96 protein-coding genes, 10 tRNA genes and 3 rRNA genes (2 of these 109 only partly in view) are annotated in these 115,343 nt (G+C 57.2%); 38 read left to right on the top strand and 71 right to left on the bottom strand.

Annotation, left to right across the window (positions count from 1 at the left end):
* Both CEPID_RS12545 and CEPID_RS09530 read right to left on the bottom strand, forming a co-directional pair.
* On the bottom strand, positions 1-232 hold the 5' portion of the coding sequence (locus CEPID_RS12545) for a single-stranded DNA-binding protein (RefSeq protein ID WP_052843499.1). Its footprint begins 347 nt before the window's first position; only the first 232 of its 579 coding nucleotides appear in the window; it begins with the start codon at positions 230-232; its stop codon lies beyond the left edge, outside the window.
* 186 nt (positions 233-418) lie between these two features.
* A complete protein-coding gene (locus CEPID_RS09530) occupies positions 419-2,407 on the bottom strand; it encodes a cytochrome c oxidase assembly protein (RefSeq protein WP_047241480.1) in 1,989 nt (662 codons plus the stop codon).
* A 199-nt stretch (positions 2,408-2,606) separates the two neighbouring features.
* Between CEPID_RS09530 and CEPID_RS09535 the strand changes: the two genes are divergently transcribed.
* Together CEPID_RS09535 and CEPID_RS09540 are read left to right on the top strand one after the other, a co-directional pair.
* A tRNA-Arg gene (locus CEPID_RS09535) sits at positions 2,607-2,680 on the top strand.
* A 659-nt stretch (positions 2,681-3,339) separates the two neighbouring features.
* Positions 3,340-4,332, top strand: a complete 993-nt coding sequence (locus tag CEPID_RS09540; protein WP_169747268.1) for an IS30 family transposase — start codon at positions 3,340-3,342, stop codon at positions 4,330-4,332.
* 494 nt (positions 4,333-4,826) lie between these two features.
* Here CEPID_RS09540 and CEPID_RS09545 read toward each other — a convergent pair whose 3' ends face one another.
* Positions 4,827-5,216: a hypothetical protein gene (locus CEPID_RS09545; RefSeq protein WP_047240779.1), complete on the bottom strand. Its 390-nt coding sequence runs from the start codon at positions 5,214-5,216 to the stop codon at positions 4,827-4,829.
* 79 nt (positions 5,217-5,295) lie between these two features.
* Between CEPID_RS09545 and CEPID_RS09550 the strand changes: the two genes are divergently transcribed.
* On the top strand, positions 5,296-6,462 hold the full coding sequence (locus CEPID_RS09550) for an ATP-binding protein (protein ID WP_047240780.1): 1,167 nt from the start codon (positions 5,296-5,298) through the stop codon (positions 6,460-6,462).
* Positions 6,463-6,667: 205 nt separating this feature from the next.
* On the opposite strand, the gene CEPID_RS12955 is transcribed toward CEPID_RS09550, so the two are convergent.
* Genes CEPID_RS12955 through CEPID_RS09565 form a run of 3 tightly spaced genes read right to left on the bottom strand, consistent with a single transcriptional unit; the run spans position 6,668 to position 8,211 of the window.
* Positions 6,668-6,991 (bottom strand): CPBP family intramembrane glutamic endopeptidase, encoded by a 324-nt coding sequence (locus CEPID_RS12955; RefSeq protein ID WP_158408040.1) that lies wholly within the window; start codon positions 6,989-6,991, stop codon positions 6,668-6,670.
* Entirely contained in the window at positions 6,988-7,485 is a 498-nt protein-coding gene (locus tag CEPID_RS13335) for a hypothetical protein (protein ID WP_047240782.1), read from the bottom strand. Before CEPID_RS13335 ends, CEPID_RS12955 begins: the two co-directional genes overlap by 4 nt.
* Before the next feature lie 21 nt (positions 7,486-7,506).
* Entirely contained in the window at positions 7,507-8,211 is a 705-nt protein-coding gene (locus CEPID_RS09565; protein ID WP_144413507.1) for a DUF6882 domain-containing protein, read from the bottom strand.
* A gap of 151 nt (positions 8,212-8,362) precedes the next feature.
* On the opposite strand from CEPID_RS09565, the gene cmrA reads away from it, so the two are divergent.
* The 4 genes from cmrA (at position 8,363) to CEPID_RS09585 (ending at position 12,238) form a co-directional block, all read left to right on the top strand.
* Positions 8,363-9,166 carry a mycolate reductase gene (gene cmrA / locus CEPID_RS09570; RefSeq protein ID WP_047240784.1) on the top strand — a complete coding sequence of 268 codons (804 nt, stop codon included), beginning with the start codon at positions 8,363-8,365 and terminating at the stop codon, positions 9,164-9,166.
* Positions 9,167-9,220: 54 nt separating this feature from the next.
* Positions 9,221-9,802: an oligoribonuclease gene (orn, locus tag CEPID_RS09575; RefSeq protein WP_236684329.1), complete on the top strand. Its 582-nt coding sequence runs from the start codon at positions 9,221-9,223 to the stop codon at positions 9,800-9,802.
* A 49-nt stretch (positions 9,803-9,851) separates the two neighbouring features.
* A tRNA-His gene (locus tag CEPID_RS09580) sits at positions 9,852-9,927 on the top strand.
* Between the two features lie 793 nt (positions 9,928-10,720).
* The gene (locus tag CEPID_RS09585; RefSeq protein WP_047240786.1) at positions 10,721-12,238 is read left to right on the top strand and encodes a peptide MFS transporter; all 1,518 of its coding nucleotides are present in this window, start codon (positions 10,721-10,723) and stop codon (positions 12,236-12,238) included.
* Positions 12,239-12,287: 49 nt separating this feature from the next.
* Here CEPID_RS09585 and CEPID_RS09590 read toward each other — a convergent pair whose 3' ends face one another.
* Entirely contained in the window at positions 12,288-13,457 is a 1,170-nt protein-coding gene (locus CEPID_RS09590; RefSeq protein ID WP_047240787.1) for a L,D-transpeptidase, read from the bottom strand.
* 235 nt (positions 13,458-13,692) lie between these two features.
* Between CEPID_RS09590 and CEPID_RS09595 the strand changes: the two genes are divergently transcribed.
* Both CEPID_RS09595 and CEPID_RS09600 read left to right on the top strand, forming a co-directional pair.
* Positions 13,693-13,765: transfer RNA gene (locus CEPID_RS09595), tRNA-Lys, on the top strand.
* A 151-nt stretch (positions 13,766-13,916) separates the two neighbouring features.
* A complete protein-coding gene (locus CEPID_RS09600; protein ID WP_047240788.1) occupies positions 13,917-14,507 on the top strand; it encodes an isochorismatase family protein in 591 nt (196 codons plus the stop codon).
* Positions 14,508-14,649: 142 nt separating this feature from the next.
* Here CEPID_RS09600 and CEPID_RS09605 read toward each other — a convergent pair whose 3' ends face one another.
* On the bottom strand, positions 14,650-14,928 hold the full coding sequence (locus tag CEPID_RS09605) for a DUF3618 domain-containing protein (RefSeq protein ID WP_047240789.1): 279 nt from the start codon (positions 14,926-14,928) through the stop codon (positions 14,650-14,652).
* Between the two features lie 129 nt (positions 14,929-15,057).
* On the opposite strand from CEPID_RS09605, the gene bcp reads away from it, so the two are divergent.
* Positions 15,058-15,537, top strand: a complete 480-nt coding sequence (gene bcp, locus CEPID_RS09610; RefSeq protein ID WP_047241481.1) for a thioredoxin-dependent thiol peroxidase — start codon at positions 15,058-15,060, stop codon at positions 15,535-15,537.
* A 3-nt stretch (positions 15,538-15,540) separates the two neighbouring features.
* Entirely contained in the window at positions 15,541-16,167 is a 627-nt protein-coding gene (locus CEPID_RS09615) for a TetR/AcrR family transcriptional regulator (RefSeq protein ID WP_047240790.1), read from the top strand.
* Here CEPID_RS09615 and acpS read toward each other — a convergent pair.
* From acpS to CEPID_RS09660, 9 genes are all read right to left on the bottom strand, one after another.
* On the bottom strand, positions 16,157-16,537 hold the full coding sequence (gene acpS / locus CEPID_RS09620; RefSeq protein WP_047240791.1) for a holo-ACP synthase AcpS: 381 nt from the start codon (positions 16,535-16,537) through the stop codon (positions 16,157-16,159). The genes CEPID_RS09615 and acpS overlap by 11 nt on opposite strands.
* Positions 16,538-16,612: 75 nt before the next feature.
* On the bottom strand, positions 16,613-17,920 hold the full coding sequence (locus tag CEPID_RS09625) for a YkvI family membrane protein (RefSeq protein WP_407921597.1): 1,308 nt from the start codon (positions 17,918-17,920) through the stop codon (positions 16,613-16,615).
* Positions 17,921-18,279: 359 nt separating this feature from the next.
* Positions 18,280-19,368 carry an ABC transporter ATP-binding protein gene (locus tag CEPID_RS09630; protein WP_047240792.1) on the bottom strand — a complete coding sequence of 363 codons (1,089 nt, stop codon included), beginning with the start codon at positions 19,366-19,368 and terminating at the stop codon, positions 18,280-18,282.
* A 30-nt stretch (positions 19,369-19,398) separates the two neighbouring features.
* Positions 19,399-20,730, bottom strand: coding sequence for an ABC transporter substrate-binding protein (locus CEPID_RS09635; protein WP_047240793.1), 1,332 nt, complete (start codon positions 20,728-20,730; stop codon positions 19,399-19,401).
* Between the two features lie 34 nt (positions 20,731-20,764).
* Positions 20,765-21,616, bottom strand: coding sequence for a carbohydrate ABC transporter permease (locus CEPID_RS09640; protein ID WP_083984436.1), 852 nt, complete (start codon positions 21,614-21,616; stop codon positions 20,765-20,767).
* Positions 21,613-22,527: a carbohydrate ABC transporter permease gene (locus tag CEPID_RS09645; RefSeq protein ID WP_047240794.1), complete on the bottom strand. Its 915-nt coding sequence runs from the start codon at positions 22,525-22,527 to the stop codon at positions 21,613-21,615. The genes CEPID_RS09640 and CEPID_RS09645 overlap by 4 nt, the downstream gene beginning before the upstream one ends.
* A 596-nt stretch (positions 22,528-23,123) precedes the next feature.
* Complete coding sequence (locus CEPID_RS09650; protein WP_047241484.1) at positions 23,124-32,042, bottom strand: type I polyketide synthase; 8,919 nt, start codon at positions 32,040-32,042, stop codon at positions 23,124-23,126.
* Between the two features lie 236 nt (positions 32,043-32,278).
* Positions 32,279-32,443, bottom strand: a complete 165-nt coding sequence (locus CEPID_RS13340; RefSeq protein ID WP_158408041.1) for a hypothetical protein — start codon at positions 32,441-32,443, stop codon at positions 32,279-32,281.
* A 161-nt stretch (positions 32,444-32,604) separates the two neighbouring features.
* Positions 32,605-32,686 (bottom strand) — tRNA-Leu (locus CEPID_RS09660).
* 100 nt (positions 32,687-32,786) lie between these two features.
* Here CEPID_RS09660 and CEPID_RS09665 point away from each other — a divergent pair.
* Both CEPID_RS09665 and CEPID_RS09670 read left to right on the top strand, forming a co-directional pair.
* Entirely contained in the window at positions 32,787-33,179 is a 393-nt protein-coding gene (locus CEPID_RS09665; RefSeq protein ID WP_047241486.1) for a hypothetical protein, read from the top strand.
* Positions 33,179-33,526: a DUF3817 domain-containing protein gene (locus CEPID_RS09670; RefSeq protein ID WP_047240795.1), complete on the top strand. Its 348-nt coding sequence runs from the start codon at positions 33,179-33,181 to the stop codon at positions 33,524-33,526. Before CEPID_RS09665 ends, CEPID_RS09670 begins: the two co-directional genes overlap by 1 nt.
* On the opposite strand, the gene nagB is transcribed toward CEPID_RS09670, so the two are convergent.
* From nagB to CEPID_RS09695, 5 genes are read right to left on the bottom strand one after another with little or no spacing between them, the layout of a single operon-like run.
* Positions 33,523-34,293 carry a glucosamine-6-phosphate deaminase gene (nagB, locus tag CEPID_RS09675; protein WP_047240796.1) on the bottom strand — a complete coding sequence of 257 codons (771 nt, stop codon included), beginning with the start codon at positions 34,291-34,293 and terminating at the stop codon, positions 33,523-33,525. The genes CEPID_RS09670 and nagB overlap by 4 nt on opposite strands.
* 2 nt (positions 34,294-34,295) lie before the next feature.
* A complete protein-coding gene (locus CEPID_RS09680; protein ID WP_052843505.1) occupies positions 34,296-35,432 on the bottom strand; it encodes an N-acetylglucosamine-6-phosphate deacetylase in 1,137 nt (378 codons plus the stop codon).
* Entirely contained in the window at positions 35,425-36,117 is a 693-nt protein-coding gene (locus tag CEPID_RS09685; RefSeq protein ID WP_047240797.1) for an N-acetylmannosamine-6-phosphate 2-epimerase, read from the bottom strand. Before CEPID_RS09685 ends, CEPID_RS09680 begins: the two co-directional genes overlap by 8 nt.
* A 3-nt stretch (positions 36,118-36,120) precedes the next feature.
* Positions 36,121-37,026 (bottom strand): ROK family protein, encoded by a 906-nt coding sequence (locus CEPID_RS09690; RefSeq protein ID WP_047240798.1) that lies wholly within the window; start codon positions 37,024-37,026, stop codon positions 36,121-36,123.
* Positions 37,023-37,727, bottom strand: coding sequence for a FadR/GntR family transcriptional regulator (locus CEPID_RS09695; protein ID WP_047240799.1), 705 nt, complete (start codon positions 37,725-37,727; stop codon positions 37,023-37,025). The genes CEPID_RS09690 and CEPID_RS09695 overlap by 4 nt, the downstream gene beginning before the upstream one ends.
* Before the next feature lie 287 nt (positions 37,728-38,014).
* Between CEPID_RS09695 and CEPID_RS09700 the strand changes: the two genes are divergently transcribed.
* The 5 genes from CEPID_RS09700 (at position 38,015) to CEPID_RS09720 (ending at position 44,458) form a co-directional block, all read left to right on the top strand.
* On the top strand, positions 38,015-39,625 hold the full coding sequence (locus CEPID_RS09700) for an ABC transporter substrate-binding protein (protein ID WP_047240800.1): 1,611 nt from the start codon (positions 38,015-38,017) through the stop codon (positions 39,623-39,625).
* A gap of 119 nt (positions 39,626-39,744) precedes the next feature.
* Entirely contained in the window at positions 39,745-40,710 is a 966-nt protein-coding gene (locus CEPID_RS09705) for an ABC transporter permease (protein ID WP_047240801.1), read from the top strand.
* On the top strand, positions 40,710-42,704 hold the full coding sequence (locus CEPID_RS09710; protein WP_047240802.1) for a dipeptide/oligopeptide/nickel ABC transporter permease/ATP-binding protein: 1,995 nt from the start codon (positions 40,710-40,712) through the stop codon (positions 42,702-42,704). The genes CEPID_RS09705 and CEPID_RS09710 overlap by 1 nt, the downstream gene beginning before the upstream one ends.
* A 3-nt stretch (positions 42,705-42,707) precedes the next feature.
* Entirely contained in the window at positions 42,708-43,505 is a 798-nt protein-coding gene (locus CEPID_RS09715) for an ABC transporter ATP-binding protein (RefSeq protein ID WP_047240803.1), read from the top strand.
* Between the two features lie 29 nt (positions 43,506-43,534).
* On the top strand, positions 43,535-44,458 hold the full coding sequence (locus CEPID_RS09720) for a dihydrodipicolinate synthase family protein (protein WP_047240804.1): 924 nt from the start codon (positions 43,535-43,537) through the stop codon (positions 44,456-44,458).
* An 87-nt stretch (positions 44,459-44,545) separates the two neighbouring features.
* Here CEPID_RS09720 and rdgB read toward each other — a convergent pair whose 3' ends face one another.
* The 8 genes from rdgB to clpS all read right to left on the bottom strand — a co-directional run bounded on the left by rdgB (position 44,546) and on the right by clpS (position 50,143).
* Positions 44,546-45,148, bottom strand: coding sequence for an RdgB/HAM1 family non-canonical purine NTP pyrophosphatase (gene rdgB / locus CEPID_RS09725; protein ID WP_047240805.1), 603 nt, complete (start codon positions 45,146-45,148; stop codon positions 44,546-44,548).
* Positions 45,148-45,885, bottom strand: a complete 738-nt coding sequence (gene rph, locus CEPID_RS09730; RefSeq protein ID WP_047240806.1) for a ribonuclease PH — start codon at positions 45,883-45,885, stop codon at positions 45,148-45,150. Before rph ends, rdgB begins: the two co-directional genes overlap by 1 nt.
* A 53-nt stretch (positions 45,886-45,938) precedes the next feature.
* Positions 45,939-46,706, bottom strand: coding sequence for an MBL fold metallo-hydrolase (locus CEPID_RS09735; protein WP_047240807.1), 768 nt, complete (start codon positions 46,704-46,706; stop codon positions 45,939-45,941).
* Between the two features lie 51 nt (positions 46,707-46,757).
* Positions 46,758-47,576 (bottom strand): glutamate racemase, encoded by an 819-nt coding sequence (gene murI / locus CEPID_RS09740; protein ID WP_047240808.1) that lies wholly within the window; start codon positions 47,574-47,576, stop codon positions 46,758-46,760.
* Between the two features lie 26 nt (positions 47,577-47,602).
* Positions 47,603-48,250 (bottom strand): rhomboid family intramembrane serine protease, encoded by a 648-nt coding sequence (locus tag CEPID_RS09745; protein WP_407921624.1) that lies wholly within the window; start codon positions 48,248-48,250, stop codon positions 47,603-47,605.
* 62 nt (positions 48,251-48,312) lie between these two features.
* Positions 48,313-49,266 carry a P1 family peptidase gene (locus CEPID_RS09750; protein ID WP_047240809.1) on the bottom strand — a complete coding sequence of 318 codons (954 nt, stop codon included), beginning with the start codon at positions 49,264-49,266 and terminating at the stop codon, positions 48,313-48,315.
* A complete protein-coding gene (locus CEPID_RS09755; RefSeq protein WP_047240810.1) occupies positions 49,259-49,807 on the bottom strand; it encodes a DUF2017 domain-containing protein in 549 nt (182 codons plus the stop codon). Before CEPID_RS09755 ends, CEPID_RS09750 begins: the two co-directional genes overlap by 8 nt.
* Positions 49,808-49,813: 6 nt before the next feature.
* Positions 49,814-50,143, bottom strand: a complete 330-nt coding sequence (gene clpS, locus CEPID_RS09760) for an ATP-dependent Clp protease adapter ClpS (RefSeq protein WP_047241489.1) — start codon at positions 50,141-50,143, stop codon at positions 49,814-49,816.
* Between the two features lie 185 nt (positions 50,144-50,328).
* Here clpS and CEPID_RS09765 point away from each other — a divergent pair, with 185 nt between their 5' ends.
* From CEPID_RS09765 to CEPID_RS09775, 3 genes are all read left to right on the top strand, one after another.
* Positions 50,329-51,585, top strand: coding sequence for a nicotinate phosphoribosyltransferase (locus CEPID_RS09765; RefSeq protein WP_236684331.1), 1,257 nt, complete (start codon positions 50,329-50,331; stop codon positions 51,583-51,585).
* A gap of 111 nt (positions 51,586-51,696) precedes the next feature.
* Positions 51,697-52,050 (top strand): hypothetical protein, encoded by a 354-nt coding sequence (locus CEPID_RS12555; protein ID WP_052843507.1) that lies wholly within the window; start codon positions 51,697-51,699, stop codon positions 52,048-52,050.
* A complete protein-coding gene (locus tag CEPID_RS09775) occupies positions 52,043-52,606 on the top strand; it encodes an RNA polymerase sigma factor (RefSeq protein ID WP_047240811.1) in 564 nt (187 codons plus the stop codon). The genes CEPID_RS12555 and CEPID_RS09775 overlap by 8 nt, the downstream gene beginning before the upstream one ends.
* Positions 52,607-52,665: 59 nt before the next feature.
* Here CEPID_RS09775 and CEPID_RS09780 read toward each other — a convergent pair whose 3' ends face one another.
* The 4 genes from CEPID_RS09780 to CEPID_RS09795 form a co-directional block, all read right to left on the bottom strand.
* Complete coding sequence (locus tag CEPID_RS09780) at positions 52,666-54,552, bottom strand: Hsp70 family protein (protein ID WP_052843509.1); 1,887 nt, start codon at positions 54,550-54,552, stop codon at positions 52,666-52,668.
* Between the two features lie 49 nt (positions 54,553-54,601).
* Positions 54,602-54,952 carry a hypothetical protein gene (locus CEPID_RS13170; protein WP_144413508.1) on the bottom strand — a complete coding sequence of 117 codons (351 nt, stop codon included), beginning with the start codon at positions 54,950-54,952 and terminating at the stop codon, positions 54,602-54,604.
* Between the two features lie 194 nt (positions 54,953-55,146).
* Entirely contained in the window at positions 55,147-56,622 is a 1,476-nt protein-coding gene (locus tag CEPID_RS09790) for a dynamin family protein (protein WP_047240813.1), read from the bottom strand.
* On the bottom strand, positions 56,622-58,448 hold the full coding sequence (locus CEPID_RS09795) for a dynamin family protein (protein WP_047240814.1): 1,827 nt from the start codon (positions 58,446-58,448) through the stop codon (positions 56,622-56,624). Before CEPID_RS09795 ends, CEPID_RS09790 begins: the two co-directional genes overlap by 1 nt.
* A gap of 263 nt (positions 58,449-58,711) precedes the next feature.
* Between CEPID_RS09795 and CEPID_RS13345 the strand changes: the two genes are divergently transcribed.
* The 3 genes from CEPID_RS13345 (at position 58,712) to CEPID_RS13180 (ending at position 63,848) form a co-directional block, all read left to right on the top strand.
* Positions 58,712-60,277: a hypothetical protein gene (locus tag CEPID_RS13345; protein WP_052843511.1), complete on the top strand. Its 1,566-nt coding sequence runs from the start codon at positions 58,712-58,714 to the stop codon at positions 60,275-60,277.
* A gap of 212 nt (positions 60,278-60,489) precedes the next feature.
* Complete coding sequence (locus CEPID_RS09810; RefSeq protein WP_047240815.1) at positions 60,490-62,448, top strand: ATP-dependent DNA helicase; 1,959 nt, start codon at positions 60,490-60,492, stop codon at positions 62,446-62,448.
* Positions 62,445-63,848, top strand: a complete 1,404-nt coding sequence (locus tag CEPID_RS13180) for a class I adenylate-forming enzyme family protein (protein WP_052843513.1) — start codon at positions 62,445-62,447, stop codon at positions 63,846-63,848. Before CEPID_RS09810 ends, CEPID_RS13180 begins: the two co-directional genes overlap by 4 nt.
* Here CEPID_RS13180 and CEPID_RS09820 read toward each other — a convergent pair.
* The 6 genes from CEPID_RS09820 to nrdF form a co-directional block, all read right to left on the bottom strand.
* Positions 63,834-64,616, bottom strand: a complete 783-nt coding sequence (locus CEPID_RS09820) for a hypothetical protein (protein WP_047240816.1) — start codon at positions 64,614-64,616, stop codon at positions 63,834-63,836. The two genes, CEPID_RS13180 and CEPID_RS09820, sit on opposite strands and share 15 nt — an antisense overlap.
* 177 nt (positions 64,617-64,793) lie before the next feature.
* On the bottom strand, positions 64,794-65,735 hold the full coding sequence (locus CEPID_RS09825; protein WP_047240817.1) for a hypothetical protein: 942 nt from the start codon (positions 65,733-65,735) through the stop codon (positions 64,794-64,796).
* A gap of 164 nt (positions 65,736-65,899) precedes the next feature.
* On the bottom strand, positions 65,900-66,673 hold the full coding sequence (locus CEPID_RS09830; RefSeq protein WP_083984441.1) for a peptidyl-tRNA hydrolase: 774 nt from the start codon (positions 66,671-66,673) through the stop codon (positions 65,900-65,902).
* Positions 66,660-67,850, bottom strand: a complete 1,191-nt coding sequence (gene serB, locus CEPID_RS09835) for a phosphoserine phosphatase SerB (RefSeq protein WP_047240818.1) — start codon at positions 67,848-67,850, stop codon at positions 66,660-66,662. Before serB ends, CEPID_RS09830 begins: the two co-directional genes overlap by 14 nt.
* Positions 67,851-67,997: 147 nt before the next feature.
* Positions 67,998-69,692 (bottom strand): aa3-type cytochrome oxidase subunit I, encoded by a 1,695-nt coding sequence (ctaD, locus tag CEPID_RS09840; RefSeq protein WP_047240819.1) that lies wholly within the window; start codon positions 69,690-69,692, stop codon positions 67,998-68,000.
* A 366-nt stretch (positions 69,693-70,058) separates the two neighbouring features.
* Complete coding sequence (gene nrdF, locus CEPID_RS09845) at positions 70,059-71,003, bottom strand: class 1b ribonucleoside-diphosphate reductase subunit beta (RefSeq protein ID WP_047241497.1); 945 nt, start codon at positions 71,001-71,003, stop codon at positions 70,059-70,061.
* Positions 71,004-71,299: 296 nt separating this feature from the next.
* Between nrdF and CEPID_RS09850 the strand changes: the two genes are divergently transcribed.
* From CEPID_RS09850 to CEPID_RS09860, 3 genes are all read left to right on the top strand, one after another.
* Entirely contained in the window at positions 71,300-71,800 is a 501-nt protein-coding gene (locus tag CEPID_RS09850) for a ferritin (RefSeq protein ID WP_047240820.1), read from the top strand.
* 780 nt (positions 71,801-72,580) lie between these two features.
* On the top strand, positions 72,581-73,270 hold the full coding sequence (locus CEPID_RS09855) for a FadR/GntR family transcriptional regulator (RefSeq protein ID WP_047240821.1): 690 nt from the start codon (positions 72,581-72,583) through the stop codon (positions 73,268-73,270).
* 20 nt (positions 73,271-73,290) lie between these two features.
* The gene (locus CEPID_RS09860) at positions 73,291-73,689 is read left to right on the top strand and encodes a DUF1801 domain-containing protein (RefSeq protein WP_047240822.1); all 399 of its coding nucleotides are present in this window, start codon (positions 73,291-73,293) and stop codon (positions 73,687-73,689) included.
* A 58-nt stretch (positions 73,690-73,747) separates the two neighbouring features.
* On the opposite strand, the gene nrdE is transcribed toward CEPID_RS09860, so the two are convergent.
* The 6 genes from nrdE to CEPID_RS09890 form a co-directional block, all read right to left on the bottom strand.
* Positions 73,748-75,871, bottom strand: a complete 2,124-nt coding sequence (gene nrdE / locus CEPID_RS09865; protein ID WP_047241498.1) for a class 1b ribonucleoside-diphosphate reductase subunit alpha — start codon at positions 75,869-75,871, stop codon at positions 73,748-73,750.
* A 101-nt stretch (positions 75,872-75,972) separates the two neighbouring features.
* Entirely contained in the window at positions 75,973-76,410 is a 438-nt protein-coding gene (gene nrdI, locus CEPID_RS09870) for a class Ib ribonucleoside-diphosphate reductase assembly flavoprotein NrdI (protein WP_047240823.1), read from the bottom strand.
* A 195-nt stretch (positions 76,411-76,605) separates the two neighbouring features.
* Complete coding sequence (gene nrdH / locus CEPID_RS09875; RefSeq protein WP_047240824.1) at positions 76,606-76,839, bottom strand: glutaredoxin-like protein NrdH; 234 nt, start codon at positions 76,837-76,839, stop codon at positions 76,606-76,608.
* 463 nt (positions 76,840-77,302) lie between these two features.
* Complete coding sequence (locus tag CEPID_RS09880; RefSeq protein ID WP_158408042.1) at positions 77,303-79,462, bottom strand: LamG-like jellyroll fold domain-containing protein; 2,160 nt, start codon at positions 79,460-79,462, stop codon at positions 77,303-77,305.
* Positions 79,463-80,120: 658 nt separating this feature from the next.
* Entirely contained in the window at positions 80,121-80,243 is a 123-nt protein-coding gene (ykgO, locus tag CEPID_RS09885) for a type B 50S ribosomal protein L36 (protein WP_005511141.1), read from the bottom strand.
* A gap of 183 nt (positions 80,244-80,426) precedes the next feature.
* Complete coding sequence (locus tag CEPID_RS09890; RefSeq protein ID WP_047240825.1) at positions 80,427-81,779, bottom strand: sugar porter family MFS transporter; 1,353 nt, start codon at positions 81,777-81,779, stop codon at positions 80,427-80,429.
* Between the two features lie 35 nt (positions 81,780-81,814).
* Here CEPID_RS09890 and nadE point away from each other — a divergent pair, with 35 nt between their 5' ends.
* Positions 81,815-82,657, top strand: coding sequence for an ammonia-dependent NAD(+) synthetase (nadE, locus tag CEPID_RS09895; RefSeq protein ID WP_083984527.1), 843 nt, complete (start codon positions 81,815-81,817; stop codon positions 82,655-82,657).
* A gap of 372 nt (positions 82,658-83,029) precedes the next feature.
* Here nadE and CEPID_RS09900 read toward each other — a convergent pair.
* From CEPID_RS09900 to pgm, 4 genes are all read right to left on the bottom strand, one after another.
* Positions 83,030-83,102: transfer RNA gene (locus CEPID_RS09900), tRNA-Ala, on the bottom strand.
* 163 nt (positions 83,103-83,265) lie between these two features.
* Positions 83,266-83,988, bottom strand: coding sequence for a DsbA family protein (locus CEPID_RS09905; RefSeq protein WP_047240827.1), 723 nt, complete (start codon positions 83,986-83,988; stop codon positions 83,266-83,268).
* A gap of 36 nt (positions 83,989-84,024) precedes the next feature.
* Entirely contained in the window at positions 84,025-84,504 is a 480-nt protein-coding gene (locus tag CEPID_RS09910; protein ID WP_047240828.1) for a MauE/DoxX family redox-associated membrane protein, read from the bottom strand.
* A gap of 152 nt (positions 84,505-84,656) precedes the next feature.
* Complete coding sequence (pgm, locus tag CEPID_RS09915; protein ID WP_047240829.1) at positions 84,657-86,318, bottom strand: phosphoglucomutase (alpha-D-glucose-1,6-bisphosphate-dependent); 1,662 nt, start codon at positions 86,316-86,318, stop codon at positions 84,657-84,659.
* 370 nt (positions 86,319-86,688) lie between these two features.
* On the opposite strand from pgm, the gene CEPID_RS09920 reads away from it, so the two are divergent.
* The 3 genes from CEPID_RS09920 to CEPID_RS09930 all read left to right on the top strand — a co-directional run bounded on the left by CEPID_RS09920 (position 86,689) and on the right by CEPID_RS09930 (position 88,797).
* Complete coding sequence (locus CEPID_RS09920) at positions 86,689-88,107, top strand: alanine/glycine:cation symporter family protein (RefSeq protein ID WP_047240830.1); 1,419 nt, start codon at positions 86,689-86,691, stop codon at positions 88,105-88,107.
* 61 nt (positions 88,108-88,168) lie between these two features.
* Positions 88,169-88,474: a CrcB family protein gene (locus tag CEPID_RS09925; protein ID WP_047240831.1), complete on the top strand. Its 306-nt coding sequence runs from the start codon at positions 88,169-88,171 to the stop codon at positions 88,472-88,474.
* Between the two features lie 65 nt (positions 88,475-88,539).
* Entirely contained in the window at positions 88,540-88,797 is a 258-nt protein-coding gene (locus CEPID_RS09930) for a CrcB family protein (RefSeq protein WP_236684235.1), read from the top strand.
* A gap of 127 nt (positions 88,798-88,924) precedes the next feature.
* Here the strand turns inward: CEPID_RS09930 and rrf are convergent.
* The 4 genes from rrf to murA all read right to left on the bottom strand — a co-directional run bounded on the left by rrf (position 88,925) and on the right by murA (position 95,722).
* Positions 88,925-89,041 (bottom strand): 5S ribosomal RNA (gene rrf / locus CEPID_RS09935).
* A 90-nt stretch (positions 89,042-89,131) separates the two neighbouring features.
* Positions 89,132-92,208: ribosomal RNA gene (locus tag CEPID_RS09940) — 23S ribosomal RNA — on the bottom strand.
* 320 nt (positions 92,209-92,528) lie between these two features.
* Positions 92,529-94,049, bottom strand: a 16S ribosomal RNA gene (locus tag CEPID_RS09945).
* The 16S, 23S and 5S rRNA genes sit together here, the layout of an rRNA operon.
* Positions 94,050-94,468: 419 nt before the next feature.
* Positions 94,469-95,722, bottom strand: coding sequence for a UDP-N-acetylglucosamine 1-carboxyvinyltransferase (murA, locus tag CEPID_RS09950; protein ID WP_047240832.1), 1,254 nt, complete (start codon positions 95,720-95,722; stop codon positions 94,469-94,471).
* Between the two features lie 62 nt (positions 95,723-95,784).
* Here murA and CEPID_RS09955 point away from each other — a divergent pair, with 62 nt between their 5' ends.
* Complete coding sequence (locus CEPID_RS09955; RefSeq protein ID WP_047240833.1) at positions 95,785-96,357, top strand: cob(I)yrinic acid a,c-diamide adenosyltransferase; 573 nt, start codon at positions 95,785-95,787, stop codon at positions 96,355-96,357.
* 6 nt (positions 96,358-96,363) lie between these two features.
* On the opposite strand, the gene ramA is transcribed toward CEPID_RS09955, so the two are convergent.
* The gene (gene ramA / locus CEPID_RS09960) at positions 96,364-97,206 is read right to left on the bottom strand and encodes an acetate metabolism transcriptional regulator RamA (RefSeq protein ID WP_047241501.1); all 843 of its coding nucleotides are present in this window, start codon (positions 97,204-97,206) and stop codon (positions 96,364-96,366) included.
* A gap of 601 nt (positions 97,207-97,807) precedes the next feature.
* Between ramA and cysK the strand changes: the two genes are divergently transcribed.
* Both cysK and epsC read left to right on the top strand, forming a co-directional pair.
* Positions 97,808-98,743: a cysteine synthase A gene (gene cysK, locus CEPID_RS09965; RefSeq protein ID WP_047240834.1), complete on the top strand. Its 936-nt coding sequence runs from the start codon at positions 97,808-97,810 to the stop codon at positions 98,741-98,743.
* A gap of 97 nt (positions 98,744-98,840) precedes the next feature.
* Positions 98,841-99,437 carry a serine O-acetyltransferase EpsC gene (epsC, locus tag CEPID_RS09970; protein WP_047240835.1) on the top strand — a complete coding sequence of 199 codons (597 nt, stop codon included), beginning with the start codon at positions 98,841-98,843 and terminating at the stop codon, positions 99,435-99,437.
* On the opposite strand, the gene CEPID_RS09975 is transcribed toward epsC, so the two are convergent.
* The 9 genes from CEPID_RS09975 to CEPID_RS10015 form a co-directional block, all read right to left on the bottom strand.
* On the bottom strand, positions 99,434-99,718 hold the full coding sequence (locus CEPID_RS09975; protein ID WP_047240836.1) for a GNAT family N-acetyltransferase: 285 nt from the start codon (positions 99,716-99,718) through the stop codon (positions 99,434-99,436). The two genes, epsC and CEPID_RS09975, sit on opposite strands and share 4 nt — an antisense overlap.
* A gap of 232 nt (positions 99,719-99,950) precedes the next feature.
* Positions 99,951-100,023, bottom strand: a tRNA-Phe gene (locus CEPID_RS09980).
* Between the two features lie 27 nt (positions 100,024-100,050).
* A tRNA-Asp gene (locus tag CEPID_RS09985) sits at positions 100,051-100,124 on the bottom strand.
* Between the two features lie 491 nt (positions 100,125-100,615).
* Positions 100,616-100,689: transfer RNA gene (locus tag CEPID_RS09990), tRNA-Asp, on the bottom strand.
* Positions 100,690-100,727: 38 nt separating this feature from the next.
* A tRNA-Glu gene (locus CEPID_RS09995) sits at positions 100,728-100,800 on the bottom strand.
* Between the two features lie 98 nt (positions 100,801-100,898).
* Complete coding sequence (locus tag CEPID_RS10000) at positions 100,899-101,366, bottom strand: SRPBCC family protein (protein ID WP_052843519.1); 468 nt, start codon at positions 101,364-101,366, stop codon at positions 100,899-100,901.
* Positions 101,356-101,772 carry a VOC family protein gene (locus CEPID_RS10005; RefSeq protein ID WP_047240837.1) on the bottom strand — a complete coding sequence of 139 codons (417 nt, stop codon included), beginning with the start codon at positions 101,770-101,772 and terminating at the stop codon, positions 101,356-101,358. The genes CEPID_RS10000 and CEPID_RS10005 overlap by 11 nt, the downstream gene beginning before the upstream one ends.
* A gap of 131 nt (positions 101,773-101,903) precedes the next feature.
* Positions 101,904-101,976: transfer RNA gene (locus tag CEPID_RS10010), tRNA-Lys, on the bottom strand.
* A 409-nt stretch (positions 101,977-102,385) separates the two neighbouring features.
* A complete protein-coding gene (locus CEPID_RS10015; RefSeq protein ID WP_047240838.1) occupies positions 102,386-103,897 on the bottom strand; it encodes an acetyl-CoA hydrolase/transferase family protein in 1,512 nt (503 codons plus the stop codon).
* Between the two features lie 261 nt (positions 103,898-104,158).
* Between CEPID_RS10015 and dusB the strand changes: the two genes are divergently transcribed.
* Positions 104,159-105,304 (top strand): tRNA dihydrouridine synthase DusB, encoded by a 1,146-nt coding sequence (gene dusB / locus CEPID_RS10020; RefSeq protein ID WP_047240839.1) that lies wholly within the window; start codon positions 104,159-104,161, stop codon positions 105,302-105,304.
* A gap of 101 nt (positions 105,305-105,405) precedes the next feature.
* Complete coding sequence (gene phoU / locus CEPID_RS10025; RefSeq protein WP_047240840.1) at positions 105,406-106,131, top strand: phosphate signaling complex protein PhoU; 726 nt, start codon at positions 105,406-105,408, stop codon at positions 106,129-106,131.
* Between the two features lie 442 nt (positions 106,132-106,573).
* Here phoU and pstB read toward each other — a convergent pair whose 3' ends face one another.
* The 5 genes from pstB to mshD form a co-directional block, all read right to left on the bottom strand.
* Positions 106,574-107,350: a phosphate ABC transporter ATP-binding protein PstB gene (gene pstB / locus CEPID_RS10030; protein ID WP_047240841.1), complete on the bottom strand. Its 777-nt coding sequence runs from the start codon at positions 107,348-107,350 to the stop codon at positions 106,574-106,576.
* A gap of 50 nt (positions 107,351-107,400) precedes the next feature.
* Positions 107,401-108,321 (bottom strand): phosphate ABC transporter permease PstA, encoded by a 921-nt coding sequence (gene pstA, locus CEPID_RS10035; RefSeq protein ID WP_047240842.1) that lies wholly within the window; start codon positions 108,319-108,321, stop codon positions 107,401-107,403.
* Positions 108,322-108,329: 8 nt separating this feature from the next.
* Entirely contained in the window at positions 108,330-109,394 is a 1,065-nt protein-coding gene (gene pstC, locus CEPID_RS10040) for a phosphate ABC transporter permease subunit PstC (RefSeq protein WP_047240843.1), read from the bottom strand.
* Positions 109,395-109,617: 223 nt separating this feature from the next.
* A complete protein-coding gene (gene pstS / locus CEPID_RS10045; protein ID WP_047240844.1) occupies positions 109,618-110,721 on the bottom strand; it encodes a phosphate ABC transporter substrate-binding protein PstS in 1,104 nt (367 codons plus the stop codon).
* Positions 110,722-110,937: 216 nt separating this feature from the next.
* Positions 110,938-111,885 (bottom strand): mycothiol synthase, encoded by a 948-nt coding sequence (mshD, locus tag CEPID_RS10050; protein WP_047240845.1) that lies wholly within the window; start codon positions 111,883-111,885, stop codon positions 110,938-110,940.
* A gap of 51 nt (positions 111,886-111,936) precedes the next feature.
* Between mshD and CEPID_RS10055 the strand changes: the two genes are divergently transcribed.
* Together CEPID_RS10055 and CEPID_RS10060 are read left to right on the top strand one after the other, a co-directional pair.
* Positions 111,937-112,698 (top strand): LmeA family phospholipid-binding protein, encoded by a 762-nt coding sequence (locus tag CEPID_RS10055; RefSeq protein ID WP_144413510.1) that lies wholly within the window; start codon positions 111,937-111,939, stop codon positions 112,696-112,698.
* Between the two features lie 105 nt (positions 112,699-112,803).
* On the top strand, positions 112,804-113,457 hold the full coding sequence (locus CEPID_RS10060) for an FABP family protein (RefSeq protein ID WP_047240847.1): 654 nt from the start codon (positions 112,804-112,806) through the stop codon (positions 113,455-113,457).
* A 464-nt stretch (positions 113,458-113,921) separates the two neighbouring features.
* On the opposite strand, the gene CEPID_RS10065 is transcribed toward CEPID_RS10060, so the two are convergent.
* The gene (locus tag CEPID_RS10065; RefSeq protein ID WP_144413511.1) at positions 113,922-114,296 is read right to left on the bottom strand and encodes a hypothetical protein; all 375 of its coding nucleotides are present in this window, start codon (positions 114,294-114,296) and stop codon (positions 113,922-113,924) included.
* 341 nt (positions 114,297-114,637) lie between these two features.
* A protein-coding gene (locus tag CEPID_RS10070; RefSeq protein WP_047240849.1) for an aminodeoxychorismate lyase crosses the window boundary here: on the bottom strand, positions 114,638-115,343 show its 3' portion. It continues 182 nt past the right edge of the window; only the last 706 of its 888 coding nucleotides appear in the window; its start codon lies off the right edge, out of view; the stop codon is at positions 114,638-114,640.

The following is a 115,343-nucleotide window of genomic DNA, read 5'->3' on the forward strand; positions in this document are numbered from 1 at the left end:
AAACGATAACGCTGCTGCCTTTCGCAGCAGACATGAAGGTGTTCATTCCGAGGTTGTTCCAGGCCTCAACTTCGATAAAGAGCTGGTTGTAGTTCTGCCAGTTTCCATTGCCATCCTGGCGCGCGCTGGAACAGGCCAAGCGGAACCGAACTACCTCGGCATCTTCGCTCACGCGTCGCTTAATGGGCTCGCTGACAATGTTGCCGGTCAAAGTGATTGGATATTGTGGCATGGTTGTTCTCCTTTTGTGTGGTTGATGAGGCCGCAGCGAAAGCACGCGCTGCAGCCGTTGTCACCATGCCAGAAAGCAAGAAACCCGCCGCTGCTATCGACTCCGAGAATGTGGATAACCGTGGTTATCCACAGAGGTTCTTCCCAGGGACGCGGAGGGCAGGGGCGGGCGTCGACAAGCTTTGCTTTAATCGAAGGTTTTGCCGTAGTAGTCGGCTTGAGGGTTCTTTCCGGATTGGTAGGCTGCGAGCTGCGCATTGTAGTCGTCGAGGTCTACTTCACCGGTTTCGGCTGCCTTCCGGTCATAGACACGAGCTTGGCGGGCATCGTCGGTGTACCAGTTCCAAATCAACACCGCCCACACGATGAGCAGCGGGAACTGGCCAGAACCCCAACCGATGCCGCCGCCGACCTGCTGGTCACGCAACAAGTCATCGGTCCACGGCAGTCCAAGGTTGAGGTAGAAGTCGTAGCCGAGGACTTCCCGGAGCATCATCAGGTAGACGCCGAAGAACAGGTGGAACGGCATGGAGCCGGTCAACCAGGCAGCCCGGGCTACCGGCGAGGTGGGCTCTGGGACGGGGTCTACCCCGATCAACTCCCAGAAATAGAGCGTGCCGGACCAGAGGAACACCACGTTCATGATGAGGTGGCCTGCGTGTTCGGAGATCATCAACTCATACAGTGGCGTGACGTAAAGGATGTAGAAGAACACCACGAATTGGATTGTGTTGACCGCCGGCTTAGTGAGGAACCTGACCGCAGGATTGTCCACTGCTACCTCGAGCCATTCGCGGGGGCCTGGGTTTTCCGGGGATGGCTTCAGCGCCTGCAAGAACAAGGTGACAGGCCCGCCGAGCACCCAGCCGAGTGGCACGCCCATCGACAAGATCATGTGCCCGATCATGTGCATGGAGAACATTGCCGGGATCGTCATCCCGATGCCTGAGCACATCGTAATCAGGAGTGTCAGGCAGCCCAACAGGAACCACACTGTACGTATGATCGGCCACTGTCCACCTTGACGATGCACGCGCCATACCGCCCAAAGGTAGCCAGCTGCGAAAATCAGGGCGGCGGCGCCGAAGACGATGTCGAAACGCCACATGGTCCACACGTTGGTGATGGTGGGGCGCTCGTAGAGCTCATACCCCAGATCAATCACCATTTGGTTGAGCCGGATATTGCGTGGCGGCGGCGGGGGCGTGCGGCCCAGCGAGATCGCGACACCCGTAATCGCCCCCATCACCAGTACTTCCACTACGGCTATCTGCCGAAACAGCCCCGGTTGCGTCGCGAGTTTCGGAATCGTGAGCTTTCGATGCACAAACCCAAACAAAGCCAAAACCACCACGCCGATTGTTTTCGCGGTGATGAGCCAGCCGTAGCTTGTGGTCAGCAGATCCGAAAGGTTCATGCGGATGCTGGCGTTAATCACGCCGGATGCCGCCATGACCAGGACCGAAACCAGGGCGAGCGCCGAGTAACGACGCACCGCCACAGCCATGCCAGGGCCTTTTCGACGCCCGTGCGCAATCAAGGCCATCAGCCCGCCTACCCACAGCGCCATGAACATCAAGTGCCACAGATAAGAATTGGTTCCGAAGTCGTGGTCGCCACCCGTCGCAGAGTGCCCCTCCAACCCAAGAGGCACCAGGGAAAGCAAGGCTCCCACCAGGAAGACGGGCTGCCACATCCACCGGTAGGTAGTCAGCGCGGCCACCCCCGTCACCAGCGCAAACACCGCAGTAACCTGCCAGGCCAAGCTTGTAGATACCAGCTCAATCGCCGCCGGCCACCGAGCCGGATTCAGCGTATTCGCCAAGGGCTCGCCAGACACATCCGACAGGTACATCGGCACCATCAACTGGCTGATCAGCGCAAAGCACAACATGGACACCGCGGCCGTGCGGGCAGCCAGAGTTCCATCCGCGCTTAGCGACGTCCGAGCCAAATCAGAATCTTTAGGCTTCAGTAAGAAGGCCGACGCTACAAAAGACCCCACCCCCAACGACGCCACCATCAGCCCCGCCGAACGGAAGAACGGCAAGCCTGCCGTCGTCAAAGGCCCAGGATCGGGGATGCCTAGTGCAGCGAGGGACTCGCCGAGATACACCAGCGAAATCCACGCGCCCACCACACCAGCGGTGACTGCGAAAAACACATACAACCACATCGAGCCACGCGCTTGGCCAGACAGCACAACCGGGTAGCTTGTAGGGGTACGTTCGCCACTTACCTGAGGATTAACCATGGCTTCTACCCTAACCGCTCATCAAGTTAATGCCGAAGTGGCACCACGAATACGATCTCCGCAAGGCTATGCGCTAGAATTTTCTTGCTTGGTTACCGCTTCAACGGGCCAACCAAGAAGACCCTCCTTAGCTCAGCGGATCAGAGCAGACGGCTTCTACCCGTAAGGTCGCAGGTTCGAATCCTGCAGGGGGGGCTTTTTCATGAGAGGGTTTCAGGGCGGATTCTAGTGGTCGTGGAAACACCTGATTGTTGTGAGGTGTTTTCATGGGGTCGGTATGGGATCCTGATCCGGTTGTTGTTGACAGGTTTTCCAGCTTGGTACGAGCTGGTAGCTCGGTTCGCGCGGCAGCGCGTAGTACTGGGTTGCCTGATAGCGTGGCGTATGCGTTGGCGCACCGGTTGGCGCTACCTGTTCGTTCACGGGTTACTACGTCGTCTAAACAATACGAGCAGATTGCTTCGTTGTGGCTTCGAGGCTGGGCGCCGATGGATATAGTCCGTCACTGCCAGCTGGGCAGCTCGGTTGTCTACCGAGTGGGCATCGATCTGGGGTTATGGACGCGTAATCCTCATGGGCGGCGTGCTGCGGCAACCTCGCGCCGGTGTGCTTATTTGCAGCTTCGAATTGGTGCGTTAGGGCGAAAAGATGCCGCTGATGCGTGTGGAATTCATCTACGTGATGCGCGTGATATCGACAAAGGCGTCATCAAGGTGGGGCGGCAGCGTGTAGCGTTCATCCCGGATGGGCCGGATGCGGCCTTGTATAACAGGCTTATGCAGTTGCTTGACTATGTTGACGGCCGGCAGTCGTTGCCGATTGCTATCGTCCCCCAATCGCGTATTGATCAGCGGATTTCACCGCGTTATCTCTGTATTGAAGAACGTGAGCTTATTTTCGACTTGCATCGGCAAGGCTTCGGTGTGCGTGCCATCGCCCGGCGGTTAGGGCGCGCACCGTCAACGATCAGCAAAGAGCTACGCCGTAACCAGGATGATTTCGGCCTGTATTTACCCACCCATGCACAGCGCACATCAACGCTTCGCAGATTCCGGCCGAAAAAACGCAAGATCGACCTCGTCCCAGGTTTATGGGAGACCATCTTTGCCATGCTGCGTGACAAGCTCTCTCCGGAACAGATCGCAGGGAGGTTGCGCAAAGACTATCCAGACGATGACACTATGCACGTGTGTGCTGAAACTATCTACCAAGCATTGTTCTTCCAGGCTAAAGGCGAGTTAAAGAAAGAAATCGCAGCATGCCTGCGACAAGGGCGCACAGTGCGTAAACCTCGCGGGCAGCGTATCCCTCGGCGGCGATTTGTTGACCCTATGGTCATGATTTCCGATCGGCCAGCCGACGTAGAAGATCGAGCTGTCCCAGGGCATTGGGAAGGTGACCTCATCTTAGGTAAAGGAAACACATCAGCTATCGGCACCCTCGTGGAAAGATCCACCAGGTATGTCATGCTATTGCACCTACCCGATGGACATGACGCCGTAGCAGTAAGAAACGCACTGGTTACAGCGATCAATGGGCTACCTGAGCATCTCAAAGGCTCGTTAACCTGGGATCAAGGAAGTGAAATGGCAGGACATAAATCGTTTACCATCGCCACAGATTGCCCGGTGTATTTCTGTGACCCAGCCTCACCCTGGCAACGCGGCAGCAACGAAAACACCAACGGGCTCCTACGCCAGTACTTCCCTAAAGGCACAGACTTAAGCGTCCACACCGCCGAAGACCTGGAATTCGTTGCCATGCAGCTCAACAGACGACCACGAAAAACACTCAACTTCGATACCCCCGCAGAACGCATGGCACAATTGCTAGACAAAGAAACCTAGACCGTGTTTCCACGACCACTAGAATCCGCCCAGGAAACGGTTTGAGATTGTTCAGGAAACCTTGGTGTGCTCTGTTACAACATCAGTTCAACTAATGGGGAGCAGTTCACGTGAGCAGGGCTTTTGTTCTACCTCGGGGACATTCCCGGGTTAAGTAAAGAAAAGTGTGTTTCGTCGGGGTGTCGACGGCCGTGCGGGTTTGCTGCACAAGTGCTATGTCGTCGCTTCGGCGTAGTCCGACTACGTAGAGAAGCGTTTTTTAATGAATATAATCCCGCAGCGGTAGTCCGACTACACCGAAGCGACGACATCGAGCGAGCTACGGCTCCCAGACAACAGTAAATACTGGCTTCGGGCCTACAACGCTGCGGAAAACACGCATCAGAGACACACTTTTCTTTACTTAACCCACATTCCCAGACATGCCGACTACACGGACCGGGTGTCTGCTGTCCGTGTAGTCGGGTTCTTTCTCTGTAGTTTTTGACTGTTTTCTATGCCACGAGCGGTGGGGCTCCTGGTCTACGCTTCGGGCTCCAGTCCGGCTGCTCTTCAGGAACCACATCGGGTTCTAGGCGGGTCCGCCGACCACCGTCAGGCGGGGTCGGGTCCGGGCCCTTGATAGGTGTGTTCGCCTCCACGCGGTCGAGGTAGGAACTGATCTTGGCCAGATTGGACGCGATCACGCCCAGGGCCGTCATCGCCCAGTGAGCGGCGAAGCCACGCACCAGGCTCCGGGTCCGGTTTCCGATACCGGCGGACAGATTCTTGATGTTGCTGTTCGAGCCCTCGCATACGTTTCGGAGGGTGCCGTAGATGTGGTCCCACTCCGGGGTTCCGAAGTCGGGCCTGCCCTGTCGGAACTTCTCCCCCTTAATGCTCATTCGACACGAACATCGCAGATCAGCGAGTTTTAAAAAAAATAAAAAAGATAAAAAACAATACAAAAGGTAGAATGGAGACATGCCAAACAAAAACCCATTCAAAGCAAGCTCCGGAACCACCCCACCACTTCTTGTCGGCAGGGACGACTATATTGAGGACTTCACATATGCGCTGGACAACGGTCCGGGGACACATGAGCGAACTACCCTCATTACGGGTACACGAGGAATTGGAAAGACCGTATTGCTCAATCATTTTGGAGACAAAGCGCGGGAGCGCGGGTGGTTCCTGTTCGAGGAAACAGCCACACCCGGCTTTGTAAATCGCCTACGCGACCAGGTTTACCAACAGATACGAACACTAGGAGAAGGTTCTCGCAAGACCTTAAAAGCGCTTAACCTCAACATAGCGACACTTGGGGGCGTGGGTGCAACCTTTGACACACTTCCAGATCACCTGCCAAATTACACACTGCGAATGGCGCTACAAGACCTACTCAACTTTCAGAAACAGCAGGCCACGCACATTCGACAAGAACCCAGCGGCATTCTCATTACCGTCGATGAGCTCCACTACAACGTACTGGCAGAGACTCGTGACTTCGGAGCCGTCCTACAACATCTAACCCGCGACAATGAAAATATCGCTGTCGCGGTTGCAGGCATCCCTTCCTCAGTAAAACCCATTCTGGCGAGTAAAGAGGGTGAGAACCCGGTTACTTTTCTTCGGCGCACCAATAGAGTCGAACTCGATAAGGTATCTACAGACGAGGTGCGGCGCGGCTTAGTTATACCTTTAGACGCCACTGATAAAAGCTGGGACACTGTCGCATTAAAAATGGCGATAGACGCGTGTGGCGGGTATCCTTTCATGATCCAGCTAGTGGGCGACTGGTGTTTCCGATACTCAGAAACCAACACCATCACACCTGACGTGGCTCAAAAAGGCATCGCAAAGGCACAACGAAAGCTAGGGCAGCTTGTACACGAGCCTGCACTCAACGACCTCTCGGACATTGACCGTACATACCTGCTTCACATGGCACAGAATGAGGGAGAATCCTCAACTTCGGAAATCGCCGCGAAGCTAAAGAAAACAGTCCAATATGCAAATACCTACCGCACCCGCCTGCTTGAAGCTCAGCTAATTCATCAGACTCGCCAGGGCTATGTAGACTTTGAGCTCCCATATCTCCGTGAATACCTCAGGGAACATGAAGCAAGTATGATACTCGATTACATATAAAACTATATTCCCATCTAAGAAATGACCTGCACATTAGAAGTAGGTAGAGCTCACCAACCGTATCCCTGCCCCACTCACATGGGATAAATCCGCCGGCCCCGTGGGATAGGCAGGTGCGCCGGGCGCGGTGGCTGGTGGTTGGTGCGCTGGGTCAAGCCCTCCATGACGAACCTTCACTTCGACTGTGTTCCCCCGGTGAGCTCAACTACGACATTCCAACTGTCTGAGGCGCGTGGCGCTCTCCCCGGCTCACCAAAACCAACACCACCACGGCCACGGTGGCCATCGCCAAAAGCTTGCCCCACAGCACGCCGGCAGTGTCACCAGAGGAATAGCTGGTCAGTGAGTCCAGGATGATTAGTGACACATTAGACGCCCCGTGCAGCACCGCGCTGCCAATGATCGATTGCATCCGATTTGCCAGCAGAGCCAGCACTGCGCCAGAGGCGAGGTGGTTCACCCACATCAATCCATCAGCGGGCGCATGTATCGCGCCAAACAAGGGCACCGTCAGAGCAAATGCAATCACGCCGGACTTGACCCACCGACCAAAAGAACTGCGGCAGCCAAGCACGGAACAAAAGCTCCTTCCGCGAATGACATCACCGGCGTGACCAGTAGGAAGCCGACCAGCATCCACATAGGAGTGTCCATGACCTCGGTGCCTAAGGGCTGCCAAGTCACCAACACGAATACTGACATTGTGGCCAGGGAAACCTGCAAGGAAATAATCAGCTGCCTGTTACGGGTACTCGGGATGGTGGGCGCCCACAATGGTTGGGGTATTGGGCGTCGGCCAGCGACGCGAACCGCGAGAAGTACGGCCGGAACGATCGAAATGAAAGCGATGGCACCGCCTACCTGGTCAGAGTACTCGCCCGTCAGGGCATCGATACCGATCATAAGCACGATCAGTGACAGCACGAACACCGCTAACAGCATTGCCAGTTCGGCGAAGGGACGCCACCACTGCCCAGGGTGAGAATCGCGAGCAAGCAAATGAAATTCTTCTTGAGCGTTCACATTTGTCGAGGCTCACAATAGTTAAGCCATCGCGCAGTGGCGCAGGCCCTCCACGATGTGTTCATTGCCCATCGGATCGCGGAGAATGTGCTGGGTGGCGTTCAGTTCGGCGAGTCGCCACCCTGGTTCGGTGTCAACAAGCCCCTCGAGTGATGCGAGTGGGTCGAAAGAATCGCCGAGCACCTGGTCAAGGCGCGCGGAAATCTCTTCACTCGTCGGCATTGGCGGTTCTTCATCGTCGAATTCCAAGATGAAGAGCCCGATGGAGCCGTCCGGGCCAATCGGCACCTCATAGGCCAGGTATTCCCGACCCAGCAAACTGATTGCAGCGAAGCACACCTCGGTGCCGATGCGCGAAAGATCTGCACCGGAAACATCCAAGATCGGCGCATCGAAAGCCTGCAACCCGCGTTGCACGCCGGCAGCGCGGAGGGCGTGTGCGAAAGATGGTTCCACATTCCCCAGCGGTTTTTCAAGGGCCCAGGCCCACGTGAGGGTGTGACGATTGGCGTCGATAAGCGCCAGAGCATGGGCCGCAACCTTGAGCTTGCCTCGTGACCCTCGGAACACAATGTGGCTGCGCCGAGGCTTGAACTTGGCGGAGATGTCAGTACCAATGCGATCTTCAAACCAGCTCTTGAGCAGCTCGCGACGGACGCGATTGAACAGGCAGGTTTCGTGCGCGGTGTCCGAAATTTGGGATAACAGGGGGTCAGGGTCAGGCATGGCCTTAGTATGCTCCATTTCTTTTCCCACAGCATAGCAAGCTGGCCGGAAAACAGTAACTACTTTTCTGGCGATGCGGATGCGGCACGGGCGTCGAGAAGCCAACTAAGGTAGGACACGTCGATGAAATCAACCTTTTTAAGGAGCCGTCATGGCACTGCCTCTCCCCTCCATGCACGCCCGCGCGCTGGTCACCGGCGCCAGCCAGGGCATTGGGCGCGCGATGGCCCGCGACCTCGCCGAGATGGGTCACAATCTGATTCTGGTGGCGCGTCGCGAAGACGTCCTCAACTCGCTCGCTACCGAACTCGAAGAGCGTTTTGGCGTGACGGTGGAGGTCCGCGCCGTGGACCTGGCCGAGCACAACGCTCGCCGCGCGCTTATCGACGAGATCAGCTCCCGAGAAATCAACATTCTCATCTCCTCGGCTGGCATCGCCTCCTTCGGCCCCTTCAAAGATGCGGACTGGAACTACGAGCTCAACCAGTTCCATCTCAATGCCACCGCGTGCTTCGAACTCACCCACGCCGTGCTGCCAGGGATGCTTTCCCGAGGCCAAGGGGCGATTTGCAATGTCGGCTCGCTGGCCGGCGACATGGTGATTCCTAACAACGCCACCTATATCTTCACCAAGTCGGGCCTGAACAAGTTCACCGAGGCGCTGCACTACGAACTGCGTGGCACAGGTGTGACCTGCACTCTGCTTGCCCCTGGCCCAGTTCGAGAGGCAGTTATTCCCGAGTCCGAGAAAACCATTGTGGATCGGGTGGTCCCGGACGCCGTATGGACCACCTACGAATCCTGCTCCCGCGAGACCCTCGAAGCCATGGCCGCTGGACGACGTCGCGTCGTGCCCGGCCCGCTGGCCAAAGTGATGGAAGTGGTCACCAACGTCGCCCCGACACGAGTGATCGCACCGATCATCGGTAACTTCTACCGAAAGATGGGTGCCTAGTTGACCGACGCCATCCCCCTCAAAAACGACCGGCTGGTCTGGATCGACCTGGAAATGACCGGCCTCGATCCGAAGCGACACGTCATTGTTGAAGTAGCAGCCCTCGTCACCGACGCTGAGCTGAACATCCTCGGCGACGGCATCGACCTCGTCATCCATGCCACGGAGGCAGAACTCGCGGAAATGGACGACTTCGTCCGCACCATGCACACCGACAACGGACTCCTCCCCGAAATCGAAGCCTCCACACTGTCGCTACAGGATGCCGAAGACGCCGTGCTCCAGCTCATCGAGGAACACTGCCACCCCGATCACCCAGCACCACTGGCAGGGAACTCGATCGCCACAGACCGAACCTTCATCCGAGCCCACATGCCCCGCCTCGACGAAGCGCTGCACTACCGCATGGTCGACGTCTCCTCAATCAAGGAACTAGCCCGACGCTGGTACCCGCGGGTGTACTTCGCACAACCGGAAAAGGGCATGTCACACCGAGCCCTCGCCGACATCGTCGAGTCAATCCGCGAGCTCGACTACTACCGACGCGCCATTTTCGTCCCGCAACCAGGCCCCACAACGAGCAGCGCGAACTCAGCTGCGACAGCCGCAAGCAAGGCCTACCAGCGGTTTTTGTAAAACGCGCACAGTGAGTTAATATGAGTTCCGCTGCGTTACCGCAGCAATGGTGGCTGTAGTTCAGCTGGTAGAGCACCAGGTTGTGATCCTGGGTGTCGCGGGTTCGAGCCCCGTCAGCCACCCCAAAGAAACACCTCTTGAACTGCACTTTGTGTGAGTTGAGGGGTGTTTTGTTTTGCGCTGGTTTGTAGGTGCGGGTTAAGTAAAGAAAAGTGTGTCTCTGATGCGCGTTTTCCGCAGCGGAGTGGGCCTGAAGCCGTTATTTATTGTGGTCTGGGAGCCGTAGCCCGCTCGATGTCGTCCCTTCGGTGTAGTCGGACTACCGCTGTGGGATTTATTTCATTAAAAAACGCTGCTCTACGTAGTCAGACTACGCCGAAGCGACGACATAGCACTTGTGCAGCACACCCGCACAGCCGGCAACACACCGACAAGACACACTTTTCGTTGCTTAACCCGCAGGTGCACTCTTGGGTGAGATTACGCACCGTGTTGTGTGCTATCGGGCGCTGGGCGCTGGGCGCCGGGCATTGTTCAGGGCTGCACACCTGCTAGGTCATGCTTTTGAAGCTCCAGTAGAGGATGACTTCCAGAGGTGTCAGGGGCGTTTCGAGCCGAAACCCGAACCTTCTTTCCATCTCAAATCCAGGAGAAACCTGCAACGTTTGTGGCTGCTGATAGTTTTCCTGCAATGCTCCGTGCGTGCGATTCCGCAATAGCCAAACGTGTCCAAGCAAGTGCCCTCAACATCCCAAGCTTATGAAGTCATATTCCCTACCAGCGCAAATGCGGCACAAGACATCAACAGTTGAGTGCCACACGCACCGCTACTCTCTCCCCGTTATTCGCACCAGCCAGCCGGTCCCAGTCGAAAGCTGAATTTGTTCAAAATGCGATTAATAAAACATAATTAGCCCCATGTCCCTATCTTCCTCGGCCGAAGCGCCGAACGACCAGTCGCCGAACAACCAAGCGGGCGAGCATAACGATCAAGAACGACAGTTCTTCGGCCACCCTTGGGGTCTCGCCAACCTCTTTGGTGTGGAGATGTGGGAGCGATTTAGCTTCTACGGTCTGCAAGGATTGTTGCTGTACTACCTCTACTACCAAACCACCGAAGGCGGTTTGGGGATGGATAAGCCGTTAGCTTCAGCAATTGTCGGAGCTTACGGTGGCACTGTCTACCTTTCTGCCATTGTTGGTGGTTGGGTCGCTGATCGCATCCTTGGCGCAGAGAAGACGTTGTTCTATTCCGGGATCTTGATCATGTTTGGTCATGCTGCGTTGGCCGTGGTCCCTGGTTACACCGGGATGATCGCCGGACTTATCGCGATCGCGCTGGGCGCCGGCTGTCTGAAAACCACGGCCGGCACTGTGTTGGGCAACTTGTACAGCAAGGAAGATCCGCGTCGCGATTCAGGCTTTTCGATTTTCTACATGGGTATTAACATCGGTGGGTTAATCGGCCCGTTGGTGACGGGTGCGTTGTGGAAGTTCGGCAATTTCCATCTCGGTTTCGGAGCTGCGGCCGTCGGCATGGCGCTGGGCTTGATCCAGTACATGATTGGCCGCAAGCACACGATCACTCCGGAGACGCACGCTCCCACGAACCCGCTGCCCAAGAAGTACTACTTGCCGATTCTCGCCGGTGTTGCGGCCGTGATTGCTGTGGTGTGGTTGTTGTTCCAGAGACAAATTTTGGTGCCGAAGAATCTCTCCGATTACATTGCGATCATCGCGACGTGTGCCGCCATCATCCTGTTCACCGAAATGATGCGTTCGCCGTTGACTGAGCCGCATGAGAAGCGACGTCTCATCGGCTTTATCCCCATGTTCTTGGGTTCGGTGACGTTCTTCACCATTTTCAAGCAGCAGTTCACGGTGTTGGCGGTCTACACCGACCAGCGACTGAATCGTTTCGTTGGCGGTTTCGAGATCACTCCGACGTGGATCCAATCGATCAACCCGGTGTTCATCATCGTTTTCGCGGGGGTCTTCGCCACGCTATGGTCCAAGATGGGGTCGAAGCAGCCGTCGTCGCCAATGAAGTATGCGCTGGGCACCCTGATCATCGGTGTAGCTCCGCTGCTATTCCTCCCGTTCGCTGGTGGTGCCGACAATTCCACGCCATTTTGGGTGATCGTACTGGTGCTGTTCGTCTTCACGATGGCCGAACTACACATCTCCCCCGTCGGCTTATCCATGGCCACCAAGGTTGCCCCTGATTCTTTCAAGGCGCGCGCGATGTCGCTGCACCTGCTGTCGCTGTCGATCGGCACCGCACTCTCGGGCACGTTCGCAGGATTCTACGACCCGACGTCGGCAACCGCAGAGCGCACCTACTTCATCGCACTAGGCGGCTCTGCGCTGATCATCGGCGTGATTCTTCTCTTGCTGGTCAAGCCAGTGCTGAAGGCGTTCGGCGGGGTCCGCTAGCTTTTCGACGCCTAACTCTCCGTACCGTGTATTCCACCGGAATGTCGAGTTAGGCGTTACCCTTGCCCCATTCCGACCATGGGATCTGCCAGTCGCCGAGGCCATCGTATCCGGAAAGCTGGCCACCAATCGTGCCCTGAACTTCGACGATGTCACCGCGTTTGAAGTTTTCGAGGAACCACTGCGCATTCTCGGGAGATACGTTGATGCAGCCGTGGGAGGTGTTTTGGCTGCCTTGTGCCCACACTGACCATGGGGCCGAGTGGACGAAAATGCCCGAGTAGCTCATCTGGGTGGCGTATTGGACCTTCGTCTTGTATCCGCCGTTTGCGAGCGAGAGACCAAACGACTCCGAGTCCATGACCATTTCGGTGTGCTTGTCGCCGATAATGTAGGTTCCGTTTGGCGTTGGCCACCTATTTGAACCCATCGAGATCGGCATGGTTTTCACAACCGTGTCTCCGTCGTAGATCGTCATCGTTTTGGTCGCGTCGTCGGCAAGTGCACGGTAGCCACCGGCCACGGTGAAGTTAGTGGCGTTGTCCTCGCCACCAAATACCCCGCCACCGAGGTTTGCTCCGTAAATATCAGCCTTGACGCTAACCGTCGTACCTGGTTTCCAGTACTCTTTGGGGCGCCAGCGCAGCTCGTAATCGTTGAGCCAGTAGAAACCGCCCTCCTGCGGCGGGGAAACCGTGACTTTGATCGCATCCTGCGCCGCTTTGCGATCCGTGATCGGTACGCCGAAACGCATGCTAATGGTTTGAGCGACACCAACGGTCGAGTCGGCCAGTGGCCCCAGAGCAACTGCCGTCGTACCAGCAGGCGAAGCTGTTTGGAAGGTGTGCGTGGTGCTCATCCCGTTGGTCCCCTCGGCCACGACCGTGTAGGTGCGGTAGAAGCCCAGCACTTCGGCCGTCTGCCAGGACTTGCCGTCAGCAGCGAGCTTCCCCTCAACGACCTTGCCGTTTTCGTTGGTCATAGTGACCTTCGCCAGGCCATCCTCCAACGCCTTCACAGTGACAGCCTGGCCAGGGTTAATGTCTTTGGCTCCATCCGCAACTGAGATGGCTGGGGCTAGCTTTTCTGCAGGCTGTGTTTCAGCCTGCTGCTCGACCTGAACGACTTCTTTGTTCGGTTGCGGACGATCAATGGTGCAGCTCACCAACAACGCCGACGCACTGATTACGCCAACGAGCGCCACAACCGACCTTTTCATTTATCCTCCGGAGACAGCCAAGCCAAAGTCTTACATCCATTGAACATATACTTCACGGCTCCAAAACTGTTACTAAATCACCCGCATAAACGATAACAAATCGATAAACGGTTTCTGCCCAGCTTCTCGACGCACTTTCCCCAACCTGACCAGGCGATTTTACAATACTTCGGCAACCCTGTTATATTTTTGTTCGTTGCCAACGAGGCCCGCGAGGTTCCAAGGCATACAGTAAGCGCCATTAGCTCAATTGGCAGAGCAACTGACTCTTAATCAGTGGGTTCGGGGTTCAAGTCCCTGATGGCGCACAGAACCACCCCCGACCGGTCCCCCGGTTCGGGGGTTTTTCGTCTTTGCAATTATATCGCAACTGGATCACACTTCGACATCAATGCTCTTAAAGCCCCCATTTTCACCCCGGCCCCAGCAAAGAGTGAATTACACTCGGCGGGTATGACTATGAACCGAGCACTCATTATTGTCGATGTCCAAAATGATTTCTGTCCCGCCGGAGCGCTGGCCACTCGCGAGGGCAGCACGGTAGCAAAGAAAATCGTTGCCTATCTAGAAGACACCAAGCCTAACTACGCGAAAGTAGTCACCACCCAGGATTGGCACATAAATCCAGGTGACCATTTTTCCTCGGAGCCCGACTTCAAAGACTCCTGGCCCCCGCACTGCGTTGCTGGAACTGACGGAGCGAAGCTGCACCCCGCATTCCAAAACTTCACCCCCGATGCCCAATTCCGCAAAGGACAGAATTCAGCGGCCTATTCGGGCTTTGAAGGGGTTGAGGCTACCACTGGCCAGCCATTGCTGGAATATCTCACGGACAACGCCATCACCGCAGTGGATATCGTCGGCATAGCCACAGACCATTGCGTTAAGGCCACTGCCACCGACGCCCTCAAGAATGGCTTCACTGTGCGGGTTCTCTCCGAGTTTTGTGCGGCGGTTGATGAGTCGGCGGGTGAGAAGACTCTCGCCGAACTGGATAAGGCCGGTGCGTCGATCATCCGCCATGCCGACGACTGCGATCCGTGGAATTAGCCGCACCACCCTGCAACGCCGATTGTCTTTCAGATTGCGCCGCGAAAAGTGAGCAATCTCGAAGACAATTAACGCACCACAAACACTAAGGAAGGGGCTCCTCTCATGAGAGGAGCCCCTTCCTTGATTAACGTGTTGCGTTTTAGCGACGCTCAGCGAGCATCCGCTGGATCTCTTTCAGGTCATTAGCCTTCTTGCGAGACCGCACCACGGAAAGCGCAACCAATCCGACGACTGCTGCTGCCACGCCACCGAGAATGGCTTGCACCTTTGGCTCTTGTAGCTTCACGGTCGCTTCGCGCTTTGCATCGCCGACGAGTGCCTGTGGACGGCTACGCTCGGCCAGCTGATCGAGGGTGCTAGCTAGCTGACGGCGAGTGCGCTCGATTTCGCGCTGAATGTCATCAATGTTGCGTGCCATTGTCGTTCTCCACTTCGTTGCCTAAATCGTTTAACCACATCAACGGTAGTCGAGTCTTGCGTTCTCTGCACGTAGGCTTGGCGGCCGACCGTGCGTCGCAAAGCTGGCCCAGCCGGTATTGTGAGTGCTATGTCTGAACAAATTCGCCTTGAAGTTGGCGACTCCGCCCCTGCTTTCGCGCTGACCGATGATGCGGGCAACACAGTTCGGCTCGCGGACTTTGCAGGTGAGCGCGTCGTCGTGTTCTTCTACCCACGCGCTAACACCCCTGGGTGCACGAAAGAGGCCTGTGACTTCCGTGATTCGTTAGCGCCGCTTAACGACATCGGAATCAAAGTGGTGGGCATCTCCCCGGATCAGCCGGAGAAACTCGCCAAGTTCCGTGCCGACCACGACCTCAATTTCCCGCTGATTTCGGACCCCTCAAAAGAAACACTCAAGGCCTACGGCGCATTTGGCGAGAAGAAGAATTACGGCAAAATCGTCGAAGGTGTCATCCGATCCACCTTCCTCGTGGAGGCCGACGGCACCATCGGGCTGGCGCTTTACAACGTCCGGGCCACCGGCCACGTCGCCCGCGTCCTGCGTGAGTTGGGCGTAGCCAGCTAGCTCATGTCCGAAATCCTCGTCCCCCGGCGCCGGCCCGCGCAGCAGCGCAGTCGCGAGCGATACAACCGCATCCTCGCCACTGCGCGCACTGTGCTTGTCGACGTCGGTTTCGAATCATTCACCTTTGACGAGGTCGCGAAGCGCGCTGAGGTGCCGATCGGCACGTTGTATCAATTCTTCGCCAACAAGTATGTGCTCATCTGCGAGCTGGACCGGGAAGACACGGTCGCCATTGTGGCGGAGCTGCACAACTTCTCCAAACGGGTCCCCGCCCTGCAATGGCCGGACTTCCTCGAGGAATTTATCGATCACCTCGCCTCACTGTGGCGAGAAGACCCGTCGCGACGCGCTGTGTGGCACGCAGTGCAGTCCACCCCAGCTACCCGCGCCACGGCGGCCGCCACGGAAAAGGAAATGTTGGAAATCATCGCGGAGGTCATGACTCCGCTTGCTCCGGGCGCCCCGCTAGAGATGCGCCTCGGGTTGGCCGGGATCCTCGTTCACACGGTCACTTCCCTGCTCAACTACGGAGTGCGGGACGGCGAGATCGACGAGTTTGCGTTCACCGCGACCGTCGCGGAAATTAAACGCATGCTCGTGGCTTACCTCTTTGCCGTGGCTACGGTGTAGGCGACACCAGACAAATCGCGGTGGCGTAGTCACCGTCGTGGGAGATTGAGATTTCCGGATGCAAATTATCGGGGAGATCACCGTGCAGTTGTAGTTTTACCCGCCCCCACGCATCGGGTACTACCTCGATATCCGCCCACACAACGGCGTCGGCTGCTATGAGCGGCGCTTGGCCATAACGAGATTGAGACCACGCCTTAATGAAGGCTTCTTTCGCCGCCCAAAGCCCAGCGAGGTGTTCTGCACGGCGCGGCTTTGCCGAGGCACGGCGTAGTTCTGCAGGGTGAAACACTTCAAGGAATCGACTGCCTGGGATCTCAAGCTGGTCCGAGAACGCGGACACGTGGACTACGTCGATACCTACAAACATGTCTTACCTGTCGCTCAAGGGGATTCTCTCGCTGCAATTCTAGCCCCGCATTAGAGCGAACAGAGGCAACGGGCTTTAGTGCTTGGGAAGGGCGTGGAATTCATGCTCGGAGCGGTCAAAGTCCTCGGCGTCGAAGTCGATTGAATCATCTTGATGGAGGTCCTGAGCGACTTCGTCAAGGACATCGTTATACAGCTGCTCGTCGTCAAGGTTCGAGGCAGAGACAGCCTTGCCGATCTCCCTATTCTTGGCCGCATCAAATTTCCGGTCCGGACGCAGTTTCAGGCGCAGTAAGGACTTGATCCGCTCGCGACGCTCGGCTTCGTCGTGGATGTCTTTGAGCGAGGTAAACCACGAATACACCAGAATTACGACCATGAACATGCCGATGTAGCCAATAACCGGGTAAACATACGCCATCAGCGCGCGAAAGCCCACGAAAGACACCGCGAATCCGGCGAGGCAACCCGCCACGAAAATGGGAAAGTAGCGATCTTCATGGCCTGCGGAGAGTCGCTTGCCCAAGGCGTAAAACATGCCGATGGCGGTGTTGAAGATCATCAAGAAGATGATCAACGCCATGATGGTGCCGAGTACCGGGTGAATTGACGTCAAAATCACCAGCATCGGAATATCGGTGCCTTGGATAACGTCGGCATGCATCAGCAGCGCGAAGAAAGCCAGTCCCATCATGATGGTGTAAATCAACCCGCCCCACAGTCCCCCGCGGCCGGCTTCCCGGGGATCTAAGTGGTCTCCGCCGATCACCAGACTCATCGACACTGCCAGGATCAGGGCCAATCCATCGTAGTTCAGTGCGGACACCAACCAATGCGACACCGGCGTCTCGGTTTGCCCAGCGAGCTCCATCATCGCCACTGGGTCGTCCGGCATGTGAAACATCGTGTAAATCCCAATGAACAACACCGCGATGATCGTGGTCGGAGTTACCGCGCCGATCACTTTAGACACCTTATTGACATCAAGCATCCCGCAGGCCAACACCAAAACCAGCATCAACAGCGAACCAGCCCACGTTGGCCAGCCGAATTGTTGCTCCATGTTTGAGCCAGCGCCCGCCAGCATCACAAACCCGATGGCGAAAAGAGTGATAATCACGGCGACGTCGAGAAGCTTGGACACCACCGGGTGAGTTACCTGTCGAAACACCGTGTTGTGTTCGCTGGCGTGAAAGTAGCTGCCCAGCTGAAGAAATACCGTCCCAGCGAGCGTCATGATGGCCCCCGCAACCATCACACCCCAAATGCCGGACACACCGAAAGACGTAAAGTACTGCACCACCTCCTGGCCTGTCGCAAAGCCTGCCCCGACGAGCAAACCGACGAACGACATCGCGATGCCGAAAGATCGAGAGGTGGTCACAATATTGCCTTTCCGACGACCGTCCCTGGACCAGGCACGGCTCCCTTTGCTAACTATGAATTTCAAGGGTAATCATGTGAAAAGACTTTCTCACGGTGCGAAGACACCAGTGAGCAGCAAAAACGTTATCAAACAGTGACCTGATTTGTGGGTTTCCCGCGGTACCCTGCCTGGGGCGGCCAGTAGAACATGACGTGCGTCACGGTATCTGGGCAGGTTTTTGTGGCGAATTTGTTACCTGGAAAGCGTTGATTCGCTCCCCGGTCCCAGCAACGTCGAATGCCTTCGAGATTGCTCACAATTCGCAAAAGTGGGCAACCTCGAAGGCATGTGCGCGTTCGCTGTGGTTACCGACGAAGCTAGATGCGCTCGCCGGTTGCCGTAGAGAACATGTGGATCTTCTCGCGCAGCGGGCAGATCACGAAGGTATCCCCCACCGATAGGCCCCGGGAGTGCGGGGCATGGACCGCGATTCGGGACATATCGCCGCTACGCGCAACGACGTCTTCCGAGACCGGGGCGCAATAGCCGTAGGATTCGTGGCCGAGTTCTTCGACGTGTTCCACCCGCACTTTGAGGCCCTCGGGCGCGTTGATTTCCCAGTCCTCAGGGCGGACACCAACGATGATCTCAGAATCCGAACGGACATCCTGGGTTGGGGTGAGCGCAATCATGGTGTCGCCAAGAGATACACCTGACCCGCTGAGTGGCAGGGTGAACAGGTTCATCGCCGGGGAGCCGATAAACCCGGCTACAAAGGCGTTAGCGGGGTGATCGTAGATGTCCCGGGGCGTGGCGCATTGCTGCAGGACGCCGGCGTTTAGCACGGCTACGCGGTCCCCCATCGTCATGGCCTCCACCTGGTCGTGGGTGACATAGACCGTGGTGGTGCCCAGGCGGCGCTGGAGTGAAGAAATTTGGGATCGGGTGGAGACACGAAGTTTTGCGTCCAAGTTAGATAGCGGTTCGTCCATGAGGAAGACTTTGGGGTCGCGGACGATGGCGCGCCCCATGGCTACGCGCTGGCGCTGGCCACCCGAAAGGTTGGCAGGCTTGCGGTCGAGGAACTCCTCTAGCTGCAGGATACGGGCAGCTTCCTGGACCTTTTCCCCGATGGTCGCTTTGGCGACACCCGCGTTGCGCAGCGCGAATCCCATGTTCTCTGCGACAGTCATGTTGGGGTAGAGCGCGTAGTTCTGGAACACCATGGCAACGTCACGGTCGCGGGGCGCGATACCGGTAGCGTCATCGCCACCGATGAGGATGCGTCCGGCATCGGTCGGTTCCAAGCCGGCCAGCATGCGGAGGCTGGTCGACTTTCCGCAGCCGGACGGGCCAACCAAGCAGATGAACTCGCCGTCTTGAATATCCAAGTTCAACGAATCAACTGCAGGGCGAGCGCCTTTGGAATAGATCCGACTGACGTTATCGAAGGTAACGGTTGCCATGGTGTGTGTTCCTTGTGTGAGAGGGGAATGCTACTTCTTCAGCCGTGGCCTGACCTGAGCATCGAAGATGGACTGGACTTCCTTTTGCAGCTTGTCCATCTCTGGCTGTACCTCAGCGTTGCCGTTGAGGATGGTCTCGAAGGCGCCGCCGATCTTGGTGTCGGCACCTGGGATGAACACGCGGGCGTAGTCCTGCGGGCGTGTCTGTGGCAGCTGCTTGACGGCGGTAGCGAAATTCGGGTTTTCCTCCATGAACTTCTTTTGCTCCGCATCTTCCTGCGCAGTGGTACGCACTGGCATGTAGCCCACGTTGCGGGACCAGTAGGCAGTGTTGGTGGCATTGGTGATGAAGTCAATGAACTTGGCTGCTGCGATCTGGCGATCTTCCGAGATGCCGGATGGAATCGCAAGTCCTGCGCCACCGGTTGGGCAGCCGCCATCGCCCTTTGGGTTTGGTAGCGGTGCGGTCCCGAATTCGAACTTCGCGTCCTTCTTAACACCGGTAAGGTCGCCGGTAGACATGATCGCGGAAGCTACGAGCCCAGCGGTAAAGTCTGCGGAGATCTTCTGGGACACACCAGCGTATGCCTTGTCGCCCTTCACGGTTGCTTTCAGCCACTCAACGGCCTTGACGGTCTCCGGCGTGTTGAACTTCAGGTCCCACTTGTCGGAGTATGCGCCACCCATCGTCCACATCGGTCCTTCAAAAGTCCAGGCCAGGTAATCCACTGCGTTACCCCAACCGTGCGCCTTCTGCTTGCCGTCGAGGACCGCCTGGATCTTGGTGCCCCACTCGTCCATTTCGGCCCAGGTCTCTGGGCCACGGTCTGGCAGGCCAGCCTTAGCCCATACGTCTTTGTTGTAGTAGAACAGCGGGGTGGAACGAGCGAATGGGAAGGCGTAGTTGGCGCCGTCCAGCTCGTAGTCCTTGTACAGGGCTGGGACGTAGGTGCTTGGGTCGATGCCGGCCTTCTTGGCTACCTCGTTGACCTTGGCAATTTGCCCGTTGATGGCAAAGTTGAACCACCAGACGTCGGAAAGCACGACGATGTCTGGGAGATCCTTACCCGTGAGTGCAGCATTGAATTTCTGGGCGGTCTCTTCATAGTTCTTGCCAGCATCGATCAGGTTGATCTTGATGTCCGGGTTCTTCTCGTTGAAACGCTTGATCAGTTCCGTTTCTACGTCCTTGGACTTGCCAGGGTGGTTGGACCACCAGGTCAACTCGGTGACTTTGCCGCCTTCGGACTTGGACTTTGCTTCAGAGCCGGAACCAGCGGTGGAACCTGTGCCAGCGCAGGCCGCCAGGGAGGCACCAGCGACTCCGAGGCCGGCTAGCGCGAGGAAATTGCGACGCTTCATTGTTGCTCCTTGAATGGTTTTCAGTTGTCCCCGGCTAGCCCTTGACGGCACCGGTGGTCAGACCCTTGATCATGTATTTCTGCAGACCAAGGAAGATTATGAGGATCGGGATCATCGTGAGAATGGTCGCCGCCATGACGGGACCCCAGTTGGTCATGCCGTCGTTGTTTTGCAGCATCGTCAGGCCCACTGGCAGCGGTGCTACTGCCTCCGTATCGGAGATAATGAACGGCCACAGGTAGGTGTTCCATTCGTTGACCAGCGTGATGACGGAGAAGGCAACCAATGTGGGCATGGAGATCGGCAGCAGTACCTTGTACAACAGCTTCAGTGGTCCGGCGCCATCCATCTGCGCTGCCTCGATCAGTTCATAAGGCAGCGACATAAAGTGGTTGCGCATGAGGAACGTGCCGAACGCGACTCCTGCCAGCGGGATGATTATTCCCTGGAAGGTATTGCGCCACCCCAGGGCATTGACCAGCGCGAAGTTGGAGATGACGGTGATCTCGCTCGGAACCATCAGCGCGGAAATAACCACGATAAACACCAGCTGCCGACCGGGGAATCGCAGGATCGCCAGGGCGTAGGCCGACAATGTCCCCAACACAATCTTGATGACACACAACGCCAGCGTGATGATCACCGAGTTGCGCAGGTAGGTCCAATACGGCACCTCCGTGGTGGCAATTCGATAGTTGTCCTTGTTCCACGTCGGCGGAATCCAGCTAACCGGACTGGTGTAGATGTCAGGTCGCTCCTTGAACGACGTCATCACAATCCAAAACAAGGGCAGGCCTACGAACAACAGGGCCACGACCATCGCCGCATAGCCCACTACCCGCTTAGCGACGCGTGTCGCCTGCGAACCACCGTGAATGTCCATCATCGTGCGTTCCCCTTATCCATGTAGCGGACTTGAATCAGCGTGATCAGCAGCAGAATCAAGAAGAGGATGGTGGCCACTGTCGCACCATAGCCCGCCCGGAAGTTTCGGAAAGTCTCTTCGTAGACCTGGAATACCAAGGTCATCGTGCCGTCCCCCTGGGGGCCGCCACGGGTCATGACGTTGATGATGTCGAAGACCTGCACCGAGTTCAGTGTGACTGTAATCGAGAGGAAGAAAGTGGTCGGTCGCAGTTGCGGGAGCGTGACTTTGGTCAGGCGGGTCCACCAGCTGGCGCCATCGATAGCGCTGGCTTCTTCCAGGTCTTTCGATAGCCCCTGCATCGCAGCAAGGTAGATGACGAAGGTGTAGCCTAGGTTCTTCCACACGAAAGTGAACGTGACCATGAACATCGCCCACTTAGGCTGGCCGTAGAAATCAGGGCTGTCGAATCCGACGCGCTGCAGGAGGTCCTGGATCAGCCCGTAGTTCGGATCAAAGATGAACTGAAAGGCGACGCCGATGGCAGCACCAGAGATCGCGAACGGCGCAAACACTGCGGACCGGGTGAAGTTTCGTCCTTTGAGCTGCTGGTCGAGCAACATGGCAAGCGCGAGCCCCAGCAGCATCGAACCGGCAACCGCGAACAGCGTGAAGATCAGGGTGTTGGAAACAATCGTCTTGGTATCTTCGCGACTGAACCATTCTTGATAGTTTGCAAAACCAACAAAAGTTGAGGTCGTGCTGGAAATATTCCAGTCAAAAAACGACAAGCGAATATTGTCGATCAGCGGCCGGTACGTAAACACCGACAGCAAAATCAAGTTCGGCGCAAGCAGAGCCGCTGCCAACCACCACTCACGACGTTTGGCTCGCTGCGCCTTTCGACGCAGATTTACAACTGATTCAGTCACAAAGGGTCATGTTTCCCCGCGATTGTGTCCGAATTCCAACATTTGGGTTAACAGAACTCTGGGTTTAGGTGAACATTGCAAAACTTGATTCCCCGTTTATGTAGCCCCACCCTTGACGCTTGCACGAGAAGCCAACATCGGTCTAAAAAGTGGACCCAGTTCGGACAATGCACCAAGCGCAGCCCAGACTTAATGCAAGCACTATGACTGTCCTCATCCTGTTGCATTGTGGCAGGCTTTTCGACGCCACCTCGCCTATCCCAGTGAAGCTCTATATTCAGGGCGAGTCATATCTGTGAGCTACGGCCAGGTAGATCCACAGAAACAACGCCAATACCAACACGATGGAAAACAAATGGAAATTACCGTCCTTTCGCCCCTGCTTGTCGGCAATCCATAGAGCACCAATGCTCAGCAAAACACGTCGAAAAGTATCCACAGCCAGGCGGGACGTTGCCCACTCCTGAAAGCATCAGCACGGAACACAACTAGCCACAACCGCCGAATGCCTTCGAAATTGCTCAAAATTTGCAAAACTGAGCAACTTCGAAGGCGTCTAGCCGACGCTTCGGCTATTTTGATTAAGCCTGCGAATCCTAAGCCCGCAACACTCCGTCAATCAGTCGCGCATTCTCCGACAGCAGCACTGCTGCCTCACGTTCCTTAGCCTCGGAACCCGTACCACCAAGGTTGCGGTCAACCGGCTTTTCGTACAGGGCACCCCCGCCGTGCATCGCGGTGAGAATACGACGCAGACCAGCCACTTCACGCGCTTCGGCAGCGGCACGCCACTCGTCGGCACGCGCGCCCAGAGCTGCCTCGAACGCAGCTGGGTGCACGATCGCGATCAGCGCTGAGACGTGGCCGAAGCCCAGCGAGGTCACCAAGCCGGCCTTAGGAGCACGAGATCCGAGATCCAGTGGCGAGCGTAACCAGACGAGGTGCTCATTGTCAGCAAGTACTGGGTCAACGCAGTCCAGCGAGCGGTTCGGCGGCACCACGCCGGAGCGCAGGACCTGGGTCAGGCCGATCATCTGGAACGCGGCAGCGCCGCCCTTAGCGTGTCCGGTGAGAGTTTTCTGGGAGATGACATACATCGGGTTGCCCGGGGCGCGTCCGATCGCGCGAGCGATGCGAGTGTGCAGGTCAGACTCGTTCGGATCGTTCGCGGTGGTCGAGGTGTCGTGCTTGGAGACAATCGCGATGTCATCCGGAGTAACACCGAGCGAAGCCAAAGCAGAGACGAACCGGGAGGATGATCCACCACGAGCGGCGCCCAAAGCACCGAGCCCAGGAGCCGGGATGGAGGTGTGTGCGCCGTCCGCAAAGGACTCCGCAAATCCGAGCACACCCAGGACCGGCAGGCCGAGTTCCGCAGCCAGGGAACCACGCGCCAGCAGGATCGTGCCGCCACCAGCAGATTCTACGAAGCCACCACGGCGACGATCGTTGGCGCGAGAGAAGAACTTATCCTCAATCCCCTTGGCCCGCATCTCGCCCGAATCAGCGGTCGCTGCCATATCACCGAAGCCGGTGATGCCCTCCATAGACAGATCGTCCAGGCCACCGGCGACCACGAAGTCCGCCTTGCCGAGGCGGATCTTGTCCATGCCTTCTTCCACGGACACCGCGGCCGTGGCACAGGCCGCCACCGGGTGAATCATCTGGCCATAGCCACCGACATAGGACTGCATGACATGACCGGCCATCACGTTCGGCAGGGCTTCCTGCAGGATGTCGTTCTGGCGTGGCTCAGCAAGCAAGCCGTCGATGAACAGCGAGCGCAGGGACGCCATGCCACCCATGCCGGTGCCCTGGGTGGAAGACACGCGCGCCGGGTGCAGGGAACGCATGATCTCCGCCGGAGTGAAACCGCTGGACAGGAACGCATCGATCGTGCAAACCAAGTTCCAGACAGCCACGCGGTCAAGGTTGTCAATCATATCGGCAGGAATACCGTACACACTCGGGTCAAATCCCTCCGGAATCTGACCTCCGACGAAGCGCGACATCGCCATGCGACGCGGCACGCGCACCGCCGACCCGGCGCGGCGGGTAACCACCCATTCTCCGGTTTCTTCATCGAGGTGAGCGGTTGTGTTGTCCGGTTCAGACTCGACGAAGGTGCGAGCGGCAGCCTCATCTGAAACCCCGAAGGATAGATCGCGGTCGAGGTAGACGGTGGTCAGTTCCGGCATCAAGTTGTTGACCATGCCGAAATCATCGTGGAACTGTCGCACGCCCACCCGGGCGAGGACTTCGTCGTGGAAACGATCGAAGATCTCTTCTTCCGCGATGTCCTCACCTTCGGCGGTCACCCAGCCGTTATCCCAGGTAATCAACCCCATCGTCCAGGCCAGTTCGGTGACGCCAGCCGCCGAGAGGGTGCCGGTCAGTTCGGCGTCGAAACGCGTGCGTGCCGAGCCATATGGGCCCAGTTCGCCAGCGCCTACGATGACGACCATGTCCTCCAGAGGCTGCGTGACCTCGAACTTCGGGGTCGTATGGGTGAGGCGTCGATAAGGCGTGGGCAGCGCCTGCAGCGTGCGGGGCTGCTCGTCATTGCTTGTCGACGTCTCCTGCTGGGCCGTGGCGTTGCGAGCCAGCTCAGCGAGGTTGATTTCGGCTTCGCCTAGTCCGCCGGTGAAGTCCACAGTGATTGGCGTTTGTGCGGCGACGGAGCGAACGTCAGGAGTGATTTGGGAAAGCAGCTCGTCGGCGATTTCTTCGGTGGCGTAGGTGCGCACCCCGGCGGCTTCGACCGCCGCGACGAGTGGGTCGTTGCCACCCATCAGTCCGGTGCCGCGCACCCAGCCGATCAAAGTGTGGACGAGGGAGGTGCGCTCACCCCACACCGGCTCGGCATGCCAGCGGGTAACCAGGGCGTCGAGGGCGGCTTTGGACTCGCCATATGCGCCGTCGCCACCAAAGCGGCCCCGGTTAGGCGAACCCGGAAGCACAACATGCAAACGCTTGCCGATCTCGGTATTCGTTCCGATCTCCGACAGCCCTGCGATGAGGCGCTCCACCGACCACAACAGCAAACGCATTTGGTTTTCTGCCTGTGGGCCGGCGTCGGCGAGTGAACCCGAAACACGAGGAGCGGCGAATGGGAACAGCAACGTCGGCACCAGGGCTGGCTTGAGGACCTTCTTGGCGCCATTGACAGTGGCGGTTTGCTCGGTGCCTACCCACTCGATGAGAGCATCAAGATCGGCGTAGGAACTGAGGTTTGCTGGCGCGATCCAGAGGGCAGCGTAGCCGCGGGCGGCCCTGCGGTACAGATCCTTGTAGAACTCCAGTCGGCTGTGGTTCAAGCTTGAGGTAGTCACGATGACCGTGGCACCCTCCGCGAGGAGCCCTTCCGTAACTGCCGCTGCGATCGAGTTAGGAGATGCACCCGTGACGACAGCGATGTCGTTCGCATAACGCAGTTCCTCAGTGCTGCGTGCCTGCGTTGCCAGTTCGGTCAAACCAAAGTATTCAGCGTGTTGAGCAGCGTTTTCTCCCGCGCCAGTGATGTCCAACTCGGTGAGTTCACCCAGGGAGTAGCGGGTGATGTCCTCACGGGCGGAGGCCCAGCGGTCGTCGAGAAGCACGGCCTTGTTCGCGTCGAATGCGGGAGCAACTTGACGCGGCCAGTCGGAACCGAGCTCGCGGGATACCAACTCGAAGAGCGCGGCGTCGTCATCGGCATCAGACAGCCCCCGCCCCTGCTGTTCTGTGAGACCAAGGGTGGACAAGATGGTGCGCGCCGTAGTTGCCAGCACGCCTTCGCGTCCAGTGACGGCTTCGGCGAACTCGCCCAGCGCGGCCGAATCGACGACCCCGCCGCCGGCTCCGCCAGCAGAAGGCAGCGCAACGGTCACTCCGCGACGTGCGGCGACAGATTGAACAGCAGCATCGATAAGCGCATCGAGTTCTGCGACGTTGCTCGGCGCAGCTGGTGTCAAGCTGGCGAGTTCCCCACCGCGCAGCGAAGCCCCTTCGCGGGCACCGATGACAACTTCGGCGGTGACGTGATCGGCCCAACCTTGACCAAGCTGCCAGGTTCCGGTGACGCGTTCGGAAATGTAGTTTGGTCGTTTGCCTGTCGGCCCGGTGATGCGGCGCAGGGCATCGGCGGCAGCGTCGGAAAGCACGGGGCCGAAAGCGGAATAGTTCTTGGCCAGTCGGGTGACGGTGTTCTTCAGGTCGGCCAACTCGGCATCGGCGGCACCATCGATGGCACCCAAGCCGAACTCCACGCCCAGATCAAGCAACAGTTGGTTTCGACGCGAAGAGACACCTTCCACCAGCGTCTCAATGGAATCGGTGGTGGCCATTTGATCTGGCCGGACCTTCGTCCAGATGGCAATGAGCATGTCGGTTGCGTCAGCAGGAGTAAAAGCGATGTCCTCCGGGCGCGGCCCCGAAGCAGCTGCCGCTGGCGCGGGCGCTGCGACGGTTTCGGTTGGGGCAGTTGCCACATTGTGCGTGGTAACTTCCGCTGCTTCCGACGGCTCCTCCGCTGGCACATCGCGAGTCAAAGCGTCGGTGGCGAACACAATAGCGGCATCGCGTTCGACGTTGAGCACTTCGATGTCTACCCCGGCATACTGTGGCAGGCGCAGCGTCTGGCCCAGCATGTTGGCAATGGTTGGCGCAGATCCCACGCCGACCTCAACGAATCGGTCTACGTCCAGGGAAGTCAGCGCCAAGTCTTGAGTTTCGATCCAACGCACTGGGGAGGCGAACTGCCAGGCCAGCAGTTCAATCAGCAGGGTTCGTGCTAGCTGTTGCGGTTCAGCTAAGGCGGCCTCGAAGTCTGCCAAGATGTCGTCGAGAATTGGGCTTGACACTACCTCCGTCATGGATTCCACGAATGCGCGGTCCAGGGCGAAAGGACGAGCGACCAGGTTCGGAATGTAGCGGCCGACAAGTACGTCCAGGTCGATTTCATACGGCAACAAAGAGTCCAGGTGCTTACGGAACGCTCCAACTCCATCGCGCAAATGCGAGGAGTGGAACGGCACGTCAATGCCTGGGATCTGGATGAAAGCACGCTGGCCAGGAGCACGACGCTCCGCATCGGCAGCCAAGGCAGCAAGCCCAGCCCGGGTGCCGGCCACCGCGTACTGCACGCCAGCGATATTGTAATTCACGATCTCCAGGAATTCACCGGTACGTTCGGCGATGGTGGCAACGTAGTCAAAGACCTCGGCAGCCGAAAGACCCATCTTGTTTGGCCTAAGTGCTGCTAGCCCGTAGTTGGACACGCCTCTTTCATCACGTTCAACCAGGCGGTGCATCGTCAATCCACGCTGGTAGACAATCTCTACGACGGCTTCCAGTGACAGCGTGTCTGCGTAGGCGGCCAGTGCGTTGTATTCACCAACGGAGTGGCCTGCGAAGAAAGCGCGTTGATTGAGAGCGGAGGCTTCGCGCATTTCTGCCACCTGCGCGCAGCCGAGGGTCGCCATTGCTACCTGCGTGAACTGGGTGAGGTACAGCACGCCGTCTGGATGCTGGAATTTTTCGCCATGCACGGTGACTTCAAGCGGGTTACTACGGACGATCTCCAGGATGGAGTACCCCAACTTGGCCCGGGTGTGGGCGTCCGCACGATCCCAGATTGCGCGGGCTGCCGCGGAGGATTGGTAGGAAGCCATTCCCATACCTGGCGATTGGATGCCCTGGCCAGGGAAGGCATAGAACGTACGTGGCGCAGCCATAACAGCGGTGGCAGTAAGTACCAGTTCGCCATCGACCTTCGCGGTGATTTCTCGGACTTCGCCACAGCCTGGGCGGTTGTCCACCCCGGCGCGTTCCACGGTGAATTCCACTTCTTTGCCAGGCAGCACTGGTGCCAGCATCGTGGCGGTGTATTCAACAACCTTCACCGCGCGGCTGCCCTCATAGGAAGAGGACGCGAGTAGTTCAGCGATGGCTGAAGTCCACATGCCGTGGACGATCACGCCATCTGACAGGCCAGCGAGTGCCGCTGCCGTGTTGGAGACGTGGATCGGGTTACGGTCGCCGGAGACTAGGGCGAACGGCAGCATTGAGTGTGGCGCGGTGACCTTGGCGTAGGCACGGAACGAACGAGGCGTGTCCACCACAGATGGGAAGACCGAGGTGTTGGTGCGTGCGGTGGCCTTGCCGTTTCGGCCGCGGATCGCAAAACGCTCAGAAAGCTGAGCTACCTGACGCTCGCCATCGGGGTAGGTCGCGAACACGCGAGCGCGGACAATCACGACACGTCCCATGTCGGTGTCGCTGACTTCATCGGCGGTGGCTTCAACGCGAATGTCGACGCTGTCCGTCGGCAGCTCATCGGGCTGCGCTTCCACCAACTTGATGTGGTGTTCCAAGTGAACGAGGCTCAGCATTCCTTCAACCACGGAGGCGGCATCCGAGCCTGGGATGGTCGCGGACTTCACGGCAGCGAAAATCGCCGGCCAGGCCAATCCAACGAGGACATCCGGCGCGGTGCCAGCCGGGGTGAGGGTGGCTGGCAGGTAGGTTGCGGTGACATTGTTGTAGTCCGCAATGTGATCGTAAGACAAGGTGGTGCGCCAGTGCGCCACGCCGTCGCTCAGCTCGGCCAGCTCTCCCCCGGCGGCGATGCGGGTGAGTTCCGACATCGCCACCTCGGCATCTTCTTGGGTGACCTCTGGAACGCCCGGTCCTGCTGGCAACGTGAAGCGGATGTTCAGCTGGGCTGCGGTGCCAGCGACCGTCGAACCCACCAGCGGGACGCTCAGTTGGGCGTGCGTAGCATCAAGGTCTGCCAACTGCGCACCGGTTGGGGCGTGCGTAGCTTGGCGACGGTCCTCGCTTAGTTCCCACGCATCCATATCACCCAAGCGGGCGATCATGGACGTGGTGTTGCGCCCAGCCCAGAAGGTGCCCTGGGCTGCAAGCACTCGCTCGGTCGCCGTGGCTTCCGAGGCCGGGCTTGCCGGTAGTTCATCGATGACGGCCTGGTTGAAGCGCGCCAGCAGGTCTGCCACTGGCTCATCCTTGATAGTGATTCCGCCGACGGCAGCAGGACCTGGGATGATGCACACTTGATCGGCGTCGTAGCGGGCGTCGTGGGCCTGCCACAACGTGTCCGAACGCCACCAGCGGCGCACATCCTGGTCGATGACGGGGACGAAGTTGACGGGCTTTCCTGGGGTGCGGCACAGCTTCAAGAACCAGGCCACGTCCGCTGGGTGCAGCAGGTCGTTGGTTGGGTACAGCTCGCTTAGCTGAGCGACGGCCGCTGCCGGATCCTCACCAAGCGCCACCTTCGGGGTGAAGGTGCCACGGTCCTGCGAGATCAAGCGCGCCTCGGCCCGCTCGAGCATGGAGGCGAAGCGGTTCTTCCAGGACACGTCGGTCCAGGAGCCTTGGTGCGGGCCCGATAGTTCAAGGTAGCGGTTGAGCCATTGTTCGTAGGTCATGTCTGCGAGGTCACCGAAGTAAACTTTGCAGGTCTGCGCCATGGCCGCGATGATTTCCTCACGGCGAGCCTCCACCTTGGCGGCGTCGCCGGCAACCTCGTCGAGCACACGCCCGCACCGCGCGAAAGAGTTGTCAATCTCATGGATGTCCGCGCCGAGCTGCGAACGTCCGGATGCCATGCCGAAGGCGCCTTGGCCGGCGCCCACCCACTCGTCTTGGCCAGCGGTCTCCACGAGAAGTTGCTTTACGGCGTCGGAAGTCTTAGCTTCCTTGGTCGCCATGGCGGCGGTGCCCACCAGGATGCCGTCGACCGGCATCTTTGGCAGCCCATAGCGTTGCGACCACGTGCCCAACACGTACTCGGCGGCCCGCTGCGGAGTGCCGATGCCACCGCCGACGCACAGCACGGTGTTGGGGGTTTCTCGGATCGCGTCATAGGTTGCGATCAGGAGGTCATCGAGGTCCTCCCAGGAGTGGTGACCACCAGCCTTACCGCCTTCGACATGCAAAATGATCGGCACGTCTGGGACATCCTTGGCCACCGCCAACACATTACGCACTTGCTTGACGGCACCAGGCTTGAAAGCGATCCACGGGAACCCGTTGCCACGCAGTTCGCGGACCAATTCCACTGCCGCGTCGTGCTCTGGCATACCCGCCGTGATCACGATGCCATCGATTGGGGCGCCAGCTAGACGCGCCTTCGGGACGAGTCGCTTGCCACCAATCTGCATCTGCCACAGGTATGGGTCCAGGAACATCGAGTTGAACTGGGCATTCACCCCTGGATTGAGCAGCTTAGCGAGCTTGGCGATGTTGCCGTCCAGAATCTCCGGAGTGACCTGCCCGCCACCTGCGAGTTCCGCCCAGTGACCGGCGTTTGCCGCTGCAGCGACAATCTCCGGGTCCACGGTCGTAGGAGTCATCCCGGCCAGCATCATTGGGGAACGCCCGGTCAGCTCGGTGAACTTCGTAACAAGCTTGCCACCCTCAACTCGCGGTGCGAATTCTTCGTAGTTCAGCGCGGGCTTCGGTGCCGAACCAGCGTCGAAAAGCGCTGCCTGACCGTCGTGATCGGCGACTGCCAACACGCCTACGCCCCGGCCAATGCTCGCCCCTCGCGTGAGCTTTACGACGCCCGTCCCTGGCCCCACGTCCAACAACCACCGCGCGCCTGCCTCCAACGCGCCGTGAACCTCAGCCGGCCAATCGACTGCATCGACCATGACGGCCCGCGCCAAATCTCCCACGAGCTGCGCATCGAGCCCGCAGCGAGCAGCAAGATCCTCCACGCGTTCCACCCCAGGATGAAGCGCAGAGTGATGGAACCCAACCGTGGCATTGATCGGCTGGAAAACCGGGCTAAAAGGCTTACCGCCGGTACGCTTCTCCTCGCGAAGGCGCGCCTGCTTTTCGGCGACCTTTGCCAGCGCTTCCTGCAGCTGCAGCAGCTCAGCGGGCTTGCCCACGACGACGAAACTGTCCCGGCTGTTACGCAAACCAATTTCCATGCCGGTGCCCTTGATCGCCTGGGCTAGTTGCTCACGATCGATGCCAGACACCGACAGCATGGGTGCGTTCTCCCCTTGCTTAATCAACCCGGCCATGCGAGCTTGCTTCGCGACTGCAGCCCCGATCAGCTGCGCAATCGCCAAAATCTCGGCTGCCGCGGAGAGATCTTTAGTAGCAGCCACCGCCAGAGCCCCCTGGGAGTGCCCCACAGCTGAAACAGCATCTTCAATCTGCAGCCCCTGCGCTTCCAGGTTCATCAGCGTAGCCAGCTGGGCAGTGAGGATCCCCGGAACGGAAATCGCCGCTTGCGAGGCATCAAGCAGTGGAGGCTGTTCCGCGTTTGCCCAAGCGACCGGATCGAAGCCATACGGTTGCGCCGCTGCGATGTCGTCGCTGACCGGACCCAGCATTTCAGTGGCGGCACTAAGCAGCTCGACGATGTGGCGTTGCGCTCCACTTGCCAGCGCGGTACGCAAAGTAGCCAACCAGTCATAACCTTGACCTGCAAAAACTAGTGCAAAAGGCTGCTGCCCCTCCTTATTGCCCAGGGTGTCGACGAGTCGTGGCTCAATCTGAAAACGCTGCTCAGTCACGCGATCTAGCTCTTTTCTCTAGTGGGCACCTGCTGCCGTTTTCACGACAACGGACGCACGTGTGCAATATCAACGTGCCAAATATGCCACAATCATGAGGAAACAGTCATGTTTTGGTTTCGCGAGTCTAAGTAATTAGTTTCGTAGGCAAACAAAAGTGCAGGACGGTAGGTTTTAGCAGGCGGCACCCCACCCCCAATATGGGGCTAAACCCCTTAGCCCAGCAAATCCTTCAGGAGCTGTTCCGCAGCTCGCAAACCCTCGTCTCCAGCTACGACATCTTTCTCGAAGACCTGACAGGCACTCTCCGGCACCACTTCCGCCTTCTCGACGATCCCCTGCTCGTCGAGGTATTCCTCAATGTGTCGCGAAATGCTCATAGGCGCGAGTGTAGTTGGGCAGCCCAAGACTCGCGGAATGCCTTCGATCTTGCTTACTTTTGGCGGCAAGTTCAAAGGCAGACGGCGAGCGCAACTCGGCCAACCAAAGCACAAACCCGCAGCTAGAGCTTTCAACTCTAACTGCGGGTGAAGTTAATGTGTGGGCCCGGGGAGACTTGAACTCCCACGTCCTAAGACACTGGAACCTAAATCCAGCGCGTCTGCCAATTCCGCCACGAGCCCGGGTGAAACTTTTTTAGAGTTTACAATCCATTACCCCGATTTGGCGAATCGCCACCCTAGCAGGCCAAACGCTCAACACTACCGAGTACAATGGCCTAGCGTGACCGATCCAATCCACACTCCGCCCCGCGCTAGGAAGAAGGTGCGCTTTTCGCACGTCGTCTTTATCCTGCTTGCCGTGGCAGCCACCCTTGGGCTGGCTTATTGGCAGTGGACTCGGTTCAGATCAGGCAGTGGCACCTTTCAGAACCTCGGATACGCGATCCAGTGGCCGGCGTTTGGCGCGTTCATCGTCTATGCGTATCGGCGCTATATCCAGCTGGAAAACGAGTATTACGATACCGGCGTCGCCCCCGTCGAGCTCGAGAAGCAGCGCGCCCAAGAACGAGGCGTGATGACAGAGATCTCCGAGGAGTTCCTTCCCACCCGGATGAACACTGATGTGGAAGAATTCAACCGTCGCAACCAACCCAAACGCAGGAGAAGTGAGTAATGACATCCCCTCAGATCCATCCAGAACGTCAAGCTCGGGTTCGCAACGCACTCAAGCTCTTTTCCTTTGCAGCTTGGGTCACCGGCGTTTGGCTCCTCGTGCTGACCACCCGAATGGTTTTGGATTACGGCTTTGGGGTCGAAATTCCATCGTGGGCAATGATCATCGGTCAAATCCACGGGTTCTTCTACATGCTTTACCTGGTGACCACCGTTAACCTGGGCATCAATGCTCGTTGGCAGCCAGCGAAGTGGATCACCACCGCGCTGGCTGGCACGATCCCATTTTTGTCTTTCGTCGTGGAGGCTAAACGACGCAAAGAAGTTACTGCCCAGTTCCAGCTCTAGAAAGACTGTCCGGGTAGCCGGTGGTCGTAGGCGTATTGGTAGTATTCCCGGAACTTGAGTTTGCTGGCAGCGGCTTCGTCGATAAGCACGGTGGCGTGGCTATGCAGCTGCAGCACCGAGGCTGGGCAGAACGCCGATACTGGACCTTCAACCAGCGCGGCAACGGCGTCGGCCTTACCGGCACCGGTTGCTAGCAACAGCAGGTGGCCGGCCTCGAGAATCGTGCCCAGCCCTTGCGTCAGCACATGGTGGGGAACCTGGGATTCATCGCCGTCGAAGAATCGCGCGTTGTCTTTGACGGTTTGCGGGTGCAATGTCTTCAAGCGGGTGCGCGAGCTGAGCGAAGATCCGGGCTCGTTGAATCCAATGTGGCCGTTGGTGCCCACGCCGAGCAACTGCAGGTCGACGCCCCCTGCTTCCTCGATCGAACGGTCATAGGTCTTGGCGGCCTCGTACGGATCCTGCGCCATCCCGTCGGGGCTGTGCACTGCCGCATCTGAGATGTCGATTGCGCGGGTGAATTCTCGGCGGATCGTCTCGTAGTAGCTCTGCTCGTGGTCGGTGGGCAGCCCTACATACTCGTCGAGCAGGAAGGCTTCGCAGTTTGCGAAGGACAGCCCTTGTTCCTGATGGCGGCGCACGAGCTCTTGGTACGTCTTCAGTGGGGTGGAACCGGTGGCTAACCCTAGGGTTTTGCCGGCTTCAGCATAGGTTTGGATGATGTCGGCTGCGATGAGTTCCGGCCGCTCAGTGATGACGACTTCCATGACTACCCTACTTTCTTTCCATCCCGATACACTCGGGCGATTTCCAAAAACTGATTACACACCACGAAACTTGCCGGGGCACCCACCGCAATCTCGCCCCGCTCCGCCTTGCCGATGAGCCGGTGTCCACTCACCGCCGCCGGCAGCACGCTCGGCAGCGACAACCCCCGTTGTTGGCAGCGACGAACCTGATCAATGACTCGTGAAGTTCCCCCGGCGATCGCACCCTGCGAACCATCAGTAGTGGTCAAGCGCGCCACTCCACCGGCAACAGTGACGTCGAGCGCACCTAAGGTATAGGTGCCATCCGCTTGCCCGGCAGCTCCCATAGCGTCGGAGACAAGAGTGACCTGCTCCGCGCCGACGCTGTGCAGCACCATATCCACAGTTTCATCGGCTAGATGCACGCCATCGGCGATCAGTTCCACGGTGGCATTTCCGCCAGCCGCAGCAGTTAAGAAGGCAGCGACCGCCCCCGGCGCGCGGTGATGCAGCGGGGGCATCGCATTGAACAAGTGAGTTGCCGTCACCGTGGCGTCAGCTTGCACTGCGTAGGCGATAGCCTCGGTAGTTTCGCTTGCCGAGGCATCCGTATGCCCGAAAGACACAATGATGTTGTGCTGCGCGCAAAGATCAACGAGTTCTCGCACATGTTTCGTTTCTGGTGCCAGCGTCATCGCACGCAAGTGCCCCCGAGCAGCTGAGATCATGCGCGAAAACAGCTCGGGGTCGCCGTCGATAATGGCCGCGGGATCTTGTGCCCCGCATCGGCACGCGTTGATGAACGGTCCCTCAGCGTGGATCCCATCAATCTCGTCTTCGTCAGCGAGCTGGGCCAACAACTCGAGTTGAGGCAGCAACCTGTCTTCGGTGAGCGACACCGTGGAAGCCAACAATGTCGTCGAGCCATGCACCCGGTGATGTCTGGCGGCCGCCCGGCACCCGGCTAGGTCGGAGCTCGGGAAGGATCCACCGACAGCCCCGTGGGTGTGCAAGTCCGCGAAGCCGGGGAGCACTATGTCTGAGGCAGGCTTATCGACGCTATCCAGACGAGTAATTACCCCATCCGTTACTTCGATGAGCTGGGTTCCCAGATCGGCACCAGGCACCAAGACGCGGGCGAAAAGTTGCTCACTCATCAGCAGCCGCCACGAACTGTTCGGTAATCCACTTGGTATCGGTGATTGCGGTACCAACGATGATCGCATCGGCGCCCGAGGCTCGTCCTTGGCGGACGTGCTGTGGATTGTGGAAGCGGCCCTCTCCGATGAGGAAAACCTCGTTACCCAGGCGTTCTCGAATTTCGCGGATGAGTGCGAGGTCCGGACCGACAGTCTTTTCGCGATGCTCGGTGTACCCCGCGAGAGTGGTCGAGATCAAATCTGCTCCGGCTGTGATTGCTGCCTCAGCTTCCTCAGCTGTGGCAATATCTGCCATAGCCAAAGCCCCTTCGGCATGGACAGCAGCGACTTGCTCCGCAAAAGTGGAGCCATCTTGTCGTGGGCGCAAGGTAGCGTCGATGGCCACGACTGTGGCTCCGGCCCGCGCTACCGCAACTGCCGAGTGCACCGACGGAGTGATGTAGACCCCGGTGTCGCCTTCTTTGGTCAACCCGATGACGGGGACATTCACGGCGTCGACAATCGCGCGGACATCATCGAGCCCACCGTAGCCGCCACAGCGAATGGCAGTGCTTCCTCCGGCTTCGGCAGCCCTGGCGAGAAAAGTTAACGTATGACGATCGCGCAGCGGGTGTCCATCCGGGGCCTGTGCAGAGACGATGAGGCTGCCGCGCACCTGGTCAAAGAAAGTTTGGTTATCCATATGTCATTGTCCTTTCCACGCCTGGGCGGCGAGGTATGCTGCGCCAACGAGGGGCGCGTCGGTGCCCAGCTCTGCGGGCTTGATTGGGATGGTGTCGATTGGGGCCAAGGCGTGTTGGCGGAATCCCTCGGTGAGTGGCCGCATGATTGGCTCACCAATTTTGCTGACACCACCACCGACGATGAGTGCGTCGATGTCGATTGCGGAGGCAAATCCAGCGAGGGCTTCGCCAAGGTTGCGCAGATTGCCATCGAGGACCGCGATTGCGGTGGAATCTCCGGCATGATAGCGCTCCATGATCTCAGGCAATTCGATTTTTTCCCCGCTCAATTCGAAGAAGCTACGTGCCAATCCGGGGCCGGAGGCAAACTCTTCGATGGGCGCCACCGCACCATCGATCCGTCGACCAAGAATATTGCGCAATTCACCGGCCGTATGGTGCGGAGATTCAATGAGCTTCCCAGAGTAAATCAGAGCACCACCAACCCCGGTGCCCAGACTAAGGAACAGGGGTCGGGTGTATTCCCCGCCAGCGCCGTAGACGGCCTCACCGAGCCCCATGATCCGAACGTCATTGTGCACGGCGGTGGGAAGACCGAATTCAGCAATTACGCTTGCTTTGATTGCGGTTCCGGCCCAACCAGGCATCGTCGGTCCGGCAGAAACAACGTAACCCTCGTGAGGATCCACTACGCCGGGCGCGCCGATACCGACGGCAACAAGTTCTCCGCCGAGCTGCTGCGCTTGTTCCTTCAGGGTGCGGATCTCGCGGAGCACTTCGACCATCACATCGGTACGGGGGGTTGCTGTGCGATGGCGGAAGACGATTTTGGTGGGCTGGGTGGCGTCGATAAGCGCGGTGGCGATCTTGGTGCCGCCGATGTCTACGCCGGCTAAAAAATGCGTCATGACAGCTTCTCATCAATCATTCGTTTGAGTGGACCATAATGTGTTTCAAAAGTGCGCAGCAGCTGGGCTTCATCGCCTGCTTCCAGAGCTTCCACCATGCTCAAATGGGCATCGACGGTGTCTTGGAAGTCCTTTTCCCAGTTCAACTCGAGCAGGGGCACGGCCCGGGTATGCACTTCCCACAGCGCCATGTAGAGCTCTTGGATGAGCTGGTTCGAAAGTTTGCTGTTGAGCTCTTCGTGGAACTTGCCATCAGCCTCGGTGATAGGTTTGCCAGCGTCAAAGCAGCGCTGCATCTCGACGACCAATTCACGCAAGCGGGTCGTGGGCTTTCCGCGATAAGCCTCAATGAGCAACGGGGCATTGAACTGATCGAATGCGATGCGGGTATCAACTACCTGCTTGAGGTTCTCCAAGGCGCTGTGGCGGTCGAGGGTCAACCGCAGTGTAAGCCCATTGACCAGTGGCGCGAGCGACATATTCCCCACATAGGTGCCGTGGCCGTGGCGAATCTCGACGACATCGAGGGAAGACAACATTCGCATAGCTTCCCGGACCGAGCTCCGCGAAACGTCAAGTAGATCACACAGCGCTGCTTCTGACGGCATTAGTTCGCCCGGGCGCAACTCATTGTCCCGGATATAGTTTTCGATCGCGCTTGCCGTCGGGTTGATTCTGTTGGGCGCAAAACCAATAGACATTTTTCCTCTTTTCCCACCTAGTGCCCTAAATCACGGCACCTAGTTTTCTGGGTTTTCATCACTGTTGGATACCGTGGAAACGTGTTCTGACTTGAGATTAGCAGAAAACCTGTACAAACATCAGACGTCTGACGTATGATGTTGAGGAACGCAGAGTTAACGGCACATTAACTCACCGGGATTTCCCAGCTGAAAATTTCATATCGGAATTTCTACCTTCGCCGACTCCCGTCGGTGACGTTTCACACTCCACCGGCTCGCCGGTGGGATCTACCGAAAGGAACATCATGACCTCCGCTTACTCCCGGCGTGACTTCATGAAGATCACCGGAGTCCTCGGCGCTGCCGCTGGACTATCGACCGTCGTCACCGCATGCGCCAAGCCAGCTCAAAATGGTGGCGCAGGCGCCCCAGCTGCCGATCCGAGCGCCAAGAAGGCAGACGGCACGATCACCGCCGCCATTTCTTACGAGCTCGGAACCAATGGCTACGACCCAATGTCCACCACCGCAGCGCTCACCGTGGCAGCCAACTGGCACACCCTCGAGGGCCTGACCGAAATGGACCCAGCCACCGGCAAGACCTACGCAGCACTGGCAAGCGAACTGCCAAAGGCTACCGGCACCACCGCCGTCGTTAAGCTGCGCGACGGCGCCAAGTTCCACGACGGAACCCCAGTCACCGCCGACGACGTCGTGTTCTCCTTCGAACGAGTCCTGGACAAGGCCAACAAGTCCCTCTACGCTTCGTTCATCCCATTCGTCACCAAGGTCACGGCCAAGGATGAAAAGACCATCGAGTTCACCCTGGCTCACGAGACCGGCGTGTTCGCTGATCGTCTCGCAGTAGTCAAGATTGTGCCAAAGAAGGCAGTTCAAGCGGATGCCGCGAAGTTTGCTGCTCTGCCAGTAGGCTCCGGCCCATACAAGATGACCGACAACGGTGGTACCTCCAAGACCATCCAATTCGAGCGTTTCGATGACTACAACGGCCCACGCCCAGCGCTGGCCAAGAAGATGACCTGGCAGATCATCCCAGACGCATCTACCCGCACCAACGCCATCCAGTCCAAGACGGTCCAGGCAATTGACTCGGTTCCTTACCTTTCCGTTGATCAGCTCAAGGCTGTTTCCACCGTGGAAGCTGTTCAGGGCTTCGGCTTGCTGTTCGCAATGTTCAACTGCGCACCAAACAGCAAGTTCAACGACGTGAAGAACCGCCAGGGCTTCATGTACGCACTGGATATGGACAAGATCATCCAGACCGGCATGCTTGGCCAGGCCACCGCTGCCACCAGCTTCCTGCACAAGGAGCACCCGAAGTACAAGCAGGCTAAAAACGTCTACACCTTCAAGCCAGAGCGCGCTCGCGAACTATTCGCCGAGACGGGGCTGAAGGAACTACGTCTGCTGTGCACGGACCACGACTGGGTAAAGAAGTGCACCCCGCTGATCGAGCAGTCTCTGACCGCTGCGGGCCTGAAGGTGGAGTTCATCGAGAAGAAGTCTTCCGACGTCTACAACACCATCGACGGCAAGCCAGAAGCCTACGACGTAGTCATCGCCCCAGGTGACCCATCCGTATTCGGCTCCGACCCTGACCTGCTCATGCGCTGGTGGTACGCCGGTGACACCTGGACCGACAGCCGCATGCACTGGAAGGGCAGCGATTCCTACGCAGAAGTACAACAGCTGCTCGACGAAGCGCTCAAGGCTACGGATTCTGCCACCCAGGACGCGAAGTGGGCAGAAACCTTCGACAAGCTGTCTGAGTACATTCCGCTCTACCCACTGTTCCACCGCAAGTCGACTACCGCTTGGGATAAGTCCACGCTGATTGACTTCAAGCCAATCTCACTGACTGGTCTGTCCTTCCAAAACGTAGCCACCACCAAGTAAGAACTCCGTCGGTGTCGGCCGACACCTCGGTCGGCACCGACGAAACACTTTTGACGTTGAGCGCTGCCCTTGCCTTAGGAGGGTAAGCCCTCTACCGAACGCGAAAAAAGGACAGCTTCATGTCAAATCTTCTCCGCCTCATCGGAAGACGACTCGTAGCGTTGCCAATCATGATCCTCGGGGTTACGTTCCTAGTCTTCTTCATCATGTCTTTTAGTCCCGCCGACCCGGCCCGGCTCGCGCTCGGCGAATCAGCTTCCCTCGAAGCGCTAGCTCAATATCGAGAGGAACACGGCCTCAACGACCCGCTGTTAGTCCGGTACTGGGACTTCCTCACCGGAATGCTTCAGGGCGACCTCGGCACCACCACCGGTAATGCTTCGGTGACCGACGTCGTTGCCAAAGCATTCCCCATCACCTTGCAATTGACCTTCCTCGGCCTCATTATCGCCGCCGTGCTCTCCTTGGTCTTCGGGGTCTTGGCCGCACTGTACCGGGATAAGTGGCCGGATCAGGTCATCCGCGTCTTCTCCATCGCCGCCCTGGCTACCCCATCCTTCTGGCTTGCGATTCTGCTGATCCAGTGGCTGGGCACCATCCCCGGCGGCTGGGGGTACTTCCCCGCTCTTATCACCGCATGGGTGCCGTTTAGCCAAGACCCTGCGGTCTACTTGAACAACATGTTCCTGCCAGCATTCGCACTGGCAGTACCCGTGGCCGGCTCGCTTACCCGCGTGGTGCGCACGGCAATGGTGGAAGAACTCGACAAAGACTACGTCCGCACTGCCATCGGCTCTGGTATCCCCAAGGCGGAAGTCATTTCGCGTAACGTCTTGCGCAATGCCTTGATCATCCCGATTACCGTTCTTGGCCTCCGCGTCGGCTACCTCATGGGTGGCGCCGTCATCATCGAGATCATCTTCAATATTCAAGCCATGGGTCAGCTCATCCTGGACGGCGTGACGCGTAACGACGTCTTCCTCGTCCAAGGTGTCACGCTCACTGTGGCCATCGCCTTCATCATCATCAACATCATCGTCGACATGCTCTATGTCCTCGTCAACCCACGCATCAGGAGCATCTAATGCGTAGAAAACTGACTGAACAACTCGAGTCCAAAGCAGGACAACGTTTTCAAGGGCTGCGCGCGCTGCCAGTGGCATCAAAAATAGCGTTGGGCTTCCTGATGCTGGTGGCTTTCATGGCGCTGTTCGCACCATTGCTGACCTCCTACGATCCCCTAGAATCGAACATGCCAGTGCAACCACCAAGCGCTGAGCACTTCTTCGGCACCGACGCCATCGGCCGCGACATCTTCTCCCGCGTAGTCTACGGCTCCCGTGCTTCCCTGATCATCGGCCTCTGCGCCACCATTTCTGCTCTCGCGGTAGCTGCCGTATTGGGATCCATCGCAGCTACTGCAGGCAAGGCTGTCTCGGAAGTCCTGATGCGCGTCCTCGACATCATCATGTCTTTCCCGGGAATTGCCCTGGCCGCGGTTTTCGTCGCCGTATTCGGTAACTCGGTGCCAGTCCTGGTATTCGCGATCGGCTTCCTCTACGTGCCTCAGCTATCGCGCGTGGTGCGTGCAAACGTACTCTCCGAGTTCGGCGAAGACTATGTCTCCGCAACCAAGGTGATGGGTGCTTCCATTCCACACATCCTGTTCAAGCACGTCGCCCGCAACACCATCGCCCCAATCGCCGTGTTCGCCACGGTCTTGGTGGCCGACGCGATCGTGTTCGAAGCATCCCTGTCGTTCATTAACGCTGGTGTGAAGCCACCGCTGCCTTCCTGGGGCAACATCCTTGCCGACGGCAAGCAGCTACTCCTGACCGGTGCTTGGTGGCCAACGTTCTTCCCTGGTCTCATGATTCTGATCACGGTGCTGGCACTCAACATTCTCTCCGAGGGCCTGACGGACGCCATGGCCTCTCCACGCATCAAGCGGACCGTACGAGTCACCGACGATGACCCGTCCATCAACCCAAAGAAGTCCCTCGGTGCACTCTCCGACGCTGAGGCCCAAGAATCGCTGACTACCTCGCTCGCGAAGCTTCACGACGCAGAGACCGCCGAGAACCGCCGCCTGGTCTACACCCGCAACGAGAAGCCGCTCATCGAGGTGAAGAACCTGTGCATCGCGTTCCCAGAGGCGCACGGCGATGTCAACATCGTCGACCACGTCAACTTCACTGTTTCCCCTGGTGAAACCATGGGTTTGGTCGGTGAATCCGGCTGTGGCAAATCCTTGATCGCCATGTGCATCATGGGACTGCTTCCGCCGACCGCGCGAATCACCGGCGAGATCCTCTTCGACGGCAAAAACTTGCTGGAAATGTCCCCCGAGCAGCGAAATGCCCTGCGCGGTCACGACATGGCGATGATCTACCAGGATGCTTTGAGCTCCCTCAACCCATCCATGCTGATCCGCACGCAGCTCAACCAGCTCATCCGTCGAGGTGGCAAGCGCAGCGCCGAAGAGCTCATGGAGCTGGTCGGGCTCGATCCGGTCCGCACGCTGAAGTCCTACCCGCACGAGCTTTCCGGTGGTCAACGCCAGCGCGTGCTTATCGCCATGGCGCTCACCCGCAACCCACGCCTGCTGATTGCAGATGAGCCCACCACCGCACTCGACGTCACCGTGCAACACCAGGTGGTCGACCTGCTCAATGAGCTGCGCGAAAAACTCGGTTTCTCCATGATCTTCGTGAGCCACGACCTCGCGCTCGTCGCAAAGCTGGCCCACAAGATCACCGTGATGTACGCAGGTCAGGTCGTCGAACGCGGACAGACCCGAGAGATGCTCGCCGACCCGCACCACGAATACACCCGTGGCCTGCTCGGTGCGGTGCTGTCCATCGAATCCGGCGCAGCTCGCCTGTACCAGGTCCCTGGTACAGTCCCAAGCCCGCGCGATTTCATCGATGGCGACCGCTTTGCCCCACGCTCCCGCCACCCAGAGCGCGGACACGGCCAAAAGCCTGTGCCTCGTGCAGTTGCGGGTTCCACCACGCACTTCTTTGCCGCCACCGACGACACTTACGCCGCGCTGACCGGCGCTTCGAAGGAGGTTTAGGTCATGAATTCCCACAAACCACAACGGATCATTGAGCTCAAAGACATCAACGTGATCCACAAGACGCGTACAGGAAAGCTATTCCGGCCCGACACCGTCCACGCCAACAAGGACATCAACTTCTGGGTCGACCGCCGGGAAGTTGTCGGTATCGTCGGCGAATCCGGCTCTGGCAAGTCCACCCTGGCTCGAGTAATGGTCGGCCTGCAGAAGCCAACCAGCGGCGAAGTCATCTTCAACGAAAAGCCACTGAAGCACAACAGCAGGATGCGTAAGGAACTGGGACGCTCTATTTCCATGGTGTTCCAGGACCCAGCTACCGCGCTGAATCCCCGCATGACGGTCAAAGAGCAGCTCATGGACCCGCTGCGCGTGCACCACATCGGTGATGAAAAGTCCCGCCTCAAGCGTGTCCAAGTGCTCCTCGACCTCGTCGGACTGCCACAATCCGCACTCGACGTGCTTCCCCGACAGATCTCCGGTGGCCAGCGCCAGCGCGTAGCTATCGCCCGCGCACTTGCACTGGAACCAGACTTGATCATCGCGGATGAGCCAACGTCCGCGCTCGACGTGTCCGTGCGCGCGCAGGTTTTGAATCTGCTCACGGATTTGCGATCTGAGCTGGGCCTCGGCTTGGTGTTCATCTCCCACGACATCAACACCGTGCGCTACATCGCAGACCGCATGTGCGTGATGCTCAAGGGCGAAATCATTGAACAGCAACCCACCGATGACCTCTTTGCGCATCCGCACAACGACTACACCCGCACGTTGCTCGCCGCTACCCCATCGTTGCTCTAAGCAGCTCTAAGCAGAAAGCTCACATCACCATGAATCCCATCGTTTCCGGCATCATCCCACCACTGCTTACCCCGCTGACATCCGCCGGCGACATCGATGTCGACTCCCTCACCCGCCTCATCGAACAGCAAATCAATGCGGGCGTCGATGGCCTCTTCGTCCTCGGATCCTCCGGAGAAGTGGCCTTCCTGACCGACGAGGAACGCGAGCAGGTCATTGAACTCGTGCTCAAGCTTGTCGACGGCCGTGTCCCGGTCTACGCCGGCGTGATCGACACCCAGACCAAGCGCGTCATCGCCCACATTCGACGGGCAGAAGCCTTGGGAGTTCAGGCAGTAGTGGCGACCGCACCGTTCTACGCAATCACAGGACCAGACGAAATCGCCGCCCACTTCCGGGCGCTGCGCGCTGCCACGGACCTGCCAATCATCGCGTACGACATCCCCGTGTGCGTCCACACCAAGCTCGCACCAGAGCTTTTGGTGCAACTCGGCGCCGAAGGAGTCCTTCAGGGAGTCAAGGACTCCTCCGGTGACGACGTCTCGTTCCGTCGCCTCTGCGCACTGAACAAGGCCGCTGGTTCCCCACTCAAGGTTCTCACCGGCCACGAAGCAGTCGTCGACGGGGCCTACCTCGCAGGTGCCGATGGCTGTGTTCCAGGCCTTGGTAACGTCGACCCAGCCGGCTACGTGCGGATGTGGCGGGCCTATCAAGCTGGTGACTTCGCCACGATGCGTGCCGAGCAGGACCGCCTAGCTCAGCTCTTTGAGATCGTCTTCCAACCCATCGGCAAGGTCGGCCCCGCAGCCGGAGTTGGCTCCTTCAAGACCGCCCTGGAGCTCATGGGAGTATTCACCACCAACCTCATGTCCCCTCCGCTGGCACCGATTGATGATGCGCCGTCGCGAGATGCCATCGCTGATATCCTCCGCAAGGTTGGCGTTCTAGCTTAATTAGAGTCCGTTTTTGCCTTTGAGGTTGCCCGCTTTTGCAAATCTGAGCAACTTCAAAGGCAATCGGCGTCTTCGGGCTTAAGCCTGCTACACCAGCCCAGCGATCACGGGAACCAACTGTGCGAGCGCCTTCCCCCGATGCGAACGGGCATCCTTTTCTTCTGGTGTGAGCTCAGCGGATGCCCGACCATCGGCATCCTCCGGCAAGAACAACGGGTCGTAGCCGAACCCGCCGTCGCCGCGTCGTTCGCGCAGCAGCGTGCCTCGCCATTCACCCCGTGCAACGTGCTCTTCGCCCGAGGGCAACACCAGCGCGCAGACCGAAACGAAGCCACAGCCACGACGCTCATCGGGGACGTGGGCCATTTGTCCCAGCAGCAGGTCATTGTTTGCTTCGTCGTCGCCATGGCGCCCGGACCACCGTGCAGACAACACCCCCGGCATGCCATTGAGTTCATCAACGGCGAGTCCGGAATCGTCAGCAAGCGTTGGTACCCCGGTGGCAGCCGCGCCGGCGCGCGCCTTGATCAGCGCGTTGTCCTCGAAACTCCGGCCGTCCTCGATGGGTTCCGCATAGGGGGCAACATCTGCCATCAGCAGGATCTCTACACCTGAAATCCCCGCAGCCTGTAGGACCCGTTGCAGCTCCTTGGCTTTCTTTTGGTTGTTGCTCGCGAGATGAATCTGCATCACAGTGGCAGCTCCAGCGCTGCTTTTTGGGCTGCGATCAGGGAATACAAGCCCTTCTCGGCGGTATCAAGAAATGCGTTCATCTGCTCACGCGTGAATGTGCCGTGCTCAGCAGTTCCTTGAACTTCGACAAACTGCCCCGACTCGGTCATCACTACGTTCATGTCCACCTCAGCACGGGAGTCTTCCTCATACGGAAGGTCGAGGCACACATGGCCGTCGATAAGCCCAACGGAAACCGCCGCGACGGGCGGCAACAATGGGTTACCCGGTACTACCCCGCGAGCCTTAAGTACTGCGATGGCATCCGCGAGCGCCACGTAAGCACCAGTGATGGACGCGGTGCGTGTGCCGCCGTCGGCCTGGAGCACGTCGCAGTCGATGTTGATGGTGTTCTCGCCAAGCTCCCGCAGGTCAATTGCGGCGCGCAAGGAGCGACCGATCAAACGAGAAATCTCGTGCGTGCGACCCTTGACCTTGCCTTTCATGGACTCTCGTGGCATGCGTTCGTGGGTCGCCGAAGGCAGCATCGCATATTCAGCCGTGAGCCAGCCTTCGCCAGAATCCTTCTTAAATCGTGGCACCCCGACCTCGACGGAGGCCGTGCACATGACGCGGGTATTGCCGAACTCCACCAAAACGGAACCGGCTGGATTTGAGGTGAAACCGCGGGTGATCTTAACTGGACGCATTTCGTCGAGGGCGCGCCCGTCGGCACGGGTGAAGGTAGAAGTCATGAACTCCAGGGTAGCTGTTTTTCAGCCCGCAGCGGCAGTTCACACCGAGGCCATTAGATCTCGAATTCCATCCCAGCTTCGCCGACGATCACTTCACCATCGAAGTTCTCGCGTGCTGCGCGCACAGCCCCCTCAGGATCACCCCATGGTGGGATGTGGACAAGTATTAGCTGCTTGACTCCAGCTCGGCTCGCCAGCAGTCCCGCTTCCCCACCACACATGTGCATATCTGGGGCTTTGCCCATCGACGTCGCGCCCCAGGTCGCTTCGCAAAGGAAAACGTCTGCGCCCTGCGCACACGCCACCAACTCCTCGGTGTACGCAGAATCCCCGGAGTAGGCAATTACCTTGCCGGTGGTCGCCTCCACCAACCGCAGCCCATAAGACTCGATGGGGTGCACCGTGGGGAAAGGCGTGATCTGAACGCGGTCGATCAACTCAGCTCGACGCGCCTGCCATGGGGTAAACGCGAAGGTGTCGGCCATTTCATCGACATGTCCCTCAGCATCCGAAGTAAGCCGACCAAGCTTTTCCACGGTAGCCGCCGGACCGAACAGCAAATTCCGACCCTGCGCTGCGAGGCTTGGATGATAACGCCGCCACACCGTCAACGAAGGGAAATCCAAGCAATGGTCAGCATGCAGATGGCTAAACACGACATGCACCTCGGAAGGATTGACCACTTTCTGCAGCTCAGCAAGAACGCCTGGCCCCATGTCCATGAGTACCCCAGGCGCGCCTGGAGCTTGCACAAGATAGCCCGATGCCGGACCCGCGGGCGAACCCAGGCTACCTGAGCAGCCAATAATGGTTAGCTTCATAGAGACACTTTCTCACGAATCAGCAAGTCAAGGTAGCACTTGCCAGAACAATTACATCTTGGGATGGGAATCCACTTGCGTCACATGTGGGCCCAAGAATCGAGTAGACAGTTGGGCGAATAGCTCCGGATCGCCCGTGGATTCAAAGGTGCGGGTAGGTGCCGGATGCACCGTCGGATCAGCCAACATGTCTGATTCGCTTAACACTCGCAACACATCTTTTGCTGTTTCCTCTGCTGAGGACACTAGAGTCACATTCGGCCCCATCGCCAGCTGAATCACGCCCGACAGCAACGGGTAGTGGGTACAGCCCAACACGAGGGTATCTACGCCGGCATCCTGCAGTGGCGCCAAATATGCCTCGGCGACCCCAAGAATCTGTCGCCCCGAAGTAATACCGCGTTCCACGAAATCGACAAATCGCGGGCAGGCTTGGGCAAAGCATTCAACCGATGGCGATGCCTCAAACAAATCTTGATAAGCACCGGAATTGATAGTGCCGACCGTCCCAATGACCCCAATCTTGCCATTGCGAGTGGTGGCCACCGCCCTGCGTACCGCGGGCAGAATAACCTGCACCACCGGGACGTCGTAACGCTCCCGAGCATCCCGAAGAAACGCAGCCGTAGCGGTATTGCAGGCGATGACGATCATCTTGCAACCGCGCTCCACCAACTCGTCTGCGATACGGGTGGCTAATTCGCGCACCTGCCCGATCGGCTTCGGGCCATAAGGACTATTAGCGGTATCGCCGATATAAATCATCGACTCATGCGGCAGCTGATCAACAATGGCACGGGCGACGGTCAACCCGCCTACCCCGGAGTCGAAAACCCCAATGGGGGCCGAAGGATCCAGTTGTTTCACCATAATGAAAACTATCGTAGTCCCTGCCGTCAAGCACCCAGCTGTCGCTGCCTACGCTTTGCGACGAGCTCTGCCGGATCATCCGAGGTAATCGTAGCCCCAGCGACTAGTCCACCGATACCGCCAAACAGATGCGCTTGCCAACTCACACCTACTTGCGTGGGGAAAACACCATAAATCAATCCGCTGTAAGAAAATGCCAGCACTAGTCCCAAAATGATCTGGGTGAAACTTCGGTTGAAGATACCTCGAATGATGAGGTACGCCAACCAGCCGTAGATCAATCCCGATGCACCCACATGGCTTGTTCCAATCCCGCCAAAAAACCATGTCCCTACCCCGCCGATCAAACCGACGATTAGCGTAACCTCCCAGAAAGCTCTGCGCCCTGACAACGCCACCAGAAAAACAAAAATCGCGCCGGGCACCGAATTCGACATGATGTGGGCCATCGAACCATGGATGAGTGGTGACGTGGCAATATGCCACAGTGAACTAACGTCCAGTGGGTGCACGCCAAAAGCAACCAGCTGGTAGCCGAGCAGCATGTTGATGATCTGAACAGCCCAAATGACTGCGAGGAACCCAATGGCATAGCGCGTAGCCAGCCCCGAGTTGTTGCGCCCATGCCCAGGTACCACCCGGGCCCCGGCCGAGGCCGGAGTGTTGCCACCCATAGGCGAGGTAGGAAACTGCGATCCATAAGTGCTCACCCGGACAATGCTAATGCGCATTTCGCTCAAGCGCCGATATCCGACCAGCAGCTCAGGCCATATCCAGATTTTGCGCACACCACGGCGTCGACAATTGCTGCACAGACGACGTCGGCCGCTGCTGCCGATAGGGCGACCATGTCAGAGATGGCAACACCGGAACCGTCGCCGGTGGACAGTGCGAACAGGGTATCTCCATCGAGGGGTGAATGCGCGGGGCGCACCGCCCGGGCCAGTCCGTCATGACCAGTCATCGCTAGACGCTTGGCCTGAGCTTTCGTCACTGGCGCGTTGGTAGCGATCACTCCGATCGTTGTGTTCAGCTTGGTCTCCAGCCCCTTGAGGACGCCGAACTTTTCGGTATCTACCGACGGCTTCGTAGGGTCACCCCACAACAAACCGCTATCCTTATCCACCACAGCGCCCACGGGATTGGCCACTACGGCAGCTGCTACTACCCAGTCGCCCACCACCATCGAGGCTTGTCCGAACCCGCCACGCAGCACCCCGGCGGTGGCAGCGCAACCCGCACCAACGGAACCGCGTTGCTTCGTTGAATCCCCCGTCAACGCCGAACGCACCGCAGCACGACCTTCTGCTGGCCCTGGACGGTGGTTGGGATCGCCAACTAGCAAATCAAAAATCACCGCTCCGGGCACGATGGGTACCTTAGGCCCGGGCCTGTCTGCGCCAAGCACAGCGAAGCCAATGCCATGTTCTTCCAACTCAAGCATTACTCCGTCGGCTGCTGCCAACCCAAACGCAGAACCTCCAGCGAGCGTGATGGCGTGGACTTGTTGCACCGTATTGTGCGGCTCGAGCAGATCAGTTTCCCGCGTCCCTGGCCCTCCACCTCGCACATCCACGGAAGCATAGGCCCCGTCAGGCACCACTACTACGCTGACTCCGGTGTCCCCCAAGCTGCAGTGCCCCAGGTACACGCCTGGGACGTCGCAAAGCAGACCGGGTGCATCAGACATCGATGTCACCCATCATCGCGCTTAGTAGTGTGTCCTGGTTGTAGGCGAGCCACTGGACAATTTCATCTCGGTTTTGCTCCGACTCCTCACCGCGCATCTCTGCGGACGCGAGGTGCAGGCGAATGTCATTCAAAGCAGCAATCCATGCGTGTGCTTCTTCTTCAGAAGCGCTCACCGCGACATTGCCATTTGGCCCGAGCGCTTCTGTGACTACTTGCAAGTTGGCCAACTTCGCGCGACAAATGTCATTTTCGTGCAGGGATCGAAGCAACGAGTTGTCGCCCTCGAATTCTTCGTCGCCCTCCATCTCGAAGTCAGGCAACAATCTAGCCAGAGCTGGGTCTTCAGGTGCCTCCTTATGTCCTGACACCATGCCGGTGAGCTCCGCCAATTCGTCTTTCGGAGCGGTCTGGCATCTGCGAATCAGAGTCTCGGCCAAGTTTGCGGCTAAGTCGCCTAGTACTTCGCGCTCCATAGGCTCGAATGTCGCCATGTACTTCGCCCCGCGCATGAGCGCCTTCTTCTTTTTCCAAGCTTGCATTCTTAACTAACCTGCCTGCTGCATAGTCGCCCACAACCCGGCGGTGTGTAATTTCTTCACATCACCTTCGACTTTGTCCCGCTCCCCGGTGCTGACCACCGCTTTGCCCTCGGTATGCACCTGCATCATCAATTCGATGGCTTTCTTCCTGCTCATCCCCAGTACCGTTTGGAATACATAGGTGACGTACGACATGAGGTTTACCGGGTCATCCCAGACGATGCACATCCACGGCAGGTTCTCGCTGGCCGCGACTTCAACGTGGACATCTTCCTCAAGTTCCGGGGAGGCAAGCGGCGCAGATGGCATGCTCAAGCGAATGGACCGATCGTTCATGGTTACCCAGCTTAGTAGCCCGGGAGAGGTTTTAAGCGAGCCACCAACCAAAAATGTCGATCCTTGTCACCGTTACCTGCATTAAAGTGGCCTATGTGAACACTTCAAAACCAGAAACTATCCGTACCCCTTCCGTACCGAAAGAACGGTCCACCTCGCTGTTGACCGACAAGTACGAGCTCACCATGCTCGAAGCCGCGCTTGCCGACGGCACCGCGCACCGCCAATGCACGTTTGAAGTGTTTGCCCGTCGGCTTCAAAACGAGCGACGCTACGGCGTCGTTGGCGGCACCGCCCGTGTGCTGCGAGCAATCGACGACTACGTCTTCACCGAAGAACAATTGGAATCTCTTGACTTCCTCAACGCCGAAACTCGCGAATACCTGCGCAACTTCCGCTTTTCGGGATCCATCGACGGCTACCGCGAAGGCGAGCTGTACTTCCCGAATTCTCCTATTTTGACCGTGCGGGGCACGTTCGCCGAATGCGTCATTTTGGAGACCGTAATCCTGTCGATCATGAATGCAGACTCGGCGATTGCATCCGCTGCCGCCCGCATGGTGACGGCTGCAGATGGCCGACCAATCATCGAAATGGGATCACGACGCACCCACGAGTACGCCGCGGTAACCGCTTCCCGGGCCGCCTACCTCGCTGGATTCACGGCAACTTCCAATTTGGAAGCAGCCCACCGCTACGGCATTCCGGCTTCCGGCACCGCCGCCCACTCCTGGACGTTGGTGCACGTCAACGACGACGGCACCCCCAACGAAGAAGCAGCGTTTCGTTCTCAGATTGAAACGCTGGGAGTAGACACGATTTTGCTCGTGGACACTTTCGATATTGAGAAGGGCGTCGAAACCGCGATCCGGGTCGCCGGTCCAAACTTGGGCGGTGTGCGCATCGACTCAGGCGACCTCGGCATTCTCACCCGGCGCGTGCGTAAGCAACTGGACGACCTGGGTGCCCACAACACCAAGATCGTCGTATCTTCCGATCTAGACGAGTTCGCCATCGCCGGCCTGCGTGGCGATCCTGTAGACATTTACGGCGTGGGCACCTCCGTGGTCACCGGATCTGGCGCGCCAACTGCAGCGATGGTTTACAAGGTCGTAGAGGTCGACGGCCACCCGGTGGCCAAGCGATCCTCTTCCAAGCAGTCCACTGGCGGCGGGAAACGTGGCTGGCGCGCAATCCGAGCCTCTGGCACTGCCGTAGAAGAAATCGTCACGCCGTTCGACGCTGAAAAGCCCGTAGTGGGGTCCCTTGAGGTCCGTGAACTCACAGTGCCCCTGATGCGCAATGGCACCACTGTGCCAGACTTGCCGACGCTGAGCGAGTCGCGCGATTATCTGGCTGCTCAGCTAGTATCGCTGCCATGGGAAGGCCTTGCGCTGTCGCGGAATGAGCCAGCCTTGAATACCCGATTTGTAGGTTTCTAGTTTTTCGTTCAGGCACCCCACGGGAACAAACACTGGTGGTATCGCATCTAACCACTAGGTGGCCCCTTCCCCGTGCGGGCCGATAACGAAAAGCAAAGGAGGTGAACTCCCATGTCATCCGATATTGACTTGGCTGCTGATTTTTCCGAAGACTCCCCGGTGCTCCCTGCACTAACGGAAGTCTACGGAGCTGATTCAGTCCCTGAAGATCTCGATTTCGACGCCATGTTGGCGGTAGCAACTGACCCTGACACCCCCGCTCCTGAAGGGGATTTGGTGCCAGAGCTGGGTAGCTACGATTCCGACTATGCATCGGATCCCCTGACGGACGATCTTCCGGACTTGGCAGGTCCGTTTGATCTCGAAGCCAACCCCGTCGACGATCCTTTGCATTACGACCATCATGACGCGGTAACAGCAGATTACGATGACCCGTCCGATACCGACGGAGGCTTCGATGTCTAAGCCACTATTCACCGACGACACCTTTGACCAGGCCGAAGTGCTTGCCCGCGCCCAAGCTGGCGACGAGCGAGCCTTCGCCACCCTGGCTCGCTCCGCGCAATCCCGGATGTGGGCTGTGTGCTTGTCCATCACGGGTAATCGCCACGACGCAGAAGACGCGCTGCAAAATGCGCTCACTGCAGCGTGGCAGAATCTGCATCGTTTTGACGGCCAAGCTAAGTTTTCTACTTGGGCGTACCGGATCGCAGCCAATGCCGCATTGCAGATCGTCCGCAAACGGCGCGACATCCCTGACGATGAAGCTGGCCTCGCCGAAGTGGACAACTCCTCTCCAGTAGATGCCCAGGTTACGGCCGGGCTAGTGGTCAAGGCTGCGCTGGCCACGCTGCCGGAGGAATTCCGTGAAGTCATCGTCCTGCGCGAGTACGCCGGGCTGTCCTACCAAGATATTGCGGACCACCAAGGCATCCCGGTCCAGACCGTCAAGAGCCGAATCAACCGCGCCCGCGCCAAGCTTCTCGACGCCCTCCGCGACGCCGGCGTTTCGCCCGCCTAAACCAACGGCCCAGCTCTCTGAAGGAAGCTGGGCCGTTTTCAAGTTGCAGGCTACGTGAGCTACTTTTCGAGGAAGCCGAAGTATTTCGCCCATTCTTCAAATTCACCCGGAGGCATCGAGCCGTACTCGCCCTTTGAGATCATCGTCCCCTGCTTTTCGTAGTACACCTGGATGTAGGTCTCTTTGTCATTGACTACGGAGTAGACCGCCGGCTGATTGCCCTTCGCCTTTTGCAGGACAACCTTCGAGGTATCCGGCATTTCGTCGAACTTCTTCTGCAGGTTTTTAGCCTCGTCGCCCTTCAAAATATTGACGTTACCCTTGTAGAAGGAGTTGTCCTTAGGGGCATCGGTAAGCGTAGCGAGGTAGCAGGTTCGAGTCTTAGTTCCTTGTGCGAACTTGTACTCATAGCTTTTGAAAGCTTCTTCATCCTCAGAGCAGGACTTCACCTTCTCGAGGAATGCCGCCGGCATGTAGTCCACCACCTGCCCGTCGAGACGCGCCAAGTGCGTGTCTTGGAGCTGCGGAGAAATCTGGAACTTCGGCTGGCTGTTGCCACCCATCATGTTCGGGATAATCATCGCGCCAGCGCCTAGCACCACGACCGCAGCGATACCTGCCAAAATAAGCTTCATCTTGCCGCCACCTGGCTTTTCCGTCGGCGTGAAGTTCACCGCGCTCGCGCCCACTGAGCTGGTCGACGACTGGTGCGAGGAAGGAGGCGTGCCAAAAGGCGAGCTAGGACCAGCTGGGTTTCCAGGAGTACTTCCTTGTGGCGGCGTCGCGAAGGCATTGGTTTGAGGTGTTGCAGCCGGGGAGCTAGGCACAGCGGTCGGGGCAATTGGCTGCCGGACTTGGCCATCCGTGCCCTCCGTGAAACCGTGCAGGGTAGCTCGCACTGCGCCTCGGGAAACAACAGTTTTTGGGTCGTCGAGGGTCTGGACCTGGCCGAGCTCACTCAACCGGTTATGCACATGGGGAATGCGCGAAGACCCACCCGTCAAATACAGCGGGGTATCGCTGCTGCTAACACCTGCTTGGCTAAGGGCTGCCCGAGTGAGTTCCACTGCCCGCTCCACCGAAGGGTCGATGAGGCTATTGAATTCCTCTCGGGTGATCAAGATATCTTGTTCACCTTGCGGAGTGGAAATCGACACTGTTGCCGACGATGCGTCGGAGAGGATCTCCTTGGCTTCTCGCACGTTTTCTTCCAAAGAGTGCATGACCGAAATCGGAGCATTGCGCACATAGTCAGCAAAATCTGGATCGTCATGCTCGAGCTGAGTGATGAGCCAACGGAACATGAGGTTATCGACAGTGCGACCGCCCAGCGAATTGTCGCCCTTTGCGGAAACTACCCGGAAGTTTCCATCAGGTTGGGACTGCAGCACAGCGATATCCAACGTGCCACCACCAAAGTCAAACACGGCAACGTGCTTACCCGGCTCGACATGCTGCTGAGCCGCATAATGAACAGCCGCTGCGCGAGGCTCCGAAATCGTACGGATCTTCTCCTCTGCCACCCCAGCTCGCTTCGTGGCAGCAACCAACTGCCCAACCGAGTGCACAGACCAAGCTTCCGGGTGCGTCAGGGTTACGGTCTCCGGGTCAGTGCCGGCATGTTGAGCCTTAGCGCGCTCCAGTGCTGCACCAATAACGGCCGAAATAAGTTCCAGGAGGTCTGCATCCTGACCACCCAACTGCACCGTATCGTGATCAATGTAGCGCTTTGGGGAAAGCAACAACTGCGCTGGCGAACGACGACCACGCAGCAACGCGGTGTCACCGGCGAAGATCTCCCCGTCTTCTCGATAAACCGCTGAAGGCATCAAGTTCGAGCGATGTGTGAGGGACACGGTCTCCACCGCACCCGACAATGGTGCAGTATGAGCTGCCGAGGTGTTGCTCGTACCAAAGTCAATTCCAAAATGCCACGCGTCGTTCATTATTGGTCACTTTCCTAGTAGCGGATAATTTCGTCATCGGGCTGGGGACTTAACGAAGCACCTTGCCCGTGATGGCGCTTCCCAGAGTTTCTTGCGGAACCGAACTTGCCGGAGCAGATTCAGTTGATTTTGCCGTTGCTTCTTCCGCAGAACTTGGCGTTGGTGCGACGGTCGTCGACAAGCTGGCCGGCTGTGAATCCTCAACTGGAGTTCTTGACATCGGGTTAAAGAAGTACCAGACCACAAATGCGCAACTTGCCAGCGTCACCCCTGCGGTCAACAGCAAAAGCATTTTTGTGCGGCCGCTCAGCGAACTTGGCTGATGAGAGCTAGGAGGCTGATTTCCAACCGCATCAAAATTGTTCGTCGGGAAGTCAAAACTATTGGATGGTTCGTTCACTGTTGATCTCCTAAAGCGAAGTGAGGGTGCTCCGGACCGGAATTTGACCCAGATAACAATGAGATGCCACAAACCGGCGAAATGTTCCCGATTGGGCTCTGCATTGTGCACGACCTTTCGTATGAGAAATCATCAGATGTTTTTTGATCCTAAAGCAGTTCCTCGCGCTCGGCAGGGCGAATAGCCACGCCGTCCTACCCCAGCGAACGCAAGGCAGCTTGATACGCAACCACCAGTCGTTCGCGTGCCTCATCTTCCGCTGCCGAGAGCAGGCCCATTGCTAGTTGCTGCATCTCACCAAGACGTTGTTCGAGCTCGGCCCGCACTTGATTTGGCGAGGCGGTCCGTGACAATCCCACAACTTCTGCTGCCGAAGTAGCTTCAATTGCGGCCCGAAGCGGTGCCAACAACCGCGAGTCTGGGGTTGCCGCATAGGTATTGCGGTAGCTGCGGTAAAGCAAGACGAAATGCATGCCAGGCTGGGACAATGTCACCGATTGCACCCAACGCACATGTTCAGTATTGATGTTTGCGCCCGCTAGTTGATCGAGCACATCAAGCATCCGCACCGCGCGCTGCAACACCGCGAAGTAGCTCATTTCGCCAGTGAGCAATTGAGTGAGCCGGCTGATTCCAGAACGTTCGATCATCCAATTCACTAGTCCGACCGCGCCCTCGGCCGCAGCGATATCCCGGGCAGCGACGATTCCGTACTCTCCGACGGTATCCAGCAGTTCGTCTCGCATGTGGGCGGAAAGCCCCGGCACAATTACCGAAGGGTCTTCGACCTCAATGACATCAAGCAGCTGCTCTCGGTTAAGGGAAGCCAAATGCCCCAAAGTACGAGCGATGGTGCCATTGACCCGACCGACCAACGCGGACTCGGCCAAAAATCCCGACAATGGCACCACTTCAAGCACGGAATTGCCCAATTGAGCAGCAATATTCTCCGCGTGAGTGGCGGCGTAATCCAACGGATCACGTTGTCCGAACGCTCCCGCGCCAAAGGAATCCGCACGGGAGAGCACTCCCACCGAAGTAAGCGGGGTCATACCCAGCTGAGACAGAAAGAGTCGCTCGTCTTCTCGAGGCGCAGAATCCGATAGAAACACCAAGGAGTCCGCCCACGAACTAGCCCGTTTCGTGTCTTGCTGGCCATCGACGAGGACACGCCGGGTGCGTTCTTCATTCTCGACCGTCAACGTTGCGGTGCCGGGCGTGTCGATGAGAGTCAGGCGCTGGAGCTGCGCATTTGGTAGAAACTGTTCGATATGATCGACGTCTTCCAACGGAAAGCCGAGTTCTTCAAGTGGCCCTTCGCTGAGCGGAATGCGCTTGACCTCGCCAGATCGGCTATGAATCTCTGCGCGAGCAGGTGCCCCATTGAAATACATGGACACGGCCATGGTGCACTCAAGGGAGCCGGTGGCTGCAATCTCGTGCTGTGTGAGGGCGTTGACCAGCGTTGATTTACCGGATTTGAGGCGTCCTACTACGGCAACCCTAGGTGGGCGCGACACCATTTCCCGCAGCTGAACAGCGTGTTCAGCGAGTTCCGGGCCACCTTGCGCCAGCGCATCTGTAGCTTGGGTGAGCAGGGTAGTTAGCGCGCCAATACTTTGGTCACGTGAGGTGTCAATATTGTTGTATGTGGTTGGCGGAGTCGTCATTACAGTGCCCTCCCTGGCGCTTGCAGTGCGCGCTTGTGCGATTCCAATTCAGTAATGGTGGCCTCGATGATGTCGAAATTCTTCTGCAGTCGCGCCAATCGGGATTTGCGCTCAGTTTCCGACTCTTGCGCGATTCGGCGAGCTTCCTCGATCTTGCCCTGGATGTGCTTCTGCTGTTGACGCAGCTTCGAGCGGTGCGCCAACATGATTTCCGTGCGTGCCGACGTAATAATCTGGTCAAGCATGCGCATCGACGTCGAACGCGCGTTGGACTGCATTTCCCGCAGCCAGTTGATCAGATGCTGCTTACCGTTTCGCATCGCCTTGTAGCCCAGATTGATGCCGATCCACAACCCGGCCGCCAGAGGCGCGATGCCGAAGGTAACGCCCGCCAGCGCACCTGCGCCCACCATCCCCATGGTCAGCACAGTGGGATCAGCGAGGTCTTTCGTCTTTTTGTCTACCTCACGGGTGACAATCTCGGCTGGCAGCAAAGATGCCAAGACAGTCGACATAACTTGCCGTGTTAATTCCTCGTCTCGAACGAGAGCTCGGCAGTCCTTTTCGACCTCTCGCAAAATCGCCTGCACCGCACTATCGACGATGCTGCGTAGCTCCGTTTCGATCTGACTCGTAAACACCTGAGGTTTTGATCGCAGGACGCGCATACCATCACTATTAATGCGTTCGGTCCAAGTGATCCTCAATTGTTCGAGAGCGCGATCTAAATCGCCAGAAATACTATTTCGCGCGAGTGAGATGTCGCGCTGGAACACTTGTTCCCAATCAGCAGTTTCTTCTCGAAATTTCTCGAGTTGTGCCCGCTCCCCCTCCAGCTTTGCTACCGCATCTGAGGTGCTCGAATGTAGCTGAATGTCTTCATCGACATCCTTTTGGACCGATCTCATCACCACCGTCATGGAATCGAGGGCCGTGCGCACTCCAATCCCCGACGACGCCGCCAGGTCTTGGCGAATCTGCGCACGAAGGGCCGCGATGCCACAGCGCTGTTCGATCGCTTCTCGACGCGCGTCGTCAACAAGCTCGGCTGCGTCTAGCGCACGAAGACTCGATACACCGATCACGGGGATCTCCAACCCCAAATGTTGACTAATCAACCTTCTATTGTCTGAAACAATAGATCGCCATCGTCGAGTGTTCTTGTCGGTCTTTGTCACCGCGACGATCACCGAGCCAACCTGTTCACGAGCGGTGCGCAAAATTTCTAGTTCGGGTGCAGTGATGGGGGTAGATGCATCGCAAACCATCAACAGCACGCCCGCATGCCGGGCCTCCGTCAGCGCGGCGTGAATGGCGTGGCTATCCAGACCTCCAACACCAGGAGTGTCAATGATGGTGATGCTTCCAAGATCGCGGGCACCGACAGTTATTTCCGCAGCCGAGGGCAATTGCAACGCATCATCTGAATCTGCTGGTGCCCGATCCAACTCCTGTACGGCTTGATGGGTTACCCATTTGGGTAGTTCAGCCGGGTCGATGGGATCCCTACGGTCGCCTCTGACCACAGAAACTTCCACCGGAAATGTCGGATCTTGCACTGTCTTCACCCGAATGGGCGCTGACGTACACATCAAGACATCTACTGGAAGCAGATCTCTGCGCCCGACGAGAGCATTGACTACAGAAGACTTACCGCGCTTGATTTCCCCCACGACAACGACTGTGCCCAGGCGAAACTCTGCATTCATCACCGCCAACGCGTGTTCTGCAGCGCCAACATGTCCATACTTGGTGGCGATTTCACACGCTCGACCTACGGACGCACGCGCATCTCGACCATTGACTGTGTGCGGCGCAGTCTCCATTAGTGCCCTCCTTGTGTTTCTCGGCGACCAACTTGTGACCGGGAAGCTACCCCCGTTTGGTCGATCACTACATTTTTACTGAAATGGGCACCTACCGCATGTTTTAGCCGAAATTCAGTACCGAATCATAAGTTTTGCTTACCCCCGCGGAACATTCCTGGACCTGGCTGCATCTCAGCTATGACAGGACAGCACGCCAGTCCTGAAGGATACTAACCCCAGCACAATGCTGGTTCCCACCCACTGAAAGGAAAGGTCTCACAATGTCTGACTACAACAAGAACGCTGCAGAAAACACCACCCCTGGCACCTTCACCATCACCGGTGCGGACGGAACGACCACCTCCGGCAAAGTAATCGGTGGCTCTGACGCTGATCTCGACGGCAAGCTGGACACCTTCCAGGTTGACATCGACGGCGACGGCAAGTCGGACGGCACCGTCTACGACTCCAATGAAGATGGCAAGATCGAGCGGGCCGACATGGACTTCGACAAGGACTCCATCACTGACACCCAGCTGACCGACACTGACCGCGACGGCGACTTCGACCGAGTCTCCGCTGACACCAACCACGACGGCCTCTTGGAAACCCACGTCGTAGACACCGACAACAACGGCCGAGTCAACAACGTACAGATCGATACCGACGGCGACGGCAAGGTCGACGTCAAGGCCTCTGACTCAAACGAAGACGGCAAAATCGACTACGTTGCCTACGACACCGACGGCGACGGCAAGATGGACACCACCCAGTACGACCACAACAATGACGGTGTCGTCGACTCCACCTCTGGCAGCGGTAAGCTCTCCGCAGCTCACGAATCCATCAGCAAGGGCGCATTCAGCGAGGGCCTGAGTGGCGAGTCCGCTGGTGCCGCAGCTGGTGCGGGTGCCGCAGCTGGTGCAGGCGCCGCAACGGCCGCAGATTCCGCAAGCGCAGCCGAAAAGCCAGCAACGGAAGCTACCCCTGCTCCCGAGGCCAGCGCAGCTCCAGAAGCAGCGCCTGCACCTGAAGCTGCACCTGAAGCTGCACCAGCGCCCGAAACAGCCCGTGGCGAAGCTTACGACTCCAACCGCGACGGCGTCGACGACGGAGTGTTCTTCGACACCGACGGCGACGGGACGGCCGATGTTCGCGCATACGATCGTGATGGTGACGGAAAGATCGACTCTGTCCACTACGGGGATACTGCAAATGATCACAAGTCCAACTACTTCGAGTCCGACCGCACCTGCGACGGTATTGCAGACAGCACGGGTGGCGATGGAGCTAAAACTGCTGCTCAAGAAGCCCTTGGCAAGCTACTCGGCCAGGATGTAGATGACCTGATCGCCGGTGGATCCACGAGCGCACCAGCAGCCGAAGCACCAGCAGCCGAAGCACCAGCAGCCGAAGCACCAGCAGCAGCTCCTGCAACCCCAGCCAATGAGCCAGCTTCTGCTACCGCAGCGCCAGCTCATGGCAAGGGCGTTGAGGTTGACCTCGACGGTGATGGCTACGCTGACGGCTTCGCTCAGGACACCAACGCCGACGGCAAAGCAGATATCCTGGAGCTCGACTCCAACGATGACAACGTCACCGACATGGTGGTAGTCGATGGCAACTACGACGGACGCATCGACGAGCAGCACAAGGATCTCGACGGCGACGGCAAGACCGACGAGGCTCTCATCGACACCGACTTCGATGGCTACGCCGACGTCAAGGCCTACAACAACGACAACGATCTGGAATACGATTCCTACGACAAGGTCAACTCCGACCTTGCTCCAACGATCGACGTCGATATGCCAACCGACTCTGGTTCGGCTGACGACATCGCCTAACCCTCCGCACTAAGGACGGCTGATGTGCTACTCGCGCATCAGCCGTCCTTTCGTATTCGATCCGCAGTAGATACGTGAGCGATTTGCCACCCTGGGAGGCGAATTCGATCGCAGTCCCCGGACGGCGCGGGGCGATGGCAGCCGGCGTCGATAAGCACCGACTACACTCAGTAAGGTCCAAGCATGGCGGAGGTTAGAAGAAGTTGGCGAAGGTGGCAAGCCCAAGTACTGAGGAACTCCTCGACGCAGCGGTAGCAGGGCTCGGTGGAGCGCGCCGCGATGGTCAGATGGCGATGGCCAAGGCCGTGACCCACGCGATGGAAAACGAACGCCACCTGGCAGTTCAGGCGGGCACCGGTACGGGTAAGTCGCTGGCGTATCTGGTTCCTGCGATTCGACACGCTCAGGCCAGCGATACGACTGTAATCGTGTCTACCGCGACAATCGCTTTGCAGCGACAACTCGTCGAACGTGATCTCCCTCGGCTCGCGGATGCGTTGGAACCGCTGCTCGAGAAGAAACCTACCTTCGCGATCATGAAAGGGCGGCAAAACTACCTTTGTCTGAATAAGATTGCCGCATCCGAAGTCGCTGAACCTGATGCCTTGATAGAGGAAGAAGACCTCTCGTGGCTCGGCAAACATGTCGCCCGACTCAGCGAATGGGCGCAGGAAACCGAAACCGGTGACCGCGATCATCTGGAACCCGGAGTGCCAGATCTTGCCTGGCGTCAGCTTTCAGTGAGCTCCCGGGAATGCCTCGGCGCCTCGAGGTGTCCCCATGGCGAGGAGTGTTTCGCCGAACTGGCACGAAAGAAGACGCAGGATGTCGATGTAATCGTCACCAATCACGCACTGCTAGCTATCGATGCGCTCGCGGACATCAATATTTTGCCGGAGCATGATGTCGTTATCATCGATGAGGCACACGAGCTCGACGGACGCATCACTGCGGTGGCTACCAACGAAATCTCGGTAACTTCCCTCAACTTGGCAGCTAAGCGAGCCGGGAAACTCGGTGCGGAAGGCCGCGACGAAAAGCTCAGCGACATCGCCAAGGATTTGGAGGATGCCTTCCTCACGGCCGAGGAAGGCCGCTGGAAATCGATGCCGTTGCCTGCGCAAAATGCGCTCATCGCCATCAAAGACGCGCTGTGGAACCTGCGCGAAACAATCAGCCGAGCCCCCGACGGTGAAGCCGCCAACGATCCCGAGCGCAACGCGGAACGACAAAACCTCAGCAACCACCTCCAGGACCTCCACGACGCGATCATTCGAATCCTCGAAGTGTTTGCACAGTCAGACCCCGCCAAACACCAAGACGTCGTTTGGCTCACGCGCGATGATCGTCGTGGAACAGTCACGTTGCGGGTAGCTCCGCTTTCGGTAGGGGGCCTCCTGCATTCCCGACTTTTTGCCGATCAAACCGTAATTCTGGCCTCGGCAACGCTGACCATCGGCGGTAACTTCGACGCGATGGCGGCTAGCTGGGGCTTGTCCAAAGGTACGTGGGACAGTCTCGATGCCGGGACGCCGTTCGATCCGCAGAAATCAGGAATCCTCTACACCGCGAAGCACCTGCCCGACCCCGGACGAGACGGGCTATCTCCGGAAACCCTCGACGAACTCTACGAACTCATCATGGCTGCAGGCGGTCGTACCCTGGGATTATTTTCATCCCGGCGCGCCGCTGAGCAAGCAACGGAGGCCATGCGCGCTCGCGTCCCATTCGATGTGCTGTGCCAGGGCGATGATACAACCGGCGCGCTCGTCGACAAGTTCGCCAAAGACGACAACTCCTGTTTGTTTGGCACGCTGACCTTGTGGCAGGGCGTCGATGTGCCGGGGAAGGCATGTTCGCTGGTGGTCATCGACCGCATCCCGTTCCCTCGCCCGGATGATCCGCTGTTGCAAGCGCGGAAGGAAGCGACTGATGCCGAGGGACGCAATGGGTTCATGGAAGTCGCGGCAACACACGCTGCGCTGCTGATGGCGCAGGGAGCTGGGCGATTGCTTCGTCACGTCTCGGATCGTGGTGTGGTGGCAGTGTTGGATAATCGGCTGGTCACCAAGCGATACGGTGGATTCCTTCGCCGGTCGATGCCAGCCTTTTGGGAGACTACCGATCCAGCCACAGTTCGGGGAGCGTTAACCAGGTTGGTGGCGCAGTGAACATCTTGCCATCGTCACTCTACGACGCAGTTTTCGGTGGGGCGCTACCCGAGCAGGAAGCCATCATCGATTCCAGCGGCTCGTGGACGTATCCGCAGCTCGCCGAGCTTATCGACGACGTCGCTGCCAGGCTCTACGCCCGTGGAGTTCGCCCCCACCACGTCGTGGGAATTCAACTGGGCAACGGCAGCGATTTTGCGATCGCTTTTCATGCCATAGCCAAGCTCGGAGCTGTAGTCACCCCGCTCGGGGCCCATATCACCGCCGACGACCGCGCCGCCCAGCTGCGAGCTGCCGACGCCACCATGCTTCTTACGGCCACCGATCTCGCGCAGCTGCGTGCTCCCCGAGGTGGTCTCGCTGCCCCTGTGGTGCAGATCAATCCAGAGCAGTTGGTGTGTCTGCCGTTTTCCTCCGGCACCACCGGCAGCCCCAAGGCTGTTATGCTGCCGCATCGTGCGCTGAGTGCCAATATCCAACAATTCGGCCAAGTTTTGCCGCTTAGTTCCGGAGAAACGTGCCTGTCCGTTTTGCCGTATTCACACATTTACGGACTCACCGCGCTTCTAAACGTCCCGTTGGCTCTTCGGGCTCGGATTATGGCGCAAGATTTCGAACGGGAAAGCTTCTTGACCGCGCATGAACGCCATCACGTCGCCCTGACTTTCATCGCCCCACCGCTGGCGACTTTGCTCGCTCGAGATCCGCTGGTCGACACGGTGGATTTCAGTGCGCTCCACACCGTCGTTTCCGGCGCCGCGCCACTCAACGTCGCTACGGCTAAGGTCGCCGAACAACGAATCGGCGCCCGCATCATTCAAGGGTTTGGACTCACCGAGGCCTCCCCCGTGACGCATCTCGCGTGGCAACCAGGCACCTCCCTCGGCTCGATCGGCCACCCACTGCCCGGTACCGAAATCAGCGTCCGGGATCCCAAGACCGGCACACCGGTCACGGAAGGTGAGATGTGGGTGCGCGGACCGCAGATCATGAAGGGCTACCTCGGCGACCCGCTAGCAACCTCGGCCGCGCTTGTCGACGGCTGGCTGCGCACCGGCGACCTCGTGCGGGTGCTTGCCGACGGCTCCGTGGAAGTCGTTGATCGGCTCAAGGATGTTATCAAGTCTCACGGCTTCCAAGTGTCGCCAGTGAAGCTTGAGCAGCTGTTACTGAGCAATCCACACGTCGTCGATGCCGCTGTGGTGCGCGGATACGGTACCAACGGGGAGGAGCGACCCGAAGCGTTCGTCGTGCTCGGCTCCCCCATAAGCGATGATGAGTTAATCGAATGGTTTGGCGCTCAGGTCGCTCCGTATGAACGTATTCGTAGCATCCGGCAGGTACGAGAAATTCCCCGCAGCGCTTCGGGGAAGATTCTCCGCAGGCTACTTACAAGCTAGGTTCGGGTTCGCGCGCTCATAATCCAGGACCGCCAGATACATCACCTGCGGCACCATAAACATCATCGGGATGGCAAAGAGACCGAGGAATGGAATGTTGCTCAAGAAACTAATCGCCAAAATGAACAACAACATCAAAAACGTCTCCATCTTGTAGCGCATCGCAACCTCGGCAGACTCTTTGAATGCAGCAAGCGGTCCCCGGTGCATCGCGATAGGAGTTGCGTAGGTAAAGAAAAAGATTGCTGCCAACAGCCCGACGAAAATGGCGGCCAAGCCCACGAATCCGAGAAGTATATACAGCAGGCAGCACACTGCAACTAACCCGCAGCGGGCAGTACCAAACATGTCAATGAAGCGCAGTGGCTTCTCGCCCCGCCACAGCTGTTCCACAGCCCGCTGTAGGTTAGTCACGTACATGGCTTGCACAAATAACATGCCTCCGAAGAGAGTTGCCGCGGCAAATGGAGCAATCATATTGAGTGAAGATTGCGACAATGCCAAAACTTCATCAAGAAAGTACAGCGATGCCATAAAGACTAGGAACACGCCGACAACGCCGAAAACATACGCCAGCCCCGACAAAAGGAATACCTTGAGATTTCCGGTGAGCATTCGCCAAGCAACGCCGCATGCTCGCGCCGCTTCTGGTGGGAGCGCCGAGGCAGCTGGCTGTTGTGGCTGCATTCCGTTGACAAACTGCACACTGGGACGCCCGTCAAATGGGTTCGAGTTGGGTGTCTGCCACGAAGGAAAAGGCTGCGTCATTGTTGTTCCTTTCAGGACGATACTGCGTTAGGCTCTCGGTTACTGAGATGCTCAGACAGGACAGAGATGTTCCCGCTGTGACCAGAAATTCCGCAATTTTGCCTAAAACTGCCCCCACCCAAGTTTCAACTCGGTTGGGGGCAGGCTTTGCGTGGGCACTGCAGTACGCACGCAACCCTAGCTACGGCGCTGCACAGGAAGTCCCTTAGCGGTGAGGTATGCATGGCTCATCGCCAAGAAGGTCAACGGGTAAGTAAAAATGATGCCCACGTAGGTTGCGCCACCAATGCCGTTAATTACTGCGAGCAAGAGGAACAGAACCAGCGATGGAACGATATTGTTCTTGACCACCTCAAACGAGCTGGAGATAGCCCCACCAACCGTTTGCCCCTCAGGGACAGCTGCCGTCATCGCAAACATCAAGAGGAACGAAACCACAACAGCACCGATGATGAGGGCGATCACGCCCAGAACACTGAGCAGGCCGACGGCGAGAGATACGACAAACATGATGCCACAGCGTTTGAACGTGAAGAAATCCTTGAAAGTAACTTTCTTGCCGCCCACGGCATAGACCGCTTCGCGATAGCTGACCAGCTCCCAGAGAATCATTGCCACCATGCCAACCAACAGGAGGAGAACCATTCCTACGATAATCGCCGGGCTAAAGTCGCCAGTAAACTCGCCCGTAACCTCATCAGTGTTCGCGATCATGTAAGCGAAGAAAATAACGTAAGCCACGAGGAAGGAAAGTCCGAAAGCTACACCATAGGCCAGCGCGGATAGAAGCCATGCACCTGGACGCTCTGCAAAAATTTTCCATGCCTGCGAAATCGAATCCATGGCATCGAAAGTCCCCGGAGCTGGGGTGGTTTGCGTGGCTGCATAGGAGGAATTGTCGTAGCCGAAGTTGCCACCTGGCTGCTGGCCGTAAGGCTGTTGGCCGTAAGGCTGTTGGCCGTAAGGCTGCTGGCCATAGGGCTGCTCAGCTGCGGACTGCGAGTTGAGCCCTGCTTCATACTCATAAGACGGAAGGCGGCTTGATCCAGAATCGGCTGGGTTGTTTCCGACCGCCCCAGACTCATTACGGCCCGAGTTTGGATCGAATGGATTGGACATGCGTATCATCCGCCTTTCTGGTTAAACAACGCATTTACTGAAATTAGCTGCCAAACAGTTTTACCTTAGCTGTAACAGTTGAATACCGCAGGGCGCGTAACCATATTGTTATGCCTTGCAAAACATTGGATGTGCGGCAGACGTCGACAAGCTTGGAGCCATGCCTAAGGCTGCGCTAGTGCCACGACAGTTACCGACCCAGGGGCCACCTCCGTGTAGCCGGCGTCTTGGACGGCAACGGCGTCGCTGCGCTGGGCCAACCGTCGAAACTCGGGTGACGAAATTTCCCGCACCTGAAGCGGAAACCCTGCGCTCCCCCAAGCGCTCACCCACTCGCGCGTGGAATGAGCTGCCAGCAACATCGACCCGTGCCCTACCTGCGCGGCAGCCTTCCCGACGCTCATACGAAGACCCGCATCGACCGCGATCAAGGCAATACCCGGATGGATGGGGCGCTGCGGAGAGGCATCCAAGTCAGTGCCACCGATCTGCAGCTTCGTCACCAACGGATCCGTGTCCTGCACGGGAGAAGGAATACAAGCCCGAGCGCTCGCGTTTCCTTGCGACACAGTCACGCCAGGCACCTGCTGCACCCTTTCCCAGGCTGTATTTCGCGCCCGCCTCGCAATCTTGCGAATCCGAGCACCATACCAACGCTGCAACGCAGCGGCGTACTCCGTATCACCGGCGGCCCGTTCGTCCAAGCAAGCTTTAACGACGGCACGAGCTGCGACTTCGAGTAGTTCAAGCCGATCAATCTGCTGATTCTTCGGCATGTGCAGGACGATTGGCATGGCCTGCACTGTCGCGGGGTTGTTGGGGTCTTCGCCATCCCGATCCGGATCGAGAACAGCGCGCAACCGCTCGTGGGAGATACGCAGGGCAGCCAAATCGATGCCTAACGCTGGTGAATCCGTTGAGGGATCAATCACGGGCATGCTCAACTTCCGTTTGGGTGACCCCCAACATGTACAGCACTTCGTCCAAGTAAGGAGTAGTCACTGAAGCATCAGCGACTTCACGCAGGGCAGGCTTTGCGTTGAAAGCAATTCCCAGCCCAGCAACAGACAGCATATCGATGTCATTAGCGCCGTCACCGACCGCTACAGTTTGGGACATATCCAGGCCACAATGCTCGGCGAACTCACGCAAGAACTTGGCTTTTGCCTCCCGATCCACGATGTCGCCCACCACCCGTCCAGTGAGCTTGCCATCGATAATCTCCAGGGTGTTAGCCCGAACGAAGTCGAGATCCAGGTCTTCAGCCAGCCCGGTCAGTACCTGAGCGAAGCCACCAGAAACGACAGCCGCCTTGTAGCCCAACCTCTTGAGTGTCCGGATGGTGGTCCGCGCCCCAGGAGTCAGCACAATCTCCGCAACGACTTCGTCGATAACGGACGCATCTAAGCCGGCGAGGACTGCAACACGTTGGTGTAGCGAAGTAGCGAAGTCAATCTCGCCTCGCATAGCCCGCTCCGTCACTTCCGCTACTTCTGCCTCGCGACCTGCGTGCGCCGCGAGCATCTCAATTACCTCTCCGGTAATCAGGGTTGAGTCGCAGTCGAAACAAATCAAACCCTTCGCTCTCCGCTGCAGACCCGCACGTTCAATTGCAATATCAATTCCGATCTCAGAAGCCAACTGTGCGAGGGCTTTGCGGAGGGGCACTCCACTCCCCGGTCGATCAACTGACAGCGTCACCTCCAGCTCAACCGCAGAAACCGGCTGATGCCCCAGCTGGCGAATCCTATCGATATTCGCGCCGTAATTCGCCATAGCAACTGCAACGGCGTGCACATGCTTCGCTGAGATTTCTCGCCCGAGGAGAACCAACACGTGAGTCGCGGCGGTACGCGGGTGACGCTCTTGCTTTTCGACGCGCACACGCAAACCATAGCCACGCAAGGTTTCTTTCAGTCCCGCGGTGAGCTTCTCGACTCGGTCCGGAGCAATTGCAACCAGAGCTGCCAGCGAAAGCTGGCCACGAAACGTCGATTGCTCAATATCAAGTAGCTGTGCGTAGTGGGAGGCCAGAACCCGAAATACGGCGGCGCTGATCCCGTTGCGATCGGCGCCGTGGACTGTGACTAGGTAATCGTCCGCTGTGCTGTTCATATTCCTATATTGGCACGATGCTTCAACCGACAAAAAGCAACTACCCCCACCACCTTAGAACGGTGCTGGGGGTAGTTGCTGCGTGTCATGGAGACCGCCCAACTGGCAGTTGTCAGGGAAGACTACCAGCTGCGATGCGTCACGCGACTAGTGACGGCCGGTGTGCGCCTCGGCACGCATGGTTTCCACCATGTGTGGGTAGTGCAGCTCGAACGCTGGGCGCTCGGAGCGGATGCGTGGCAGAGAGGTGAAGTTGTGGCGTGGTGGTGGGCAGGAGGTAGCCCACTCGAGAGAGTTACCGTAACCCCATGGGTCATCAACGGTAACGATCTCGCCGTAGCGCCAAGACTTGAACACGTTCCACACGAATGGGATAACGGACAAACCGAGGATGAAGGCGAATACGGTGGAGACTTGGTTCATCCACGTCCAGCCATCAGAGTCGAGGTAGTCAGCGTAACGACGTGGCATACCCATGTTGCCGATCCAGTGCTGGATCAGGAAGGTGCCGTGGAAGCCGATGAAGGTCAACCAGAAGTGTGCCTTGCCGAGCTTCTCGTCGAGCATACGACCGGTCATCTTCGGGAACCAGAAGTAGACGCCGGCACAGGAAGCAAACACGATGGTACCGAACAGGGTGTAGTGGAAGTGCGCAATGAGGAAGTAAGACTCAGACACATGGAAGTCCAGCGGTGGCGAAGCCAGCATAATGCCGGTGAGACCACCGAAGAGGAAGGTGACCATGAAGCCCATGGCCCAGATCATCGGAGTCTCCCAGGAGATGTGGCCCTTCCACATGGTGCCCACCCAGTTGAAGAACTTCACGCCGGTAGGCACGGAGATCAGGAAGGTCATGAAGGAGAAGAATGGCAGCAGGACGGCGCCGGTGACGAACATGTGGTGCGCCCACACGGCCATGGACAGCGCACCGATAGACAGGGTCGCGAAGACCAGGCCTACGTAGCCGAACATTGGCTTGCGGGAGAACACTGGAACAACCTCGGAAATGATGCCGAAGAATGGCAGTGCGAGGACGTAAACCTCTGGGTGGCCGAAGAACCAGAACAGGTGCTGCCACATGATCGAGCCACCGTTGCCTGGATCGTACAGGTGGCCACCGAGCTTGCGGTCGTAAAGCACGCCGAGAGCCGCTGCGGTCAGAACTGGGAAGATCAGCAGCGCGATCACGGAGGTGACGAAGATGTTCCAGGTGAAGATAGGCATGCGGAACATTGTCATGCCTGGTGCGCGGAGGCACAGGATGGTGGTCAGCATGTTGATGGCCGAGGCGATGGTACCAACGCCGCCGGCACCGACGCCGACGATCCACATGTCAGAACCAATGCCAGGAGAGTGGATGGCGTCGGACAGCGGAGAGTACATGGTCCAACCGAAGTCAGCGGCGCCACCTGGGGTCAGGAAGCCGGAAAGCATGGCCACACCACCAATTGTGGTCAGCCAGAAACCGAGGGCGTTCAAACGTGGGAACGCCACGTCTGGGGCACCGATTTGCAGTGGCAAAACATAGTTGGCAAAACCCCACACAACTGGGGTGCCATACAGCAGCAGCATCACGGTGCCGTGCATGGTGAACAGCTGGTTGAACTGCTCGTTGGACAGGAACTGGAGTCCTGGCACGAACAGCTCGGCACGAATGAGAAGTGCCATCAAGCCACCGAGGAAGAAGAAGCTGAAAGACATGATGATGTACATGATGCCCAGCTGCTTGTGGTCGGTGGTGGTCAACATCTTCCAAGCAAAAGATCCCTTGCGGGCATTGCCGGTCGGTGCAGGCCTTGCTGGTGCGACCGAATGGTCCACCCTAGGCGCTACAGCGGTCATTAGTTCCTCCTGACTACGCGAAAATCCCTGAGTCTATTCGGGCTTTTCTGTATTATGCCCTATATAACTGCATACGACATAAGAAATCGTCCGGCCCAAAAGAGTCGGTTACGTGGATTACTCTAGCGTTCCTTCGCTGTTCACGGTAACCCTATTGCAGTTATGGGGGTGCAAAACCAATTTTGAGCATGACGTTCCACATCAAACTGTGACACTAAACACTCTTAGTGGGGGAACTACGGTCTCCCCCACTCGAGGTAGATCAGATGGCTTCATCACTTGTGCCACACTGGCAACAATAGAAATAAGGTCCCGCGCTCTAACTTTGACCAGGTGAGCGCGGGACCCTCAGTTCGTATGCAGCGACTAGAAATCCCAGTCGTCGTCGGTGGTATTTTCCGCTTTACCAATCACATAGGACGATCCCGAACCGGAGAAGAAGTCATGATTCTCATCTGCATTTGGTGAAAGTGCCGAAAGGATTGCCGGCGATACCTTCGTATCGTCCGCCGGGAACAACCCCTCGTACCCAAGGTTATTGAGCGCCTTGTTGGCGTTGTAGCGCAAGAACTTCTTAACGTCTTCAGTCCACCCCAGCTCGTCATAAAGATCCTCGGTGTACTGGGTCTCGTTGTCATAGAGCTCGAAGACCAGCTCGAAAGTGTGGTCTTTCATTTCATCGCGCCGCGTCTGGGTTTCTTTTTCCAATGCACGCTGATACTTGTACCCAATGTAGTAACCGTGTACCGCTTCATCGCGGATGATCAGGCGGATCATATCGGCAGTATTGGTCAATTTGCCGTGCGAAGACCAGTACATCGGAAGGTAGAAGCCTGAATAGAACAGGAAAGACTCAAGCAAGGTTGAGGCAACCTTGCGCTTAAGCGGATCTTCCCCATCATAGAAATCCAGGATGATTCGAGCTTTGTTCTGCAGGTTCTCGTTCTCCTCAGACCAGCGGAAAGCATCATTAATTTCAGCGGTGGAAGCCAATGTCATAAAGATGTTGGAGTAGCTTTTCGCGTGCACCGATTCCATGAAGGCAATGTTGGTCAACACGGCTTCCTCATGTGGCGTTACCGCATCAGGAATGAGCGATACGGCACCGACAGTGCCCTGAATCGTATCCAGGAGCGTCAGGCCAGTGAAAACGCGCATCGTCGCCAAACGCTCTTGTTCGTTGAACATCTCCCAGTTCTTGATGTCATTAGATACTGGGACCTTCTCCGGAAGCCAGAAGTTGCCGGTGAGACGATCCCAGACCTCTTGGTCCTTTTCATCGGGGATTTCATTCCAGTTAATCGCCGAGATCGGGGCATTGGACTGCCCTACCGAGCCGTCGTGACGATGGGAAGGTGATTGAGCATTGTCATGGAATGCCACGCAACTTTTCCTTTCGATTTTTTGCACACACCAATACTCGCGCGCAATGAGGTGAGACGCACAAACGGGCGTCGAAAAGCGTTAATCAGTAATGCCCCAACCATACTCACCCGCGCTTACCCGCGCTTCGCTTAAGTCGGGAATGTAGGTGTCTATCGAGGTCAGCGCTACCCGAAGCCACATGAAACACCCCCGAAGTAGCCAAACTGCATACACTTGATTACATGACCCTCAACCAAAAGCTACAAAGCGCACTAAACAATCAAGTAACTGCTGAGCTCGAAGCCGCACTCATCTACCTTCAGTTGTCATACATTGTCGACGATCTTGGGCTTACCGGAATGCGCGACTGGCTGCGTATCCAGTCCAACGAAGAATTGACACACGCTCAGCTGTTTGCAGATCACCTCTCCGCACGCAATGTCACCCCGACCATTCAGGCTATCGCCGCCCCGGCGCAGCCAGAACGAACCGCAGTGGCAGTCTTCGAAGCAGCCTTGGCTCACGAGGAAAAGATTTCTGATCTCATCCGCAACCTTGCCGCAATTGTCGACGAGGTTCGTGACTACGATGCGCGCCCCCTCATCGATTCTTTCCTTGCGGAGCAAATCGAAGAGGTGTCCACAGTTAGGGAGATTCTGGATCGCATCCGGATCGTCGGCAGCGATGGATCAGGGCTCCTCCGGATCGACGCAGAACTGGGCACGCGAGTCAACACCGACTAATCCCCCCCCCCAATTACCCCCAATGGTGCGAGTTGCCCAAGGCTTAGCTCGCACCTTTTTTCGTTTTCGCACAGAAATTGACTTGGGCGATCGTTAACTTGAATTTCATTCAGCCTTTGCCCATTCGTGATTAATTTCTCACTGGGAGAATTTTTTCTAACTTGCCAAGGCATAAGTTAAGTGCTTTGCAGACTATCGCCAGGCAACTATCAGCTAGATCTACGCTCGCTGCGCCGCCACTCACCCATTTCGATAGAGATCGCTGCAGGGCAAGCGATTATTTCCATTTTCCATTCACCTTGGAGCATATTTTTCATTCTTTAGTTGCTAAGTTGATTTCCTAATGATTTTCCTATCAGCCAAGCTTATTGACGGTTAGCTATTAGCTTGCGGGCTAGAAATCGCAGAATTAATCCACTACATTTGCATAGGAGTGTTCGCGTAAGGACGTGAGAGCGGTTGGTCTCCCACTACCTCGCCGATTCTTGATTTAGCTAGTCATGCAATCGTTCCAGACCTACCCACGTTTTACCAGGCCCGGAAGCGCAACCAATAATTAGCGATCGTCTGCCGGACGCACCAGCCCGAACAGACAACCAACACGCTTCTATGGCGCCACAGTTGAAAGCTTTGGATTTTCGATTTTTGTCCAGATCGTCTTCACTTACGGCCGGATTCGCTGTTATGAATTCGCCACGAGTGATTCCACTGCATGCACTTGGCATCTTCAATCCGAGAATTGTTCAACAATTAGAGATCAGTTAGAAGGAACCCTTTAACATGTCCATGCCTATGCGCCCACACGCACCACTTTTGGAGACTGTGCTTGACCACATTGGTCTGGATATCGTTAGTGGCAAGATCCAAACCGGTGACAAATTCACCCTCCAAACCCTGTGCGAATCTTTTTCCATCTCCCGCACTGTTGCCCGCGAAACTATGCGAGCTCTCGAGCACTTGGGAATGGTTTCCTCGTCTCGACGCGTCGGCATCACGGTGCTGCCCAAAGACCAATGGTCCGTGTTCAGCGAGTCCATCATTCGCTGGCGCCTACAGGTCCCGACGGAGCGCGAAGCACAGCTAAAGTCGCTAACCGAACTGCGTATCGCAGTCGAACCGCAAGCAGCACGGATCACTGCCATCGCTGCAAGCCAGAAAGATGCACTGGAAATGCGCGAGATTGCGGCTCAGATGGCCGAATTGGCAAGCCAAGGTAATGGCGCTACTCGCGAATACGTCAACCTCAATACCAACTACCATGCTATGGTTCTGCGTTGCTCCGGCAACGAGATGTTTGCGGCGCTCGTCCCAGCCATCAGCTCGGTAATCGCAGGCGAGTTTGACCATGGATCTTTCCCCGATGTCCCCTCAGCCGAAGTTCTTGACACCTACATTGCGCTGGCCGATGCGATCTTCGAACGCAATGCCGACGCGGCCGCAGAACTCACACAGAAACTGTTGTCGCTCTAGATTGTGCCAAACTTGAGGGCATGAAGACTGTGCCCTCTCCTAGGACCCCAGACGAGGTATTTGCCCCATTGTCGGACGCCAAACGTGCCGACGGCGAATACCTCGTTTCGCTGTTTCGCGAAGTCACCGGCCTGCCTCCAGTAGTTTGGGGTGCCAAAATCATAGGCTTCGGCTCCTATGACTATCGATATGCTTCGGGGCACACCGGCACCGCAGCGCAACTGGGCTTCGCGGTGTCCGAACGCACCATTTCGCTGTACCTTAGTTGCGATGCTTCGCAATTTGCTACTTTCCTCGATGCTCTAGGGCCGGTCAAAACAGGCAAGGGCTGCATCTACATCACCCGGCTAGCTCGAGTGGATACCGCAGTGCTCCGCGAGCTGATCGAATACGCCTGGGAGCAAGCTCGGTCCTTGTAGGAAAGCCAAAAGGGCGTCGACAAGCGCACTGCTTATCGACACCCTCAGCTAGGAATCCTTAAAGCTGGCAGCTCACGCAACCCTGCACTTCGGTGCCTTCGAGCGCGGTTTGGCGCAGGCGGATGTAGTAAATCGTCTTAATGCCCTTGCGCCAAGCGTAGATCTGGGCACGGTTGATGTCGCGGGTGGTGGCGGTGTCCTTGAAGAACAGCGTCAGCGACAGGCCCTGGTCGACGTACTTGGTGGCCACAGCGTAGGTGTCAATGACCTTTTCGAAGCCGATTTCGTAGGCATCCTCGTAGTATTCGAGGTTGTCGTTCGTCATGAACGGCGCTGGGTAGTAGACGCGGCCGATCTTGCCTTCCTTGCGGATCTCGATGCGAGACGCGATCGGGTGGATCGAGGAAGTGGAGTGGTTGATGTAGGAAATTGAGCCCGTTGGTGGCACTGCCTGCAGGTTCCGGTTGAACAGGCCGTGCTTCATGACCTCAGCCTTGAGTTCCTCCCATTCCTGCTCCGTCGGGGTATGGATGCTGGAGTTAGCGAAAAGTTCTTTCACGCGGTCGGTCTGCGGAGCCATTTCGACTACCTTGAAGTCGTCGAAGTAGCTACCGTCGGCGTACTTGGAATCCTCGAAGCCTTGGAACTTCTGGCCACGCTCCTTAGCGATCTTGTTGGACGCCTTGAGCGCCTCAAAGAGAACCGCAGCGAAGTAGGCGTTGGTGAAGTCGAGGCCTTCTTCAGAACCGTAATGGATACGTTCGCGGCCGAGGTAACCGTGCAGGTTCATCTGACCGAGGCCGATGGCATGTGCTGCATCATTGCCCTTCTTGATGGACGGCACCGAGTCGATCGAGGTCTGCTCAGAGACAGCCGTGAGGCCCCGGATTGCGGTTTCGATAGTCTTGCTGAAATCCGGGGAGTCCATCGCCATAGCGATGTTGAGGGAGCCCAAGTTGCAGGAAATGTCTTCGCCGATCTCATCGTAGGAAAGATCCGCATTGAAAGTAGACGGCGTGGAAATCTGCAGGATCTCCGAGCACAGGTTGGAGTGAGTGATGCGGCCCTTGATCGGGTTCGCAGCGTTCACGGTGTCCTCAAACATAATGTATGGGTAGCCGGATTCGAATTGGATCTCAGCCAGGGTCTGGAAGAACGCGCGAGCGTTGATCTTGGTCTTCCGGATACGCCCGTCTTCCACCATCTCGTCGTAGTGCTCGGAGATTGGCACATCGGCGAACGGCTTCCCATAGACGCGCTCGACGTCGTATGGCGAGAAGAGGTACATGTCATCGTTCTTCTTCGCCAGCTCGAATGTGATGTCCGGAATGACCACGCCGAGCGAGAGGGTCTTGATACGGATCTTCTCGTCCGCATTTTCGCGCTTGGTGTCCAGGAACTTCATGATGTCCGGATGGTGCGCGTGCAGGTACACGGCACCGGCGCCTTGGCGGGCACCCAGCTGGTTAGCGTAGGAGAAGGAATCCTCCAACAGCTTCATGACTGGAATGACGCCGGAAGACTGGTTTTCAATCTTCTTAATCGGTGCGCCAGCCTCACGAAGGTTTGAGAGCAGTAGAGCCACGCCACCGCCCCGCTTGGACAGCTGTAGCGCAGAGTTAATGGAACGACCGATGGACTCCATGTTGTCCTCGATACGCAGCAGGAAACAGGAAACCGGCTCTCCACGCTGAGCTTTGCCGGAGTTAAGGAAGGTAGGCGTCGCCGGTTGGAAGCGCCCGGACATGATTTCGTCCACCAGGTTCTCTGCGAGGGTGCGATCCCCGTCAGCTAAGGTCAGCGCCACCATGCACACCCGATCCTCAAAGCGCTCGAGGTAGCGCTTCCCGTCGAAGGTCTTCAAGGTGTAGGAGGTGTAGTACTTGTATGCGCCTAGGAAGGTTGTAAACCGGAATTTCACCGCATACGCGCGCTTGAACAGCGACTTTACAAAAGCGAAGTCGTACTTCTCCAGGACTTCCGCTTCGTAGTAGTGGTTTTCCAGGAGGTAGTTGAGCTTTTCCTCCAAGTTATGGAAGAACACCGTGTTCTGGTTGACGTGCTGCAAGAAGAATTGACGGGCTGCGGCACGATCCTTGTCGAACTGGATCTGGCCATTTTCGTCATAAAGGTTCAGCAAGGCATTGAGCGCGTGGTAGTCCAGCTGATCGGCGGCGGCCATGGGATCCTTCAAAGAATCGTTGACGAGACTCACGGGGTTTAGGTTCCTTTAACTAGGTTGGCTTGTGGTTGGTAACAGGTTCGAGACTAGCCGGTTGGCGGTCAGGCTGTCTGGCGGGGGCTCAATCCCAGCGCATGGGCGTTGTCGAGCAGCCCCTGTCGGAGGATCCGGACATCTTCTTCATTGCCCATCAACTCAAAACGATAGACATAAGGCACGTTGCATTTCTTGGAAATAACATCACCCGCGGTGCCAAAATCAGCACCAAAATTAGAGTTTCCACCCGCCACGACTGCTTTGATAAAGCTCCGGTTGTGCGGGTCGTTAAGGAATCTAATCACCTGAACTGGGACCGGCTTAGGCGGCCGACCGCTCAAGGACACACCGCCCCCGTAGGTCGGACAAACAAGCACATAGGGTTCGTTGACCTTGATGGGTTCGACGCCTTTGTGAAGCGGTATCCGCTTCGATGGCAGGCCGAGCTTCTCGACGAAGCGGTGGGTATTACCGGTGGCGGAGGAAAAGTACACAATCAACATGGATGCTCACTTGCCTAACAGCACTGCTACTTAACGGAAATAAACAAAGACCGCTCCGTGGTATTCCCGGAGCGGCTTCGAATTGGCTATCTGCCTGGACTGACGAGGGTGCAACTTAACTGCTATGCCCACACCCCGGATCTCGGTGTCAATCCATGCGTCGCTGCCTAGGGCAATTCGAGGTTAATTTCAGTTTTAGGCAACTTCCGCAGCGAGGCTGCGGATACGCTCGGGGCGGAAACCGGACCAGTGCTCGCCGTTGGCCTCGACAACTGGTGCCTGCAGGTACCCCAGAGCCATCACGTAGTCGCGAGCTTCGTCATCCATGCTGATATCAACGAGGTTGTATTCCAGTCCAGCACGATCAAGAGCTTTCTTGGTAGCGGTGCACTGGACGCAGGCTGGCTTGCTGTAAACGGTGATTGCCATGAGAGATCCTCTTTAAATTTCTATACGGGTGTCCTACAAGCCCGAGGGCTAAGTTTTTCGCGCCGACCGGTGCATGCAGACAGCTCACTTAAGAATCTGCGTGCCGGAAGTGAAGTACCAAAACTCTTTCGATCTCCACGCTGGCGACAAGAAACAACACTAGACGTTGTGGTCAAAAAGTGCAACGGATACTATATATAGTAGTTACATCGACGAAATTCGCAGGATGTCAGCTCGACACAGCACTACATGTTGCGCCCCGACAACTACGGAATTACATCGTTGTAGCCTGCACTGGTTACACGCTTGGCATTTCACCAGCTCGCCTGCCAAGAACGTTACCGTTTTGTTACAAACCTGGGCGAAGTCTCGCGACTTCCCATCCTACGAACCAAAACGACGCCCCCGCCCGCCACCGCCTTAGGCTGACGACGAAAGGGAGCGTCGAAAAGCATGCCGCAATTTAGCCTAGCTTTGGCAAGCGCAGACCAAATCGGGCCAGGAATTCATTGACCACGTTCTGGTATCGCATAGCCAGGCCAGCAACGATGCTTAACACCGAGAACAAGGCAGCCACGGCCGTCATTACCTTTGCCGGTCCAGAGGAAGTTAGTGCGGAGGATCCCGCCGCAGGCGCTGGCTTGTTGTCAGCTACACGAGCCGTCAACCATTCTTCTGGGGCAAGTGGGCGATCGACGAAGCGAGACTCGCCAATCTTGCCAAAGAAGCCCGTGCTCAGCATGTCCGCATAGGTCGAGCCACCCATGATCCAAGTCTTGCCCGGGACTGCCGCAATGCCGTGCGGCCCGTACGCGTTGCGTAGGACAGGGGCGCCATTAACGTACATCGTCACCGAGCCGGTGCCACCATCGGCCGGGATTCCCGTATCGACAACCGCGACGTGCAGCCACTGCCCCGCAGGTACGTCCGAGCTCCACAGGGATTGCCCCTCCATCGGCTGGTTGTTTTCCGCAAACGCCCACTGCAACTCTCGCAGGCTCGAGACCGCACCGGCCGCAGGTGGCTCCTCCAGATCAGAATCGGTAGCCAGGTTCGGCAGGTCTTTGCGCTGCCCGAATCGGGAAATGAAGCCCATCCAGTGGTTATCGGGACCGAACCGCTCATCGATCTTGATAAACGTTTCGTATGTGTATCCCTTATCGAAGGTCTGCGCATTAATCGGCGCATCCCTGTCCGTCTCGAAGTAAGTAAACAGATGCTTGGCCGCTGGATCAAAGCTTATCGACGCCGGCAACGAAGATTCCTTCGCCGAATCACTATCAAAGCGCGCGCTTCCGCCGGTGCTGTGCATCGTCATGTCATTGCCGTTGCCGGTGATATCGGTGAATTTCACGCTGCCGTCCGCATTTTGGGTTGGACGCCAGTGCGCAAGAGTGCCGTCCACCTTCGGATAGTCCGACTCGCCCTGTGGCGCTGGCCGGACCATCTCCGCAGCTGGAGTGAAGGTGCTGGTGATGTGATCGCGAAGGGAGGCCGTCGCGGACGTCCGCTCCCCCTGCGGGTGAAAATCTGCACCGATGGCCGCGAATCGCTGTGCGAAGTCGAAGTCATAGGTGTAGGTAGATCCCGGATTGTCCATGAGTGCTTCATCAAACGTGGTCAATCGGTTTTGTGGCTTCTGCAGCACCCACGGAGAAAAGGACGTCTGGGAGATTTGATTGTGCGTGAAGTCAAACTCTACGAGCGCCATCTCGCCATTTCCACCCTGGTACGCCATTTGGTAGTCGATGAGCTGCTGGAAGACCGGCAAACCGGCAGCATTCTTCAACACGCGGTTCGTCGCGCCATGATGATGGCCGTTGTACGTCAAAAAGACCTGCGGATTGTTGTTGATGAGACGATCCCAGAGCTTTTCGCCGAACGGAGTGGAAAGCGGATCGCCGGAGGCGTCGATGTTGATGATCTGGTGAGAAGTCAGGATAGTCGGCACGTTGGGATTAGCCTCCAAAACCCCTTCCGCCCACTGGATTTCTTCGTCGCCAGCCTCCCACGGCAGGTTCACGCTCATCATCGGCACGCCGGCAACTGCAAACTTGTGTGCATTCGACAGTCCCGATGGGCTTGCAGCCTGAAAAGTCGAGGACTTCGCTTGACGAGACACCGGGAAATTTTGCTGATAGCTGCCAAACATGTCCACTGGGGCCGCTGACCATGGATCACAGCTCAGGCAATCGTGGTTGCCGGGGATCACTGCGTAAGGGACACCGGCGTCGTCAAGCTTGCCCATAGCCCGGGAAGCAACCGCCCACTGCCCTGGGTAGGTTACCTGGTCGACCACGTCACCTAGATGTTGCGTCATCGAGATGCCCAAGTCATCCTGGTTTTCTACAATCCATTGGGTTTGCGCGTCGAATGGATTCGGCAGCGTAGGGAATTGCAGCGAATACTGATCATTTTCCGCCGCCCCGTACCGGGAGTAGAACTGGGTATCTGGAAGGATCGCCACCGTACCACGCGCACCCGGCCCGACATTGAGCTTCGCTGGATTGACCTTCGTCTCGGTGCTCGGTTGGAGTGGAGCCGGTTCTACGGCCTGGGCAGTGCCAGCAAACGGCACCGCGATCGCGCTCAACAGCGCAAGAATTCTAGTTTTAGTTTTCACAATCACCAGAATGTACGAGAAAGAAATTAATCGCGGGACGCTAAAAAATTGCGCGCACATAAATTATTGGTTAACGGCGCAATAATTCAGGACGAGTGCGCAAGTTTTGCCAGTATAAGCACTAAATTTGCCGGTATTGGGGAGATGAACTGCGCTCGATCGAAGGACTAATCTAGCACCATTGCTACCATCTTGGGGGGTGTGGCGGTGTCCTACTCGAAGCGTCAAAAAACGGACGCAATCCTCCAGGGGCAGCTCGACCTAACAGATGCGCAGGTTAAGTAAAGAAAAGTGTGTCTCGTCGGCGTGTCGTCGGCTGTGCGGGTGTGCTGCGCAAGTGCTATGTCGTCGCCTCGGCGTAGTCCGACTACGTAGAACAGCGTTTTTTAATGAAATAAATCCCACAGCGGTAGTCCGACTACACCGAAGCGACGACATCGAGCGAGCTACGGCCCCCAGACCACAATAAAATACTGCCTTCAGGCCCACAACGCTGCGGAAAACACGCAGCAGAGACACACTTTTCTTTACTTAACCCAGATGTGCAGCCCCAAAAAGGTGCGAGCCGACCCCCGCACACGACCGGCAGCACCCCGGCAGCGCAAAAACCACCTAACCCATTTTCACGGGGTAGGTGGTTTCGACCTAAGAGCTTGAATCAGCCCTGACGAGCCTTGAAACGTGGCTCTTTCTTGTTGATCACGTAGACTTTGCCACGGCGACGCACAACCTGGGCGCCCGGCTTGTTCTTCAGCGACCGAAGGGATTTACGGACCTTCATTCGGGCGCTCCTTTCTTTAATGCGCGATTGTTAGAAACTCGCCCGCGGGATTGCGGCAAGTTTTCAAAGACTCGGGAACAGATTGTCCCCAGTCATGACACGAACAACTATGTTAACCGATAGCCGTGATTTCTCCAAAACCCTACCCACCCCACACAATTTGTAGGGTCAGCGCCGCTGCGACTAGTAGCGCGCTTCGGCCCGACGCTTCATCTCCGCAGCTACATCATCTAGAGAGCGGTCGGTGGTTTCTGGCACGTTGGCGCGAACAAACACCAACGCCATCCCACCCAAAACTGCGAAAACCAAAAACGACAATGAACCGCCAATAGCCTCAACCATCGGCAGGAAGCCCTGCGCGACCAACCAGTTAGCCACCCACAGCCCCAGCCCGGCGATTCCCATCCCCAGTCCGCGCGCCGCTGGCGGAACCAGCTCCGAGAGCAGCAGCCACGTCGTGAGGGACACGGCCGCTTGTTGGAACGCAATGAATGTCGCCATTAAGACCAATACAAGAGCAGAAATGCGAGTATCAGCCTCGGCAAACTTGTAGGCCACGGACAGCAGCACCAACGAAGTCGATGTGCCAACTAACCCGATAGTCAGCAGCCGACGTCGACCAATGCGATCCACAAGGAGCATGCCAATCCAGCACGAAATCACCGACACCGTGCCAATGATGATCGACGTATAGACCGCATTCTCCGTGGAAATCCCCACCAAATTCATCATCTTCGGCGCGAAGTAGACGATGGCATTCACGCCGGTCACCTGTTGCGTCACGCCCACGCACACCGCAATCAGCACCGTCCGCCTAATCCACGGCACCCGCAGGGCTTGCCGTTCCGCTGCCCGCACCTCGCGCGAGCTTATCGACGCCCCCTCGTCCGCACCCATAGCGATGCTCAGGCGTGCAGCCACTCGGGAGGCGTCGTCAAAGCGACCGCGTCGTCGCAACCATACCGGGGAATCCGGCAACGCGACCATGCCAATTGCCAACATCGCCCCGGGGACAGCCGCCAAGCCCAACATCAGGCGCCAGCTGCCAGTGTGCGCCAACGCTGAGTTAGTCAGGAAGGCCACTAGCTGTCCGACCACGATCATCAACGTATTGAGGGACACCAATCGCCCGCGTACGTCAGCCGGCACCATCTCAGAGATATACATCGGCACCACGATGGACACCATGCCCACGGCCAATCCCAGCACAGTACGCGATGCCCCCAGCGACAGCACGTCGGCCGCGAGAGCACAAGCGATGGATCCACCAACGAAAATCAGGCCACCCAGGATGAGTGTCAAACGTCGGCCGATCGCATCAGCGACACGCCCACCAGTGAGCGCACCAATCGCTGCGCCCACCAGCAGCATCGACGTCACCGCACCTTCCTGCGCCGCCGACAGGGTGAATTCATTCTCGATGTAGAGCAGCGCTCCCGACATCACTCCGGTGTCATAGCCAAACAGCAGGCCACCAAGGGCGGATATTGCAGCTACCCAGCGGGCATAGCTTTTCGACGTTTCATTAGTTACCACCCCGCCAACTCTGCCACTTCATTATGATCGGTGTCATGTCTGAACACGCGACGTCTATACGCGAAACTATCGTAAAAGCCCTGCATACGAAGCCCTTTATCGATCCAGCAGAAGAAGTCGAAGCCCGGGTCAGCTTCCTCGCAGACTACCTGCGCACCACCGGACTGTCCGCCTATGTTCTCGGGATCTCCGGAGGGCAGGACTCCACCTTGGCAGGGCGATTGGCGCAATTGGCCGTCGAGAAGCTGCGGGCCGAGGGGTACCAAGCGGAATTTTGGGCAGTACGACTACCCCACGGTGTGCAAGCCGACGAGTCCGATGCCCAAGTTGCATTGGACTTCATCCGTGCCGATCACGAGGTGACAGTCAATATCGCTGCCTCGACCGCGGCGATGAGCACAGCAGTGGCCAATGCGTTCGAGATGGAACAGCTCGGCGACTTCAACAAAGGTAACGTCAAGGCCAGGATGCGAATGATCGCGCAGTACGCCATTGCCGGGGAAAAGCGCGGGTTGGTAATCGGCAGCGATCATGCGTCGGAGAATGTCACTGGCTTCTTCACCAAATTTGGCGACGGCGGCGCCGACATCCTCCCCCTATTCGGCCTGTCCAAGCGCCAAGGCGCCCAGATACTTGCCGAACTCGAAGCCCCGGAATCCACGTGGAAGAAGGTCCCGACTGCAGATCTCGAGGAAAACAAACCGATGATCCCCGACGAACAAGCACTTGGAGTGACCTACCGGGAAATTGACGACTACGTCGAAGGAACCAAACCTGTGAGCGCCGAAGCGCAGGCAAAGATTGAGCGGCTATGGCTCATCGGGCGTCACAAGCGGACGACGCCAGTGACTCCGCAAGACACCTGGTGGCAGAGCTAGCCCTTCCCTCGATCGCCGAATGCCTTCGAGATTGCGCCGGCAAAAGTGAGCAACCTCGGGTTAAGTAAAGAAAAGTGTGTCTCTGCTGTGTGATTTCCGCAGCGTTGCGGGCCTGAGGCCAGTATTTGTTGTTGTCTGGGAGCGTTAGCTCGCTCGATGTCGTCCCTTCGGTGTAGTCGGACTACCGCTGTGGGATTTATTTCATTAAAAAAACGCTGCTCTACGTAGTCAGACTACGCCGAAGCGACGACATAGCACTCGTGCAGCACACCCGCACAGCCGGCAACACGCCGACCGGACACACTTTTCTCTACTTAGCCCAGAAAAGCCCCGAGACACCAACCGAATTGGCGCCTCGGGACTTCAAAACTGTGGAGCTAACGGGACTCGAACCCGTGACCCCCACACTGCCAGTGTGGTGCGCTACCAGCTGCGCCATAGCCCCTTAGAAACTGTTGATAAGATTACACTGCACAGCCAAATTTCTACAAATTGCCTGGTCAATGAGTAAAACAAAGCACCCCCGAAACTGAGCCACTGGGCTTAAATCCGGGGGTGCCTTTGCTGCACCCTACCAACCGATGCCGGTCATCGTGCAGCTGGAAAGATTACTTCTGAGAAGCTACGGCTACCCAGTTCTTGAGGTCGTCGATATCCTTGCCATCCTTGATGATGCGCGGCGAAGATACCTTGCCGGTTTCATCCTTGAGCTTCTTCTCATTGGCCGTGGAGACCTCGGTAAAGGCCTGGTGATCAGTAGCGGCCGCAATCTTTGCCACCGTGTCATCCGAAGCGCCTACCTGCTTGGCTGCCTTGGACAGATCCTCCATGCTCCACTTGGCGTAGATGTCCTTTTGCTTCTCGAGCAACAGCTTGCGGAAGTTCCAGTAGGTTTTCGCATTCTCGTTCTGCGCCACGATCAACGCTGCACCACCAGCGCGGTGCGAGTGGCCATCCTTGTTTTCGCCGTCGAGGAAGCTTAGGGTACGCACGTTGACGACAAGTTTGCCGTCGTCGATCGCCTTGAGCATGTCATTGTCGGTGGCCTCTGCCAGTTCTGCACAGTGCGGGCACGAGTAGTCTTCGTAAAGCTCGACACTCGGGGTGTCCGCAGTTGCCTTATCTCCCTTGAGCTCCACCGCATTGTTGGCAAAAGTGGCAGTCGCGTGGATGTCCTGAGTTTGGAAGCCTTCCACGATCTTGTCGGTCTTTGCATTTTTGCCGCTAATCGCAATGTAGCCGATCACGACGGCCGCGATGACCAGCACGGCCAGCAGCGCCCAGAGGAAGCCGTTGCTCTTTTCGTTTGGGTTCTTAATCTTGTTGCTCACTTGTCGCCTTACTAGTCGAATACATGTCAATGGCCGTTAAGGGTGAAGTGCCCACCTTGTAAATGGCCTGCGCCACAACCAGACCGCCATCCCTAAGAATAGAAGATCTCGAACAATGGCTAGGAAGGGGGAGGTGGGTTCGGCTGAAACATCCGGCGAAAAGCAGCCGCAGTTGATCTGCAGACCACGCACCCACGCCGAACCGATCCCCAGTAGGAAACACACCATGAACAGCCCGGTTACCGCAGCGTTCAGACGCAGAAACAGCCCTACCGCCAGCAGTAAACCCAGCGCAAACTCCACCGGAGGCAGTGTCTGCGCAATAAAGCCCTCAACCGCAGGCGGGAATAACTGATATGCCATTACCGACTGCCGAAAACCCATCGGGTCCATCATCTTTATGGTGCCACTGGTCAGCCAAACCGCAGCCAGTCCAAATCGACACAACGCATCAATCACACTCAGCGCGCTGTCGAACAGGCTTCTCGACGCCACTTGCGCTTCCAGTCTCACCATAGGCCATACCTTAGCCCACGCACGGAGTAAATCTAGCTGCGAACAGGGAATTTGTAGCAAATCCCACTGAAGTTCTCCAGCTCCTCTGTGCCACGAGCTACGGTGCCACCATTATTTCATTGACATGACAGCAATGTCTAGGGATGTTTCAGCTAGGAAGCTCCCAAGACATCGCTAACCAAAGCTTGTGCTTGCTCTTGCACTAGCTTGAGGTGCTCTGCACCTTGGAAAGATTCGGCATAGATCTTGTACTTGTCTTCAGTACCGGACGGCCGAGCGGCAAACCAGGCACTGGCGGTGGTGACTTTCAACCCACCAATAGCTGCGCCGTTGCCAGGCGCTTCCGTGAGCTTAGCTGTGATCGGTTCGCCGGCCAGCTCGGTGGCAGAAACCTGCTCGGGGCTAAGCTTCTTCAGCACGGCTTTCTGTTCCCGGTTGGCTTCTGCGTCGGTGCGCGCGTACGCCGGCGCGCCATATTCCGCCGCCAATTCGGCATAGCGCATCGACGGCGTCTTGCCCGTCACCGCGAGGATTTCAGCCGCCAACAAATTCAGAATCAGACCGTCCTTGTCGGTAGACCAGACATTTCCGTCAAGCCGCAGGAACGAGGCCCCAGCGGACTCTTCACCACCGAACCCGATATCGCCGGAGATCAGCCCCGGAACAAACCATTTGAACCCAACCGGCACTTCAACCAATTTCCGGCCAAGGGCAGAGACAACGCGGTCGATCATCGACGAGGAAACCAGGGTCTTCCCCACCGCAGTTTCTGCTGCCCAACCTGGGCGATGTGCAAAGAGGTAGTCGATTGCCACCGCGAGGTAGTGGTTAGGGTTCATCAAGCCAGCATCGGGGGTCACAATGCCATGACGGTCTGCATCGGCGTCATTGCCGGTTGCGATGTCATACTTGTCGCGGTTGGCGATCAACGAGGCCATCGCATCGGCCGACGAGCAGTCCATCCGGATCTTGCCGTCAGTATCGAGCGTCATGAAACGCCAGGTAGCGTCCACATCTGGGTTCACCACCGTGATGTCCAGGCCATGCTTTTCGGCGATGGCTCCCCAGTAGTCAACTGAAGCCCCACCCATTGGATCCGCCCCGATCCGAATCCCAGCCCGCTTGATTGCCTCAATATCAATGACATTCGGCAGGTCATCAATGTAAGAGTCCATGTAGTTGTACCGTCCGGCACGCTCGTCCAGGACGCCACTGACTGGAACACGCATGACGTCTGCTAGCCCCGAACGCAGCAATTCATTTGCTCGAGCTGCAATCCAGTCAGTAGCTTCCGTATCAGCTGGCCCGCCATGTGGCGGGTTGTATTTGAAGCCACCATCGCGTGGCGGATTGTGTGAAGGAGTGATGACGATGCCGTCAGCGCGCCCGGCAGCGGTACCCAGCACGCCCCCCTCCAACGAGGCGTTGTGCGACAAAATAGCATGCGAAACTGCTGGGGTTGGGGTGTAGCGACCACGGTCGTCGACAAGCACCTCGACGTCGTTAGCGATCAGCACCTCCAAGGCAGAAAGCATGGCCGGCTCGGAGAGCGCGTGGGTATCGCGCCCGATGAAGATTGGACCGTCGATGCCCTGTCCGTGGCGGTACTCGACGATGGCTTGGGTGATGGCCAAAATGTGGTTTTCGTTAAACGCGGTGTCGAGGGAGGAACCCCGGTGGCCCGAAGTGCCAAAAGCCACTTGTTGGTCAGGGTTATCTGCGTCTGGCGTGCGTGTGTAGTAAGCGGCTACCAGCGCTGCGATATCGATAAGGTCATTGGATTGAGCTGGTTGCCCAGCGCGTTGATGAGCCATGGGGCGCTCCTCACATTCGGTTACGGCGAAAATGACTTGGCCATGCCACCAGACAATCGGAGGTCACGGCACGAAGCATTTTCCTGCTACTGACCATCTTTCCTGTATTACCCGGATCTTGCATGGTTACCCGCCGATCGGGGTGACTCAGCTATTCCTTCCTTATGCGGTTCCCGCCGGCCTCGAGTCCCGCCGAGCTCGACAGCAAAGATGCAGATTATATGTAAAAAAATTCGGGCGAATACTCGACAAATACCTGTAGAAACCGGCAGAATGTTAGCCAACTCACCTGATTTTATGCAGCTATGCGCACGCACGTTGGCCTGGCCCATTTTGAAGGTGCTCATCACGAATCCACCTAAGGAATCACATGTCGTCATTCAACGAGACCCTCAGCACGCTGGATACCTTCGTCTGGGGCCCGCTATTTTTGATCCCGCTTTTGCTGGGTACTGGCTTGCTCCTTACCGTCAGGCTCCGCGGATTGCAGTTCCGCACCCTTTTTATTGCGCTTCGTCACGGCCTGATCGATCGCAACGACCAAAGCGGCGAGGGAGATATTTCCAACTACCAAGCACTGACTACCGCTTTGGCGGCAACGGTTGGCGTGGGCAACATCGTTGGCGTGGCCACCGCGATTTCCGTCGGCGGTCCTGGTTCACTGTTCTGGATGTGGGTGACGGGCCTGGTCGGCATGGCATCGAAATATGCCGAGGCTTTCCTGGGCGTGCGTTTTCGCACGACCGACTCGGCCGGCGAGCAGTCTGGTGGCCCGCAGTACTATCTCGAACGAGGGATCAAAGGACCAGTTGGCAAGATCTTGGGGATTTCGTTCACCTTTTTCGCGATCATCGCCTCTTTCGGTATCGGCAACCTGACGCAAGCCAATGCCGTCGCGACGGGCATGCATGATGCCTTTGGTATCCAACCCTGGATTTCCGGCGTGATCATGTTTGTGTGCCTAGGCGCGGTGCTGCTAGGCGGCGTGCAAGCGATTGGCCGGGTCACTTCGGCTTTTGTGCCGCTGATGATCTTGATCTACGTGGTGGGCGCAATCGTGGTGCTGTGCATTAACGCCGCTAAGATCCCAGGGGCGTTGGCGCTCGTATTTACGGATGCGTTTACCGGCACCGCAGCAGCTGGCGGGTTCCTGGGTTCTGGAATCATCCTGGCTTTACAGATGGGTGTGGCACGTGGCATCTTCTCCAATGAGTCCGGCATGGGTTCGGCGTCGATCGCGGCTGCTGCTGCCAAGACTTCGCATCCGGTCCGCCAGGGCCTCGTTTCGATGACGCAGACTTTCATCGACACCATCATCGTGGTGTCTTTCACCGGCCTGGTCATCATCTCCACGGGCACGTGGGATCAAGGCAAGCAAAACGCTGGCACGATGACAGCTGACGCCTTCTCGACGGCACTCCCTGGCCACTGGGGTGGCATGATCGTATCGGTCTCGCTGATCTTCTTCGCCTTCTCGACGATCATCGGCTGGTCTTACTACGGCGAACGCTGCATGGAACGACTGTTTGGCCGCCACGGCGCACTGCCCTATCGTCTCATCTTCACTGTCGTCGTCTTCTTCGGTGCGACCACCGAGCTAGAAACCGTGTGGACGTTGGCAGACCTAGCCAATGGACTGATGGCTTTGCCGAACCTCATCGGCCTGCTGGTTCTAAGCGGATTGGTGGCTCGGGAAACCCTCGCATACTTGCGTTTTGATCCTAAGTTGCGTGCCAGCCACGAAGATGTTGCTGCCTACGTAGCAAACGAAAACAATGGCTGGAAATAGCAACTAGAGGAAACCAGGCCGACCCAGTCGTATCTTGGTTGTCGCGTATAATTTAAGACTTATGAAGGACACCCTCCTGGCAGGAAGTGGCGCCGCTGTAGGCGCTCTCGCCCGCTACGCGCTGGGTGTCCTTATTCCTTCCCCATTGACGCTTCTGGTAGCGATCAATGCCGTCGGTTGTTTCCTCATCGCACGTTGGAAACCAAGCCCCTTCTGGACCATCGGCGTACTCGGCGGGTTCACTAGCTACAGCGCTTTCCAGGCCCAATTCTCCCTGCCTTACTTTGCTGCGATGTTGGGAACATGTTTACTTGCGTACCTGTTTGGCGAGCTCACCACTAGTCGGAAACGGCTAACACCGTCATGAATCCAATGCTGGCTACGCTGTACGTCGCAACGGGTGGCTTCGCAGGCGGGGCCTTAAGATACCAAATGAGCCGTCTCAACCGCCGTTCGTTCCCCGTGGGCACCTTGCTTTCAAACACCTTGGCCTGCCTAACCTTAGCGACCGTGCTAGGCACCGGGGGCGCGTATCTCGCCCTTGGCATCGGCTTCGCTGGCGCCTTATCGACGATGTCAACGTTCGTCAAAGAACTCGTTCGATTGGGGCTTAAACATGGAACCATCTACCTATCCGTGACGCTGGTATGCGGCTGGCTGGGCTTTCAGTTGGGCTTGCTTCTGAAATAGCCAGCCGGAGGCGACACATCTAGCCACCAGTTGAGTGCGGAATTGCGAAGTACGCCAATGAAAAAGACGAAGATCACGGTCTCAGTAGTCTGAGATCGTGACCTTCGTCAATTTTGTTTAGTTTTTTGGTCGGCGGTGACCTACTCTCCCACACCCTCCCGGGTGCAGTACCATCGGCGCTGGTGGGCTTAGCTTCCGGGTTCGGAATGGGACCGGGCGTTACCCCACCGCTGTTGCCACCGACACATCTTTGTTTGTGTGTGTGGTGTTGTGTCAGTTACTGCATAGTGGACGCGTGCTTTTTGTTCTTGTTTTGTGTTTGTTGTTGGGTGTTGTTGGTTTTTTGTTGGTGTATTAGTACCAGTCACCTGCACACATTGCTGTGCTTCCAGATCTGGCCTATCAACCCCATAGTCTATGGGGAACCTCGAAAGAAACCTTATCTTGAAACAGGCTTCCCGCTTAGATGCTTTCAGCGGTTATCCCTTCCGTACGTAGCCAACCAGCCATGCACCTGGCGGTACAACTGGCACACCAGAGGTACGTCCGTCCCGGTCCTCTCGTACTAGGGACAGCCTTTCTCAAGTTTCAACGCGCGCGGCGGATAGAGACCGAACTGTCTCACGACGTTCTAAACCCAGCTCGCGTGCCGCTTTAATGGGCGAACAGCCCAACCCTTGGGACCTACTCCAGCCCCAGGATGCGACGAGCCGACATCGAGGTGCCAAACCATCCCGTCGATATGGACTCTTGGGGAAGATCAGCCTGTTATCCCCGGGGTACCTTTTATCCGTTGAGCGACACCGCTTCCACAAGCCAGTGCCGGATCACTAGTCCCGACTTTCGTCCCTGCTCGACCTGTCAGTCTCACAGTCAAGCTCCCTTGTGCACTTACACTCACCACCTGATTGCCAACCAGGCTGAGGGAACCTTTGGGCGCCTCCGTTACTCTTTGGGAGGCAACCGCCCCAGTTAAACTACCCACCAGGCACTGTCCCTAACCCAGATCATGGGCCGAGGTTGAGATGTCCAATACGATCAGAGTGGTATTTCAACAACGACTCACACACAACTAGCGTCATGTGATCACAGTCTCCCACCTATCCTACACAAACCGTACCGAACACCAATACCAAGCTATAGTGAAGGTCCCGGGGTCTTTTCGTCCTGCCGCGCGTAACGAGCATCTTTACTCGTACTGCAATTTCACCGGGCCTGTGGTTGAGACAGCAGGGAAGTCGTTACGCCATTCGTGCAGGTCGGAACTTACCCGACAAGGAATTTCGCTACCTTAGGATGGTTATAGTTACCACCGCCGTTTACTGGGGCTTAAATTCTCCGCTTCGGTGTTACCACCTAACAGGTCCTCTTAACCTTCCAGCACCGGGCAGGCGTCAGTCCGTATACATCGACTTATCGTCTTCGCACGGACCTGTGTTTTTAATAAACAGTCGCTTCCCTCTATTCTCTGCGACCACAACCAGCTCGAAACCAGTTTGTCACCAGTCGTGGTCCCCCTTCTCCCGAAGTTACGGGGGCATTTTGCCGAGTTCCTTAACCACAGTTCACCCGAACGCCTTAGTATTCTCTACCTGACTACCTGTGTCGGTTTGGGGTACGGGCCGAATATGCACATCGCTAGAGGCTTTTCTCGACAGTACAGGATCACCAACATCAACCAAACGGTCTACGCATCACGCCTCACCCTTTACATGCAGTCCCGGATTTACCTAGGCTGCAGGCTACACGCTTACACCACAATCCAATAAGTGGCTCGGCTACCTCACTGCGTCACCCCATCACTAAGCTACTACCAGATCAGGCCCCACGCATCACCACAACCACAATGTCAAAGACACTTATAGCCACGGCTTTGGGTGGTTAGTATCACTGATTCACCTTTGGCGCGCACACTCGGGTACGGGAATATCAACCCGTTATCCATCGACTACGCCTGTCGGCCTCGCCTTAGGCCCCGACTCACCCTGGGAAGATTAGCTTGACCCAGGAACCCTTAGTCATCCAGCGGATAAGTTTCTCACTTATCATTCGTTACTCATGCCTGCATTCTCACTCGCACACACTCCACAATCAGGTCACCCTACTGCTTCACCACGTGCACGACGCTCCCCTACCCAACCACCAAAAGATGGTTGCCGCGGTTTCGGTGGTGTACTTGAGCCCCACTACATTGTCGGCGCAGAACCACTCGACCAGTGAGCTATTACGCACTCTTTCAAGGATGGCTGCTTCTAAGCCAACCTCCTGGTTGTCTTCGCGATCCCACATCCTTTTCCACTTAGTACACCCTTAGGGACCTTAACCGGCGATCTGGGCTGTTTCCCTCTCGACTACGAAGCTTATCCCCCGCAGTCTCACTGCCATGCTGCTCTTTATGGCATTCGGAGTTTGGCTGACGTCGCTAAGATGATAGTCCCGCTAAACCAACCAGTAGCTCTACCTCCACAAAGGAACACACAACGCTGCACCTAAATGCATTTCGGGGAGAACCAGCTATCACGGAGTTTGATTGGCCTTTCACCCCTACCCACAACTCATCCCCTCAGTTTTCAACCTAAGTGGGTTCGCGCCTCCACAACCTCTTACAGCTGCTTCACACTGGCCATGGGTAGATCACCCCGCTTCGGGTCCAAGACATGCCACTAAAAACACACTAGTTAGTATTCGCTTTCGCTACGACTCCCCCACAACGGGTTAACCTCGCGACATGCCGCTGACTCGCAGGCTCATTCTTCAAAAGGCACGCCATCACCCCACAAAGAGGCTCTGACGGATTGTAAGCACATGGTTTCAGGTACTATTTCACTCCCCTCCCGGGGTACTTTTCACCATTCCCTCACGGTACTAATCCGCTATCGGTCACACTGAGTATTCAGGCTTACCGGGTGGTCCCGGCAGATTCACAGCAGATTTCACGGGCCCGCTGCTACTCGGGAAAGCAATCACACAACCAACACGCATTTTCAGGTACCGGGCTCTCACCGTCTACGGCAGGCGTTTCCACACCACTTCCCCTAACACACATTGACATCATGAGTGGCACGGCAGCACCACAACAATCACTCCCCACAACCCCACACACGCAACCCCTGCCGGGTATCACACGCATGCAGTTTAGCCACCATCCGCGTTCGCTCGCCACTACTAACGGAATCACACTTGTTTTCTTCTCCTACGGGTACTGAGATGTTTCACTTCCCCGCGTCAACCCCCACACCCACTATAGATTCATGGGCAGGTAACCACACACAACCGTGGCTGGGTTTCCCCATTCGGACACCCTCGGATCAACGCTCTATTGGCAACTCCCCGAGGCTTATCGCAGCCTTACACGTCCTTCATCGGCTCAGTATGCCAAGGCATCCACCATGTGCTCTTACTAAAAAACCAACACACAAAAAACACTAAAACACAAAAAATAAAGAAAAATGCTCGCGTCCACTATACAGTTCTCACACAACACGCACAACCACCCACACCACACCACCAACACGGCAGCACAGCACAGACAGCCACACACAGGAAACACACGAATGCATGCCCCAGACACCCAACAGCGCACCAAGCACACACAATTTTTGATCATGACAACCCACACCACCACGGCGCGGGGTTGGCCTCCACCCGATTACAACACCACCAGTAAAACACTCGTTTACTCAAGCAGCGAAAAACAAGCCTGCAACCACAGGCCCAAAAAAACTCCATAGAAAGGAGGTGATCCAGCCGCACCTTCCGGTACGGCTACCTTGTTACGACTTCGTCCCAATCACCGATCCCACCTTCGACAGCTCCCCCCACAAGGGTTAGGCCACTGGCTTCGGGTGTTACCGACTTTCATGACGTGACGGGCGGTGTGTACAAGGCCCGGGAACGTATTCACCGCAGCGTTGCTGATCTGCGATTACTAGCGACTCCGACTTCATGGGGTCGAGTTGCAGACCCCAATCCGAACTGAGGCCGGCTTTCAGCGATTAGCTCACCCTCACAGGCTCGCAACGCGTTGTACCGACCATTGTAGCATGTGTGAAGCCCTGGACATAAGGGGCATGATGATTTGACGTCATCCCCACCTTCCTCCGAGTTAACCCCGGCAGTCTCTCATGAGTCCCCACCATCACGTGCTGGCAACATAAGACAAGGGTTGCGCTCGTTGCGGGACTTAACCCAACATCTCACGACACGAGCTGACGACAACCATGCACCACCTGTACACCAACCACAAGGGAGGACGTATCTCTACGCCTATCTGATGTATGTCAAGCCCAGGTAAGGTTCTTCGCGTTGCATCGAATTAATCCACATGCTCCGCCGCTTGTGCGGGCCCCCGTCAATTCCTTTGAGTTTTAGCCTTGCGGCCGTACTCCCCAGGCGGGGCGCTTAATGCGTTAGCTACGGCACAGAAGTCGTGGAAGACCCCTACACCTAGCGCCCACCGTTTACAGCATGGACTACCAGGGTATCTAATCCTGTTCGCTACCCATGCTTTCGCTCCTCAGCGTCAGTTACTGCCCAGAGACCTGCCTTCGCCATCGGTGTTCCTCCTGATATCTGCGCATTTCACCGCTACACCAGGAATTCCAGTCTCCCCTACAGCACTCAAGTTATGCCCGTATCGCCTGCACGCCCGAAGTTAAGCCCCGGGATTTCACAGACGACGCGACAAACCACCTACGAGCTCTTTACGCCCAGTAATTCCGGACAACGCTCGCACCCTACGTATTACCGCGGCTGCTGGCACGTAGTTAGCCGGTGCTTCTTATACAGGTACCGTCACATAACGCTTCGTCCCTGTCGAAAGAGGTTTACAACCCGAAGGCCGTCATCCCCCACGCGGCGTCGCTGCATCAGGCTTGCGCCCATTGTGCAATATTCCCCACTGCTGCCTCCCGTAGGAGTCTGGGCCGTATCTCAGTCCCAATGTGGCCGTACACCCTCTCAGGCCGGCTACCCGTCGACGCCTTGGTAGGCCATTACCCCACCAACAAGCTGATAGGCCGCGAGCTCATCCCACACCGCAAAAGCTTTCCACCACACACACTAAAGCATGGTGAATATTCAGTATTAGACCCAGTTTCCCAGGCTTATCCCAAAGTGCAGGGCAGATCACCCACGTGTTACTCACCCGTTCGCCACTCGAGTACCCCGCAAGCAGGGCCTTTCCGTTCGACTTGCATGTGTTAAGCACGCCGCCAGCGTTCATCCTGAGCCAGGATCAAACTCTCCATAAAAGAACGATCAAAATAATCAGAACTCAAGAAAAGCCCAACTACCTGACAAAAACAAACAACCAGCAAAAAAAAATTCACTAAATTGTCCAAAAAAAACGTGATGACAAACAGATCCGACGAGGAAAAACCCGCCACCACAAAAAATTGAGTACTAATGCTTACACAGACCACTCCTGGCCTGCCGGCACCAACACACAACCAAAAACAAAAAAAGTACTTGGCACACTATTGAGTTCTCAAACAACACACGCACACCCCACCAGCAACCACACAACATGGCCACAAAGTAAAGGAGACAGCCAGCAACATGTTTTCCTACCGCCACACACTCACAAAGCGGGGCGTTGTCGGTCGCGCTGACCCACATAAAGTTACACACCACCCAAACAAAACACAAACACCCAGTTCAGAACACAAATCTAGCTAACGCGTTCCACGTGAGCCCCCAACGAATTGAGCTGCTCTACAAAGTTTGGATAACCACGGTCGATATGGAAGACGTCGTGGACTTCGGTCACGGCGTCGGCACGCAAGGCAGCGAGCACCAACCCAGCCCCTGCGCGAATGTCCGAGCTCCACACGGACGTCGAGGAAAGTTGTTCTTTGCCACGCACGACCACATGGTGCCCATCTACGGAGGCATCCGCGCCGAGACGCAGGAGCTCGTCGACAAAGCGGAACCGAGATTCAAAGACATTTTCCGTGATTACGGACATGCCTTCGGAGACAGTAGCTAGTCCGATGGCCATAGGTTGCAGGTCGGTCGGGAAGCCAGGGAATGGCAGAGTCTGATAGTCGACAGCTTGTGGACGGCCGGTCATTTTGACTCGGAAGCCCGTCGCGAACGTTTCCACGTCAGCGCCTGCTACCCGAAGTTTTTGAAGTGGCAGGTGCAGGTGACGGGGCGCGATGCCTCCAACGGTAATGTCGCCACCCGTGATCGCGGCCGCGTATGCCCACGTGCCGGCGACGATTCGGTCCCCAACTACTTCATGCGTGGTTGGGTGCAGCTTCGCCACCCCTTCGATGGTGATCGTCGACGTTCCGGCTCCTTCAATCCGGGCACCCATTTCGCAAAGCATTTCACAAAGGTCTACGATTTCCGGCTCGCGGGCCGCATTATCCAAGACTGTGGTGCCTTTAGCGAGCACCGCTGCGGTCAGAATGTTCTCGGTTGCCCCCACCGAAGGGAAGTCAAGCTCAATTCGAGTGCCCACGAGCCGTTCCGCAGTGGCCACCACTGCTCCGTGTTGAATGTGCGTCTTGGCGCCGAGCTTCTCCAGACCCGTCTGGTGCATGTCCAGAGGACGGGAACCGATTGCGTCGCCGCCTGGCAAGGCGACAACCGCTCGCCCACACCGCGAAGTTAGCGGACCAAGCACACATACTGAGGCTCGGAACTGGCGAACGGCATCGAAGTCCGCGTCGCTCTTGATTTCTGCTGGCGTATCGATGGTGACCACCGAGCCGTCGATGTGCACGGTGCAACCAAGGCCCTCGAGGACGTCTTTCATGAGCGGGACGTCGAGGATTTCCGGGCAATTCGTGAGCGTGGTGCGGCCTTCCGTCAGCAGCGCAGCTGCCATGAGCTTCAACACGCTATTTTTTGCGCCGGCTACTCGCACCGTACCGACGAGTCGCGAACCACCAGTGACTAAGAATCGTTCCTTCACAAGGCACAAGTCTAAACACATTCCCCCTTCGCCGTCGTCTCGATCCAGCTAGCTTAGATGGCATGAGCATTCACCTAACGAAGATCTACACCCGCACCGGCGACGATGGCACCACCGGCCTGTCCAACTTCGAGCGCGTTTCTAAATCCGATCCCCGACTCATCGCCTACGCCGACACCGAGGAAGCCAACGCGGCCATCGGAACTGTCCTGGCCATCGGTCAGCCGCGCATTGACATCGCCGACACCTTGACCCGCATCCAAAACGAGCTTTTCGACGCCGGCGCGGACCTCGCCACCCCCATCGAGGAAAACCCCAAATACCCACCGCTACGGGTAGAGCAGAGCTACATCGACAGACTCGAAGCAGACTGCGATCGCTTCAATTCCGAGCTCAGCGACCTCACCTCTTTCATTCTGCCGGGCGGTACTCCATGCGCAGCACTACTCCACCAGGCCCGCGTGGTCACCCGACGCGCGGAACGCGCAGCTTGGGTCGCCTACGGGGAATTCCCAGACACAACCTCAAAGCTGCCGGCCCAATACCTCAACCGACTCAGCGACCTGCTGTTCATCGTAGGCAGAATCGCAAACGCCGGGGACGATATTCTGTGGGTCCCCGGCGGCAAGCGGTAGTTCGTATTAAGGCAGCGCACCAATCCGACGTGCTGCGTTTACGGCCTCGTAGCGGGTGTGCGCACCAAGCTTGCGCATGACCGAACGCAAGTAACTTTTCACGGTTTCCGCACCAATACCCATTTCTTCGGCGGCTTCAACGTTGGTGTGCCCGAGGGCAACACAGGCTAAAACGTCCAGCTCGCGCGCAGAAAGCTTCGTGGTTTGCTTCATTCGGACTGGCGTGACCATTTGATCACAAAGCTCTTCAATTTCCTTGCGGATCGCCTCATCGCCGACGCGGTTGGCGAGCATGCGAAGCTTAGAGTGGGTGGAGCGAACCTGTTCCCACTCGGCGCCATTCATCACGCGACCGGACTTTGCGCCGAGGGTGGAGCGTCCATCAGGGCGTCGGAAAGCAGCATTGATGGCGAGCTCCTGTTCGAGCGCGCGCGCCGTCATTGTTACTTCTTCGATGACCTTGTCGCCGAGGCGAAGTGAAGAATGTACGCCCACATATAGGACGCCAACGACGTCGCGGTGAACAATAACGGGGACGGCAACGATTGAATGCAGGCCTTCATCTTGAATTGCGCGGTCGTATTCGTGTGAGATCACGTTCGCGCGAGTGTAGTCGGACACACCGACGGGACGCTTCGTTGCCAATACCCGACCACCGACGCCGCTTCCTGCCTCAATGATGAGATTTTGCAATGCAGGGGTACGCAAGCCCACCCAGGCGCTGATCTGCAGCTTCTTCTCAGACGTCACCGTTGCATACATCGTCACCGGAATCCCAGTGGCCGTCTTTAGCGATGTCAGCGCAGCGCGGATAGCATCTTCATCGTCTTTCAATGTTTGTGCGTCGATCACGTTCACTCACAACCTTCCACCCGACTAGGTACACCCATTAGCGCACCACGTTCGTAATATTGGGCAGTATAGCCAGACTGCGGGGGTATCCAAAGTTGAGTTTTATGCGTTTTTCTAGCATTCGGGTGCATATTAGGCGGAATGTATTGCATGAAAATTCCACTATCAACATGAATAGTATTTCTCATACCTTTTCTACCTGGAGTTTTAGTGAATTGCCCCCATTTATGTGCCCCCGGAAAATATTAAACCCACACAAAGCCCACAATTCCGAACCCTCCAACTGGCGAGTTGATGTGATCTAGATCGCGGCACGTTTGTGAGCTAAAGCACAAAAAGACAGAGTTGTCTATTTGCGGCCGACTAGTTAGACTATATTTTTGCTTTGGGAAAGCGTAGACTTGGGCACCAGCAGCCACTGCAGGCTTTCGCAATTTACGTAACCGCTGGTAGCAGACTTACTAACGGTCCGCAATGAATTGTAGCAAGCACGTGTCGCTTCGGGAGACTTGTCGCCCCGGTCGGCACACCGCACTGGCGCACTCATAAATTCAACTGGTCAAACCCACGAACTGTAACGTCGAATAAGGAGCCTCCCATGGCAAAAATCTTGCAAAATATCGCCGAAGCTATCGGAAACACCCCACTCGTGCGCCTCAACCGCGTCACTGAGGGCCTCGAAGCCGAAGTTTTGGTCAAGCTCGAGTTCTACAACCCAGCAAACTCCGTGAAAGACCGCATCGGACGCGCCATCGTGGACGCCGCCGAAGAATCTGGCGAGCTCAAGCCAGGTGGCACTCTCGTTGAAGCGACTTCAGGAAACACCGGCATCGCACTGGCTCTCATCGGTGCTGCTCGCGGTTACAAGGTTGTGCTCACCATGCCAGAGACGATGTCGAAGGAACGCCGCGTCATGTTGCGCGCCTACGGTGCCGAAATCGTACTCACACCAGGCGCTGCGGGCATGCAGGGTGCCGTCGATAAGGCAAATGAGATCGTCGCGGAGCGAGACAACGCCATCTTGGCTCGCCAGTTCGCCAACTCCGCAAACCCGGCCGTGCACCGCGCAACCACCGGACCGGAGATCTGGGATGCCACCGACGGCAAGATCGACATCTTTGTCGCCGGCATCGGCACCGGTGGCACAGTAACGGGTGCTGGAAGCTACCTCAAAGAGCAAAACGCTAACGTGCAGGTAGTCGGCGTTGAGCCTGCCGATTCCCCACTGCTCACCAGTGGCAAGGCTGGCCCACACAAGATTCAGGGTCTGGGTGCGAACTTCGTACCAGAGGTACTTGACCGCAAGGTCCTCGACGAAGTACTCACCGTCACCAACGAGGCAGCCGTGGCAACCTCTCGAAAGATTGCCACCGACGAAGGCATCCTTGGCGGCATTTCCGCTGGCGCAAACGTCTTCGCTGCCCTAGAACTGGCCAAGCGACCAGAAAACAAGGGGAAGACCATCGTCACAGTCATTCCAGACTTCGGCGAGCGCTACGTCTCCACCCTGCTTTTCGACGACATTCGCGATTAAACACGCACCTAGAATTCTCGCCCCAATCCGCTTCCTGCGCTGGTTGGGGCGAAATTTTTTGTCTGCGTTCGTCAATTCGCTGCTAAAATCAAGCACTATGTTCACAATTGCGCGGATGATCCGAGAAGACCTTCAGAATGCTCGGGAGCATGATCCCGCGGCTCGTGGCGACGTCGAAAATGCCATCGTATATTCCGGGCTTCATGCCATCTGGTCCCACCGAGTGGCACACGCCCTATGGGTTCGTGGGCACAAGGGTCCAGCACGCGTACTCGCGCAAGTAACGCGATTCCTCACCGGAATCGAGATCCACCCCGGGGCAACGATCGGTCGCCGTTTCTTCATTGACCACGGCATGGGTATCGTGATCGGCGAGACCGCCGAGATTGGCGACGGAGTAATGCTCTACCACGGAGTGACGCTGGGCGGACAGGTGCTGACGCAGACCAAGCGCCACCCGACCCTTGAAGACGGCGTAGTCGTAGGATCTGGGGCCAAAGTGCTGGGACCGATCACTATCGGCGCAGGGAGCGCAATCGGCGCCAATGCGGTCGTTACCAAAGACGTTCCACCGAACCATATCGCCGTTGGTATTCCAGCGAAAAACCGCCCTAGGAATCCAGACGAACAGGTCAAATTGGTGGACCCGGACGCCTACATTACGGGCGGTTTTGCCGCGAACTACGAAATCTAAACTGCCATGTCTTTGTAGTCTGGGTTCTTCTCCAAGAATCCAGCCACAGCAGAACAGGTCGCCTTGATGGTGCCGCCAGACGCGCGGACATCGTCAAGAGCGGCCTTAATTAGTTTCCCGGACAGTCCTTGGCCACGGAACTTTGGATCGATAACGGTGTGGTTGAAGTCGCGACCAGCGCCTTCGGGGACGTAGTTTGCGAATCCTGCTTCTTCTCCATCGACAGTGATGACATATCGATGCTTCGCCTCGTCATGGGTGACCTGAAAATCCTCCGACATTGTTGACTCTCCTCATATCTCTCGTCTCGATTAATTGTGTGTCATCGATTGTGCCACAACTACGCTCCTCGAGGCAGCCGCTGCCCTCAAAGAACGCGCGCCGACGCTGCGTGGGTATTTTGAATGCCTTTGAGGTTGCTCACGATTTTGAGCAATATGAAAGGCAATCGGCGTCAGTGCTAGGCTGCGTTAATACGAAAATGCCCTCGTCCGAAGACGAGGGCATTGCACGTGGCCAGAGCCAGGATCGAACTGGCGACCCCACACTTTTCAGGCGTGTGCTCTACCGACTGAGCTATCTGGCCGTTTGGCATATCGCTAGGATAAACCAGCGACCCTGACGGGACTTGAACCCGCGACCTCCGCCGTGACAGGGCGGCGCGCTAACCAACTGCGCCACAGGGCCATATGCCATACAAGAAACTTGCGTCCCTTGCACGAGGTAAGACTTTACACAGTAGCACCACTAGGGCACAAATCAGCAGGTAGACCAGGATTTTCGACTACAGTCCGCTGGACTTTTCACAACGGAGTTGTATGCGAAACTTGCAGGCATGGGATAAGTAAAGAAAAGTGTGTCTCCGATTCGTGATTTCCGCAGCGTAGTGGGCCTGAAGCCAGTATTTACTGTTGTCTGGGAGCCGTAGCTCGCTCGATGTCGTCGCTTCGATGTAGTCGGACTACCGCTGTGGGATTTTATTCATTAAAAAACGCTGCTCTACGTAGTCGGACTACGCCGAAGCGACGACATAGCACTTGTGCAGCACACCCGCACGGCCGGCAACACGCCGACCGGACACACTTTTCTTTACTTAACCCATTAGCTGCCCCCGCGATTCAGTGCAAAACGAAAGGCCCTCCATCCAACCGGATGAAGAGCCTTTCGCGAAACTAATGCGACCCTGACGGGACTTGAACCCGCGACCTCCGCCGTGACAGGGCGGCGCGCTAACCAACTGCGCCACAGGGCCATATCTAGTTAATAAGGCCCACCCAAAGGTGGACCTTGTACTCCCAACGGGATTCGAACCCGTGTCGCCGCCGTGAAAGGGCGGTGTCCTAGGCCCCTAGACGATGGGAGCGAGCCTTACAAGGTTTCCCTTGCGACGGGAGTTAAATATACGTGATAATCTCGCCAACGCAAAATCGCCCCTTGACCAGCTTTTTTACCGACTGCTTTTTAACGATATGCAGAGGAAAAGTACTGGCTCATCGCGGGGAAGTAATCTTTCTCAAAATCAATCGAAGCCACATCGTCTCCGCGGACTGCAGCGGCAAGACGATCGAGGTAAAACTCCCATCCAGGCCCGATAGATGCAGCTTCCTCCGCATTGTCCACCGCGTGCAGCAGCGCGACCTCTCCATCGGCTACTTGCAGCTCTAGCTCCCACATACCCGTGTCCAGCAGGATCCTCTGCTCGGGTACGCATTCGACGATTTTGACGACCATTGGCGGACCAGGTTCTTCCGCCACCATGGTCACTGCTACCTCGCCAGTTTGCGGGTCGCCTTCAAACGGCCCAAACCACAGCGCTGTCTTGTCGGAATGCGCGACGTAGGGCCACAGCTCGCCGGCTGTGAGCTCGAAGGTCCGGGCGTAGCGCCAGGTTCGGCCGTCGATAAGTGTTGCGGTTGGGTTAGGAGACATTGACGGACCACGCCATCCCGAATTTGTCGGTCACGTGGCCATAGGTGTCGCCCCACGCCTGCTTCTCGAATGGCATGTTGACGGTGCCCCCTTGGCTAAGCTTTTCGACGTAGCTACGGCCTTCCTCGATGTCGTCGCCCCACAGCGACAGCGAGAGATGGTTGCCAATCTGGTACGGATCCTGGCCCATAAAGCCCTCAACGTAGTCCGAGCAGGCAAGTTCAACGACCCCGCCGCTCAAATGCGCGTGGGCTACGAGGTGCGACATCTCCTCGGGAAGATTTGGATCTCCCATTTGACCAAACTCCATGATGTTGAGCTCCCCGCCAAACACTGACTGGTAAAACTCCATGGCTTCGCGAGCGTTTCCGGCAAAAGCAAAATAAGGCACGTTCTTGATTGACATTTCGATGCCTTCGGTCGATTAAGGTCTAGTGTGTTGCCACGAGTGGCGAAAACCAGTCTATTGAGAAACCGGCAAGAACGCTGCTCATGCGAAAACCCCATTGCCCTAAATTTCGGCAATGGGGTGAGAAGTGGGCCCTCCGGGGCTCGAACCCGGGACCTGCGGATTAAAAGTCCGTAGCTCTACCAACTGAGCTAAAGGCCCGATTTGTCAACAATCTTTATTGCTAACGAGATCATAGTTTAGACGCTGACAAAAGATCGACAAAACTAGGCCCCCAATTAGCGATTGGGAACTGCTCCTACCTGCATTCTGGTTCCCACCGCTGCACGCGCTTATCGACGTCCTGGCGCTCGGTATGGCTGCTGATAGGCGCCGGATCACTTCCGGGCTAGTCCACCCTTGTCGGCGCGTTCTGACTGCGACTGCAGGCATCAATAGACGAGTTGCTCAGTCTTTCGTTCGTACCCGCACTGGTGTGGACGGAGAGGCCGCCCAACAAAGCAAACCGCCCACCCCCTATGAAGAATCAGGGCGATGGGCGGCGGGCTGAAGAATCAACCTGGCTAGAAACAAACCAGATTGCTCTCCGCTGCAACAGCAGCGAAGCAAACTACTTCATCGAGCCGGTCTCGAGGAAGCGCTGGTGGAAGGAGAATGCGGTCGCGAGGTCGTGAGGAGTCTGCATGATGGACTTCTCCTGAGCGATCTTCAGAGCGCGGTCGTAGTACTCCTCCAGAAGCGGACGGTAGTCAGGGTGTGCCAGGGCGATGATCTTTTCTACGCGCTGGCGTGGAGCGAGGCCACGGAGGTCTGCGTAGCCGTACTCGGTAATGATGACCTTGACGTCCTGCTCGGTGTGGTCAATGTGGGAGGCGAATGGCACGATGGCCGAAATTGCGCCACCCTTAGCCACGGATGGGGTGATGAAGGAGGAGACGAAGCCGTTGCGGGTGAAGTCCGCGGAGCCACCGACACCGTTCATCATGCGAGAGCCGGAAACGTTGGTGGAGTTGACGTTGCCGTAGATGTCAGCTTCGATCAGGCCGTTGGTAGCGATCAGGCCGAGTCGACGCACGACCTCTGGGTGGTTCGAGATCTGCTGTGGGCGCAGGATGATCGACTCGCGGTACTTGTGGGCGTTCTCGTTCATCTTCTCCGCGTACTCAGGGGACAGAGAGAAGGAGGTTGCGGAAGCAACGGTCATCTTGCCAGCGTCGATCAGATCGACCATGCCGTCCTGGATAACTTCGGTGTATGCCTTGATGTTTTCGAACTTGGAGTCCAGCAGGCCAGCCATCACGGCGTTTGGCACGTTGCCGACGCCAGACTGCATGATGTAGCCATCGTAGCTCAGACGACCAGCCGCAACTTCGCCCTCGAGGAAGTCAAGGAAGTGGCCAGCGATCTGCTTGGAAACCTCATCGACAGGTGCGAATGGCGCGTTGCGGTCTGGAGCGTTGGTCTCAACGACTGCCACAACCTTGTTCAGGTCGATGTCGATCGCGGTGGAACCGATGCGCTGCTCAGGAGCTGTGATTGGGATTGGCTGGCGGTTTGGTAGACGGTTGATGCGGTAGATGTCGTGCATGCCTTCGAGGTTTTCGGACTGCCACGAGTTGACCTCAATGATGATCTTCTCAGCGTTGTCCAGGTACTCGACGTTGTTGCCCACGGAGGAGGAAGGCACGATAGAGCCGTCTTCCTTGATGCGGACTGCTTCTACGATGGCAACGTTCATCTGGCCGAAGAAGCCCTGTTCAACGTAAAGGCCAGATTCAGACAGGTGGTAGTCAGCGTAAAGAGTGATACCTTCGTTGATCTTCTTACGCAGAATCGGATCAGATTGGTACGGGGTGCGGAAGCGCAGGGCGTCGGCCTCAGCGAGCACGCCGTCGCAGTCTGGTGCGGTGGAAGCGCCAGTGAAGAGGTCAATCATGTACTCGTCACCCTTGGCGTGGGCTTCCTTTGCGCGCTCAGCGATAGCGGTAGGCAGCGCCTTTGGGTAACCTGCACCCGTGAAGCCCGAGATGCCAACCTTGTCTCCGTGGTTAACGAACTGTGCGGCTTCCTCAGCGGTCATTACCTTGCCGCGAAGCTGGGCATTCGCAATACGATCAGACATTCATTCCTCCTTGCATGCCGGGGCTTCTCGACGAGAGTTCCCGGGAATCTGTAAATAGTGACCTACGTCGCGAGGTCTTTGTGACTATGGAAACGTATCACTACCATAGTTGTGTAGTCCACAATATCTGATTTTACGCAGGTACAACAGTGTTTTTGCGTAGCTCGTGAAGACAAAGGCCTGGCTACACCCGGATTAAGGCACCCGAAACTTTTCTTCGTGGCTTGTTTGTTTCCCCGCGACACAGCACAATGAGGCGTTGTGTCATTGCAAATCGGATCTCTCACTCTCAACTCGCCCGTCGTCCTAGCCCCGATGGCGGGAGTCACCAACATGCCGTTTCGAGTTCTGTGCCGGGAACAGGAACTGGAAAAAGCTGGTTCGGTATCAGGATTGTATGTGTGTGAGATGATCACCGCACGAGCTCTCGTCGAACGCAATGAAAAGACCATGCACATGATCGCCTTCGACCCTTCGGAGCAACCGCGATCTATGCAGCTGTACACAACTGATCCCGAGTACACCTATCGAGCTGCGAAGATGATCGTTGAGGAGAACCTCGCCGATCATATCGACATGAATTTCGGCTGCCCTGTACCCAAGGTGACGCGTCGTGGCGGAGGTTCAGCTCTGCCATTCAAGCGGCGGTTGTTCGGCAACATCGTCGCAGCTGCAGTCAAAGCCACCGAGGGCACCGATATCCCGGTGACGGTCAAGATGCGAATCGGTATCGACGACGAGCATCACACGCACTTGGATGCCGGGCGTATCGCGGTTGAAGAAGGCGCCGCTGCCGTCGCGCTTCATGGCCGTACCGCGGCGCAGCGCTATTCCGGCACCGCTAACCTCGCGGAAATCAAGCGACTCAAAGAACACTTGGCTCACACGGGTATTCCGGTCCTGGGCAACGGCGACATCTTCGCAGCTAGCGACGCAGAAAAGATGATGGCAGAAACAGGCTGCGACGGAGTCGTCATTGGTCGCGGGTGCCTCGGCAGGCCGTGGTTGTTTGCAGAGCTTTCCGCAACGCTGCGAGGCGTCGATAAGCCTGCCCCTCCGACACTGGGCGAGGTCACCGACGTCATCCTTCGCCACGCGGAGCTGCTCGCTGCGCACAGCGGCGAAGAACATGGACTACGCGAGATGCGCAAGCATATGGGCTGGTACATGCGTGGCTACCCTGTCGGGGGTGAGTTGCGCGCCAGCCTGTCTCGGGTAGCCTCGATGGCCGAGCTCGTGAGCATCCTCGCTCCTCTGGCCGACTCGCCGGCGCTTGCCGACGACGCTGAGGGGCCGCGTGGGAGGCAGGGATCTCCAGGAAAAGTTGTATTACCGGAAGGCTGGCTGGATGATCCAGAAGATGAATCAGTGCCGGAGGGCGCGGATCTTATGCATTCTGGCGGATAACGTCGTGACCTCAGATTTTGCATTTGGCCGACACGCGCCTCAAGTTTCAGCTTTGCTGTAGCGCGCGACATTTTATAGCCCAGGACATATAGTTAATTGGTATGCGTATCGCTTACCGCGAAAATCTCGAAGAATTCGCCTTCAACCTCACCCAGCTCTGCGCCTTCGTGCGCACGACGCTGCAGAAGGCGTCCTTGGCGCTGCTCGAACAGGATCTTCAGGCCGCGGAAGAATGCCTCTCCATGTCCGACGAACTGGAAGAGATGCGCGAGGGATGCGAGCAGCGAGCGGTCGAACTTCTCGCCCTAGAGGGCCCGCTGGCGCGCGATCTTCGTCAAGTGGTGTCATCTATTTACATCGTTGATGAACTTGCCCGTATGGGCGCGCTGGCGATCCATATTGCCCGGGCTGCGCGGCGTCGCCACCCGAACGGCACTGTGCCGGAACCCCTGCTGCCCTACTTCCAGGAAATGTCCCGGCTCTCCCTGGAGATGCTCGACAAGGTGCACGCTTTGCTCGAGGACCCGGATGCCGATGTGGCAATGGTGCTCGTGAAAGACGACGACGCCGTCGATGATCTACATGACCACCTCATGATGATGCTGACGCGTCGTGAGTGGCCTTATTCGACTGTCGAGGCAGTTGACGTGACGCTTCTTAGCCGATTCTTCGAGCGTTTCGCCGACCACACGGTCAACATGGCCTCCCGAATCGTTTATCTCACGACGGGCCTTACCCCTACCGAATACAGCGAACGTCAACGCGACGAAGTTCAAGAAGGCGACTGGGCGAAACGCTTCGCAGAAATCGAAAAGCGATTTAGCTAAGCACTAGATGGGCATACTCGCGTGGACGTGCCCTCCCCAGATACTGGGTTAAACCTGCTTTCTGGTGGTTTTCGTTGTGCCCGCAACACTCTTTCCGATTGTGCGGAGCTTTTGCGACCCAGTCCCCAACCTTCCACGGCAAAAACCCAATAGCGACTCCGTCGCGGCTAATTCGCTGCATGATCGCCAAAGTTGATTCACTTCACAAGCGCTAGATCATGCCTCCGGAGTAGTACTCCTTCCGAGAAAGGCAAATTAGTCGCCGGGAAGTCAGCTGCTCGGTATGCAGCTCTACTCAACGAACCACCCCCAGTTTCATTCTGCATCTTGTCCGATGTCAGCCGACGCTGAATAAGGAAAATGGGCCAGCACATGCTGACCCATTGTGCTGTGCCCTAGGTGGCGGGCACGTTTTTTACGCCCGATAGATCGGGCAGTCGGTTTATCCGAAGCGGCCGGAGATGTAGTCTTCGGTTTCCTTTTTATCTGGGTTCTCGAAGATCTTCTTGGTTGGTCCTACCTCGACGAGGCGACCTGGCTTGCCGGTTGCCTCCAGGGAGTAAAAAGCGGTCTGGTCAGACACGCGAGCTGCCTGCTGCATGTTGTGGGTCACGATCACAATGGTGAAGTCTTCCTTCAGCTCGTGGATCAGATCCTCGACTGCGAGGGTGGAGATTGGGTCCAGAGCGGAGCAGGGCTCGTCCATGAGGAGAACTTCTGGCTCGACTGCGATTGCGCGAGCAATGCACAGACGCTGCTGCTGGCCACCGGAAAGGCCACCACCTGGCTTGTCCAGACGGTCCTTGACTTCTTCCCATAGGTTCGCGCCACGAAGGGATCGCTCTGCAACTTCCTTCAGCTTTGCGCGGTTCTTCTCCCCGGAAAGCTTCAGGCCAGCGACGACGTTTTCTTCGATGGACATAGTTGGGAATGGGTTTGGCTTCTGAAACACCATGCCGATGGTGTTGCGCACAGCTACTGGATCAACTTTTGCGCCATAGATATTCTCGCCGTCGAGCAGGATCTCGCCAGTAACGCGAGCACCTGGGGTCACTTCGTGCATGCGGTTCAGGGTGCGCAGCACGGTGGACTTACCACAGCCGGATGGGCCGATGAATGCGGTGACAGATTTTGGTGGAACGTGGAGGTTTACGTTTTGAACTGCATGGAAGTCGCCGTAGTAAATGTTGACGTTCTTCAGATCGAGGCTCTTCGCCATGGTGGGTCTCCCTTGGAATCTTTCTTCAGGTCGGGGTGTTTAGTGTCGAGCTATTGCTTGACGGAGAACTTCGCGGAGATGATACGGGCACCGATGTTAAGTACCGCAATGATGAGGACCAGGGTCAGAGCTGCGCCCCACATCTTGTCCAGCACGGCTGGGGTGGATCCAGCTTTGTACATGTCGAGCATCATCAGTGGCAACGAGGACTGTGGGGCGCTCATTGGGTTCCAGTTCACGCCCTGGGTCGAACCCACGAGGATCAGCACTGGGGCAGATTCACCCATGACGCGGGCGATTGCGAGCATGACACCAGTAACGATGCCGGACAGTGCGGTCGGGAGCACAATCTTGGCAATAGTCTTCCACTTTGGCACGCCCAAAGCGTAGGAAGCTTCGCGGAGATCCTGCGGGACCACACGGAGCATTTCTTCGGTGTTACGGACGATGACCGGCACCATGAGCAGCACCAAGGCGAGCGCTACGGCCATACCGGAGCGTTCAAAACCGAACAGCACGATCCACACCGAGTAAACAAACAGTGCCGAAACAATCGACGGCACACCAGACAAAATGTCAACCATGAAGGTGGTGGTTCGACCCAGGCGGTTTCCGTTGGAATACTCCACCATGTAGATAGCGGTGAAGATACCGATTGGGATCGAGATGATCGATGTCAGGGTGGCCTGCACGAAGGTACCGATGATGGCGTGTAGCGCACCGCCACCAGGTTTGGTGATACGGACACTCAGTTGGGAGGTGGTCCACCAGTCTGGGGTGATGATCGCAGAGAAGCCCTTGGAGAATACTTCCCACAAGACCCACACGAGTGGGACGAGTGCCAGGAACATGGCGAAGTAGATGACTGCAGTGGCGACAACGTTGGCGGTCTTGCGGCCCGAGGAGATGTCGTCGAACGCAGACTTCTGAGCAAGCGTTGGCGATTCCGTAGTTTGAACAGCGTGTGACATTTGTGTACCTACTTCTTCCGGTTAACCACTGCGCGAGCTGCTGCATTGACGAGGAACGTCAAACAGAACAGCACGAGGCCGGCGGCGATGTAGGCGCCTGCCTTGGTGTTGTCGTTGAACTCTGGAGCAGCATTTGCAATGACAGTTGCGAAGGTGGTGCCGCCGTCGAAAAGCGAGGCACGGAATGCTGAAGATGGGGAGATAACCAGGTAAAGCGCCATGGTCTCGCCAAGTGCGCGGCCAAGGCCGAGCATTGCGCCCGAGATGTAGCCCGAGAGGCCGAATGGAAGGACCGTGAGCTTCACGACTTCCCAGCGGGTTGCACCCAGAGCTAGAGCGGACTCGATGTGACCCTTTGGCGTCTGAACGAAGACTTCGCGGGCGGTCGCTGCAATAATTGGCAGGATCATCACTGCGAGCACGATTGCACCGGTCAAGAGGTTACGCGAGGTAGCAAACGAAGGAGAGTTCTCGTAGACCTTGAACAGGAAGAACCCACCAGCCCAGCCGTTGATCCATTCGAAGAAACCGGAAAGCGTAGGACCGAGTACGCGGGCACCCCACAGGCCGTAAACGATCGATGGAACTGCAGCGAGAAGGTCGACCAGGAAGCCAAGTGGCTTCACCAGACGCTTAGGTGCGTAGTTGGATAAGAAGATTGCGATGCCAAGAGCGACTGGCATGGCGATGATTAGGGCCACGATCGAAACAGTAAACGTGACGGCGAGGAGGTTCGGGATACCGAAGTACATTGCCGAGGTATCAGCAGTATTCCAGTCGCCGGAATAGGTAAAGAAGCCAGGAATTCCCTCTGCGTTACGCATGAGAGAAGGAACGGCACGCCACAACAGGAACAGGCCAATTGCGCCGATCAGGATCGTGATGAATGCAGCAGAGAAAGTAGAAAGCGATTCAAATACTCGGTCGCCTGGGCGCTTGACAGAGCCACTGGCATTGGTAGCTCCCACAGCGGGATCTTTGTGTACGGCAGCACCGGTAATGGATGGGATAACGTCTTCGACGCGTTCCTCACCAACGATATCGGCGCCGGGTCCGGCAAGTTTTTCAGCCATGCGGAATGTGTCCTTAAAGCTAGAAAGCGGGGTGTTTCGGCGTTTTCCGTGTGGAGTTCGGTCACCCACGTGCGGCCATTCAGACTTAACCAATCAAGATCGTGATTAACCAGCGCCGATTATTGCAGCCAAGTGCCCCCGTTGAGTCGATCCACAACGAGGGCATCAGAACTGTAAGGAAAGCAGGCTTTATGTTGCTACCTGCCTCCCAGATTCTTGGGTCTTACTGGATAGCGTCGACGGCGGTCTTCAGCTTGTTCTTAAACTCGCCAGAGACTGGGATGTAACCCTCGGAAGCCAACTCATCGTCCTGGTTCTCGAGAACAACAGTGAGGAAGTCCTTGACGCGGTTCTTAGTCTCAGCGTCGTAACCCTTGGAGCAGACGATTTCGTAGGTGGTCAGAACCAGTGGGTACGCACCGTCTTCCTTCATTTCGAAGAGCTTGGTGGAGTCAACAACCATGTTGTTGCCCTCGCCCTTGTAGGAGAGCTTTGCCAAAGCCTTGTTAACGGAATCCTTGTTCAGCTCAACAGCGCCGTTGCCGAAGTCCATCTTGGAGATGCCCAGACCAGCGTCTTCAGCGAAGCCGGACTCAACGTAGGTGATTGCGCCCTCGGTAGCCTTGACTTCGTCAACAACACCGGTGGAGCCCTGCGCACCAGCACCGGTGCCGGATGGGAAGGACTTTCCGGAGCCTTCCCAAACACCGTTGGAGGTGGACTTCAGGAACTTTTGGAAGTTGTCGGTTGTGCCGGACTCTTCAGAGCGGTAAACAACCTTGATGTCGGAAGAAGGAAGCTTTGCATCCTTGTTGACTGCAGCGATTGCTGGGTCGTTCCAGGTCTTGATCTCGCCCTTGAAGATCTTCGCGGTCAGTTCTGGGGTCAGAACCAAGCCCTTGACGTCCTTCAGGTTGTAGGCGACAGCAACTGGGCCGATAACCATTGGCAGGTGCCATGCTTCATTGCCGCCACAGCGCTGCTTAGCAGCCTCGATCTGGTCGTCCTTCAGAGCGGAGTCAGAGCCACCGAAAGCAACCTGGCCTGCGATGAACTGCTTCTGACCGGAGCCGGAACCGGTTGCGTTGTAAGACAGCTGAGCGCCTGGAACAGCTTCCTGGTAAGCCTGGCCGAACAGGGACATTGCCTTCTGCTGAGAAGATGCGCCTTCAGCGACGAGCTGGCCGGTGGTGCCGGACAGGCCTTCGATCTTCTTTGCGGTGGACTCGCCACCCTTGTCAGCGGACTCGGAGCAAGCGGTCAGAGCGATGGAGCCAGCGGCGATAACGCCGAGGACAGAGATAGAACGCTTGAAATTGCGATTCACGGGGTATTCCTCCGGTGCAGTTGGTTGTTTATTCAGACAACGCCGCGAAAGTCCATGATGTGGACACCCGCAGGAACCAATACACGGAAGGATTCCGATAGGCGTTGCTTCGTTCTGCAACTTATGGGGTCAAAGTTTCCTTTAGGACGCTAAAAGGTTAACTTCAGGTGAATTTCCCAAATGTTCAACTGAGCTCCCCCATTCATCTCCTCACGATTACCTAGAATTAACCGACCATTCAGATTTAGGTGCGGTGTAAACAGCGTGCGATTCGACGACGGCAAATCCCAGCTTTTCATATGCCGAAATAGCCGATTTGTTGTCCGCTTCAACATAAAGCTCGACCAGCTCAGCCCCATGATTCCAGAGCACTTCCAACCCAGCAGAAATTAGGGCCGACCCCAATCCTTTTCTGCGTCCGCGATCCGCTAATCCCACTACGTACACTTCGCCCACAGCTGCTTTTCCTGTGACCTGCGCCTCCAACCATTTCACCCAGTGAAACCCCATAACTTCGGGGGTAGTTTCTGCCCCCATGCGCACCAGCAGAAGAACATCATCCGGATTGAACCACGAGGATTCTTGAGCCCGAGCCCAGCGTTCTTCATCCCACCCGCCCTGTTCAGGGTGCCACGCAAACGCCTCATTATTTACTCGGATTAACTCCTGATCTGCACTCTTACCCCAACGGTTCCGGGCCTCAGCCAAAGTCAATAGCTGATAGTCCGCGCTAGGTTGCACTGCTGGTAAGCGAGTCTTTGTTGCCATTACCAGCAGTTCACGGGTTTTTTCGGCCGAGAACCCGGACACGAAGCCTTGGGCTGGTGGCAAATTGCCGTGCGCCCACAATGAAAGGTTGCCATCCCCATAGGAAGCCGCTGCAACAAGTCGATGTGCAACACCGCGGCGTCGATAAGCAGGGGTTACCGCTAGCTCCGCTTGGTCGGCAGCTAGTCCTAACACCCCGACAATTCGGCCATCGAGCTGGGCTAAGAAGTGCTGGTGAGCCAAACGAGTGTCAGTGAGGCCGTGGATGAATTGTTCAGAGAACGCTGCCACGCCGTCGTGCTGCTGCACGTCGGCTAACAGTTGTTGGACCTTATCGGCCAAGTGGCGAGCGTCGGGCAGGTGGAGCTGGGTGATAGTCAAGGGAGTCTGGGTCATAACCGCCCAGGGTAGTCGGAAAATGGTTCCCATCGGGTAGAAATAGAGAGTGTGAACACGCGTTTACTGCCAAGGTCTCGACGGCTCGCAGCCGCAATCGTGGCCATGAGTTGCCTTGTGGGGTGTTATGTCGTCGATAGCGCCTGCGCGATGCACGCCGAACAGCGCATAGCCACGGATACTGAACGCTACGCCAGACTAGAAGTGGCTCCCCGCGTATACATCGGTGGATTCCCCTACCTTTCCAACTATTTTCGATCGGAAACACCAAGCCTCTCCGCTGAGGTTCTCGACATCACCGTCCCTGGATTTGGGCTGGTCAACGCCCGCACCGACGTCACTGACCTCACCCTCACTAAGGAGCAACTGCGCACCGGACACCTCGAATCGGTCCCGGCCAAACTACTCACCCGCAAGCTGCGTCTCGACGGCGTGGCGATGGGCAAATTCCTTGGTATCACCGACCTTGACATTTCCAACCCCTACGACATTTCCCCATCCGGTGGCCCTGCCTCGGAAGTTCAACTGACCGGAACTCCGGCTGGTTTTAGTAAACCGGTCACGGTCATAGCAGCGTTGCGCATCACGGACACCACGATCACCCTGACTCCGCGCGAGCTTCGCGACGTGCCACCCGGCCAAGAAGACGCCACGCGTGAGGCCTTCAGCTGGTCAATTGACTCCGGGCTACTACCCATGCCCACCAGGGCGAACCGCGTCTATTGCCAGGGTGGATCGATCTACTTCGAATCCGAGCAACGCAACATCGTCATCGACGCCTCTGACCTGTCCCCTATTTCCATCCACGATTAAAACTACGCACCAAAACCGGCACCGCACACACTCAAGGACTAGCCGAAGCCCAGCTCACAGTCTGGTGCTTTTAGCCGAAAATCGCCGCGCGCTAAGCTGGAACGCATGAGCCAAACCCCTGAAGAACTACCTAACGACAATTCCGCGAAGCTAAGCGGCTCCGATGCTGTGAACTTGGCCGAAGAACAGGCAAAAAACACGGCACACCGCAATATCCCTGGTCTAGGAGAATTGCCCATTCCCGATGACACCGCAAACCTCCGCCAAGGGCCTAACCTGCACGATGGGCTGTTGGCCCTCCTGCCACTCATCGGGGTGTGGCGAGGCGAAGGCCAAGCGGACACCGTAGTCGATGGACAGTACAACTTCGGCCAGGAAATCACTTTTGCCCACGATGGCGAAAACTACATTGCTTACCACACTCGCTTGTGGAAGCTAGACGAGAATGGCGAGTCTACGGGTGCTGACCTACGCGAAACCGGGTTCATCCGGATCGACGAAAAAGACGAGATCGAGTTTATCGTGTGCCATTCGACTGGCGTCGTAGAGATCTTCTATGGCAACCCGCTCAACGAGCGCGCTTGGCAGCTAGAAAGCGCATCCACCATGGTGACCGCATCCGGCCCGTCTGCGCTCGGCCCTGGCAAGCGCCTCTACGGCCTGCTGCCTACCAACGAGCTGGGCTGGGTCGACGAGCGCATGGTCGCCGGCGAACTTCGCCCTCGCATGTCAGCACAGCTCAAGCGCGTGATTGGCTAATTCCTTCGAAGTCCTGCAAACGAACCATGATCGTTTGCAGGACTTTTGTCTTCTATTTTCGGTTTGCCATCCAATAGCAACCTAGAGACGACCAGAGACAGTACACAAATAATGGTTGCTGAAGCCCATATGTTTTCCGGTTTTGTTAGCGAAGGCATAGTTAATCCTAATTGCAACGGTGTTCGTGGAGGTTCTAGATCCAATCTCCTTTGTCAGGCCGGGCACTCTCTAACCGGGCCAAGCACGCTCTAAGTTCTATCCACCGTAAAGGGAAGTTCAGTTGTCGAGGCGATCACATGGCATTGAAATTGCTGCCGGACGGTTGCTTTCGATTTGATGTCAGGGAAAGCGGCTTCCCATTCGGCCCATCCCGCATCACGCATGATTGCTTGTCCCGCTACATATCCACCAACGCTACAACCTCCCGTCACCACAACGGCACCCCACGGTGAGACTGTGCCGTTTTAGACTGCGTCGCCATTCCATTCACCCTGCCAGAAATCTTTGAAGAGATGCTTCCCAAGGAATGGGCCGGCAACGATTGGATAGCCATCCTTCGATTGTGGAGTTACACGCTGAACGAGCGAATTGTCTCGGATTTCAAACTCGTTGCACACCTGGTTTTCTTGAGCAACCTTAGCCCAGGCTGGTGCGATTCCCGCAACGAATCTTTGCCCAGCTTCTACAAAGCCATTTTTCACCATCAGCATTCGCGCACTTTCGTCAGGATAAACTGTCACAGTCGAGATCGTTCCGTCATGCTGATCAAACATAACTGACCGCACCCGTTGGCTTTCCGGCTTGTTCTGCCCATCCTGGATTTTGTCAATCTTCATCACGAGGTCACCCAGCTCCGCATTGAAGCACCCCTCCCCTTTACCACCAGTCACAGCCGACCGAGACGCTCCCAATTCTTCGGAATCTGATGTAGTGGGCTCGATACCAATTAGCTTTGCTACTTCATCGCTACTGAGTCAAGTGGATTCCTCGGCATGAGCAATCGGTTGCCCTAACATGCATCCAAGGGTGACCAAAAACTGAAATTCTACGTCGATTCAAGGTGTCTCCAATGTTGTCTTTACTGGACACCCTGACAGTAACTACGGAACGACATAAATGGAATCACAATCCAACAACTAAATGATAACGATCTTGCATAACGTTAACTAGTGGAGGATCCCTATCCCCGCTCCGGAATCTCTATTCCCTTCAGATACTTATCCAGGTCAAACGCATCACCTGACTTCGTGATGATCCGATCGTCGAGCTGCGTCACACGCACGGCGCCGCGGACGGAAGAAACGAGCCACACACTGTCCGCTTTGAGCAAATCGCTCTTAGTGAGTGGCTTTTCCTTGCACGAGAAGCCGGCCGCAGTGGCCTGCGAAAACAACGCTGCTTGCGTCGTGCCGGGCAGCACATCTCCGCCAGTCAGTGGAGTTCGAATCTTGTGTCCACGGATACTTAGGACGGTGGAAGTAGCCCCTTCGAGCACATTCTCACCGTCACAGAAAATGACATCATCAAACCCTTGGGACTTCGCATAGCGCAGCGCCGACATGTTCGCGGCATAGCCCAGCGATTTTACACCTGACACTGCCCATGGGGTCTCTTCGGTGAGTCGATAGCCACGCGGGCCGGTCATCGCTTTGACGCCATGCTCGCGCTGCCACAGTATCTCGGGGCTGACCGGGCTGATGACCATCCAAGCAGTGGGGATATCCCGCCGCGATTCCCGACCCCGGCTCAATGTCCAGCGGCAGGTCGCCTCGATACCTGGATGCAGGTTTTCCCATTCCGCGCAAGCATCGGCGGTGGCCTTAGACCAATGCGACGCCTTCGGCTCCGGAATTCCCAATGCGACAGCCGAGCGTTGGAATCGACGC

The sequence above is a fragment of the Corynebacterium epidermidicanis genome (assembly GCF_001021025.1).
GTDB classification, from domain to species: domain Bacteria; phylum Actinomycetota; class Actinomycetes; order Mycobacteriales; family Mycobacteriaceae; genus Corynebacterium; species Corynebacterium epidermidicanis.

Coding starts and splice junctions, on each gene's coding strand:
- CEPID_RS09530 (WP_047241480.1), bottom strand. CDS start 2,407: ATGTGGTTGTATGTGTTTTTCGCAGTCACCGCTGGTGTGGTGGGCGCG.
- CEPID_RS09545 (WP_047240779.1), bottom strand. CDS start 5,216: ATGAGCATTAAGGGGGAGAAGTTCCGACAGGGCAGGCCCGACTTCGGA.
- CEPID_RS09550 (WP_047240780.1), top strand. CDS start 5,296: ATGCCAAACAAAAACCCATTCAAAGCAAGCTCCGGAACCACCCCACCA.
- CEPID_RS09565 (WP_144413507.1), bottom strand. CDS start 8,211: ATGCCTGACCCTGACCCCCTGTTATCCCAAATTTCGGACACCGCGCAC.
- cmrA (WP_047240784.1), top strand. CDS start 8,363: ATGGCACTGCCTCTCCCCTCCATGCACGCCCGCGCGCTGGTCACCGGC.
- orn (WP_236684329.1), top strand. CDS start 9,221: ATGACCGGCCTCGATCCGAAGCGACACGTCATTGTTGAAGTAGCAGCC.
- CEPID_RS09585 (WP_047240786.1), top strand. CDS start 10,721: ATGTCCCTATCTTCCTCGGCCGAAGCGCCGAACGACCAGTCGCCGAAC.
- CEPID_RS09590 (WP_047240787.1), bottom strand. CDS start 13,457: ATGAAAAGGTCGGTTGTGGCGCTCGTTGGCGTAATCAGTGCGTCGGCG.
- CEPID_RS09600 (WP_047240788.1), top strand. CDS start 13,917: ATGAACCGAGCACTCATTATTGTCGATGTCCAAAATGATTTCTGTCCC.
- CEPID_RS09605 (WP_047240789.1), bottom strand. CDS start 14,928: ATGGCACGCAACATTGATGACATTCAGCGCGAAATCGAGCGCACTCGC.
- bcp (WP_047241481.1), top strand. CDS start 15,058: ATGTCTGAACAAATTCGCCTTGAAGTTGGCGACTCCGCCCCTGCTTTC.
- CEPID_RS09615 (WP_047240790.1), top strand. CDS start 15,541: ATGTCCGAAATCCTCGTCCCCCGGCGCCGGCCCGCGCAGCAGCGCAGT.
- acpS (WP_047240791.1), bottom strand. CDS start 16,537: ATGTTTGTAGGTATCGACGTAGTCCACGTGTCCGCGTTCTCGGACCAG.
- CEPID_RS09630 (WP_047240792.1), bottom strand. CDS start 19,368: ATGGCAACCGTTACCTTCGATAACGTCAGTCGGATCTATTCCAAAGGC.
- CEPID_RS09635 (WP_047240793.1), bottom strand. CDS start 20,730: ATGAAGCGTCGCAATTTCCTCGCGCTAGCCGGCCTCGGAGTCGCTGGT.
- CEPID_RS09640 (WP_083984436.1), bottom strand. CDS start 21,616: ATGATGGACATTCACGGTGGTTCGCAGGCGACACGCGTCGCTAAGCGG.
- CEPID_RS13340 (WP_158408041.1), bottom strand. CDS start 32,443: ATGAGCATTTCGCGACACATTGAGGAATACCTCGACGAGCAGGGGATC.
- CEPID_RS09670 (WP_047240795.1), top strand. CDS start 33,179: ATGACATCCCCTCAGATCCATCCAGAACGTCAAGCTCGGGTTCGCAAC.
- nagB (WP_047240796.1), bottom strand. CDS start 34,293: ATGGAAGTCGTCATCACTGAGCGGCCGGAACTCATCGCAGCCGACATC.
- CEPID_RS09680 (WP_052843505.1), bottom strand. CDS start 35,432: ATGAGTGAGCAACTTTTCGCCCGCGTCTTGGTGCCTGGTGCCGATCTG.
- CEPID_RS09685 (WP_047240797.1), bottom strand. CDS start 36,117: ATGGATAACCAAACTTTCTTTGACCAGGTGCGCGGCAGCCTCATCGTC.
- CEPID_RS09690 (WP_047240798.1), bottom strand. CDS start 37,026: ATGACGCATTTTTTAGCCGGCGTAGACATCGGCGGCACCAAGATCGCC.
- CEPID_RS09695 (WP_047240799.1), bottom strand. CDS start 37,727: ATGTCTATTGGTTTTGCGCCCAACAGAATCAACCCGACGGCAAGCGCG.
- CEPID_RS09700 (WP_047240800.1), top strand. CDS start 38,015: ATGACCTCCGCTTACTCCCGGCGTGACTTCATGAAGATCACCGGAGTC.
- CEPID_RS09705 (WP_047240801.1), top strand. CDS start 39,745: ATGTCAAATCTTCTCCGCCTCATCGGAAGACGACTCGTAGCGTTGCCA.
- CEPID_RS09710 (WP_047240802.1), top strand. CDS start 40,710: ATGCGTAGAAAACTGACTGAACAACTCGAGTCCAAAGCAGGACAACGT.
- CEPID_RS09715 (WP_047240803.1), top strand. CDS start 42,708: ATGAATTCCCACAAACCACAACGGATCATTGAGCTCAAAGACATCAAC.
- CEPID_RS09720 (WP_047240804.1), top strand. CDS start 43,535: ATGAATCCCATCGTTTCCGGCATCATCCCACCACTGCTTACCCCGCTG.
- rdgB (WP_047240805.1), bottom strand. CDS start 45,148: ATGCAGATTCATCTCGCGAGCAACAACCAAAAGAAAGCCAAGGAGCTG.
- rph (WP_047240806.1), bottom strand. CDS start 45,885: ATGACTTCTACCTTCACCCGTGCCGACGGGCGCGCCCTCGACGAAATG.
- CEPID_RS09735 (WP_047240807.1), bottom strand. CDS start 46,706: ATGAAGCTAACCATTATTGGCTGCTCAGGTAGCCTGGGTTCGCCCGCG.
- murI (WP_047240808.1), bottom strand. CDS start 47,576: ATGGTGAAACAACTGGATCCTTCGGCCCCCATTGGGGTTTTCGACTCC.
- CEPID_RS09745 (WP_407921624.1), bottom strand. CDS start 48,250: ATGGGTGGCAACACTCCGGCCTCGGCCGGGGCCCGGGTGGTACCTGGG.
- CEPID_RS09750 (WP_047240809.1), bottom strand. CDS start 49,266: ATGTCTGATGCACCCGGTCTGCTTTGCGACGTCCCAGGCGTGTACCTG.
- CEPID_RS09755 (WP_047240810.1), bottom strand. CDS start 49,807: ATGCAAGCTTGGAAAAAGAAGAAGGCGCTCATGCGCGGGGCGAAGTAC.
- clpS (WP_047241489.1), bottom strand. CDS start 50,143: ATGAACGATCGGTCCATTCGCTTGAGCATGCCATCTGCGCCGCTTGCC.
- CEPID_RS09765 (WP_236684331.1), top strand. CDS start 50,329: ATGCTCGAAGCCGCGCTTGCCGACGGCACCGCGCACCGCCAATGCACG.
- CEPID_RS12555 (WP_052843507.1), top strand. CDS start 51,697: ATGTCATCCGATATTGACTTGGCTGCTGATTTTTCCGAAGACTCCCCG.
- CEPID_RS09775 (WP_047240811.1), top strand. CDS start 52,043: ATGTCTAAGCCACTATTCACCGACGACACCTTTGACCAGGCCGAAGTG.
- CEPID_RS09780 (WP_052843509.1), bottom strand. CDS start 54,552: ATGAACGACGCGTGGCATTTTGGAATTGACTTTGGTACGAGCAACACC.
- CEPID_RS09790 (WP_047240813.1), bottom strand. CDS start 56,622: ATGACGACTCCGCCAACCACATACAACAATATTGACACCTCACGTGAC.
- CEPID_RS09795 (WP_047240814.1), bottom strand. CDS start 58,448: ATGGAGACTGCGCCGCACACAGTCAATGGTCGAGATGCGCGTGCGTCC.
- CEPID_RS13345 (WP_052843511.1), top strand. CDS start 58,712: ATGTCTGACTACAACAAGAACGCTGCAGAAAACACCACCCCTGGCACC.
- CEPID_RS09820 (WP_047240816.1), bottom strand. CDS start 64,616: ATGACGCAGCCTTTTCCTTCGTGGCAGACACCCAACTCGAACCCATTT.
- CEPID_RS09825 (WP_047240817.1), bottom strand. CDS start 65,735: ATGTCCAATCCATTCGATCCAAACTCGGGCCGTAATGAGTCTGGGGCG.
- CEPID_RS09830 (WP_083984441.1), bottom strand. CDS start 66,673: ATGCCCGTGATTGATCCCTCAACGGATTCACCAGCGTTAGGCATCGAT.
- serB (WP_047240818.1), bottom strand. CDS start 67,850: ATGAACAGCACAGCGGACGATTACCTAGTCACAGTCCACGGCGCCGAT.
- ctaD (WP_047240819.1), bottom strand. CDS start 69,692: ATGACCGCTGTAGCGCCTAGGGTGGACCATTCGGTCGCACCAGCAAGG.
- CEPID_RS09850 (WP_047240820.1), top strand. CDS start 71,300: ATGACCCTCAACCAAAAGCTACAAAGCGCACTAAACAATCAAGTAACT.
- CEPID_RS09855 (WP_047240821.1), top strand. CDS start 72,581: ATGTCCATGCCTATGCGCCCACACGCACCACTTTTGGAGACTGTGCTT.
- CEPID_RS09860 (WP_047240822.1), top strand. CDS start 73,291: ATGAAGACTGTGCCCTCTCCTAGGACCCCAGACGAGGTATTTGCCCCA.
- nrdE (WP_047241498.1), bottom strand. CDS start 75,871: ATGGCCGCCGCCGATCAGCTGGACTACCACGCGCTCAATGCCTTGCTG.
- nrdI (WP_047240823.1), bottom strand. CDS start 76,410: ATGTTGATTGTGTACTTTTCCTCCGCCACCGGTAATACCCACCGCTTC.
- nrdH (WP_047240824.1), bottom strand. CDS start 76,839: ATGGCAATCACCGTTTACAGCAAGCCAGCCTGCGTCCAGTGCACCGCT.
- ykgO (WP_005511141.1), bottom strand. CDS start 80,243: ATGAAGGTCCGTAAATCCCTTCGGTCGCTGAAGAACAAGCCGGGCGCC.
- nadE (WP_083984527.1), top strand. CDS start 81,815: ATGTCTGAACACGCGACGTCTATACGCGAAACTATCGTAAAAGCCCTG.
- CEPID_RS09910 (WP_047240828.1), bottom strand. CDS start 84,504: ATGGTGAGACTGGAAGCGCAAGTGGCGTCGAGAAGCCTGTTCGACAGC.
- pgm (WP_047240829.1), bottom strand. CDS start 86,318: ATGGCTCATCAACGCGCTGGGCAACCAGCTCAATCCAATGACCTTATC.
- CEPID_RS09920 (WP_047240830.1), top strand. CDS start 86,689: ATGTCGTCATTCAACGAGACCCTCAGCACGCTGGATACCTTCGTCTGG.
- CEPID_RS09925 (WP_047240831.1), top strand. CDS start 88,169: ATGAAGGACACCCTCCTGGCAGGAAGTGGCGCCGCTGTAGGCGCTCTC.
- CEPID_RS09930 (WP_236684235.1), top strand. CDS start 88,540: ATGAGCCGTCTCAACCGCCGTTCGTTCCCCGTGGGCACCTTGCTTTCA.
- CEPID_RS09955 (WP_047240833.1), top strand. CDS start 95,785: ATGAGCATTCACCTAACGAAGATCTACACCCGCACCGGCGACGATGGC.
- cysK (WP_047240834.1), top strand. CDS start 97,808: ATGGCAAAAATCTTGCAAAATATCGCCGAAGCTATCGGAAACACCCCA.
- epsC (WP_047240835.1), top strand. CDS start 98,841: ATGTTCACAATTGCGCGGATGATCCGAGAAGACCTTCAGAATGCTCGG.
- CEPID_RS09975 (WP_047240836.1), bottom strand. CDS start 99,718: ATGTCGGAGGATTTTCAGGTCACCCATGACGAGGCGAAGCATCGATAT.
- CEPID_RS10000 (WP_052843519.1), bottom strand. CDS start 101,366: ATGTCTCCTAACCCAACCGCAACACTTATCGACGGCCGAACCTGGCGC.
- CEPID_RS10005 (WP_047240837.1), bottom strand. CDS start 101,772: ATGTCAATCAAGAACGTGCCTTATTTTGCTTTTGCCGGAAACGCTCGC.
- CEPID_RS10015 (WP_047240838.1), bottom strand. CDS start 103,897: ATGTCTGATCGTATTGCGAATGCCCAGCTTCGCGGCAAGGTAATGACC.
- phoU (WP_047240840.1), top strand. CDS start 105,406: ATGCGTATCGCTTACCGCGAAAATCTCGAAGAATTCGCCTTCAACCTC.
- pstB (WP_047240841.1), bottom strand. CDS start 107,350: ATGGCGAAGAGCCTCGATCTGAAGAACGTCAACATTTACTACGGCGAC.
- pstA (WP_047240842.1), bottom strand. CDS start 108,321: ATGTCACACGCTGTTCAAACTACGGAATCGCCAACGCTTGCTCAGAAG.
- pstC (WP_047240843.1), bottom strand. CDS start 109,394: ATGGCTGAAAAACTTGCCGGACCCGGCGCCGATATCGTTGGTGAGGAA.
- mshD (WP_047240845.1), bottom strand. CDS start 111,885: ATGACCCAGACTCCCTTGACTATCACCCAGCTCCACCTGCCCGACGCT.
- CEPID_RS10060 (WP_047240847.1), top strand. CDS start 112,804: ATGAGCCAAACCCCTGAAGAACTACCTAACGACAATTCCGCGAAGCTA.